73 protein-coding genes and 1 tRNA gene are annotated in these 81,128 nt (G+C 41.3%); 43 read left to right on the top strand and 31 right to left on the bottom strand.

The window, feature by feature from the left end; all coding sequences use genetic code 11:
• Nucleotides 1–268: 268 nt before the first annotated feature.
• Nucleotides 269–1,762, bottom strand: a complete 1,494-nt coding sequence (gene gppA / locus AN389_RS13030) for a guanosine-5'-triphosphate,3'-diphosphate diphosphatase (protein WP_055018218.1) — start codon at nucleotides 1,760–1,762, stop codon at nucleotides 269–271.
• A gap of 44 nt (nucleotides 1,763–1,806) precedes the next feature.
• Nucleotides 1,807–3,081, bottom strand: coding sequence for an ATP-dependent RNA helicase RhlB (gene rhlB, locus AN389_RS13025; RefSeq protein ID WP_055015907.1), 1,275 nt, complete (start codon nucleotides 3,079–3,081; stop codon nucleotides 1,807–1,809).
• 91 nt (nucleotides 3,082–3,172) lie between these two features.
• Between rhlB and trxA the strand changes: the two genes are divergently transcribed.
• Together trxA and rho are read left to right on the top strand one after the other, a co-directional pair.
• Nucleotides 3,173–3,499, top strand: a complete 327-nt coding sequence (gene trxA, locus AN389_RS13020) for a thioredoxin TrxA (protein ID WP_055015906.1) — start codon at nucleotides 3,173–3,175, stop codon at nucleotides 3,497–3,499.
• 182 nt (nucleotides 3,500–3,681) lie between these two features.
• Entirely contained in the window at nucleotides 3,682–4,941 is a 1,260-nt protein-coding gene (rho, locus tag AN389_RS13015; protein ID WP_055015905.1) for a transcription termination factor Rho, read from the top strand.
• A gap of 163 nt (nucleotides 4,942–5,104) precedes the next feature.
• On the opposite strand, the gene AN389_RS13010 is transcribed toward rho, so the two are convergent.
• Nucleotides 5,105–7,921 (bottom strand): tetratricopeptide repeat protein, encoded by a 2,817-nt coding sequence (locus tag AN389_RS13010; protein ID WP_055019979.1) that lies wholly within the window; start codon nucleotides 7,919–7,921, stop codon nucleotides 5,105–5,107.
• 75 nt (nucleotides 7,922–7,996) lie between these two features.
• Here AN389_RS13010 and AN389_RS13005 point away from each other — a divergent pair, with 75 nt between their 5' ends.
• Nucleotides 7,997–8,560, top strand: coding sequence for a DNA-J related domain-containing protein (locus AN389_RS13005; protein WP_055019978.1), 564 nt, complete (start codon nucleotides 7,997–7,999; stop codon nucleotides 8,558–8,560).
• On the opposite strand, the gene dbpA is transcribed toward AN389_RS13005, so the two are convergent.
• Nucleotides 8,561–9,949 (bottom strand): ATP-dependent RNA helicase DbpA, encoded by a 1,389-nt coding sequence (gene dbpA / locus AN389_RS13000; protein WP_055019977.1) that lies wholly within the window; start codon nucleotides 9,947–9,949, stop codon nucleotides 8,561–8,563. It lies immediately after the preceding gene.
• A gap of 206 nt (nucleotides 9,950–10,155) precedes the next feature.
• Here dbpA and AN389_RS12995 point away from each other — a divergent pair, with 206 nt between their 5' ends.
• The 3 genes from AN389_RS12995 (at nucleotide 10,156) to AN389_RS12985 (ending at nucleotide 14,821) form a co-directional block, all read left to right on the top strand.
• Nucleotides 10,156–12,234 carry a TonB-dependent siderophore receptor gene (locus AN389_RS12995; RefSeq protein ID WP_055019976.1) on the top strand — a complete coding sequence of 693 codons (2,079 nt, stop codon included), beginning with the start codon at nucleotides 10,156–10,158 and terminating at the stop codon, nucleotides 12,232–12,234.
• 151 nt (nucleotides 12,235–12,385) lie between these two features.
• Entirely contained in the window at nucleotides 12,386–13,786 is a 1,401-nt protein-coding gene (locus tag AN389_RS12990; protein ID WP_055019975.1) for a M20/M25/M40 family metallo-hydrolase, read from the top strand.
• A 93-nt stretch (nucleotides 13,787–13,879) separates the two neighbouring features.
• Nucleotides 13,880–14,821 (top strand): tetratricopeptide repeat protein, encoded by a 942-nt coding sequence (locus tag AN389_RS12985; RefSeq protein ID WP_055019974.1) that lies wholly within the window; start codon nucleotides 13,880–13,882, stop codon nucleotides 14,819–14,821.
• Nucleotides 14,822–14,870: 49 nt separating this feature from the next.
• Here AN389_RS12985 and AN389_RS12980 read toward each other — a convergent pair whose 3' ends face one another.
• Both AN389_RS12980 and AN389_RS12975 read right to left on the bottom strand, forming a co-directional pair.
• Entirely contained in the window at nucleotides 14,871–16,829 is a 1,959-nt protein-coding gene (locus AN389_RS12980; RefSeq protein ID WP_055019973.1) for a S9 family peptidase, read from the bottom strand.
• Between the two features lie 114 nt (nucleotides 16,830–16,943).
• A complete protein-coding gene (locus tag AN389_RS12975; RefSeq protein WP_024032059.1) occupies nucleotides 16,944–17,855 on the bottom strand; it encodes a DUF808 domain-containing protein in 912 nt (303 codons plus the stop codon).
• Nucleotides 17,856–17,988: 133 nt separating this feature from the next.
• On the opposite strand from AN389_RS12975, the gene AN389_RS12970 reads away from it, so the two are divergent.
• From AN389_RS12970 to AN389_RS12955, 4 genes are all read left to right on the top strand, one after another.
• A complete protein-coding gene (locus AN389_RS12970) occupies nucleotides 17,989–18,282 on the top strand; it encodes an MliC family protein (RefSeq protein ID WP_024032060.1) in 294 nt (97 codons plus the stop codon).
• Between the two features lie 145 nt (nucleotides 18,283–18,427).
• A complete protein-coding gene (gene ubiD / locus AN389_RS12965) occupies nucleotides 18,428–19,894 on the top strand; it encodes a 4-hydroxy-3-polyprenylbenzoate decarboxylase (protein ID WP_024032061.1) in 1,467 nt (488 codons plus the stop codon).
• Between the two features lie 103 nt (nucleotides 19,895–19,997).
• Nucleotides 19,998–20,711 carry an NAD(P)H-flavin reductase gene (fre, locus tag AN389_RS12960; RefSeq protein WP_004588968.1) on the top strand — a complete coding sequence of 238 codons (714 nt, stop codon included), beginning with the start codon at nucleotides 19,998–20,000 and terminating at the stop codon, nucleotides 20,709–20,711.
• 162 nt (nucleotides 20,712–20,873) lie between these two features.
• Nucleotides 20,874–21,290 carry a CBS domain-containing protein gene (locus AN389_RS12955; protein WP_004588969.1) on the top strand — a complete coding sequence of 139 codons (417 nt, stop codon included), beginning with the start codon at nucleotides 20,874–20,876 and terminating at the stop codon, nucleotides 21,288–21,290.
• Between the two features lie 46 nt (nucleotides 21,291–21,336).
• Here the strand turns inward: AN389_RS12955 and add are convergent, their stop codons facing one another.
• The 8 genes from add to cyaY form a co-directional block, all read right to left on the bottom strand.
• Nucleotides 21,337–22,338, bottom strand: coding sequence for an adenosine deaminase (add, locus tag AN389_RS12950; RefSeq protein ID WP_055019972.1), 1,002 nt, complete (start codon nucleotides 22,336–22,338; stop codon nucleotides 21,337–21,339).
• 138 nt (nucleotides 22,339–22,476) lie between these two features.
• Nucleotides 22,477–25,167 (bottom strand): CHASE domain-containing protein, encoded by a 2,691-nt coding sequence (locus AN389_RS12945; RefSeq protein ID WP_055019971.1) that lies wholly within the window; start codon nucleotides 25,165–25,167, stop codon nucleotides 22,477–22,479.
• A 46-nt stretch (nucleotides 25,168–25,213) separates the two neighbouring features.
• Nucleotides 25,214–26,323, bottom strand: coding sequence for a heme biosynthesis HemY N-terminal domain-containing protein (locus AN389_RS12940; RefSeq protein ID WP_055019970.1), 1,110 nt, complete (start codon nucleotides 26,321–26,323; stop codon nucleotides 25,214–25,216).
• Nucleotides 26,320–28,152, bottom strand: coding sequence for a uroporphyrinogen-III synthase (locus tag AN389_RS12935; RefSeq protein WP_055019969.1), 1,833 nt, complete (start codon nucleotides 28,150–28,152; stop codon nucleotides 26,320–26,322). Before AN389_RS12935 ends, AN389_RS12940 begins: the two co-directional genes overlap by 4 nt.
• Nucleotides 28,153–29,091, bottom strand: coding sequence for a hydroxymethylbilane synthase (hemC, locus tag AN389_RS12930; RefSeq protein ID WP_029773745.1), 939 nt, complete (start codon nucleotides 29,089–29,091; stop codon nucleotides 28,153–28,155).
• Nucleotides 29,092–29,126: 35 nt separating this feature from the next.
• Nucleotides 29,127–30,071: a DUF2914 domain-containing protein gene (locus AN389_RS12925; protein ID WP_055019968.1), complete on the bottom strand. Its 945-nt coding sequence runs from the start codon at nucleotides 30,069–30,071 to the stop codon at nucleotides 29,127–29,129.
• A gap of 21 nt (nucleotides 30,072–30,092) precedes the next feature.
• The gene (locus AN389_RS12920; protein WP_004588976.1) at nucleotides 30,093–30,749 is read right to left on the bottom strand and encodes an alpha/beta hydrolase; all 657 of its coding nucleotides are present in this window, start codon (nucleotides 30,747–30,749) and stop codon (nucleotides 30,093–30,095) included.
• Nucleotides 30,746–31,069, bottom strand: a complete 324-nt coding sequence (gene cyaY / locus AN389_RS12915) for an iron donor protein CyaY (RefSeq protein ID WP_055015887.1) — start codon at nucleotides 31,067–31,069, stop codon at nucleotides 30,746–30,748. Before cyaY ends, AN389_RS12920 begins: the two co-directional genes overlap by 4 nt.
• A 148-nt stretch (nucleotides 31,070–31,217) precedes the next feature.
• Between cyaY and lptM the strand changes: the two genes are divergently transcribed.
• From lptM to AN389_RS12870, 9 genes are all read left to right on the top strand, one after another.
• Nucleotides 31,218–31,409 carry an LPS translocon maturation chaperone LptM gene (lptM, locus tag AN389_RS12910; protein WP_055019967.1) on the top strand — a complete coding sequence of 64 codons (192 nt, stop codon included), beginning with the start codon at nucleotides 31,218–31,220 and terminating at the stop codon, nucleotides 31,407–31,409.
• Complete coding sequence (lysA, locus tag AN389_RS12905) at nucleotides 31,410–32,663, top strand: diaminopimelate decarboxylase (RefSeq protein ID WP_055019966.1); 1,254 nt, start codon at nucleotides 31,410–31,412, stop codon at nucleotides 32,661–32,663.
• Between the two features lie 64 nt (nucleotides 32,664–32,727).
• Nucleotides 32,728–33,558, top strand: a complete 831-nt coding sequence (gene dapF, locus AN389_RS12900; protein WP_055019965.1) for a diaminopimelate epimerase — start codon at nucleotides 32,728–32,730, stop codon at nucleotides 33,556–33,558.
• Complete coding sequence (locus AN389_RS12895; RefSeq protein WP_055015884.1) at nucleotides 33,555–34,166, top strand: DUF484 family protein; 612 nt, start codon at nucleotides 33,555–33,557, stop codon at nucleotides 34,164–34,166. The genes dapF and AN389_RS12895 overlap by 4 nt, the downstream gene beginning before the upstream one ends.
• Nucleotides 34,163–35,107 (top strand): tyrosine recombinase XerC, encoded by a 945-nt coding sequence (locus tag AN389_RS12890; protein ID WP_055015883.1) that lies wholly within the window; start codon nucleotides 34,163–34,165, stop codon nucleotides 35,105–35,107. Before AN389_RS12895 ends, AN389_RS12890 begins: the two co-directional genes overlap by 4 nt.
• A 10-nt stretch (nucleotides 35,108–35,117) precedes the next feature.
• Nucleotides 35,118–35,825 (top strand): HAD-IA family hydrolase, encoded by a 708-nt coding sequence (locus AN389_RS12885; RefSeq protein WP_055015882.1) that lies wholly within the window; start codon nucleotides 35,118–35,120, stop codon nucleotides 35,823–35,825.
• A gap of 24 nt (nucleotides 35,826–35,849) precedes the next feature.
• Nucleotides 35,850–36,950 carry a retropepsin-like aspartic protease gene (locus AN389_RS12880; protein ID WP_055019964.1) on the top strand — a complete coding sequence of 367 codons (1,101 nt, stop codon included), beginning with the start codon at nucleotides 35,850–35,852 and terminating at the stop codon, nucleotides 36,948–36,950.
• A gap of 24 nt (nucleotides 36,951–36,974) precedes the next feature.
• The gene (locus tag AN389_RS12875) at nucleotides 36,975–38,276 is read left to right on the top strand and encodes a hypothetical protein (RefSeq protein ID WP_055019963.1); all 1,302 of its coding nucleotides are present in this window, start codon (nucleotides 36,975–36,977) and stop codon (nucleotides 38,274–38,276) included.
• A gap of 37 nt (nucleotides 38,277–38,313) precedes the next feature.
• The gene (locus AN389_RS12870; RefSeq protein ID WP_055019962.1) at nucleotides 38,314–38,670 is read left to right on the top strand and encodes a HopJ type III effector protein; all 357 of its coding nucleotides are present in this window, start codon (nucleotides 38,314–38,316) and stop codon (nucleotides 38,668–38,670) included.
• A 14-nt stretch (nucleotides 38,671–38,684) separates the two neighbouring features.
• Here the strand turns inward: AN389_RS12870 and AN389_RS12865 are convergent, their stop codons facing one another.
• Together AN389_RS12865 and AN389_RS12860 are read right to left on the bottom strand one after the other, a co-directional pair.
• Nucleotides 38,685–39,092 carry a GNAT family N-acetyltransferase gene (locus tag AN389_RS12865; RefSeq protein ID WP_055019961.1) on the bottom strand — a complete coding sequence of 136 codons (408 nt, stop codon included), beginning with the start codon at nucleotides 39,090–39,092 and terminating at the stop codon, nucleotides 38,685–38,687.
• Nucleotides 39,093–39,133: 41 nt separating this feature from the next.
• On the bottom strand, nucleotides 39,134–39,439 hold the full coding sequence (locus AN389_RS12860; RefSeq protein WP_055019960.1) for a DUF6482 family protein: 306 nt from the start codon (nucleotides 39,437–39,439) through the stop codon (nucleotides 39,134–39,136).
• Nucleotides 39,440–39,530: 91 nt separating this feature from the next.
• Here AN389_RS12860 and AN389_RS12855 point away from each other — a divergent pair, with 91 nt between their 5' ends.
• The 3 genes from AN389_RS12855 (at nucleotide 39,531) to AN389_RS12845 (ending at nucleotide 41,921) form a co-directional block, all read left to right on the top strand.
• The gene (locus AN389_RS12855) at nucleotides 39,531–40,223 is read left to right on the top strand and encodes a pseudouridine synthase (RefSeq protein ID WP_055019959.1); all 693 of its coding nucleotides are present in this window, start codon (nucleotides 39,531–39,533) and stop codon (nucleotides 40,221–40,223) included.
• A gap of 102 nt (nucleotides 40,224–40,325) precedes the next feature.
• Entirely contained in the window at nucleotides 40,326–40,700 is a 375-nt protein-coding gene (locus AN389_RS12850; RefSeq protein ID WP_055015876.1) for a BlaI/MecI/CopY family transcriptional regulator, read from the top strand.
• A 9-nt stretch (nucleotides 40,701–40,709) separates the two neighbouring features.
• Nucleotides 40,710–41,921: a TonB family protein gene (locus AN389_RS12845; protein ID WP_055019958.1), complete on the top strand. Its 1,212-nt coding sequence runs from the start codon at nucleotides 40,710–40,712 to the stop codon at nucleotides 41,919–41,921.
• 73 nt (nucleotides 41,922–41,994) lie between these two features.
• Here the strand turns inward: AN389_RS12845 and AN389_RS12840 are convergent, their stop codons facing one another.
• Nucleotides 41,995–42,378 carry an MAPEG family protein gene (locus tag AN389_RS12840; RefSeq protein ID WP_055015874.1) on the bottom strand — a complete coding sequence of 128 codons (384 nt, stop codon included), beginning with the start codon at nucleotides 42,376–42,378 and terminating at the stop codon, nucleotides 41,995–41,997.
• Nucleotides 42,379–42,633: 255 nt separating this feature from the next.
• Between AN389_RS12840 and AN389_RS12835 the strand changes: the two genes are divergently transcribed.
• Nucleotides 42,634–43,512, top strand: coding sequence for a DMT family transporter (locus AN389_RS12835; protein WP_200909042.1), 879 nt, complete (start codon nucleotides 42,634–42,636; stop codon nucleotides 43,510–43,512).
• 82 nt (nucleotides 43,513–43,594) lie between these two features.
• Here the strand turns inward: AN389_RS12835 and AN389_RS12830 are convergent, their stop codons facing one another.
• The 4 genes from AN389_RS12830 to AN389_RS12815 form a co-directional block, all read right to left on the bottom strand.
• A complete protein-coding gene (locus tag AN389_RS12830; RefSeq protein WP_055015872.1) occupies nucleotides 43,595–43,912 on the bottom strand; it encodes a multidrug efflux SMR transporter in 318 nt (105 codons plus the stop codon).
• Entirely contained in the window at nucleotides 43,912–45,444 is a 1,533-nt protein-coding gene (locus tag AN389_RS12825) for a bifunctional GNAT family N-acetyltransferase/carbon-nitrogen hydrolase family protein (protein ID WP_055015871.1), read from the bottom strand. Before AN389_RS12825 ends, AN389_RS12830 begins: the two co-directional genes overlap by 1 nt.
• An 88-nt stretch (nucleotides 45,445–45,532) precedes the next feature.
• Nucleotides 45,533–46,381 carry an MBL fold metallo-hydrolase gene (locus AN389_RS12820; RefSeq protein WP_055015870.1) on the bottom strand — a complete coding sequence of 283 codons (849 nt, stop codon included), beginning with the start codon at nucleotides 46,379–46,381 and terminating at the stop codon, nucleotides 45,533–45,535.
• Nucleotides 46,382–46,439: 58 nt separating this feature from the next.
• Nucleotides 46,440–48,725 (bottom strand): penicillin acylase family protein, encoded by a 2,286-nt coding sequence (locus AN389_RS12815; protein ID WP_055019957.1) that lies wholly within the window; start codon nucleotides 48,723–48,725, stop codon nucleotides 46,440–46,442.
• Between the two features lie 146 nt (nucleotides 48,726–48,871).
• Between AN389_RS12815 and ycaO the strand changes: the two genes are divergently transcribed.
• The 7 genes from ycaO to folX all read left to right on the top strand — a co-directional run bounded on the left by ycaO (nucleotide 48,872) and on the right by folX (nucleotide 57,458).
• Nucleotides 48,872–50,632: a 30S ribosomal protein S12 methylthiotransferase accessory factor YcaO gene (gene ycaO, locus AN389_RS12810; protein WP_055015868.1), complete on the top strand. Its 1,761-nt coding sequence runs from the start codon at nucleotides 48,872–48,874 to the stop codon at nucleotides 50,630–50,632.
• A gap of 114 nt (nucleotides 50,633–50,746) precedes the next feature.
• Nucleotides 50,747–54,109 carry an ATP-binding protein gene (locus AN389_RS12805; RefSeq protein WP_055019956.1) on the top strand — a complete coding sequence of 1,121 codons (3,363 nt, stop codon included), beginning with the start codon at nucleotides 50,747–50,749 and terminating at the stop codon, nucleotides 54,107–54,109.
• Nucleotides 54,110–54,150: 41 nt separating this feature from the next.
• The gene (locus tag AN389_RS12800) at nucleotides 54,151–54,777 is read left to right on the top strand and encodes a YceH family protein (protein ID WP_055019955.1); all 627 of its coding nucleotides are present in this window, start codon (nucleotides 54,151–54,153) and stop codon (nucleotides 54,775–54,777) included.
• A gap of 69 nt (nucleotides 54,778–54,846) precedes the next feature.
• Nucleotides 54,847–55,683, top strand: a complete 837-nt coding sequence (gene nadE, locus AN389_RS12795; RefSeq protein WP_055015865.1) for an ammonia-dependent NAD(+) synthetase — start codon at nucleotides 54,847–54,849, stop codon at nucleotides 55,681–55,683.
• A 116-nt stretch (nucleotides 55,684–55,799) separates the two neighbouring features.
• Nucleotides 55,800–56,519 carry a dihydromonapterin reductase gene (gene folM / locus AN389_RS12790; protein WP_055019954.1) on the top strand — a complete coding sequence of 240 codons (720 nt, stop codon included), beginning with the start codon at nucleotides 55,800–55,802 and terminating at the stop codon, nucleotides 56,517–56,519.
• Between the two features lie 25 nt (nucleotides 56,520–56,544).
• Nucleotides 56,545–57,099 carry a GTP cyclohydrolase I FolE gene (gene folE, locus AN389_RS12785; protein WP_055015863.1) on the top strand — a complete coding sequence of 185 codons (555 nt, stop codon included), beginning with the start codon at nucleotides 56,545–56,547 and terminating at the stop codon, nucleotides 57,097–57,099.
• A gap of 2 nt (nucleotides 57,100–57,101) precedes the next feature.
• Nucleotides 57,102–57,458: a dihydroneopterin triphosphate 2'-epimerase gene (gene folX / locus AN389_RS12780; protein WP_055015862.1), complete on the top strand. Its 357-nt coding sequence runs from the start codon at nucleotides 57,102–57,104 to the stop codon at nucleotides 57,456–57,458.
• 2 nt (nucleotides 57,459–57,460) lie between these two features.
• On the opposite strand, the gene AN389_RS12775 is transcribed toward folX, so the two are convergent.
• Both AN389_RS12775 and AN389_RS12770 read right to left on the bottom strand, forming a co-directional pair.
• Nucleotides 57,461–57,895: a YqaA family protein gene (locus AN389_RS12775; RefSeq protein WP_055019980.1), complete on the bottom strand. Its 435-nt coding sequence runs from the start codon at nucleotides 57,893–57,895 to the stop codon at nucleotides 57,461–57,463.
• Nucleotides 57,896–57,950: 55 nt separating this feature from the next.
• Nucleotides 57,951–58,316, bottom strand: a complete 366-nt coding sequence (locus tag AN389_RS12770; RefSeq protein WP_055019953.1) for a DUF4870 domain-containing protein — start codon at nucleotides 58,314–58,316, stop codon at nucleotides 57,951–57,953.
• Between the two features lie 180 nt (nucleotides 58,317–58,496).
• Here AN389_RS12770 and AN389_RS12765 point away from each other — a divergent pair, with 180 nt between their 5' ends.
• The 4 genes from AN389_RS12765 (at nucleotide 58,497) to AN389_RS12750 (ending at nucleotide 62,225) form a co-directional block, all read left to right on the top strand.
• A complete protein-coding gene (locus AN389_RS12765; RefSeq protein ID WP_055019952.1) occupies nucleotides 58,497–59,198 on the top strand; it encodes a spondin domain-containing protein in 702 nt (233 codons plus the stop codon).
• An 11-nt stretch (nucleotides 59,199–59,209) separates the two neighbouring features.
• Nucleotides 59,210–59,944 carry a spondin domain-containing protein gene (locus tag AN389_RS12760; protein ID WP_055019951.1) on the top strand — a complete coding sequence of 245 codons (735 nt, stop codon included), beginning with the start codon at nucleotides 59,210–59,212 and terminating at the stop codon, nucleotides 59,942–59,944.
• Nucleotides 59,945–60,006: 62 nt separating this feature from the next.
• The gene (locus tag AN389_RS12755) at nucleotides 60,007–60,732 is read left to right on the top strand and encodes a response regulator transcription factor (protein WP_055015858.1); all 726 of its coding nucleotides are present in this window, start codon (nucleotides 60,007–60,009) and stop codon (nucleotides 60,730–60,732) included.
• Between the two features lie 5 nt (nucleotides 60,733–60,737).
• A complete protein-coding gene (locus tag AN389_RS12750) occupies nucleotides 60,738–62,225 on the top strand; it encodes a cell wall metabolism sensor histidine kinase WalK (RefSeq protein WP_055018194.1) in 1,488 nt (495 codons plus the stop codon).
• 58 nt (nucleotides 62,226–62,283) lie between these two features.
• Here the strand turns inward: AN389_RS12750 and AN389_RS12745 are convergent, their stop codons facing one another.
• Both AN389_RS12745 and AN389_RS12740 read right to left on the bottom strand, forming a co-directional pair.
• Entirely contained in the window at nucleotides 62,284–64,470 is a 2,187-nt protein-coding gene (locus AN389_RS12745) for a S9 family peptidase (protein ID WP_055015856.1), read from the bottom strand.
• A 133-nt stretch (nucleotides 64,471–64,603) separates the two neighbouring features.
• Complete coding sequence (locus tag AN389_RS12740; protein WP_055015855.1) at nucleotides 64,604–68,311, bottom strand: S8 family serine peptidase; 3,708 nt, start codon at nucleotides 68,309–68,311, stop codon at nucleotides 64,604–64,606.
• Between the two features lie 238 nt (nucleotides 68,312–68,549).
• Here AN389_RS12740 and AN389_RS12735 point away from each other — a divergent pair, with 238 nt between their 5' ends.
• Nucleotides 68,550–69,014: a DUF2721 domain-containing protein gene (locus AN389_RS12735; RefSeq protein ID WP_055015854.1), complete on the top strand. Its 465-nt coding sequence runs from the start codon at nucleotides 68,550–68,552 to the stop codon at nucleotides 69,012–69,014.
• A 51-nt stretch (nucleotides 69,015–69,065) separates the two neighbouring features.
• On the opposite strand, the gene AN389_RS12730 is transcribed toward AN389_RS12735, so the two are convergent.
• Together AN389_RS12730 and AN389_RS12725 are read right to left on the bottom strand one after the other, a co-directional pair.
• A complete protein-coding gene (locus AN389_RS12730; protein WP_055015853.1) occupies nucleotides 69,066–69,599 on the bottom strand; it encodes a S8 family serine peptidase in 534 nt (177 codons plus the stop codon).
• An 11-nt stretch (nucleotides 69,600–69,610) separates the two neighbouring features.
• On the bottom strand, nucleotides 69,611–71,944 hold the full coding sequence (locus tag AN389_RS12725; protein ID WP_055019950.1) for a S8 family serine peptidase: 2,334 nt from the start codon (nucleotides 71,942–71,944) through the stop codon (nucleotides 69,611–69,613).
• Between the two features lie 214 nt (nucleotides 71,945–72,158).
• Between AN389_RS12725 and AN389_RS12720 the strand changes: the two genes are divergently transcribed.
• Nucleotides 72,159–72,611, top strand: coding sequence for a cytochrome c (locus AN389_RS12720; RefSeq protein WP_055015851.1), 453 nt, complete (start codon nucleotides 72,159–72,161; stop codon nucleotides 72,609–72,611).
• Nucleotides 72,612–72,674: 63 nt separating this feature from the next.
• Here the strand turns inward: AN389_RS12720 and AN389_RS12715 are convergent, their stop codons facing one another.
• Nucleotides 72,675–73,337, bottom strand: coding sequence for a cytochrome b/b6 domain-containing protein (locus tag AN389_RS12715; RefSeq protein ID WP_055015850.1), 663 nt, complete (start codon nucleotides 73,335–73,337; stop codon nucleotides 72,675–72,677).
• A gap of 149 nt (nucleotides 73,338–73,486) precedes the next feature.
• Here AN389_RS12715 and AN389_RS12710 point away from each other — a divergent pair, with 149 nt between their 5' ends.
• From AN389_RS12710 to AN389_RS12700, 3 genes are all read left to right on the top strand, one after another.
• Nucleotides 73,487–74,191, top strand: a complete 705-nt coding sequence (locus tag AN389_RS12710) for an AzlC family ABC transporter permease (RefSeq protein WP_055015849.1) — start codon at nucleotides 73,487–73,489, stop codon at nucleotides 74,189–74,191.
• Nucleotides 74,188–74,487, top strand: coding sequence for an AzlD domain-containing protein (locus AN389_RS12705; RefSeq protein ID WP_055015848.1), 300 nt, complete (start codon nucleotides 74,188–74,190; stop codon nucleotides 74,485–74,487). The genes AN389_RS12710 and AN389_RS12705 overlap by 4 nt, the downstream gene beginning before the upstream one ends.
• A gap of 458 nt (nucleotides 74,488–74,945) precedes the next feature.
• Nucleotides 74,946–75,431, top strand: a complete 486-nt coding sequence (locus tag AN389_RS12700; RefSeq protein ID WP_055015847.1) for a glutathione peroxidase — start codon at nucleotides 74,946–74,948, stop codon at nucleotides 75,429–75,431.
• Nucleotides 75,432–75,547: 116 nt separating this feature from the next.
• Here the strand turns inward: AN389_RS12700 and AN389_RS12695 are convergent, their stop codons facing one another.
• Complete coding sequence (locus AN389_RS12695) at nucleotides 75,548–75,733, bottom strand: PA3496 family putative envelope integrity protein (protein WP_004589020.1); 186 nt, start codon at nucleotides 75,731–75,733, stop codon at nucleotides 75,548–75,550.
• Between the two features lie 380 nt (nucleotides 75,734–76,113).
• Here AN389_RS12695 and AN389_RS12690 point away from each other — a divergent pair, with 380 nt between their 5' ends.
• Entirely contained in the window at nucleotides 76,114–76,908 is a 795-nt protein-coding gene (locus AN389_RS12690) for a YggN family protein (RefSeq protein ID WP_055019949.1), read from the top strand.
• 59 nt (nucleotides 76,909–76,967) lie between these two features.
• Here the strand turns inward: AN389_RS12690 and AN389_RS12685 are convergent, their stop codons facing one another.
• A complete protein-coding gene (locus AN389_RS12685) occupies nucleotides 76,968–78,410 on the bottom strand; it encodes a PLP-dependent aminotransferase family protein (RefSeq protein ID WP_055015845.1) in 1,443 nt (480 codons plus the stop codon).
• Nucleotides 78,411–78,514: 104 nt separating this feature from the next.
• Between AN389_RS12685 and AN389_RS12680 the strand changes: the two genes are divergently transcribed.
• Nucleotides 78,515–79,444 carry a DMT family transporter gene (locus AN389_RS12680; RefSeq protein ID WP_055018189.1) on the top strand — a complete coding sequence of 310 codons (930 nt, stop codon included), beginning with the start codon at nucleotides 78,515–78,517 and terminating at the stop codon, nucleotides 79,442–79,444.
• Between the two features lie 36 nt (nucleotides 79,445–79,480).
• Here the strand turns inward: AN389_RS12680 and AN389_RS12675 are convergent, their stop codons facing one another.
• Complete coding sequence (locus AN389_RS12675; RefSeq protein WP_055015843.1) at nucleotides 79,481–80,353, bottom strand: diacylglycerol kinase family protein; 873 nt, start codon at nucleotides 80,351–80,353, stop codon at nucleotides 79,481–79,483.
• 327 nt (nucleotides 80,354–80,680) lie between these two features.
• Here AN389_RS12675 and AN389_RS20550 point away from each other — a divergent pair, with 327 nt between their 5' ends.
• Nucleotides 80,681–80,821, top strand: coding sequence for a hypothetical protein (locus AN389_RS20550; RefSeq protein ID WP_004589025.1), 141 nt, complete (start codon nucleotides 80,681–80,683; stop codon nucleotides 80,819–80,821).
• Between the two features lie 220 nt (nucleotides 80,822–81,041).
• Nucleotides 81,042–81,128, top strand: a tRNA-Ser gene (locus AN389_RS12670).

Raw genomic sequence — 81,128 nt, 5'->3', positions numbered from 1 at the left:
CTGCGCATGTTACGCTTTCCTATTTTTTTGTCAACACTTAATTTTGTTAAACTTGAAAGTTTTTAAAACGAAGTTTTACTCGACTCACTGATTAGCTCGTTCATCGCTATGCGTTGCGCTCTGCCGTCTCAGTGGGGTCGCATTATAGGGAGATCCGAAAACAGATCAACCCTTTTTTGAAGAAAACTTAAAATAAATGACTGTTCGCGTGAAATTAAAGCAAAGTGGTTACTTTAAACACTAAAAAGGCCCTTACGGGCCTTTTATATTAGTTTACGATGAGTTTCCAACCGAGTTTACTTTGCAGTTTTGACTCTTGTTGTAGCTCACTAGCCATAAGCGGGTGTTCTTTTAACCAGTTATTGGCAAACTTTAAGTCTAATGTGTCTTTTTCTACAGATAACTCTATTCTAGGAAGTACGTCATCTTGTCGGCGCATCGATAATATTACGGCGATTCTTAGTAGCCTAACTAAGTATTGGGTAAGCGTACTATGCGCACCTAGAACGTTGAAGCTACCTTTTTGGATATCAGAACGATGTGCGCTTGCAACTGCAGCAATCACTTTATGTTCGGATTGTGAAAAACCAGGCATATCGGTATTTTCTATAATGTAGGCTGTGTGCTTATGGTATTGCTTATACTCTATCAATAAACCAATTTCGTGAAGTTGCGCTGCGGCTTTTAAAAGCGGCAAGGCATTTTCACTAACAAGCGGCCAGCTTTCACCTACCTGCTCTGCCAGTTGAATAACTAAGCTCGATACTCGATTCGCTTGCTTTTGATCAACATGATACCGGTCCATAAACCCATCCACTGTACGTTTACGGATATCGTTGTTATGAAGCTCAGGTACCATACTGTAAAGTACACCTTCGCGAAGTGCACCGCCAGCCAAACCCATTTTTTCAATTTCAAGTGATTCAAATAACGCTATTAAGATAGCAAGGCCCGACACAAAAACTAACCTGCGCTCTTCACTTAACCCAGGCAGGTCAAGTGCAGCAATCGTACTGTAGGCTATCGATTGCTGTTTTATTTTATTTAGCTTTTCTAATGTAAGTAGATCATCTAAGTCCTGCGCGACCATGATTTCTTGAATCGCTTGCACCGTACCAGAGGCACCTGATGCTATTTGCCAACCTGCTTGTTTATACTCTGGCGCAATTTCGTCAATCACTTCATGGGCAGCTTTAATGGCGGCATTGAAGTTTGCTTCACTTAGTTGACAGTCTTTAAAGTAACGCTCTAAGTATGTGACACATCCCATATTTAAGCTTTTATAGTGCAGTGCCTCAAAACCTTTACCTATAACGACTTCGGTACTTGCCCCACCAATATCAATGACAAGTTGTTTGCCAGTACACGATGAGGTGTGTGCTACACCTTTATAAATGGTGCGTGCTTCTAGCTCACCACTAATTACATTTATCGTATGGCCTAGTATCTTCTCAGCATGCGCCTTGAAAACATCGGCATTCGTTGCAAGTCGAAGTGTTGCAGTTGCTACTATGGTGATATTTTGTTTTGGAATGTCCTGTAGGCGCTCAGCAAAAAGTGCAAGGCACTCCCAACCTCGCTGCATTGCCTCAGAGCTTAATACATTTTCGCTATCAAGCCCTGCTGCTAATCTTACTTTGCGTTTAACGCGGCCTATAGTTTGTAGGCCGCCAGCAATTGATTTAGCAATTAGCATATGAAAGCTATTTGAGCCTAAATCAATGACTGCATACACATTTTTTTGCGGTTTAAATTGCCCCACCGTTCAAAAACCTCTAGTTACTACTACGTACAGTAACGGCCAAGTTACGACCGTCCTTTTTGGTAACTATTATTCGGGCGACGTCCGTTATTACTACGATTACGTGGGCCTGTAGAATAGTTGCGCTTTCTTTGAATAGTAGGCTTTGTTAAATCATCTAGCAATGCGGTTTTATCATAATGTGATAAAGGAATGCTGTGCTCTATATACTCTTCTATTTCATGTAAGTTATAAGCATACTGTTCACATGCAAAGCTAATTGCATGACCTGATGCGCCGGCACGACCAGTACGACCAATGCGGTGAACGTAATCTTCACAATCATCCGGTAGGTCAAAGTTAAATACATGACTTACCTCAGGGATATGTAGCCCACGTGCTGCAACATCAGTTGCCACTAAAAAGTCTAATTCACCTTTGGTGAATTGCGCTAATATAGATTGGCGTTTTTTCTGGTTTACATCACCAGTGAGCATACCTACACGGTGACCATCGGCTTTTAACCAAGCATATACTGTCTCACAACTGTGTTTGGTATTGGCAAATACGATGGCCTTATCCGGCCATTCTTCCTCAATTAAAGTTAATAGCAGCTTAATTTTATCCTCTTGAGAAGGATGAAATAGCTCTTCTTTAATGCGCTTGCCTGTTTTTACATCTGGCTCGATTTGAACGTGTTCAGGGTTAGTCATATGTTCAAAGGCAAGCTCCTGCACGCGATAAGAAAGCGTGGCAGAAAATAATAAATTGAGTCTATCTGCTGTATCTGGCATACGGCGGAACATGTAACGAATATCTTTTATAAAGCCTAAATCGAACATACGATCGGCTTCATCAAGCACAACTACCTCAATTTCGTTAAGGGTGTAACAGCCTTGCTTGTACAAATCGATTAGTCGACCTGTAGTACCAATTAAAATATCAACGCCTTTTTCTAATTGTGCACGTTGTTTTTCGTAATCTTCGCCACCATATACTAAACCTAAGTTAAGATTACAGTGCGGCGCTAAAATTTTAGCATCTTTGTGTATCTGAATCGCAAGCTCCCGAGTCGGGGCCATGATCAGGGCTCTTGGATGTTTACTAGGTGCTTTGCTAGATTGTAATAACCGATGGCACGTGGCTGTTAAAAACGCCAACGTTTTGCCCGTACCCGTTTGTGCTTGGCCCGCGATATCGCGACCGTCACAAATAAAAGGTAGGCATTTTGCTTGAATGGGTGTGCAATACTCAAACCCACTTTCGGTTAAACCGGCAACCACTTCCGGTGCGATAGCAAAGTCTGAAAACTTTTTATCGGTCAAATGTGTCTTAGTCATAGCGTTTAAGCATAACGTTTAAACTTGCAATAAGAAACAAGAGTGTTTAAATACGCACTAAATATTTCGCCTAACTAAATCGGAGAGCGCAATGAGCGAGAAAATAATCCAAATTACTGACGATAGCTTTGAAGCTGACGTATTACAATCAGACAAGCCTGTACTAGTAGATTTTTGGGCTGAGTGGTGCGGACCGTGTAAAATGATCGCCCCTATCCTTAATGAAGTGGCTGATGAGTATGATAGCCGTGTAACAGTTGCTAAGTTAAACATTGACCAAAACGCAGGCACACCACCTAAGTTTGGTATTCGTGGTATCCCTACACTACTTCTTTTTAAAGATGGCCAAGTAGCTGCAACGAAAGTTGGTGCGCTTTCTAAAACTCAACTTATTGAGTTCTTAGAAAACAATATCTAAGTAAAAATGAAAAAAAAGGGCTTTTTTGCCCTTTTTTTGTGTTTATTTTGTATAAAGACTGGACGCTGTGCCAGTGAACTGCTAGTTTATAAAGCCAACTAATCCTTAGTTATATTCAACAAACCTCACTCAACTATCAAAGCGATTTTGAGTATGACAATTGTAATAAAGAACCCACCAATATGCATTTACGCGAATTAAAAGACAAGTCTATAAAAGAACTTGTAAACTTAGCTGAGTCCATGGGGCTCGAAAACGTAGCCCGCTTAAGAAAGCAAGATATCATTTTTGCCATTCTTAAAGCACATGCCAAAGGCGGAGAGAACATCTACGGCGGCGGTGTACTAGAGATTTTACAAGATGGTTTTGGTTTTTTAAGATCATCAGAAGCCTCTTACTTAGCTGGCCCAGATGATATTTATGTATCTCCAAGCCAAATTCGCCGTTTCAGCATGCGTACTGGCGATTCTATTTCAGGTCTTATTCGCCCACCTAAAGACGGCGAACGTTACTTTGCTTTACTAAAAGTAAACGAAGTTAACTTTGATAAACCTGAAAACTCTCGCACTAAAATCCTTTTTGAAAACCTTACCCCACTACATGCAAACGAACGTTTTCGTATGGAACGCGGTAACGGCAGTAAAGAAGACATTACCGCTCGTGTACTTGATTTAGCATCACCAATTGGCCGTGGCCAACGTGGTTTGTTAGTAGCACCGCCTAAAGCGGGTAAAACAATGCTACTGCAAAACATTGCACAATCAATTACTCACAATCACCCAGATGTTACATTAATGGTTTTACTTATTGATGAGCGTCCGGAGGAAGTAACCGAGATGCAACGCCTTGTTAAAGGTGAGGTTATTGCATCAACGTTTGATGAGCCAGCTTCTCGCCATGTACAAGTTGCAGAAATGGTGATTGAAAAAGCAAAACGTTTGGTTGAGCACAAAAAAGATGTGGTTATCTTATTGGATTCAATCACCCGTTTAGCACGTGCTTACAACACAGTTATCCCTTCATCAGGTAAAGTACTTACCGGTGGTGTTGATGCTAATGCACTGCACAAGCCTAAGCGCTTCTTTGGTGCTGCACGTAATGTTGAAGAAGGCGGTAGCTTAACGATTATAGCTACAGCACTTATCGACACGGGCTCAAAAATGGATGAAGTTATCTACGAAGAGTTTAAAGGTACCGGTAACATGGAACTACACTTAAACCGTAAGATTGCTGAAAAGCGTGTATTCCCTGCCATCGACTTTAACCGCTCAGGTACGCGTCGTGAAGAACTACTTACTAAACCAGATGAGCTACAAAAGCTATGGATTTTACGCAAGATTGTTCATGAAATGTCAGAGATTGATGCTATGGAATTCTTAATTGATAAGCTTTCTATGAGCAAAACGAACGATGAATTCTTCGATTCGATGAAACGCCAATAAGCGCGTTTTCGTTATATAAAAAAAGCGCCTAGGGCGCTTTTTTTATATTTAAACGACAATACCAATCAACTTAGATATTTAGCCTTTCTAGCATGCTAAATAAAGTATTAACTGAGCTTATCTGTCGCTATAAATGTCTAATAGCTTAACACGATTAGAATAATTAACTTTCGTTATATTTTTTAAGTACGCGCTGTAATTCATCTACAAGCTTTTGAATGTGTTCTTTACTTTGGCTTTGTTTATTGAGTAAAGCCATATCGAGATTTTTAGCGGCCTTGGCAATATCGTCTAACGCAAACATTTGCGCTGCCCCTAAAATGCGATGGCTGTCTTTTTGTAATGCCTCTAAGTCATTACTACTATAATGCTGATTTATGGTTTCGCTTTCAAACGTGAAGCTTTGCTTAAAACTTGTTACTAAGTCGCTCATATCTATCTGAGCTGTATATGGTAGCTCTTGTTTAGCAGCTTCATCCAAATGTTTAGCAAGCGTGTTATAAAAAGCGTTTTTATCTAACGGCTTACCTAAATACCCTGTAAAGCCTAGCGCAAGATAATCATCGACTTCATGACTCATTGCATTGGCAGTTAAAGCAAAAATAGGCGCTTGAAAGCCGCACTTTTGCAATAATGAAAATGCAGCACGGCCATCCATAATAGGCATTTGTATATCCAGTAGCACTAAATCTGGGTATATTTGAAGGCACTTCTCAACCGCTTGCTCACCATTTTCTACCGCTATAACCTCAAGCCCCATAGAACGTAAATAACGACTTATGAGTCTACGGTTGTCGGGGTGATCCTCAGCCAGTACTACACGACCAGTTAACTGCTTAACCTGTTTAGACGAGGTTACATGTTCGTACTCATCTCGCTCTTTTTCAACCTCTACACAAGGTAAAAACAGCGAAAACTGGCTCCCGCGTTTAAACTCACTTTGAACGCTAATGTACCCTCCCATCATAGAGGCCAGCTGTTGAGACAAACTAAGCCCCAACCCAGTGCCACCAAAGCGACGGCTAATACTGTTATCGGCTTGGCTAAAGCATTCAAATATTTGTTTTAGCTGCGATGAATTCATACCAATACCGGTGTCTTTAACTATAAAAACAAGCCCTTGCTCAGTTTTGTTCAAAGACACAACTACCTGCCCAGCCTGAGTAAACTTAACAGCGTTAGCGCATAAATTGATGAGTATTTGCTTTACCCGCATTAAATCGAGTTTGGTATAAAACGCATTACCTACATGGTTATCAAAACGAATTTGCAAATGCTTCGCTTTAGCCTGCGAAATAAACATGGCATGTACATCGCTAACTAGCTGCACTATGTCAAAGCACGAAATATTAAGCTCTAATCTGTTTGCTTCTATTTTGCTTAAATCAAGCACATCATTAATTAAACTTTTTAAATGATCACTATGTCGCTGAATTATTTTTAATTCATCTTGTAGGTTTTCAGGCTCGTACAAACCATTAATTAAATCATCTGTTTGGCCTAAAATAGCGGTAAGCGGGGTTCTAATTTCATGGCTAATATTTGCCAAAAACTGGCTTTTAACATCATTAGCTTCTCGTAGCTCCTGAGCTATAGCTTGCAGCTCTGCCGTACGCTGCGCAACTTGCTCCTTTAATAACTGCTTGGCACGCTTTTCGGCGCCCCGACGATAAAGCGCGGTGCCCGTAACAATCACTAAAAATAATAAAACAAAAATAAAAACTGTGAGCTGCGAGCGCTGGCTCATTTTTAACTTCTGTACTTTTCGTTCTTGCTTGAGCTTCTGAATTTCTTGGTTTAACTGAGTGGCTTTAAATTGGTTTTGTAATACTGCTAAAGCACTGGTGATTGTTTCGCTGTTTATACCACGCTGCTCTGCTACAAACTTTTCGTGCAGCGTTAATGCCTCAGCGTAGTTGCCTTTGCTAGCCTCTAAAAGCGAACGCGTGCCAAAAGCATCGCGCTTTATACGCACACTATTATATTGTGTGGCCAAATCGGTGGCTTTATCTAAGCTTTTTTGCGAATCAGCAAGCTCTCCTCTCACAAATTGTATTTTAGCTAGTGCATGTAAGGCGTTAAGCTCTAAACTGTGATTCGCAATTTCAAGGGCATTTTGTACCCCCAATCTAGCCTGCTCGTAAGCAACATCCACGTTATTAAGAATTAAATTGATATTTGCTAAATTAGTATATTGGGTAGATAACTTATTATAATCATTGGTAGAAATATAGTAACGTAACGCCATCTGATAATAGTGCAGTGCTAAGTCAAATTGTGAACTTTCGTAGTAAGCAACGCCTAAATTATTGTTAACTTGTGCTATACCGCTGGTATCACCTAGTTTTTGATATACTTTAAGTACTTCTTTATAAAATAAAATGGCGCTTTCATAACGCGACAATCTAATGTACACCCCTGCTATATTTAGCAAAATGTCAGCTTGGTCTTGCGCACTGCCCTTTTTTTCATAAATCTCTTTTGCTTTTAAATAATATTCGAGCGTCAGCTCCATATTATTCATTTCAAAGTAAGCTAAACCAATGTTACTAAGCAGGTTTGCAAGCTCTACTTGCTTATTGTTTTTTTCAACAATTACCATGGCGCGGCTATATTCAACAATAGCTTGCTGAAAATACCCCTGAAAATAAAACACAACACCTTGCATTTTAATGGCTCTAAAATGCATATCTGGCAAGTAACTTGAGGAGGTGTGCTGTTCTAATTTTTTAAAGTACAACAGAGCATTTTCAAAATCATCTGAGGAGAAGGCTAAATCGGCAAGTTCAGAATACACACTGACCTTTTGAGATTCTGTTATATTTTTTGCTTCAAGCAGTGCATTACCGAGCGTGAGTTTTACGTCCCACTGCTGCTCTTTTTTAAATTCATCAAATAAAGATACACTATTTTGAGCAAAGCTAGGCAGTATGAACACACAACATAAAACAAATAAAAGGCACTTCAATTTGCCTAGCATAATATTATTCCTTCAAACTTTAGCTTTAGTCAGTGTAATCTTTATTGAAGATACACAACAAAACGAGCGCAAACAATGCTTAACCCCCTGATTGATGAGATTTTTGAGTTACTTTTAACTCAGCGTGTTTGGAAAGTTCATACCTTAGCTGCAACGCTCGCTCAACAAGGGGTGTTACCACCTTTAGATGCAAACCCTGAGCAAAATTTATTTAAAAAGAATTTTTTAATTATGAATGCTTTATTTGAGCTGCAAACACAGCTATTACCCAAGCACTTAATTATATCGTCATTACATATTGAACTTGTAGAGCCAAGTAGCAATGTAGCAACGCAATCCCATTTAAAAAGTTACTATTTAAACTGGGAAAACTACGACACCAGTGCCAAAGACATAGAGGCATTATTAGATAGTTTTTGGCAGCAATTTAACCCACTAATAAAGCAACCAGTTGAGCAAATTGAGCCATTACTTAAGGCTTGGCAATTACCGCCAAACTTTAGCCTGGCTATGCTACAAAAGCGCTGGCGGCAATTGGCATTAAAACATCATCCCGATAAGCAAACAGGGAGTGCATGTAAATTTAGACAAATAAGAGCCGAGTATGAGCAGCTAAAGCTAGCTGCTCAAAACAGGTAATTAACGGGTAAGGCGACGGGCACGAATTTTACGCCCTTTAATATTGCCCTCGGTTAATTTACGTAGCGCAGGTTTTGATGCATTGCGCTCAACGGCTACAAAGGCGACGTTATCGAGTACATTTATTTTACCTACTTGGCGTCCTGCAACACCATCTTTGCCAGTAAGTGCACCTAAAATATCACCAGCGCGCACTTTTTGCTTTTTGCCCGAGTCGATCATTAGGGTAACCATTTCAGGCTTGTAAGGCGGCTTTTCTAATAAACTAAAAGCAGGCATTGGCTCTGGCAAAAAGTCTCGTTCGTAATGGTCGCCTATTTGCGCCACTTTAAACTGCTCAGCTTCACCGTAAATAGAGCACGCAATGCCTTTTTTACCCGCTCGGCCTGTACGCCCTACACGGTGCACATGGGTTTGTGGGTCGTGTGCTAAGTGGTAATTTATTACCATATCCATGTCGTCAATATCTAAGCCTCGCGCGGCAACATCGGTAGCAACTAATATTGAGGCACTTTTATTAGCAAAATGAATTAACGTACGTTCGCGATCACGCTGCTCTAAATCACCGTGCAACGCCACTGCGCTAAAGCCTTCACTTGCTAAATCATCACAAACTTGTTGTGTTTCTACCTTGGTATTACAAAAAACAACACAGCTTTGTGGTGTAAATTTAAGTAGTAATAATTTAAGTGTTGAGTAACGCTGTTTGTTGTTATCCATTTTGTAAAAGTATTGCTTTATTGTGCTTTTTTCTTGCTCTTCTTCTACTTTTATCATCTCTGGATTTTTTAATACGCGCTTTGCAATAGCTTCAATTGCACGCGGAAAGGTTGCACTAAATAACAACGTTTGACGATTTTGCGGTATGCGCTCAATAATGGCATCAAGGGTATCTTGAAAACCCATATCAAGCATTTGATCTGCCTCATCAAGTACCAGCGTTTCAACATCGTCTAAACGCAGTGTGCCTTTACGAATATGATCGTCCACTCGCCCAGGTGTACCCACAATAATGTGCGCGCCATGCTCAAGCGAGCCTATTTGTGGGCCAATAGAAACCCCGCCACACAAGGTTAAAATTTTAATATTGTGAATACCACGAGCAAGTTTACGCATTTCTACTGCCACTTGCTCAGCCAGCTCGCGCGTAGGACAAAGTACAAGCGATTGAATACGAAAACGTTTTACATTTAATTTAGCTAACACACCTAAACTAAAAGCAGCTGTTTTACCTGAACCCGTTTTTGCTTGCGCAATGATATCTTTACCTGCCAAAACCGGCGGTAAGCTTTGCGCTTGTACAGGCGTCATTTGCGAGTAGCCAAGTGTTGATAAATTATCAACTAAACCAGCAGGTAAAGCCAAAGATGAAAATGCAGTAGAAGTCACAATTAATTCCAAAATAATAAAAACAACACAGGGCTTAGCCCCAAAATATGAGCTGTATAATAGCAGAATTCAGATAAGGCAACCATTAATACCCGATGACCATTATTTTACGATGTGTTAAATCTTGTTAATAAAAGAGTTGAAAATGATACTAGTTTTCATTAAGATCTCCAAAAATTTTAACACCCTAACACTGGATGTAATTGATGAAACTAAACTCACTGTACGTAGCACTTGTTGGTGCCATTAGCACAAGCGCCTTTGCCGCCCCTACTGACTTAGAGCGAATTGAAGTTAAAGGTAGTTATTTTAACGACTACAAAGTCGACAACGCCAACGGAGCAATGAGAACATCAGCGTCATTGTTAGAAACAGCGCAATCAGTAACGGTTATTAGCGATACAATAATTAGCGAGCAATTAGCAACCACTCTTGGCGAAGTGCTTACTAACGATGCAAGTTTAACTGCCGGCTCTCAACAACGTAACCGTGAAGTATTTAACTTACGCGGCTTTGAACTTAGCTCATCGACAGGCTACTTACGTGACGGACACCAACATTGGTCTCACTACCAGCAACCGATTGAAATTCTACAACAAGTAGAAGTTATTAAAGGCCCATCAAGTATTTTATACGGACAATCAGGCCCTGGTGGCTTGATAAACATGGTGACAAAAAAGCCTACGGCAACCACATTATTTAACGCCAGCGCAGATGTAGACCAACACGGCTCTACCCGCTTTATGCTAGACGCGGCTGGTGCACTTACCGACGCTGAAGATTTACGTGCACGCGGTATTTTAGTAAAACAAGATGTTGATTACTGGCGCGAATACCAAAACGGCGAAAACCGTGAACGCGACCGTTTTTTAGGTGCTGTAATTGTTGATTACGATTTAAGCGACAACGCATTAGTACGTGTACATTACGACCGCACAGACGACGAAGCAGGCCTTGATACAGGTGCTTGGATAGATGACAACGCTAATGTGATTGGCGATGACAAAACCATTCGCGATATGTCTTGGGCGTTTACCGACATAACGGTAGAAAACTTAGGCGTAGATCTTGAAGTGTACTTAAACGATCACTGGCAAGTTAAGCTTGGTTACAACGAGCAAACATTTGAGCGCCAGCGTTTTGAGTCTGCACCTCGTAAGCCAAGCACATTCGTAGAAGGCGATAGCTATGAGTCACGCCCTTACGACCGTTTTGACGATTGGCAGTTTAAAACCGCATTTATTGATTTTGTTGGCGAATTTAAAACCGGTAGTTTACAACATCAGTTTTTAATTGGTGCAAACTCGCTAGATTACTATTACGGGCAACGCCGTACATCAGCAGAGTATTTTGATTTTGCCGCTGGCCAAAACGAGCCAAGCCGCCCAACAGTAAGCTATAAATCAGATGATACTATTAGCGAAACTGAATACGACTACTACGGTATTTACGTTCAAGACTTAATTACTTTCTCGCCACAGTGGCAAGTATCATTAGGTGGCCGTTACGATGAGCAAAATAGAGAAGGCGCAGATAACGAGTCGTTCGTACCAAAAGTAGGTGTGCTTTATCACCCTAACCCTTCTGCGACTATTTATGCTAGCTACTCAGAAGGTTTTGAGCCACAAGGTAGCGATACATTAGTAAGCGAAACTGACATCAACAACGGTATGAAGCTTGATGCTGTTACCTCTGAGCAAAAAGAGATTGGTGTTAAATGGCAACTATTTGATGACCGCCTAATGTTAAGCGGTGCTGTATTTGATATTAGCAAAAAAGGCACCTTAGTAACCGAAGCACTTGAAGTGCCAGTGGGCGAATTTACCTCTGAAACAAACCAAGTAGGCGAGCAACGCCATAAAGGGCTTGAGCTAAGCGCGCAAGGTGCAGCTACCGATCGCTTATTTGTTATGGCATCAACTATGTACTTAGATGCAAATTTTGAGCGTGACGAAGACCTACAAGGTAAACGCCCTACTGATGCTCCTAAATGGTCTGCATCACTTTGGACACGCTATGAGTTAAACGACACCATTGCATTTAATGCCGGTGCATTTTATGAAGGTGAGCGCTTTGCCGATAGTGCAAACACAGTAGTAAAAGATGCTTACACACGAGTAGATGTAGGTGCAACTTACAAACTTAAAGTAAGCAAAACCGATGTAAACCTTCGTTTAAACATTGAAAACCTATTAGACGAAAACTACTTAGGCGGCGGTGGCTTAAACAACGTTACCGTGGGCGAAGGCACAAATGTACGCCTAGCAGCTCAATTTAGCTTTTAAGTTATAAAACTTATACTTATAAAGCCCGCACAATAATAATTGTGCGGGCTTTTTACTGCCTATTAAAAACACCACTGCATTCATCTCATCTATTTTTTAAAGCCTTTAAAAAGTGCTCTAATACACTTAATTATAAAAAGGCTTACTCTATATGAAAAAAATTATTACAGCGCTACTAATGACTAGCAGCCTCAGCGTTAGCGCAAACAATGCAGAATTCACCACAATGCAATTACAACAGGTTGATGAGGTGCGCACTGCTGCACTTAAAAGCCATTTAAGCTACGAGCTACTCGAGTCACTCACAACAGAAGTTGGCCCTCGCTTACCCGGCACTGAAAACGATAAAAAAGCAGTAGCATGGGCTAAAGCAAAATTTAACGAACTTGGTTTTGATAAAGTATGGCTTGAAGAAGCAACATTTCCAAAATGGCGCCGTTATAGCGAAAGCGGAAAAATACTCACCCCAAGTGAGCAACCTCTGCATTTAACTGCGCTGGGTAATAGTGTAAGCACACCCGATGATGGCATTAGTGCACCGGTTGTACTGTTTGAAACATTGGATGAGCTAATTGCAGCACCAGCAAATAGCTTAGAAGGTAAAATTGCCTATATTAATTACCGCATGAACCGCGACATAGACGGCAACGGTTACGGCCCTGCGGTAAAAGCACGTGCCACAGGCGCAATTGAGGCCGCGAAAAAAGGCGCGGTCGCTTACATGATGCGCTCAGTGAGCACAGCTCACCATCGCTTTGCTCACACTGGCGGTAGTTACTATAAAGAAGGGGTTAAAAAAATACCTAACGTAACTATTGCCAACCCGGATGCGGATCAAATAGCGCGCTTAGTGGCCTTAAACAAAAAGGTAACGGTTAATATAAATGTACAAACACAAAGCCTAGGAGAAGGCACAAGCTATAACGTTATAGGCCAATTTAATGGCACCGAAAATCCAGAACAATATGTGTTGATTGGCGGCCACCTAGACTCGTGGGATTTAGGCACTGGCGCATTAGATGATGGTGCCGGTGTTGCGCTAACAATGGCTGCGGCTAAACACATTAGCGATGTTAAACGCCCTAAACGTAGTATTCGTGTTGTACTGTTTGCAGCAGAAGAGCTTGGACTTTGGGGTGCAAAAGCTTACTTTGCACAACACAAAAGTGACTTACACAATATAGTTGCAGCTGCTGAGTCGGACTTTGGCGCCGATGTAGTATATGGTTTTGAGTCAAATGTTAATGCGGCTTCTCTGCCAGTAGTGCGTGCCATAGCAAAAGAGCTGACTGCGTTAAACATTGAGTATATTGGTAAAAACCAGGCTAACGGCGGGCCGGATTTAATCCCATTAAAAAAAGCGGTGTCGGCACCTATATTTGAGTTGGCCCAAGATGGCACTGATTACTTTGATTACCATCACACAGCTGATGACACACTCGATAAAGTAACGCCTGCTAAACTGCGCCAAAATACCGCTGCGTATGCTGTATTTGCGTTAATGGCAGCAGATGCCAAAACAACAATTCAACCGAAAGCGCAGACTAACTAATAACTGACATACTTACTTACAGTTTGTCGCTTTAATAAACGCACTCCTTGTTTTACCTTTATATAAATTAAATAAAACAAGGAGTGTGCGGGCATGTTGCTTTTCAATACGAGTCAGTCGTTTCCTCATTTTGCACAAACACAGTGCTGCCCTAACTGCCATAGCCGCGCCTATCATCTAATAAACCAAAGTCGTTTTTTACGCTTTACGGTTATTCCTGTTTTGCCTTTAGCACTAAACTATAAATACGAATGCTATCAATGCGGCCATAATGCGCCTGTAAAATTAAAGCAGTTACCGATGTTTGAAATTTTCACTCTACCTAAATACTTTATAGGGGTACTTTTAGCGTTATGGGTGGGGTTATTTTTTTACCAACAACACGCTGCAGCGCAAGCGCAAAAGCAAAGCTACTTAACTAACCCTAAAGCCTACGATACGTATTTAGTACACGCTGATAAATTTACTCATGAGCCATGGACACTCACCAACTTAAAAGTTGCGCAAGTTTTAAGTTTTGACGAGCAGTTTATAACGTTTCAAGTAAGTAACTACAGCTATAAGCGCAACAAAGGCATTACTACTGCAATGCGTACCAGCTTATTAGTACAAAGAGGTTACTTCTCAGATGACAAAATTACTTTACCTCGTAGCGAAGTAAAAAGACTTTACAACGACGGGGTGATTTACGACGTACTGCGCCCCTCAGCAAACAGTTTATATGGTGGGTTTGTTATGTTTCCGCCAAAACCAAAACCGCTATATAAAGGCTTAAAGCTCGACAAAAATAACCAACAGGGCATTACGTATTTTAAAAACGGACAGTATAGCGATGCGCTTGAGAGTTTTACTCTAGCCGCAAATGCCGGCTCGCAATGGGGGCAGCTCAACCTTGCGCAAATGTACCGAGATGGACAAGGCGTGACTCAAAATGTACAAACAGCAAAACATTGGTATGAGCAGGCAATAGCGCAAGGTAATAGCAAAGCGAAAATAGAATTAGAGGAAATGTGCGATAAAGCAAACTGCAAATAAAAAATGGCCAGTTTAACTGGCCATTTTCAATCTTCATTCATACTTATAATTAGAAAGTCATATGCTCATCTAAAAAGTTAAGTACCTGCTTGTAGTAGCGCGTTCTGTGCTCTGCTTTATAAAAGCCATGCCCTTCATCTTCAAGTAACTCGTATATGTAAGGATGGTTTTCTTTTTTTAGCGCTGCAACTAAAGACTCAGCTTGCTCAATAGGTGCTCTTTCATCCTGCCCACCATGTACAATTAAAACTGGCGCTTTAAGCTTGTCTATGTTGTAGCTAGGTGAAAAACGCTTTAACAGTGCCTCATCAGTACCAAGCGCGCTTTTAAGATAGCGCTGTCCACGGTCTCGTTCAGAGATATCGCCTTTTTCAAACATTAGCGGTAAATCGTACACCCCAACTACACCAATAGCACACTGAAACATATCAGGTTCTAAAATTGCACTTTGTAGTGCCGAATAGCCACCAAAACTTGCGCCCATTATACAAATATTATCTTTATTTACAGTGCCTTGCTCTATTAAGTATTTTACACCGTCAATAATGTCGTATTGTATTTCAGCACCCCATTTTTTATGTCCGGCATGTTCAAAGTTGCGGCCAAAGCCACCAGAGCCTCTAAAGTTAACTTTTAGTACTGCAATGCCTCTACTGGCTAATAGCTGAGCTTCGCTCTCATAGCCCCACCAATCTCTTGGTCCATGAGGACCACCGTGAGGCATAACAACTAAAGGTAAGTTTTTCTCATCAGTATTATTAGGGATGGTTAAATATCCGTATATTGTTAAGCCATCACGCGCTTTATAATTTACAGGTTTGGTTATAGCCATTTCACTTGGCTTGATCCAGCTTTTAGTCGCAAACAAAAAGCGTAAGCTATTCTTTTTGGCATCGAACAAGTAGTAGCTGCCAGGGTTAGTATCGCTTGACGCAAAGATAATACTCTTCTCACCATCTTCTGTACTACTAACAAGCTGAACTTGCTGCCCTTGAAGGGATTGTATTAATGCCTTTAAGCGCTCACTTTTATGTGAATTATTTATAAAGGAATAGGCAGGATAGCCAAGCTCATTTTCAATTGCGAATAATTCTTTAGAAACTTCATCTACCCACACTTTTTTTGGAGAGACCTGTGGTTCTTTATGCAAAAGCTCAAACTTTTTACTCTCTAAATTTAGTTTATAAAGCCCCTTTGCTTCGCCATTTTCTGACGCTGTAACATAAACAGAAGCACCCGTACTATCAAACGCATGAAGGCTAATATCAGTGTATTTTAACTCTCCTAAATCAAGCTGTTGCCATTCACCACCTGACTTCTCACGGGTATAAATTTTTTGATTAATATAATCATCGTTTGAAACAGCAACACGCACATTACCATCATGATCTGTTAAAAAGCCTGCCATTCTTGATGGTGAGCGAGTGACTCTTTTTCGCTTTCCGCTGTAAATATCAACTTCATAAACTATTGTATGCGGCTCATTTGAAGCGCTCCATGGGTAGGTCAGGATCAGCATTTTACGCCTATCATGAATAAGCGGGTCTAGTACATAAGAAGTACCTAGTATGGGTGTCGCTTTTTTTATACGGGTTCCTGTTTGCATTTCACCTTGGTAACCCACTAAATATTTGCCTCGGCTACCATCAGCATTTACACCAAAAAGCTCACCATGAAATTCGGGATGATCTTTCCAGCCTTTAATGTACTCTTTAGCCAGTACAATTCTTTCATTGTTAACCCAATAATAATTGCCAACCTGGGCATCATTAGGAAACTTAATTGCATGACTTACTTTAAATGTATCAGTGCTTAGCACCATTAATACATTTTTTCCTTCAGGGCGAGTAATTACAGCTAAGTATTTTCCATCAGGTGAAATTTTCACACCTGCAAACTCTATATCTTTACTAAAGCTTTCTATCGGTACCAAGTCGTTACTTGCTGTAGTATGAGAGCTAAAAATACTGGCCAGCAATAAAGGCAGACAAGCCAAAAACTTATTCATTAAAGTTCCTTTTATTTATTTTTGATTGAGCTTTATGTTACATACTTTTAACAAAAACATACACCATACTTCTTCCCTTTATGTAAACAGGCGTAAATTAATAGGGTTATTAATCTAATGCTTAGGGTTAGTAAGCTTACTCCAAACTAAATGCAGAATAACAATGCATAGCCCCGCTACTACCCCTAGTAATCCGTCAAATATAAGGGGGGCTAATGTTTCGCCGGTGCCATTTAATAACGACTTGCCTATGGCTATTACTTCTAATTGCCAATGATGTAGTAGCTCAATACCATGGGATAAAATACCGCCACCGACTAAAAACATGGCCACCGTGCCGGCAAAGGCTAAAAATTGCATAAGCCTTGGTGCTGCAGCTAATAACCCCTTACCAAGCATCTCTTTAAATTTATTAGCCGACACCTTTGATTGATTAAGCAAATACAACCCCGCGTCATCAAGCTTCACAATACCGGCTACAAGGCCGTATACACCTATGGTCATTAATACGGCTATAACACACAGTACAAGCGCCTGATTTACAAGTGTGGCACCTGCAACCGTTCCCAAGGTGATCACTATAATTTCGGCTGAGAGAATAAAGTCGGTGCGTATGGCTCCTTTTACTTTTTGCTTTTCATACTCAGCTGGGTCTAATTGCTGCGACTCATCAGCCTCTTTTTCGGGGTGAGGTAAAAACCCAGCAAATACTTTCTCAGCGCCTTCAAAACATAAAAATAAGCCACCGATTATTAGCAGCGGGGTTATTAACCAAGGCAGCCATACACTTATGAGCAATGCACCAGGGACCAAAATGGCTTTATTTAAAAATGAGCCCTTTGCCACAGCCCAAACTACAGGTAATTCGCGGTCGGCTGTAACGCCTGTAACTTGCTGAGCATTAAGTGCTAAGTCGTCACCAAGTACACCGGCTGTTTTTTTAGTGGCGACTTTACTCATTGTGGCAATGTCATCAAGTAAAGTGGTTATATCATCAAGTAATGTTAAAAGGTTAATGCCTGCCATGTTGCTTCCTAGCTAAAAAATAATGCTATCAACATAGCGTAATCCGTAATTTTCACCAACGGTTAATTTTGCTTTGTTATGCTGATTAAACGCACTGATTTTTATTAATGGCAAACTTACTTAGGGGATATAAATGAAAGCATTGGTGGTTATTTTTACAAGCATGCTGGTTTTATCAGCCTGTAGTAATGAGTCTAAAAGTACCCACTACTTATGCAACGAGCGCGTAGTAGAATTAGCCCACCAAGGAGCGGGGGCAACACTTACTTTAAATGAGCAAACATATACGCTTAATAAAGAGCCGAGCGCATCAGGGGTAAAGTATATTAATGAGCGAGTGCTATTTTGGTCTAAAGCCGATGAAGCCATGCTGATTGTTTCAGGTAATAAATACCACTGCCAACTTCAACAAGCCGACGCCTTATAATTTTGTCTTTCGCGATTTAAACTTTTTCTTTTTTCTCATCGTAATAAATAGCCTGTTTTTACGTTATCACTGACTTACAACTGCACATGCATTTGTTGTTTAGTTGGGTATAATACTTTTACTTTTTGCTTAGTAGCGGCCTACCATGAAATATAAAGATTTACGTGATTTTATCGATTTGCTTGAAAAAAAAGGCGAACTTAAACGTATTACTCAAGAAATCGACCCGTATCTTGAAATGACCGAAATAGCCGACCGTACATTACGTGCTAAAGGCCCCGCATTATTGTTCGAAAACCCAAAAGGTCACAGTATGCCTGTGCTTGCAAACTTATTTGGTACACCTAAGCGCGTTGCTATGGGCATGGGCCAAGAAGATGTAAGCGAGCTGCGTGAAGTTGGCAAGCTACTCGCTTTTTTAAAAGAGCCCGAGCCACCAAAAGGGATTAAAGAAGCACTAGGGCAAATTCCGGTATTTAAACAAGTACTCAATATGCCGGCTAAAGAAGTTAAAAAAGCACCGTGCCAACAGGTTGTTCTAGAAGGTGACGAGGTAGATTTAACTAAGTTACCAATACAGCATTGTTGGCCTGGAGATGCCGCTCCCCTTATTACTTGGGGTTTAACCGTTACCAAAGGGCCTTATAAAAAGCGCCAAAATTTGGGTATTTACCGCCAGCAGCTATTAGGTAAAAATAAAATAATTATGCGTTGGTTATCGCATCGCGGTGGCGCACTCGATTTTCAAGAATGGTGTAAAGAAAACCCCGGTGAGCCTTACCCAGTTTCGGTTGCATTAGGAGCTGATCCTGCCACTATTTTAGGTGCGGTGACACCTGTGCCAGACACGTTAAGCGAATATGCCTTTGCTGGCTTACTGCGCGGTAGTAAAACAGAAGTGGTTAAGTCAATTTCAAATGACTTACAGGTCCCTGCCAGTGCCGAAATAGTACTTGAAGGCTACATTATGCCTGGCGAAATGGCTCCCGAGGGGCCATATGGCGACCACACTGGTTATTACAATGAAGTTGATGATTTTCCTGTGATGACAGTGACCCATTTAACACACCGTAAAAACCCAATTTACCATAGTACATTTACCGGCCGTCCACCTGATGAGCCAGCTATTTTAGGTGTGGCCTTAAACGAAGTGTTTGTGCCTATATTGCAAAAGCAGTTTCCAGAAATCGTCGACTTTTACTTGCCACCCGAAGGCTGCTCTTACCGTATGGCCGTGGTAACCATGAAAAAACAATACCCAGGCCATGCTAAGCGCGTAATGATGGGCGTATGGTCGTTTTTACGTCAGTTTATGTACACTAAGTTTGTTATTGTTTGCGATGATGATGTAAATGCCCGTGACTGGAACGATGTTATTTGGGCCATCACTACCCGTATGGACCCTGCACGTGACACCACATTAATTGAAAACACGCCAATAGATTACCTCGATTTTGCATCGCCGGTATCTGGGCTTGGCTCAAAAATGGGCATGGATGCAACAAATAAGTGGCCAGGTGAAACCGACCGCGAATGGGGCGAGCCAATTGTCATGGATAAAGCGACAAAAGATCGTGTTGACGAAATTTGGCAAAGCCTCGATATACTTTAAGCACGCTTAGTGAATATAAACAGGCTATAAAATAACCCCGCAGATATGTTAATATTGCTCCACTTAACTGCATATCTGCGTAAACGCTGCTAAAAGGTAAAAAATGCAAACATTAAAAGCTGAAGTTGTTGCCATCAGCCCACTTACAGAATTTGTTCATAAAGTAATTTTAAAGCCTCAACAACCTGTTACGTTTGAAGCTGGCCAATACATGCAACTTGTACTTGGCGAAAAAGACAAGCGCGCATTTTCGATTGCAAGTCGTCCATCGCAATGTGATGAAATAGAGCTTCATATTGGCGCATCTAAAGCCGATTCATACGCAATGCAATCGCTTGAGCATTTGCGTAATGCGCATCAAAATAATACACCGGTAGATATAGAAGCCGGCCTTGGTGTATCGCAACTACGCCTACAATGCGAGCGCCCTATTATTTTATTGGCTGGCGGCACTGGTTTTTCTTATGCAAAATCAATGGCTGATCACTTAGCTGAAATTAACTGCGACCGCCCGGTATTATTTTACTGGGGTGTTAAAGAAGAGTCTGCATTGTATGCTCACAGCGAAATGCAAGCATGGGCAGAGAGTAACGAGCACTTTAAATTTATTCCTGTTGTAGAAAACCCATCTGCTAATTGGCAAGGCCACACCGGGTTTGTACACAAAGCAGTCATGCAAGATATTGTGTCGTTAGAACCTTACGACATTTATATGGCTGGTCGCTTTGACATGATTGGCATTGTCCGTGATGACTTTATTGCTCACGGTGCTGTTCGCGAAAACATGTACGCTGACGCATTTGCGTTTATAAAATAAATTTTTATTTATAATACAAAGGCGCCCCATGGCGCCTTTGTTATTTCTATCAAATTTAAGCTATTAATTGGTATAACCTATTGCTTTAATCAGTATAAACAATTTCCTAAATTCCTATCTATAAACCATACTTTGTATAGAACATCAGCGGGAGAGACCCAAATGTTAAATACAAAAGTAAAAGATTTTATGCAACGTAAGTTGCCACACATTACCCCAAATACCGAAATGACCACCGCCATTAGTGAGCTGCAAAAGTTTAACTTATTAGGTGCACCAGTATTTGATGACAATAAATCGCTGGTTGGTTTTATATCTGAGCAAGAGCTGTTAAAACCATTAATGCGAAGCAGCTATTTTTGCGATGGCGTTGTAAAAGTTTCGCAGCTTATGCAAACCGAGGTTGTAACCGTTAATGCCGATACCAACATTATCGAGCTTGCAGAGCAAATGAAAACAGGAAAGCCAAAAAACTACCCCGTTGTTGAGGGTGATACCGTGATAGGGCTGATTGGCCGAAGCGATGTATTAAAAGCACTGTTTGATAATTACGTGAGCTGCCAAACAAAAGTAAGCTAACATAAAAAATGCCGCTAATAAGCGGCATTTTTTGTATTAAGCGTATTTAACGTGCTGCAGCAAGCGCAGTTAATGCGTTTTTATCGCTGTCGCTTAAAAATGCAATCTCTAAGGCATTAGCTTGTGCCTTATGCATATCGGCTTGTGTTAAACCCGCCTTTGGCGCAGCCACTAGGTATTCATGCTCAATTTCAATGCCCTCTACAGCCGGATCGTCGGTATTAATACACGCTAAAATACCGTGATCTAAAAACTGTTTAAGGGGGTGTTTAGCTAAATCGTTTACGGTACTGGTTTGAATATTACTGGTTAAGCACGACTCAATACCAATGCGGTTATCGCGCAGGTAGTCCATTAGTTTAGGGTCTTCAATTGCTTTTACCCCATGACCTATACGGCTTGCACCTAATTCATTAATGGCTTGCCAAATACTCGCTGCGCCCAGCGCTTCACCGGCATGAATGGTAGCGGCCAGGTAAGCGTCTCTTACTTGCTTAAATTGTTCGACAAAAAGCTCTCCCGGAAAACCAATTTCATCTCCGGCTAAATCAATCGCCACTAAATCATTTTTAAAGGCAAGTAATGCGTCAAGCTCCTGCTGGCAGGTTTTAACACCATAAGTACGCGACATAATACCAATTAAGTTTGCTTTAATATTGGCGCCTTGAGTAGCCGATTTAATACCATCAACCACGGCCTCAACCACCCCTTGCGGGTGTAAGCCTTGGCTTTGTGCCATATAATACGGGCTAAAGCGAAGCTCTACATAATCAAGTCCCTGCGCTTGAGCGTCTTCTATGTTTTCAACGGCAATGCGTCTACAGGCGTCGTAATCGCCCAGTACCGTTACACCCCAGTCGAGCTTTTGCAAAAACGCCATTAAATCAGGCTCAGGATCAATAACTTGCACATGAGGGATAAGCGCCTCTACGTTATCAGCAGGTAGCGTAATATTAAACTGTCGACCAAGCTCTAGTATGGTTTGCGCACGTACATTGCCATCTAAATGACGATGAATATCTAGCAGAGGTAATTTTTTATTTATCATAATAGCGACTCGGTTAGGTTAAAATTGCGCGCATGATACGCAGGTACAGTTATTTTTCAAGTGTAGAGCAGTTAAAGTAAATATTAGCGGTCATATGTCTGCTTTTTACTCAAAAAGTGAACAAAATTAGGTTTTTGTTCACTTATTTTGATGAGCTAAGTGATGCCAGAGTGTTTTGAATAAGGTATTTGCTTCAATGGGTTTAGTAATATAATTATCCATACCGCTGGCAACTGCTTTTTTAACATCGTCATCGTGGGCATTAGCAGATAAGCCAATAATAGGTAGGTCAAACAAACCAAGTTCATTACGAATAACTCGCGTGGCTTCAAGGCCATCCATTTTTGGCATTTGTATATCCATAAGCACAATGTCGTAGGTATGCTCTGTCAGCTTTTCAATCGCCTCAAAACCATCATTAGCAATATCAGCAACGCACCCTTTGGTTTTTAAAATAGCGCTCGCGACGTGCTGATTTAATGGGTTATCTTCAACAAGTAATAATTTATAATCTGCAAAAGAAAGCGTACTAACATCTATCTCATCATATTGTTGCTTTATTTGCTCAGCCTTTGGTAGCGGCGAATAAATTGGCAGGCTAAAAGTAAACGTAGAACCGTGCCCTTCGTGGCTTATTAAATCAATTTCTCCGCCCATCAACTCTACAAGCTTTTTGCATATACTTAAACCTAAGCCCGTGCCGCCATATTGACGGGAGGTAGAGCTATCTGCTTGTGCAAACGGTTTAAAGAGCTGTTTTTGCGCCTCTTTACTAATACCAATACCGGTATCGTTAACGCTAAAGTAAGTCATTTTTTTAGATTGCCACACTTTAAGTGTGATACTGCCTTTAGCCGTAAACTTAATGGCATTATTGATTAGGTTTAGCAAAACTTGTTTTAAGCGTATTGGGTCGGTGTTGATAACCAAGTTACTTGATTTATCGTAATCAAGCATAAATTCTAGCGACTTTGCTTCTATATCAAACTGCAGTAAATTAGCCACTTCTTCACTGAGTGTGCCTACATCAATTGGCTCTTGAATTAAATCAAGCTTGCCTGCTTCCATTTTAGAAAAATCGAGCACATCATTTAATACTCTTAGCAATACGCCCAGTGCCCCATCTGCTTGTTCAATATAGCTGCGAGCTTGCTGCCAATCGTTTTGCTGTAGGGCTAAATAATGCAGCCCTTTAATACCATTAATAGGCGTGCGAACTTCGTGGCTCATATTTGCTAAAAACTGGCTTTTTATTTCATTGGCTTCATCGGCCTTTTGCTTTTCTAAGCGTAAAATTTTTGTTTGTTTTGCTACCTGCTCACGTATACGAATATTGGTACCCGTTACCGATATTAAAAAGGTAATAAGCAGCCAAACAAATAACATGCCGGCTATTTGTGCAAGCCAGTAAACTAACCATGACTCTCGTTGCATTGGCTGATGCAGCTCCACCTGCCACACCCGCTTACCTACCAATAACTTATAGTCTTTTAACGGCAATAGTTGTTGGTGATCGGCAATAAAAATAGGTTGTGCATTATTCTCTGTTGTGGTGTCTGTAAAGCTCACTGCTACGCCGTTGTTTTGATCAAATAACACCGCGTTTGATAGTCTTTCTAAACTTACAACGGCTACCACAAAACCTTTAAAATCGTCTTCGGTAATATTGTTGCCAAACACCGGATGAAAAAACAACACGCCGCGCTCAGCTTCGTTTTGTACTAAATTTATTGGCTCACTGATCACCAACTCATTTAACACTTTTGCTTTTATTAATGCAGATCGCCTTACCTCATTTGAGGCAAGATCAAAGCCAATTACGTCTTCATTTCCCGACAAAGGATGTGCGTATTGTACAGGGTAGTAAAAATCTCGTGGGGGTATGGCCTGCCAACTGCCATCTTTTGCTCTTTCTTTTAAGCTATATTTAGCCAGCTCGGTGTTGTTATTAGCCTCTATATACTGAGCTAGGTTTTCACTTGGTAAGTAGGGCACCCACTCAAATGCTAAAATTTCTTCGCTGTAACTAAGCTGCTTAGAAGTAAACTGCTTAAATTCAGTAAAGCTCACATCGTCACTACTAGAAAAAAAGGTCGCCAGTAAGGCGAGGTGTGCTGTTATTTCGTTAATTTTATTGTTGATAGCATCTTGAGTGGCTAATATTTTCAGCTCTTCTTTTTGAATGTTTTTTTCTTTTTTTACACTGGCCGCGCCATAAAAGCTAATACTTATAACCATATAAATTAACAGTGAGGGCAGTATAACTTGTAGGCGATAATTTACCTGTGAATAGTTAAATGCCGCTAGCATAAGCGGCGTAAAAACAAGCACTCCAATACTGTCGCCTATCCACCACGCTATAAACGTATCCCAACCGGCTTGAGACACAATAACGCCATTAAAAATTAATAAGCTGGTGCCTACACCTGCAGCTATAACACAGCACAATGGGCCGGCAACAACGAGGCTTTGAATACAGTGCTTTAAAGAAGATAAGTCGAGTGGTGCTTTAATCACTTTAGTGACCAATTGGCTACCTACCCATGCTTGTAAAGTAGCAGCAAAGGTAACAGCCGCAGCATGCATAAACACACTTAATTGAAATATCGCTGAGGCGCTTTCTAAATGAATAAGGTTAGTAAAAAAAGCCCCTAAAACAATACCTAGTAAGCTCTTTCTGCCCCAAATTAAAAAGCCAGCAAGCGCAATTCCCGAAGGCGGCCACACAGCCACTGCGTAGCCATCTATCGCTAATAGTAAATTACTGAAATATCCGGTAAAAAAGTAAGCGCACGCTAAACTTACAGTGACAATGAAAAAGTGTTTCAACCCAATGCTCCCGAATATCAAAGCTGCAAAAGTATAAGTGTAGCCTTTATTGATACAAAACGAGTGCTTTATCGGCTTGTGCGGTATTTTTATAGCTAAGCGCTGCTTGCTGAGCAAATTGCTTTTTGTTTTCGATATTCAAGGCTTTATCAAAAACCTTTGCGGCTAACTCATAATCGCCTTGGGCATTAGCTAAACACGCAAGCGAGAGTAATAATGCGTTGTTTGCATCATCTTTTTTCAGGCGCTCTTGAATACTACTTTGAAGCTTTACAGCCTCTGCCGAGGTAGCGTTACTTAATATATTGGCCAGCTGAGCATGTTGCTCGTCGTGCTTCACCATTTTAATTAAGTCACTTTCAATCGCACTTAACTGACCCACTTTAGCCATTTGCATTAAGTAAGCTGTATTAGCATGAGCTTGTAGCTTTTTAGGAAGTTGTTTATATTTTTCAGTGATTTTATCGCTAGCTTGTGCATTAAAATAGGCATTAAACAGCTGCGTCCACTGCGCATCGTTAAGGACTTTTTTACGAAGTAAACGCGGTAAAAAGTCTTCAAGTGCACTAAAGTGCTGTTGCTGTACAAGTATTTCGGCGTATAGCTTAAGCTCAAGTGGTGTCGCTTTTTTTGAATCGCTGTTAGCACGCATTTGCGATTCTATTGCGCTGCTATCGCCACTGGCTATCCAAAGTTTAGCAACGTTAAGTTGCTGCTCTGGGCTAATTTCAAATAAACGCTCTAGTGCTTTGTCGGTTTGGTTATTAGCAAGCGCTGCTTTTGCTAATAGCGCTAAGCGTATATCTTCAAACTTACCGGGTACACTATTACCTGATAACGTTTGCTCTACATGCTCGTAATCATCGTTTATCGCACTCCATAAGGCTTGCTCTATAGCTGCTTGCTTTCGCTCTTCGCTACGCGCAAAAAAACCATGTTTAGTATTATGATAAATCGACAATAAATAGCGCACTAATTTGTAAGTTAAAAACAAAATAGTTGCACTAATTACCGCCATAATACAAAACGATACAATCGTGCCTTCAATCGTGGTGTTGTTAAACGAGATCAGCACATAGCCTTTTTCATCCAGTACAAATGGCGTAATCGCTAAAACTAAAACAATCGCAACAATTAATACTATAAGCCCTATCATTGTGCCCACTCCTTAACCTGCTGTGTACTTTGTAAGTTTACTTCAGGGTTAAAGTTTAATGGCTCTTTTTCTAGGCTAGTTAGTGCGTTTATAACCACTTTTGTCGCCTCGTCATCTTGCTTAAAGTACTCATTAACAAGACGCTTTGCCTCACTTATGGCACTAAAATAAATGCTCGCTTGTTTGCTCATTAATGCATCTTGAGCTTGCGTCACATTTAATTTAATACGTTGATTAATTAAGTGGCGCTCCTGATCGGTTAGCAGTGGCTCTATAGCAACCCCTTCGTGCTGACGAATAGTAATAAAGCTATCAACTAGCTTATTCCAGCTATTACTTAGGTTTTGCTGCCAATCGCTTACATCTTCACTCAAGGCATTTTTTTCAATTTCTGTTGCTTCTTGCGGTATGTTAACGGCATTAAATGCAAGGTTATCTATGTTTGATAACACGCTATTAAGCTTTAAGTAAATGGCTTCTGTTGGGATAGGTTTTAAGCTATCTAGTGTTTGAATGTCTTGTGTTATTGCTTGGCGAACTGCAACAGTACCTGGGTGTTCACTCAATAAGGCATCTAAGCGTTTAAGTACAGCGCTGGCACCTTGGTAATCTTTTTCAGCCCACAGTTTAAACTCAGCCATACGTTGTAAGCTGGTTACTTCTTGCGGGTTTAGTGAAGCGCCTTGCTGCTGAGCTTGTTGCAATGCAGCTTTTAATTGTTGCTGGTTACTCTCTGCACTTTCATTAAGCGCAGCAGCCACTTTTTGTTCACTATTGAACAATGCTTGCTGAAGATTAGATTGCGCCGACTTGAGCGCCTGTAACTCTTGTGACAATAACGCGTTTTCTTCTTTTAGTTCATTAACAGCTACATTTTGGGCTTTACCTGCATTGAGTTTTTGGTAAAACTCATACCCCACACCACAGGCAACAATAAGCGAAATGATCAGCGCTAATACCGCTAATTTACTTATTTTTTGCTTGTCGTTATGTGGTTTACTGTGTGCTTTAGCTGCCTCTTTTTTTTGTGCTGAGGCCGCTACTTTAGTGGTTGGTGTGTTATCTGCCGTTACTGGCTTTGACTGTTCGCTCATCTTGCTACCTTGCTGTTTTATGCAGGAAAACATAGCGGTATCGCTTGCCCCTGCGGCAATGTGTATATTAGCCGAGCTTACCTGTTGCTGTTGTAAATAAGCGGCTATACGCTCGCTAGCAACATAAAATCGGCACTGTTGTAACCACTGTAACTGTTGTTCAGTCAGGTTATTAAATATTGCATCAACTGCTGCATTACTGGTTATGACTATACCTTGTACTTTCAGGCTTTGCCAGTGGTCTGTCCAGTTGGCTTTTTCAGCGCTTATTGGCTCGCGCTTGTATACCACACAGTTATTTAAAAATGCCCCACGCGCCTTTAAGGTTTTGGCGATATCAGGGCGCCCCGCTTGACCTTTTACTAATACAATATTACTACCATCAACCTCAGCTAACGAGTTTAGCGCCAATAACCCTTCAGAATCATGTAGCTTAGGCACTGCTGCGCGCACGCCAAATAACGCATAAATAGTATCTGCAGTTTGCTGCCCTACTGCGTAAAATTGCGCTTTGGTATTTATTGTTGGCTTTAATTGCGCAAGGGCAGTAACGGCATCTTGAGAGATAAAAATAATTTTATCGGCATTAATTAACGGGCTTAGCTCGGTAGTAGAAGGCGTAAGGTAGGATATTTTTAAAACAGGAAATAATGACGCCTGATAACCCGCTTGCTCAAGTTGCTGAGCAAGGGCTGCGCCTTTTCCTTCGGGCCGAGTTATCAGGATATGTGTCATTTATGCGTCTCTATATACTTCTGCTAATATTTTGTCGGCGCCTTGCGCTAATAATTTTTTAGCAAGCTGCACACCGATAGCTTCTGCATCATTTATATGACCGGTTACTTCGTCATGTAAAATTTCACTACCATCTACCGCGCCCACGAGGCCACGTAAATGCACTTGCTCGCCATCAACTAACGCGTAGGCACCAATTGGTACTTGGCAGCCACCTTCTAAATGACGATTCATAGCACGCTCTGCATTTACACGAATGCGTGTTTGGGTATGCTCAAGTGGGGCCAATAAGGCTTTTGTTACTTCATCGTCAATACGACATTCAATGCCGACTGCACCTTGTCCGTTAGCAGGTAGAGATACCTCAGGCTCAATATAATCAGCAATACGCTCGTCCATTTTTAAACGTAGCAGTCCGGCTGCGGCTAAAATAATCGCATCGTACTGGCCATCATCTAGCTTAGCTAAACGGGTATTAACATTACCACGTAAGTCTTTAATGACTAAATCAGGGCGCAAAGCTCTAATTTGGCACTGACGACGAAGGCTAGAAGTACCGACTACAGCGCCTTGTGGTAATTCGCTTAAATTGGCAAAGTTATTTGATACAAACGCGTCGCGCGGGTCTTCACGCTCACAGATTGTGTGCAGTGCTAAGCCTTCTGGAAATTCTACGGGTACATCTTTCATTGAATGTACTGCTATATCCGCGCGGCCATCTAACATTGCTTGCTCAAGCTCTTTAACAAACAAGCCTTTACCACCAATTTTAGCAAGCGGTGTATCTAAAATAATATCCCCTTGAGTAGACATAGGGACTAATTCTACGCGTACATCAGCATGAAAATGCTCTAGCTGTGCTTTTACAAATTCAGCCTGCCAAAGCGCTAAAGCACTTTTACGGGTCGCAATGCGTACTAACTTTGTTTTTTCTGTCATAGGGGTATCCAAATAGTTACAGCTAATAGCCAAGCTTAATTAGCTAAAATTCTAAATTCTTTTTGAGCAATTAAATTACCTTGCTCATCAACAACATCTACACGCCAGTGGCCTGTTTGTGTATTCATAATATTTTTGGTTGAGTACGTTCTGTAGCGCGGCGAGGTAACATTAAGTGAAATCTCAGCCATGGTTTCACCCTCATAAGACCATACATGCTTTACTTGTTGGCCTTGTAGGTTTTTAAGCTCACTAAAAAACGAAAGTGCCTCTTCAAACTGGTTTAAGCGGATATCTGCAGCAAATACATTAGTGGGCTCGCGCTTACTTACTTTGCGAGTAAGCACTGCACGGCTAATTTTACCTGTATCAATTTGTGCACCTAACGCAACGCTTGCAATGTGCGCCGTAGATGAAAAACCTTCACTGCTAGTTAGCGAGCCGTCGTCGTTTTTAATATCTGGGAGCTGTTCATTGGGTGATGCGCTTAACTGGGTGTTTGTAAGCGGCCGATTAGCGATAGGCTCAGCGAGTTCGGCATCTGATTGCTCAATAACAGAAACTTGATTGCTTTGAACGTTAGCAATTGGCTCTATACCCGTTTGCTCGTGATTGCTTTGCGCTAATAAAGTATCATTATTAACGCTTTCATCCTCAAGCACCGCTGGCGCAACATCTGCTATATCATTCGCTAATGTAGGCTCGTTTGGGTGCATTTGCTCATCATTTACACGCACAGCAGGCTCAACATTATCTGCGGCGCCTTCGCTTAAATGTAAATAAGGCGATTGCTCTTTCGGCTGCTCGCCCTGATCGGCATTTACCGAACTCGTTAAGCCATACACAACCGCTGCCGAGGTCATTGCTACCAACATAGAAACACTCGCAATACGACGCCAATGCCACTCGTAGCTTACATTAGGTACACTATTTTGTGGTTCGCGTTTTACATTTGCTTTAATAACTATTTTTTGACTCATATTGACCTCAGCGGTTCCAAATTAGCTTAAACGGGCAATTAACCATTGGCGAATAGCTTGCAGTTCTTCTGCGCAAACCTGATGAGCCATAGGGTATTCTTGCCAGCTTACATCCATGTTATGTGCTGTTAATACTTCAAACGCACTTCTACCCGCACTATGCGGCACTACATTATCCTGGCTACCATGCGCCATAAATACATTTAAATCAGTATGCTTTGCTTCTTGCGCTAGCTTTTCAGGCACGCACATATAAGTAGACAGCGCCATAACACCTGCCAATTTATGCTCAAATCGCGGCGCTAAATGTAAAGACACCACGCCCCCTTGCGAAAAGCCCGCCAAAATAATTTTATTGGCAGGTATACCATTTTCTATTTCTTGATTGATCAGGGCTTGCACTTTTTCGGCTGAATCTCTCACGCCTTGTTCATCGGCACGTTTGTCTAATTCTATAGATTTAATGTCGTACCACGAGCGCATTTCCATGCCACCATTTATGGTGACCGGTTGAATAGGCGCATGCGGAAAAATAAATCGTATGCCAAGCTCACTGGGTAAATTAAGTTGCGGTGCAACCGGAGCAAAGCCATCGCCAGAGTCACCTAAACCATGTAACCAAATCACAGTGGCTTTGTGCTCACCTTGCGCTGGGTATTGTGCAAACTCTAAACTCATAAGCTTGATTGCCACTTAATCTCTTGGCCAGCTTGGCGAGTAGACGCTTGGTTCATAAACTCCCAAAACTCTGCACCTGAGCGGTTATCGATCCATTGCCCATCACGCATTTCAAAATGGTGGCCATTAAATTTAGTTGCAACCCATACTTGATGCAAAGGCGCCTGTTTATTAATTACAATTTTACTTTTATCAGGGAAAATTATTTCTAAAATACCTTCTGCCGACTCGTAATCTAAATCTGCTTCACAATCATCAACTTGCTCTTCAATTGTGTACATAAGCGCTTCGGCTAATTGGTGATATTCACTTTCAGTCATTGTAATTTTCCTTTGCAGGCGAGCTGCGTAATATTGGGTACGGTTTATATACAGCTAGTGTAACAGGAATAAAATCATCCGCGAATAGCTGCATTTTTTAGATATTCTGTTACTCTGCGATTATAAAGCCAGCAACCGTATTAATCTAATGAAAGCGACACATACCTTACAATTAAAACGACTATTTATAAGTACTTTACTGCTAAGTGCATTAGCTGGCTGCGGCCAAAGCGGGCCTTTGTATTTACCAGAGCAACAGGCTGAGCAAAACACACCCCCTAATACGGCACAGCCAACGCCCGTAAAAAAAACCAACACAGAGCAAGTGCAGGAGCAATAAATGGATTATTTTAACTATCAAAACAATCAATTATTTGCCGAAGATGTCAGCATTGCCACAATTGCTCAGCACTATGGTACGCCGTGTTATGTGTACTCGCGTGCTACTTTTGAGCGCCATTATTTAGCCTTTGCAAATGCCACTAAAAATCATAAAAGCTTGGTGTGCTACGCAGTTAAAGCCAATTCTAATATTGCAGTATTAAATATATTGGCGCGTTTAGGCTCAGGGTTTGACATAGTGTCTAAAGGTGAGCTGGCGCGTGTAATTAAAGCCGGCGGTGATGCCAGTAAAGTAGTGTTTTCAGGTGTAGCTAAAACCGCCGACGAAATTGCTTATGCACTAAAGTTAGGCATTAAATGTTTTAACGTTGAATCGGCCTCAGAGCTTGAGCGTATTTCTGAGGTAGCGTGCGAGTTAAATTTAGAAGCCCCTATTTCTATTCGTGTAAACCCTGATATAGATGCCAAAACTCACCCGTATATTTCTACCGGTTTAAAAGAAAACAAGTTTGGTATCGATATTCAAACGGCTGTGAGCGTTTATCAGCATGCGGCATCTTTACCAGGTCTAAAAGTAACAGGCGTAGATTGCCACATAGGCTCGCAATTAACTGAGGTTAAACCTTTTTTAGAAGCGCTTGATAAGCTAATGGCATTAATAGATGAACTCAAGGAAAAAGGAATTGAGCTTACCCATTTAGATATTGGTGGCGGATTGGGCGTGCCTTATAATAATGAGCAACCGCCTCACCCTAGCGAATATGCAGCGCAAGTTACCGAGCGTCTAGCAAATTACAAACATCTTGAACTTATTTTTGAGCCAGGACGCGCTATAGCCGCTAACGCTGGAATTTTAGTAACGCAGGTTGAGTTTATTAAACAAAACCAAGATAAATTTTTTGCCATTGTCGATGCGGGTATGAACGACATGCTTCGCCCTTCGCTTTATCAGGCATGGCAAAAAATTATTCCTATCTCAGTGCGCAACGACGATACCTCAACACGCAACTTTGATATTGTGGGTCCTGTGTGCGAAACCGGCGACTTTTTAGGGAAAAATCGTGACTTAGCGCTCAAACAAGGCGACTTATTAGCACAACGAAGTGCCGGTGCCTATGGTTTTACCATGAGTTCAAACTACAACTCTCGCCCACGTGTGGCCGAAATAATGGTAGATGGTGAGCAACACCACCTTATTCGCCAACGCGAAACCATCGAGAGCCTTTATCAAGGTGAGAAAATTTTACCATAAACGTTTTTGTTAAGGCGCTGCTCTGTGGCATGATTAGCGCAGAGCAAACCCGAATTAGAGCGCTATGTTAGTTAATTTTTCCAAAATGCACGGCTTAGGCAACGACTTTGTTGTAATTGATAACATTACACAAAATGTATTTTTGTCTCGCGATCAAATAAAAAAACTGGCTGATCGCCACTTTGGTATTGGCTTTGACCAATTACTTATGGTTGAAGCCCCTTATTCCCCTGATCTCGACTTCCATTACCGTATATTTAATGCCGATGGCAATGAAGTAGAACAATGCGGAAATGGCGCACGCTGTTTTGCCCGTTTTGTGCGTATGAAAGGCTTAACTAACAAGCACAAAATTAGTGTTTCGACCAAGTCAGGCAACCTTACGCTATACATAGAAAAAGACGGCCAAGTGACGGTTAACATGGGCCACCCTAATTTTGAGCCTGCTAAAATCCCGCTTAAAGCCAGCAAGCGAGAACTCACTTATATAATAAGAGCGCAAGAACACACTGTGTTTAGTGGCGCCGTGTCTATGGGTAACCCACATTGCGTGCTACAAGTTGACGATATAGCAACCGCACAAGTTGAGGTGCTTGGCCCACTACTTGAAAACCACGAACGCTTTCCAAATCGTGCCAATATTGGCTTTATGCAAGTGGTCTCGCAAGATCATATTAAGTTAAGAGTCTGGGAGCGCGGCGTTAGTGAAACCTTAGCGTGTGGTACGGGCGCCTGCGCAGCAATGGTTATTGGTCACATTCAGAGCAAACTTAACACCACAGTACAAGTTGATTTACCCGGTGGCACATTACAAGTGCGTTGGAGCGGCGAAGGGCACCCTGTTCGTATGACCGGCCCTGCCGAGCATGTATTCGATGGGCAAGTTGCTTTATGAGCGAACTAACAAAAGAACGCGTTGCTGAGTATTTAGCGCGCCACCCTGATTTTTTATTAGAGCAGCCAGAGCTGCTTGCACAACTTGAGTTACACCACAAAGCGCAAGGGGCTACCTCGCTTGTACATATACAACAGCGCCAGTTACGCGAGCACAATACTCAGTTAAAAAATCAAATACAGAGTATGAGCCAACACGCGACGCAAAATGAGCTAGTGTATCGCTTGTTTAGCCAGTGCCATCGTCAACTATGGACAAATTACGACTTTAATACGCTTGCCGCAAATTTGCGCAATATTATTTGTACCAGCCCACACATTAGCGAGTGTAGGTTGGTTAAATATAACAACACTTTTGATGAACTTATTGAGCACCGCCTTAGCCAGTTTGGGCACTACTTAGGACGCGTTAATCAGCAAGAGCGTGAGCTATTATTTTGCGAAAACACGCAATCTTCTGCTATTTACTTAATTGGCTGCGTTGAAAAACCCGTTGCTATATTGGCCTTTGGCAGCCATGATGAAAACCATTTTGAGCCTGCACAAGATAACCTGTTTGTGCTTGATTTTGTGCATGCATTGCAACTTAGGCTATTGGAATTGGCATGAGCGACGAGACGCCTAACACTGAACAATTAAGTGAGCATTGGCGTAACCCCATTCATTTATTTAGTGACTATTTAAAGTACGAAAGACAGTACTCAGAGCACACTGTAAATCAGTATGTTAGCCAACTAAACTTTGCCGCCCTGTATTTTAGTAAATTATGTGACGACTGGTTTGGCGTACAAGGGGAGCATATTCGCCGCTACAGCATGGCACTTCGCACAAAGCAATTAAGCGGACGCACCATTAGTTTAAAATTAAGCTGCATTCGTAGTTTGTATAAATTTTTAAAAGCCAAAAACGTTGCGCACCACGCGCATTATCATAACCCAGCGCAGGGTATTAAAGGCCCTAAATTTTCGAAGCCTTTACCTAAAAATCTCGACGTTGATCAGATGGCAAGCCTACTGGAGATTAGCGATGACGACCCATTAGCCATACGAGATAAGGCCATGATGGAGCTTATGTATTCATCAGGGTTACGCATCAGCGAGTTAGTTGGCACCAACTTACACGATATAAACACTGCCAATGGTGAAATATTAGTCAAAGGTAAAGGTAACAAAGAACGCCTCATTCCCGTAGGTAGTAAAGCACTCAAAGCGTTAAAAAATTGGCTCAATATACGGGGGCAATTTGCAAAGCCTGACGAAATGGCGGTGTTTTTAAGCAGTAAAAAAAACCGTATTTCGGTTCGCCAAGTTCGCTTACGCATGCAAGAGTGGGGAATAAAACAAGGTATTAGCTCACAAGTGCACCCGCATAAACTTCGCCACTCGTTTGCCTCTCATATTTTAGAATCATCTGGCGATTTACGCGCTGTACAAGAACTATTAGGGCACAGTAGTTTGTCGGCTACGCAAGTGTATACACATTTAGATTTTCAGCATTTAGCCAAAGTGTACGACAACACCCATCCGCGCGCTAAAAAACAAACCGATTAGGAATGTAATTATGATTCGATTTAATCGTGCTCTTCGCCCTTTTTCTGTTATGAGCTTTGATTTAGACGACACCCTATATAACAACCACCCAATAATAAAAGCCGCAGTTAAAGCGCAGCAAGATTATTTAAACGCGCTTCCTAGCTACTTAAAACAAGGCCCAAAATACTGGCAACAATGTCGCAACGAGGCCGTAATACAGTTACCAGAGCTTGCTGATAATGTAACTAAATGGCGCCAACATACGCTACGCCTAGCCCTTTCAAAGCTAGATTTAAGCGATCAAGAAGTAGAGCATCATGCCGATGCAGCCTATAACGCCTTTGCCGATGCCCGCAGCAAAATAGTGGTAACCGACGACGTACTAAAGCTGCTAGATAACTTAGCCCAGCACTTTACGCTGGTTGCAATAACCAATGGTAATGTGGAAATAGAACGCTTTAATTTACGCGATAAATTTGCGCTAGTATTGCAAGCCGGCATGCACGGTAAAGCCAAGCCCCACGCTACACTGTTTGATAAAGCCGCCGTGCACTTAAACGTGGCTAAAAGTGAAATTTTACACATTGGCGATAGCCTAGATACCGACGTACAAGGTGCTAATAATGCTGGCTGCCAATCGGTTTGGTTAAACGACCAAGGCGCGAATTATAACTACAAAGGCCTTGCCGATGTTGAAATTGCGAATATTCATGCCTTAGCGCATTTTATCAAATAGCCTAAATACAACTAAGAGGTTGCAATGAGCCAATATACCAAGCTAATCACCTTGCTATTAATAGGCTCTATTAGCCTAAACGCTTATTTATTGTGGCCAGAAAAACAGCCCACGGTAAGCGCACAAAATACCAAACCTGCAGACCTAGTTAAAACGCCAAAAAGTAATCTACTCAATCAAGCTCAACAGCAATTTAAGCTACACAAATTTGGCGATGCGCTAAAGACATATCAGCAACTAAAGCAACACTCGCCCACCCTAGCTCGCACTCTTTACGCTTCGTGGCTCTTGCAATTAAAAACATGGCTAAATACTAACTTATTTCTTAGCGAGCCATTGTTAAACGCACTATTAGATCAAGACCCTTACAATACAGAGCTACTTACATTGCAGGTCGATTACTTAATAAATAGAGGGCAAATACAAAATGCAATTATTGCCTTATTTGAACTATACCCGTTGTTAAGTGAGCAACAGCAAAGCGCTGCAAATGCGCAGTTGGAAAATCTGACTAAAAACGAGCTCCATAGTTTAAGTGAGCAACAAAACTGGCAAACAATTATTGAACAAACTCAAATTTGGCTCGACTATCAAAACGATAACAGTCATTTTTTATACGCACTCGCGCATGCTTATTATCAGCTCGAAGACTTTATTAGCGCCTTAACAACTATTGAGCGTATGCCATCACAACACCCTTTACAAAACGAAGTCGCTGATTTACAAGCAATGATAGATAAAGCTCAATCACAAGATGACTTTATTACGCTTACCCCCTACGGCGCACATTACACAATTAACGCCGAGCTAAATGAATCAATCCAAGCAGAACTAATGCTAGATACTGGCGCAAGTGTTACCTCGCTATCAAGCGACATAATCGAGCAGCTTTCACCCAGGCCACTTTATTTAGGCGATGTAACCGTAAACACGGCGAATGGGCAAATTAGCGTAAAGCGCTACCAAATTGAGTCGTTTAAAGTAGGGATGCAAATTATTTACGGTTTTGAAGTGCTCGGTATTGAAAACATCCGCGGCCAAGGTTTGTTGGGAATGAACTTTTTATCTAGATATAAATTTAATATAAATCAGCAAACAGATGAGTTAGAGTTGAGTGCTAAATAAACAAAAAATAATAAAAGGAAGTTTATGCGTACTCTACTATGTACACTACTTTGTTTTTGGCAATGTACTGCTCAGGCAACAAATTATTTTGTACAAGACAAAAGTTGTGAGGCTATTTCACCCGAAATAGAAATAAGCCTTAGCGCTACACTGAGAGATTTAGATAACCATCAAAGAAAAAGACAAAACCTTAGACAAAAAGCACTCAATAAATATACCGCACAGTATAAACAACAACATGAACAACTATATGTTGAGGAATACTTTACTACCCAAAGCAGCCACTCTGCTGAAACCCCCACAATAAGTAGAGCCAAAAAAAAATTACACTACCTTATTAAGCTCACCCCTTCAAAAAACTGTAATCAGCAAGTCGCTATGACTAGCGAGCTATTTATTTCAGGCATGCACAAGCGCAGCTTATCAACTACCATTGAGGGGAATGCAATGGAAGTCACTTTAGACATAAACAACGCCCCTAAGTTTACTCAATTTAACAATCCCCTTATCACCCCAACCAACTTTTTTGGCCTTCAACTTGGCAGTAGCTATGAGCAAGTATTAGCGACTCTGGGACTCGCTAGTTTATCGCTAAGCGATAAAAATAATGCAATACTTGTATATGGAAGAAATCATGCCTTTCACTTTAAAAATAATGTATTTATAGGTTACCAGTTCCATGAAATGCTACTACCTATGGTGATAAATAATGAGCTTTCTCTAGCAAATGAAAAGCTACAAATAAGTACCGGCACAGAGCAGACTATTTCTCTTGATACAAATTTAACTCAACAGGCCATAAATAAATTAAAAAACAGTTTTGATGAAATAGAAACTGCATCTTACAAGGTGTCAATTGACAAGTCAGAGCAAAGAGTTGTCGGTATATCTCACGGCGAGATAATTAAGAACATAGAGAACACGACCCAATGCTATAACGGCTCCATGTTGGCCGATGAATACTTAAAAAAACACGAAAGTAGTAAAACGCTTAAAGTGGTTAATGAAGATCATGACAATATAATTATTACTCCTTGTTATGAGTTTATATATGAAGGCAACGGCTACATTTCTAAATTAAAGCTTGTAGAGCCTTTTTCAACCGCAAATATTAAACTCGCTGCATTAGCTGGCTATATTAACCAAAGTAAACAGTGGAGCCTAACAGGCATAAATTACAACGACCCCGTTTCAAACCTTGCTAAGTTAGGCGATTACGACGAGTTTTTTGACTCAGCAGAGTTTACCTCTGAACACTGGGACGGTTATTTTTATATTTATGACGGAAAGCTTTTAAGCGCAGAGCTTACAAGCAACGACTATTAATTTTTCTCCTTGAATCTTCTGTTAAAAAAGGGCAATCATGTTATTAAACGACTTTTTACAGCAACTTGCAGGCAACCCTAAAAGCATACAATTTAGCGATACCATGGCGGTGATAGAAGCTAATTACGATTTTACTGCGTGTGGATTTAATAACCACGGCTTACTTAGCTCAGCAAGTGAAAACAACGGGTCTTGCAAAATTTTTGCATTTGCTAAATTAAACGATTTAAGCAAACAAAATACCTTAGATTGTTTTGGTAAGTTTTACCGCGAGGACGTACTACAAAACCCTAAAGGCGATGACCACATGAACATTCGTACATTTATGTTAGCGCCAGAAACGACGCCATTTTTAGGGCTGAGCTTTGATGGTGAGCCGCTAAAAGCAAAGTAATATAAACAGCTCAATTAAAGCGTTTTTTCCATAAAATAACGCGTACCAGAATGCGGGTAGTTGTTAAGCTGATACTTAACCACATATCCGCGTTTTTCATAAAATGGCTTGGCCTGAAAATCAAGCGTGTCGAGCTGTGCAATGTTGGCACCAAGCTCAATAGCTGCAAGTTCAAGCGCATTTAAAAGCTTGCCAGCTAACCCCTTGCCCCGAGCAGTATCGCTACACCAAAGCCAGTTAATCATTAGCCAATTACCAAATACGGAACCACTCACACCCGCAATTAGGTTGCCTTTTTCATCTACAAATTTATAACCTAATGGCACTCTTTGCGCATCAAAATGCTGAGCATTAAATTCAACCATTTTTGTGCGAAGCGCTAAATTTAACGCATCGGTATTATCTGCCGTTAATTGATACATGTGCCGCCCTTAAAAGAGCAGATACTAGCAAACTCGTACTATTAAAACAGGTTGTTTTTTCCATAGGGTACTTCAAGCAAATTAGTGCATGTTTTTTCGGGTTGGCCGCACATTTCATCGTAGGCACTAGTGTGTCGCAGCACCATTTCAGCGTAAGCTATGTTTTCAAACCGCTTTTGAATATGCAGCGGACTGAGCGCTTTTACAAATTCGTCATTCTCTTCAGTAACGTAATACTCTACGTTATTTATAATGACAGACACCTGATAGAGCGCCATTTCAAGGGAGTGCGCCACCACTTTTTGTAATGGTTCGTGCTTTTTTAGCTCAGAAAATTTCATACCCATAACAATCGCCTTTTAATAAAAAGTAACCTTATAGATACGCACCTTTGCTATAATCGCGATCAAACTATTACATCACTACCTTTTAAAGCTTATGAGCAATAAAATTCGACTCGCTAAATACATTGCTCACGCTGGTGTGTGCTCACGAAAACAAGCATCTCGCTTAATAGATGATGGGGTAGTAATGGTCAATAATCGCCCTGCTAATCACATAGATCACGTTAATGAGCAAGACGACGTAGTAGTTGATGGCCAAGCAGTTAAAGGGCCAGCCGATTTGGTTTATTATGCGTACCACAAACCTGTAGGTATTGACTGCAAATTAAATAAAAATGACCCTGCCAGCCTAATTCACCATTTACCCACCCTCACCCGAGTTTACCCTATTGGCCGATTAGATAAAGACTCTCGTGGCTTGCTGGTTTTGACCAACGACGGTGATTTTTGTAATCAACTTATTCACCCAGACTTCCACCAGCCTAAACGTTATTTAGTCACGGTAGATAAGCCTATTGATAACGCGTTTTGTGAAAAAATGGCCGCAGGAATCCCTATCGATAAACAAGTAACCTTACCGTGTGAAGTCACTAAAATAGCTGACAACCAATTTAGTATTATTTTAAAACAAGGACTTAACAGGCAAATACGTAAAATGGCGCATTACTGCGGCTTTAAAGTGATTGATTTATTTAGAGTGCAATTTAGCGAACTCGCCCTCTCGCAACTAAACCTACCTGAAAACCACTACATACAAATTAATAAAACAGATATTTCAAATATCTAATACCTAGTCGCTTAATTACCTATAAAAAGTTAAAAAATAACCTTGCAAAAATAGATTACAGGTGTAGTCTTAATTTAAAGATTACATTTGTAGGCAATAAAAATGATTGAGTTATCAAAAGCAGAATTCGACGTGCTTGATGCACTTTGGATTAATTACCCAGCAACCGCCAGCCAAATTATTGAGCGTTTAAGCGATGACAAACAATGGCACGAAAAAACCATTAAAACCCTTCTAGGTCGATTAGTTAAAAAAGGCGCACTGACCTTTGAAAAGGACGGTCGCCAATATATTTATACTCCCTGTATGGAGCGCGCCGACTACACCCTAAAAGAAAGCCAAAACTTTATAGAGCGCTTTTTTAGTGGCCGCATAGCGCCGCTGGTAAGCGGGTTTGCTAAATCGGAGCAGCTTTCTCAGCAAGACATAAATGAGCTTAAAAAAGTCATTGATGAGTGGGAAAAAAACCAAAAGTAAGGGATTAACATGGTTATTCAAACTGGATTTAATTGGTTGATTGAACAGCAACTATTATTAAGTATTTTGTTTTGTGGATTTATTTTACTCGAGCGATTTGGTTTAAAAACCCTTGGCGCGCGGTTTGTATACAAGTTAGCGTGGTTAGTACCTGCAGGATTAGTTATTGCTAATTTACCCAATGCGATAAAACCACTGCAAAATAGCAATATTAGCCATTACTTAATTACCCCTAACCAGCCCTTTTCTCATGAAATGGGGATTAGCTGGGCACTCATGTATGTACTTATTACTATGGGGTTATTAATAGCCAGTTTTATTACACATACACGTTTTGTTAAAAGCCTGCAGCTAACTGAACTAACGCACCTAGAGCACAGTCTTGCCACTGGTATTAAAACCTATGCCAGTAAATATGCAGCCACACCAATGGTGGTGGGTATATTTAAAAGTAAGCTTGTACTGCCCAGCAATTACAAGACCCAATTTGATAAAGCCTCTTTAGCGCTTATTTTAGAGCATGAAACTGTGCACATAAAACGCAAAGATAACTTAATAAATGCCCTGCTGTTACTGGCTACTATTTTATTATGGTTTAATCCGCTCGCTTGGATGGCGTACGCAAGTTGTAGGCGCTTACAAGAGCTGACTTGTGATGAACGGGTACTTGCGAATAAAACCACACACCAACACATTTTATACAGCAAAGCCTTAGTTAACTGCGCGGCAACAACGCCCGCTGGTCTAATGGCTTATTCACTCTACGGAGATAAAAAAACCATGTTACAACGACTTACCAATATAAAGCACAGTGGCACTCACTCTCGCCTTGCCAAAGGTGGCATACTGCTTGTGGCCGCAACTATGTTAAGTGCCCTCGCTATTGCAAAGCAACCGCAAGCACAAGGTGCCAAACAAGATCATATTTCACCCATAATTCGCATTGAGCCACGCTACCCTACTAAAGCCGCCCAACAAGGTATTAGTGGCTCAGTGGTGTTAAAATACGATATTGCTGCCAATGGCAGAACAAAAAATATTAGTGTCATTCAATCAAAGCCATCGGGCATTTTTGATAAATCAGCTAAAGAAGCGCTGGCGAAGTGGGAATATAAAATCTCTGAGGCAGGGTTTAATGATGTACTTGTACAGCTCGATTTTGCCATAAACAACAAGGTTGCTAATACTGATTTAATAGAGCGAATTAAAGTATCCCATTAATGCTATTGAGTAATACAAGAGCACAAAGCAAGCGCCCTTTTAGGCCGCTTGCTTTGTGGTTTTAACAATAAAATTAGATACTCATTACAATCATGGCAATGGCAGTGCCTAAACCAATAAACCATACGAGTGAACGTATAATATCTAGGTTCAGCCAATAAAAAATGCAATATAAAGTACGCGAAACTATATGGGTCACCGCCAAGGTTTCGGTTACGGCATTTACCGAGTTAGTTTCCAATACCACCGCAATAGCAACGGCAAACACTGCAAGTGATTCAAAACAATTTTGATGTGCCGCGAGCGCCCGCGCACCAAAGCCTGTTAGTTTTGCTTGTTGCGAACGCGGATGTTTATTGTCATACCGACCGAGCTTTGCCATCGCAACGGCTACAGGTATTTTTGCAAAATAAGGCATTAATACAGCAAGTAATGCGCATACTACTAATGTCGTCATAATGTATTCTCTTATTTTAGAACCTAGTTATTTAACCAATACATATAACACACATACACAAAAAAGCCGCCTATACGTTTTATGACATACGCAGGCGGCTAAACAATAACATCACTCTTACTATAGCTAAGTTTACCTATAAAGCAGTGCGGCATAATGTCGCAGGTGAGGAATATTCACTATCACCCTTAATGCATCGCTTTAATAACTAAAGATTGTTAATTTATAGACCTTATTTTTTTACCGACGACCCCCATGACCTGGATCTTTTTCACTTTTTTAGCCGCCTTTATGCAAGCATGGCGAAATGCCCTGCAAAGTAAATTAAGCACACATGCAAGTGTAGCTGGCGTAACCCTTTCGCGTTTTATTTTAGCCGGCCCTATTGCTGCAGTGTATTTGTATGGCTTATATCAATATCAAGACACGACCATGCCTACCTTTAATAATGCCTTTTGGGGATTTATTATTGGCGCAAGCGTTATGCAAATACTCGCCACGGGTTTAATGGTAAAGCTGTTTAAAATGAACAATTACGCCATAGGTGCAGGCCTTGCTAAAAGTGAGGCGTTAGTCGCGGCTATTTTAGGAGTGTTGTTTTTTGGCTCTGCGCTTAGCCTACTTGGTTGGCTTGGGGTATTTTTAGGCGCTATTGCGGTGCTTTTACTTAGCGGTATAACCAGCGTAAAACGCTTTGATGCTAAAACAGCATTACTTGGCCTTGCCTGTGGTACCAGCTTTGCCCTTACATCGCTGTGGGTACGCGAAGCAAGTTTAAATTCAGGGTTGTTATTTCCGCACTCGGCTGCATGGGTTTTACTGTTTGTAATAAGCCTACAAACGCTTATATTACTTGGCTATTTATTACTAAAAGAGCCACAAACTCTTAGTAAACTTTGGCAATATAAAGGCATTACAACAGCAATTAGTATTTTTAGTTGTGTAGGCTCTATTGGCTGGTTTAGCGCAATGAGTTTACAGCACGTGGCGTATGTTAAAACGCTTGGTCAGGTAGAGGTATTTTTTACCATGCTAATAGCCGTACTTTGGTTAAAACAGCCACTTAAAAAGCAAGATACCGCGGGCTTAATTTTAATAGCCATTGCCGCTATTTTGGTGATGCTACCAAATTGAGAACATAAAAAAGCGCAGGCTTATAAACCTGCGCTACTGTAAAGCTGCTTATAACTTTTAAAGCAAGTGTTAAGCGCTCTTTTTAAGAGCTGATTTTTAGCGTTATCACACCGCAAATAATCATCAGCACACCTGCAATGCGGCCAAACGTGGCTGCATCACCGTAAAATAATATACCCACTAAAAACGTCCCCGCAGCACCTATTCCAGTCCATACGGCATAAGACGTCCCCATTGATATTTGCTTTTGTGCAAGCCATAGCATAAAGCCACTGGCCACCATAAATGCAATTGCCATTGCAATACCTTGCCAACGAGTATCCGGGTTTTGCGATACCTTTAAACCAATTGGCCAGCCTATTTCAAGCAGGCCTGCAATGACTAAATAAACCCATGCCATTAAACATCTCTCTTTTTCAAAATTACGTCGTATAAATCTTCGCGGCGATCTTTTAAATTGCGCACTGTCCCTTCGCTATGAAGAATTTTTAGCTTATCCATATCAAGGTCGCTAAATAATAACATTTCGGTATTAGGTGTGGCTTCATTTAATGTTGCATCGTGCGGAAACGAAAAGTCTGATGGTGTTAGTACAGCTGATTGTGAGTACTGTACGTCTAAGCTTTCTACCTCAGGTAAGTTACCCACTGAACCTGCAATAACCACGTAACATTCGTTTTCGATTGCGCGCGCTTGCGCACAGTGACGAACCCGTAAATAACTATTTTTAGTATCGGTCCAAAATGGTACAAAAAGTATATCAAGCCCCTGCTTGGCTAAAATACGCGAAAGCTCAGGAAACTCTACATCATAACAAATTTGAATACCCACACGCCCAGCATCGGTATCGAACACGGCAATTTTGTCGCCGCCTTGAATCACCCAGTCATTTTGCTCATGCGGGGTGATGTGTATTTTGCGCTGCTCGTCTATTTTACCGCTTCGGTGGCATAAGTAACTGACGTTATAAATTTTATCGTCTTCGGCAAGGGGCATAGAGCCAGTAATAATATTAGCGTTGTACTCTATTGCCATGCGCGACATGGCGTTTTTAAACGTTTCGGTGTACTCAGCTAAATAGCGAATAGCCTCAGTTTGATTACTTTGTTCGGTAAGCCCCATAAGTGGCGCATTAAAAAATTCCGGAAATAAAATAAAGTCACTTTTATAATCAGAGACTGTATCGACAAAGTATTCCACTTGTTTAAGTAGCTCTTCAACCGACTCAACACAACGCATTTGCCATTGCACCGCACCTACCCGCACAATCGATTTAGTCGATTCGAGTACTGTATCGGTTGGTTCATACATTATGTTATTCCACTCAAGTAACGTGGCGTAACCTACAGACTCTTGATCCTCTGGCAGGTATTTTTTAAGTAACCGCTTTACCTGAAAATCGTTAGAGAGTTGAAAACTTAAAATTGGGTCGTAAAGCTCTTTTTGGTCAACTTTTTCAATGTATTCCATTGGCGTCATTTCACTGCTGTGATTGTAATAACGCGGAATACGCCCACCGGCTAAAATTGCCCGTAGGTTATATTGGCGGCACAATTCTTTACGAGCATCGTATAACCTGCGCCCTAAGCGCATGCCTCGGTGGGTTTCGCTAATGGCTACATCTAAACCGTATAGCGCATCGCCGTCGGAGTCACTAAATACACGGTCGTGGCCATCGGCTATGTCTTCGTACGTATGCGGGTTTGAAAAACGCGTGTAATCAACTTGCACGCTCAGTGCTATGCCCACCAGCACGCCATCATCCACTATGCCTATTTGCCCTTCAGGAAACTGATCTATCAATCTAAAAATAGTATGGCTTGGCCACGCGCCACCTAAATCAGGGTAAGCCTGATCCATTAAGGTCTTAATTTGCGGATACTGCTCTTTTGTTAAGTTACAAATTTCTAGGTGGGTTTTTTCTGCCGACATACACAACTCCTTTGGGCATAAGAAAATAAAAGCCGAATGTAGGCTTAAGTACACTCAGCTTTGTATCATGTTTTTTACGTTACACGTACTACTTTAAACTGCGATAAAAAAGTGTAGTCACTTTCTCTTTTGGCAGCCAACCTGCGTACTTAAGATTAAGCGTGGCTAACGGATCGGCTTTTAGTACTTGCTCTAAACTTGCGCCATTTTGCATTGCTTTTAGCATTAAATCTTTGGCTTTTTTAACAAGTTTAGCATACGTTACCAGCCCTGAACGGTCACTTACCGGCCCATGCCCGGGTATCACTATGGTGCGCTCATCTATTTGTTTAATAACGTCATCTACGGCCGCTAATATTCCATCAACACTGCCGCCACTATCTACATCAACAAACGGTAAGCTACCAAAGTTAAAGTAAATGTCACCCATGTGCACTATGTTATCGTTATTAAAAAATATCACCGCATCACCATCAGTATGTGCATGGGCGTAATGCACTACATGCGCGTGTTCGTTATTAAAATGCAGCTTTAAATCGTGGCCAAAGCTAATGCGTGGCAGGTAATCTGAGTTTGCGCCGTGTTTTTCTTTTAATCGCTTATGAACGTTGTGGTGCGCAATGACATGCGCGCCGGCTTTGGCAAAGTTTTCGTTGCCACCGGTGTGGTCACCATGATGATGCGTATTAATAACAAACTCTGCACTACCTGGTTTTAAATCACTAATGGTTTTTTTAATGTCGTTTGAAAGCTTAGCAAACTGATCATCAATAATGTAAATACCATCGTCCCCTACACTTGCCGCAATATTACCGCCTTGACCAAATAGTACATACACACTGTCACTTAGTTTTTTGGCCGTTACCGGGTTTTCATCTGCATGTGTTGCACTGCTAAGTAATAAGCCTGTTATTAATGCCGGTAGTATTTTTTTCATTTTAGTTCTCTGTTGATTTATTAATGATTATATAGAACGTGATTAACTGTCATTTAGTTCATCGTGCTGGCTCTATCACTATTTGATGTATTAGCGTTTGTGGTAGTAAAGGCGTGTGCTTACCTTCAATATAGTCACTAAAGCCTGCACGATAAAACGCGGATAGCGGATGCCCCGACTGCCCACCAGGCACTGCCATAATGGCGTTTTCTAAATGCCCAGGTTGAGCAATAAAGCGCTGCGATGCACCAAAGCTTTTGCCTTGTACGGCGGGCATGTAGCTATCGCCAAAACCTAGCGTCACAGGCATATTTAAAAGCTTAGTCAGTATGGGCATTTGTTTAGCAAACGGGTGCTCAATATTAAGCGCATTTACTTTACCCCACAGCCAATTTTGCACGTTATCCCCATACTCAGCCCTAAGTGCTGTCACTGTATCGCTAAATGCACCTAATAACTGCTCGTCCCAATTTTTATATTCTGGGTTTACCCATGAGCTCGGCTTCTCCTTAATAAGCTGCCATATAGCTGGTTCTAAATCGCGTTTTACATATTTAAGCGTGGCGTCTTGCTCATTGAGTGTGTGCTCCATGCTTGCAAAAACAGTATTTATTAATGTGCTGCGGTAGTGTTTAACTAAGGTATAACCTACCGAGCTTGCACATGCACACTGCTGCCAGTTTTCAAGTGCACTTATGTACTGTGCGTTTTGGGTTTTGTCTTTTTTAAGTTGATTAAGTAGAAATGTGTGCCAAGGCGTTAAAAAACGGGCTTGGTTATCGAGCTGTAACGCGTAAAAGTCGCTCTCGGCAAACGCTTGTTTTTCAAATAATCTATCGCGTATTTGGCTTGAACGAGCGCCTAGTGCATAACCACCGTTACCAAAACGAGTATTATCAGTGGCCGATACAACGCGTGAATTACCTGTCCATAATCGTCCATTTTTTGGGTTTTTAACATGAGGGCGTTGATGCTCATTTTGCTTCCAGTCGGGTGAGTACTCATTTTCATTCACGCTTAGCTCACTCGGTGTTTTACGTGCCGGTATAGCGCCAATATGTTGCCATGCAGCACTGCCTTGGCTATCTACCACCATTAAATTTTGTACCGGAATACCCACATTACTCGCTATTGCTAATGCATCATCAACCGTATTTGTTTGTTCAAGCTTTACCAATTCCATATCAACGGCATAAGGCTGATGCGCCGCCCAACTAAGTGCATAAGGCTTTTTATTAATATATTTTACTGGGCCGTATTCGCTTAAAGTGAGTGAGTAATCTTCCCGTTCGCCATCAGCCATTACAATAGGCTCATTAACTTGCCATGTTTTACTTTCATCATTTAGTGCTATCCAGTCGGCGGTATCTATGTAGCCATTAGTAAAGCCCCACGCTATTTTATTATTGCTACCCACCACAATAGCGGGTGCGCCAGGCAGTGATACGCCAGTTATCTGAGCTTGCTCGCCATTTTGTTGGTAATTAAGCTGCGCCCTGTACCAAATAACAGGCACCGCCATCGATAAATGCATATCATCCGAGAGCATGGCTGCGCCTGTTTGTGTATATGCACCAGTTACTGCCCAGTTATTGCTACCACGCTCTTGATTTACCTGAATATTTTTAACCGTGTGCTGCGCTTGCGCTGGTAGCTGAGGAATGGTGCCTGTAAACGGGGCGAGCTTACTGCCATCAAGCGCTGCTTGGTATTGGCTAGGTTGTGTTAAAAAATCAACCATGTGTTGTCCGTATGCTTGCTCAATGTGTATAAGTGCTTTATCGCGCTCAAAGGTGGCACTTTGTAAATCAAGGTACATGCTAAATATAACTAATAGGCTGTCTTCACTTTGCCATGGTTTTTGCGCTGCGCCTGTTAGTAAATACTCAAAGCTTGCAAAGCCAACTTGTGCTAGCCCTTCGTTTACACCTTGGGCGTAGCTATTTAATAGTTGTTTATCGCTTTCGGGTAAGGTGTTTAATATAGCGCGGCTGCGTTTACGTAATTGATGAAAGCGCATTTTTTTATCAAGCCCAAGGGCCGCTTTACCAAATAACTCACTAAGCTCGCCTGCGGCGTTACGCCTTAATAAATCCATTTGAAAAAAACGGTCTTGCCCGTGCGCATAACCTAACCCATATGCGGCGTTATTGCGGCTTTGCGCATTTATAACTGCTTGACCTAGTGCATCACGCGAAATAGTAACCGGTTTATTAATTGCTGTACTTTGCCCTTTACCATCCAGTGTGGGCATACTTAAACTTAATACGCCGTAAACCAGCGCCGTACCTGCTAACCCTAAAACCACAATGAGCAATACTAGCCATTTGATTACTTTAAACATTAATATGTCCTTTACACTATTTGTTGCACATATAATAACCATAGTTTTATTAAATAATAATGTTCTTACTCGCAAAGGGTGAAATAAACATCAAAATCCACGATAATAGCTATTCCACATTTTGTGCAGATCTAGTTGAGACTCATATGACTGAAAAAACATTTATCAAAGGTAAAGACCGCGACCTAGAATCGTCTATCTCTACCATGCAAAACAAGCTAAAAGCGCTAAACATCAATATTGAAGAAGCACTTTGGCTTAACCCTGTAGCTAACTGTTATTCAGTTCATATAAAAGACAGCGACTGCGGTGTTATGTTTACCAACGGTAAAGGCGCAACCGATAAAGCGTCTATCGCCTCTGCGCTCGGTGAATACTTTGAACGATTAAGCTGCAATTACTTTTTTGCCGACTTTTATTTAGGTGAAGAATTTGCAAACGGTGACTTTACTCATTATCCAAATGAGAAGTGGTTTAAAGTTGAAGGCAATGAAGTGCCAGAGGGCATAATGGACGAAAGCCTGTGGGATTACTTTGACCCAGAGCGCGAGCTTAATGCCTCACACCTATTTGATTTTAACTCAGGTAATAACGAGCGCGGCATTTGTGCACTGCCATACACACGCCAACGCGATAACCAAGACGTATACATTCCGGTAAACGTGATTGGTAATATTTTTGTTTCTAACGGCATGAGCGCAGGCAACACTAAATTTGAAGCTCGCGTACAAGGGCTATCAGAAGTATTTGAGCGCGCTATTAAAAATCGTATTATCGCAGAAGGTCTTTGTTTGCCAATTGTCCCTGAAGACGTTGTAAAGCAATACCCTAAGATTCATGAAGCGTGTGAAGAGCTTCGCAGTCATGGTTTTCATTTACGTATTGCCGATGCATCACTTGGCGGTAAATACCCTGTAATGAGCGTAACGCTTATTAACCCTGTTGATGGCTCTGTGTTTGCCTCGTTTGGTGCTCACCCGTCATTTGAAGTTGCCCTTGAGCGTACGGTTACAGAGCTACTGCAAGGTCGTCGCCTTGACCAACTTGATGTGTTTCAACCGGCTACGTTTGATAACGATGAAGTTGCAACACCTGAAAACATTGAACTGCACTTTATCGATTCAAGCGGTTTAATCTCGCATGATTTTTTCCGCGCAACACCTGACTTTGATTTTGTGCATTGGGACTTTAGCGGTACAACAGAGCAAGAATACAACTTCTGTACTGACTTAATTCACAGCATGGGCCACGATATTTACATCATGGATTACACACACTTAAACGTGTATGCGTGTCGTATTTTAGTGCCAGGGATGTCAGACATTTACCCAGTTGATGAACTAATTTGGCGTAACAACAACGAAGGCGCTAAATTCCGTGAAGCATTCTTATCGCTTGATCAGTACGATACGCAGCAGTGGATGGACATTTACGACAGCCTAGAAGAAGCAGGCCACAGCGATATTATTCGTGCTGCAGAATTTATTGGCCTTGCCACCGACGCCGACACACCATGGCATACACTGCGTATTGGTGAGCTTAAAGCGCACCTATGCTTAGCTGCAGGCAACGAAGAAGCCATTGATTGGGTAGACTGGATACTGCACACAGGCCAAGTAAGCGAAGAGGCAATGCGCCATTTCCGTTGCTTGAAAGCCATTCTTGAAATTAAGTACGATGACGAACGTGAGTACGCTGACTACCAAGAAGCTCTTGGTTTAATGTTTGGCAACGACAACGTAACGCTTGCTATTGAAATTGCAGAAGGCCGTAAATTATTCAATGGTTTAACCTTCCCGGGTTTATCGCTTGAAGGCTTTAAAAAGCATGCGGCTCTACTTGATGGCTACCGTAAATTACATGTCGCTAAGCAAAACCACTGGGCGCGTGAAGTAACGGATGCTTAATAGTTAAACTACTAATTATAAAAATAAAACGGCGCTTATTTATCAGCGCCGTTTTTATTTATGCAATAAATTAGCTATAGTTAAATTGCCTAAAATAACAGCATGACTTAGCCAATGCCGCCAAAAAATAACAACAAAAAAAACACTACCAGCAACTATAAGCTGACCTTTTGGTTATCGCTTACGCTAATTGTAGTAGTGAGCATTGTACTTGATAGAATTAACTATAATCGCGCAAAAGATGCCCACCGCTTACAAATTTTATCCCAGGTAAGTACATATCGTGCACAGCTAGAAGCAACGTTAGTATCAAACATTCAGCTGGTTCGTGGTTTAGCAGTTGCAGTATCGGCTGAACCTGAATTACAGCAAGCACGGTTTGAACAAATTGCCGCGCCTTTATTTAAAACCTCCAGTGAGCTACGCCATATTGGTGGCGCACCCGACATGATAATTCGTATGTCTTACCCACTAAAAGGTAACGAAAAAGCCATTGGCTTAAACTTTTTAGAACAAAAAAACCAACGCCAAGATGCCATTAGAGCCCGTGATACCAATACAATTGTTATGGCTGGACCACTTAAGCTTGTTCAAGGCGACATTGCCCTTATTGCCAGAGTGCCGGTTTATATTCCGCCCGAAAACCGCTTTTGGGGGCTGTTATCAGTGGTGCTCGACATTGAAAAAGTCTATAAAAACTCAGGCATAAAGGAGCTTGAAAAAAACTACAACATTGCCATTCAAGGGCGTCATGGTTTAGGCAAAAAAGGCGAGTTTTTTTACGGTAATAGCAATATAACCACACAAGATCCGCTGGATTTTACGCTTAATTTTCAAGGGGGAAGCTGGCAATTATACGTAGCGCCTAAAGAGGGGTGGAGCCCTGCTCCTTCAACTATATGGCCGCTTAGAATTGCCATTATAATTATTTGCGGATTACTAATATGGGCATTTTTATTCTTTTTAAAAATGCTAAACCGCCAACAACAAAACGAAAAAATGCTCGAGGCAATGAGTGACCTTGCGCAAATTGGGGCATGGTCATTTAATTTAGAAACCAAACAAGTGTATTGGTCAGATATGACCAAAAAAATATTTAAATACCCCCTAAATAAAGAGCCCTCATGGCCAACAAACTTAAATTATTTTAAAGCCGGCGAAAGCAGAGAACGCATTACTCAGCTGGTTGAATCTGCAATTAAAGAAGGCAAAAGTTACGAAGCCGAGCTTGAAGTTATCGACTCACAAGGGCGTGAAATGTGGGTGCTTATTCATGGTGAGGCCGAGCGAAAAAATGAACGTTGCGTAAGAATATTTGGCTCACTACAAAATATTGATACCCGTAAACGTATTGAACTTGAGAACAGCAAAATAGCTCTACATAACGAAATTTTAGCATCGCTTACTGCTAACGAGCTTATTTTAAGTGGCCAGCTAAGCCAATCCAAACAAGTCATTACTGAATCTATTTGCCATGCATTAAACATTGAGCAAGCCAGTATCTGGTTTTTTAATAGCTCAAAGACCTCGTTAAGCCCTATCGCCTCTCACAATATTGAAAACAGAATGGGCAATAATAATGCAGTGTGGCTTAAAAGTGAGGCCCCTGATTTTTTTGAAGCCATCGAAAAACACGCTGTTTTTAGCACCAGTGATGCTCAAAAACACCCGCTATTAAAACCACTTAAAAAGCATTACCTAGCGCCGCTCAATATTAATGCCATGCTGTGCGTAATCATACCCGCGGGAAATGGCACCATTGGCATCGTTTGCGCTGAGCAATGCGCCTCAATGCGTCCGTGGTCACGTAACGAAGAAAGCTTTTTAATAGCTATAGCCGCACTAGTAGGCAGCCTACACTCAAGCCAGCAACGCATTGAAACCGAACAACAGCTAGTCACCGCCAAAGAGGCCGCAGAGCAAGCTGTTATGGCTAAAAGCGAGTTTTTAGCCAGTATGAGCCACGAAATAAGAACCCCAATGAACGGCGTATTGGGCATGCTAAATATTATCAAGCGTACCCAACTTAACCAGCAGCAAGAGCACCATATTGAGCTTGCTCAATCTTCGGCACAATCGCTTTTAAATATAATTAACGATATTTTAGACTTTTCTAAAATTGAAGCGGGCAAGCTCGACATAGAAAATGTGCAATTTAACTTGCCTAAACTACTGGGCGAAGTGGTTGAGTCGTTTGCGCTTAAAGTGGAGCAAAATAATACCCACCTTATTTTAGATGCCACCCAAATTACAATTAGCGAAATAATTAGCGATCCGAATAGATTGCGTCAAATTTTAAATAACCTGATTGGCAATGCCGTTAAGTTTACGATTGATGGGCAAATTTTGGTAACTGCGCAGATAGAAGAAACCACTGATGGCAGCTTTTTACACTGCTCTATTATTGATACCGGCATAGGCATAGACGCAGAAAAACAAAAGACCTTATTTGACTCATTCACCCAAGCCGACGCTTCTACTACTCGTCAATTTGGTGGTACAGGCCTTGGCCTAGCTATCGTTAAGCAACTTTGTGAACTAATGGAAGGCGAAGTAAACGTAACCAGCATGCTTAATGAGGGCAGTACTTTTTCGTTTTCTATAAAAATACAGCCGCGTTTAACTAAAGCCCAAGATTTACCCAGCCATTTAATTAATAACAAACATATTTTAATTGTTGATACCTGTACACTTAACGCCAATATTGCCGCTAAACAATTACGTGTATGGGGCGCACACGTTACTATTTTAAATGACTATAGCGACATTATTAATTATTTTGATAACTGCGATACCCAGCCAGATGCACTGCTAGTCGATTATTATTTTTTTGAGCATGCTGCACACTTACAAGTCAACGCATTAAAAAACAGGGTAACAACCAAGCAAAGTAAGCTGGTCGTTATGGCACCGATGAGTTACTCCCAAGAGCATAATAACATTGGTATAAATATAGATTGCCTGATATTTAAACCGCTCACCCCGTCAGATTTATTTGATTCTCTGACTAACGATAAATTCATAGAGCAACAACAGCGCCAAGCGCAACTGCAAAATGAGTTGACCGAAAAACCTAAAGAAATCTCAGCGCACGCGCAAGTGCTTTTAGTAGAAGATAACAAAGTAAATCAGGTGGTTGCCTCTGCTTTGTTAAAACAAATTGGCCTTACCTTTGATATTGCACAAAACGGCCAAGATGCACTAGATAAGCTAAACAGCAGCCAAGACAAAAAATACCAGTTAGTTTTAATGGATTGCCAAATGCCCGTGATGGATGGCTACCAAGCCACGCAAGCTATACGCGAAGGTAAAGCGGGCCAGCATAATAAACATATTACAATCATTGCGTTAACGGCAAATGCAATGCAAGGCGACAAAGAAAAGTGCCTAGATGCCGGAATGAATGATTATTTAACCAAACCTTTAGACTCTGCTGCACTAGAGCCTAAATTGCAACAATGGCTTGGTACACAATAAAGGTGTAAGCTAAAAATACTGTTTACTAATAAAGAAAAGCCATGCATTTATCAGCAAATCAGCAGCGCGTTATTGGCTGCCTTTTAGAAAAGCAAAGCACTACACCCGAGCACTATCCACTGTCGTTGAACGCACTAACGAATGCGTGTAACCAAAAATCCAACCGAGATCCGGTTGTAAACTTGAGCGAAAGTGAGGTTCAACAAGCACTTGATGAGCTTATAAGCCAGCGCCTTGTAACGCTAGACGAAGGGCTATCGGGGCGAGTTAATAAATACGACCACCGTTTTTGTAATACAGAATTTAGTAGTTTACAGCTAAGCTCGCAGCAACGGGCAATACTATGTTTACTGTTACTGCGCGGCGCACAAACACCCGGAGAGCTGAGAACGCGCAGCGCGCGTCTAACTGAGTTTACAAACGTGAGCGAAGTAGAAACAGCTCTGAGCGCACTGGCAAAAGATGACTACGTTACAAAGCTTGAGCGTGAGCCCGGCAAACGAGAAAATCGCTACATGCACCTTTTTGCTGACCCAGCAATAGTGCCAAGCCCAGCGCCAGCTGCAGAAGTCGCAGAAGTTAAAAACGATGAAATTAACGAGTTACTTGCAGAAATTGAGGAACTAAAAGCCGAGCTTAGCCGTATAAAAGCACATTTAGGACTTTAATTAATCACCACTAAACCAGATAATGTAAGCCTATTTAAAAACGACTTATTAAATGACAAGGAGCTGGCCATGCGCGCCGAAATTATGGCTGAAATGAAAGTTCAGCCAACTATTGATGTAAATGCCGAAATTACCCGTCGAGTTAACTTTATAAAAGCACGCTTGGTGGCAGCCCACAGTGTATCGCTAGTACTTGGCATTAGCGGTGGTGTTGACTCATCGACCTGTGGACGTTTATGTCAATTAGCCGTAGATGAACTAAACGCTGAACAAAACACGAATAAGTACCAATTTATTGCAGTTCGTTTGCCATACGGTGTACAAGCAGATGAAGACGAAGCGCAAATGGCCGTTGACTTCATTAAGCCAAGCAAACGTATGACCGTAAACGTAAAGCCTGCTGCCGACGCATTACACGAACAAGCTATGGCGGCGGTTGTTGGTAGTGGCGAAAGCTTGCCCGACCAAGCTAAAATAGATTTTGTTAAGGGTAATGTAAAAGCACGCCAACGCATGGTAGCGCAGTATGAAATAGCAGGTTTTTGCCAAGGCTTAGTGGTAGGTACCGATCACAGCGCTGAAAACATTACTGGTTTTTATACCAAATTTGGTGACGGCGCATGCGATTTAGCCCCATTATTTGGCTTATCAAAACGTCAAGTTCGTGCACTTGCAACTGCCTTAGGTGCGCCAGAGCTATTAGTAACAAAAGCCCCTACCGCTGATTTAGAAAGTGACCGCCCAGGCCTCACTGATGAAGAAGCGTTAGGGCTAAGCTATGAGCAAATTGACGACTTTTTAGAAGGTAAGCCAGTGGCTGCAGAGGTTGAGCAAAAGCTAACTGAGATTTATGTACGCACTCAGCATAAGCGCCAACCCATTCCGACTATTTACGATGAGTTGTAACGGCTCAAACAGCTAGTGCTGCATAAGCACTAGCTGATCTATTTGCCGTAATGTTACGTAGAAAAAAACTAATTTATAGTTAATTTTAACGCCTGCCAAAGAGAAAACTGCATTACATGACATCTCCTATTTTAATAACAGGTGCTGGTCAACGTATTGGCCTTGCACTTGCCAAGCACTTTTTATCGCAAGGCCAAGCTATTATTATTACCTATCGTACGCGCCACCGTGCAGTCGATGAGTTAGAACAACAAGGCGCTGTATGCTTACACGCCGACTTTAGCAGCGATGCTGGTATTGCCAGTTTTATTGAAATACTTAAACAGCATACGCACTCCTTACGTGCCATAGTGCACAATGCCTCCAGTTGGGACTGCGAAGCCAGTAACCCTGATTTTTCGAGCTTGTTTGACAACATGATGCGCATTCATGCCAAAACTCCGTATTTAATTAATAATGCCTGTGCAGAGCTATTAATGACGTATCAAGCCGAGGCTTGCACTCCTGCTGACATCATTCACCTTACCGATTATGTTGTTGAGACAGGTAGCCCAAAACACATTGCCTATGCCGCAAGTAAGGCTGCGCTTGATAACTTAACCAAGTCATTTAGCGCTAAGTACGCACCAAATATAAAGGTGAATTCGGTAGCGCCATCGTTGATTATTTTTAACGAACATGATGACGAGGCTTATCGCGCCAAAACCCTTAAAAAATCATTGATGGGTATAGAGCCTGGTTGCCAAGAAATTATTAATAGTATTGATTTATTGCTGCGCAGCCACTACATCACAGGCCGCGCTTTGCCTGTGGATGGCGGTCGCCATTTAAAGTAAAACACACATTAAAACTGAGAAATTTATGCATGACGAATTAAAACAAAGTTATCAAAATATAATTACTGCTGTAGGTGAAGACGCTAATCGTGAAGGTCTGCTCGACACGCCAAAACGTGCAGCTAAAGCCATGGAGTATTTAACAAAAGGGTATCGTCAAACGCTCGATGAAATTACCAATAATGCAGTATTTACCTCAGACGCAGACGATATGGTTCTTGTGCAAGATATAGAGCTTTACTCTATGTGTGAGCATCACCTATTACCTTTTATTGGTCGTTGTCATATTGCCTATATTCCCGATGGTAAAGTACTGGGCTTATCTAAATTTGCACGTATTGTTGATATGTTCGCACGCCGTTTTCAGATACAAGAGCAATTAACACATCAAATTGCAAAAGCCGTTGAGGAAGTAACCGGTGCTAAAGGCGTGGGGGTTATTGTTGAAGCTAAACACATGTGTATGATGATGCGCGGTGTAGAAAAGCAAAATTCAAGCATGCGTACCTCGGTAATGCTAGGTAACTTTAGATCAGACTCTAAAACGCGTAACGAGTTTTTACAACTTATTAAGGGGTAATAATGGCCAACGCAATTATTAACGTAACCAACTTACGCTTACGTACGTTTATTGGCTTTAACCCTGAAGAGCGGGAAAAAAAGCAAGATGTAGTGATTAATTTAGAAATTCACTATCCTGCTGATGAAGCCTGTAAAACAGACGAAGTAGAACAAGCCCTTAATTATAAAGTGATCACCAAAGAGGTGATAAACCTAGTAGAACAAGGACACTTTTTGTTACTTGAAAAGCTGGTTGCCGAAATACTTGCTGTATGCCATAAACACCCCAGCGTGCATTACGCCAAAGCACGTGTGGATAAACCACATGCACTGCGTTTTGCCGACTCGGTATCACTCACGCTTGATTGGGTTAAATAATATTAAATTATTTTATCTAAGCCTATGGCAAGGGCAGTAACGACTAAATACCGCACGCCTTTGCCAAGTGTTACTAGCAATAAAAATACACTGAAACGTACTTTAAATATGCCACCAATAACCGTTAGCGGATCGCCAATAATCGGTAGCCAAGCAAACAGTAAGCTGTACACGCCATATTTTTTAAACTGAGATTGTGCTTTAACAATTCCCTGCTCAGAGACCGGAAACCACTTTTTGTGCTTAAAGCGCAGCACATGGGTACCCAGCCAATAATTAACACAACTTCCAAGTACATTGCCTGACGTAGCGGCTAACCACAGCAGCCATAGATTAGCTTTAGCTTGGCTTATCATCGTCGCAAGTACCACCTCTGAAGAGCTTGGCAATAAAGTAGCGGACACAAACGCACTAAAAAATAAGGTGATATAAAGCATTAAGTACTTAAAGTAAAAACCCAGCATACAGCTGGGTTTATTAGAAAATGGCTGTCTATTTTATCAAATTTAAACTCAGCGGGTAATTAAACTCTTTGCCTTCGTTGGCTTTAATACTGGCTAAAACCACCATGACAAACGAAAAAATAGCCACAAGAGGCAACAAAACCAAACCTATTACAGCAAACACAAGTAAAAAACACACAAAGTAGGCAATAGCCATAGTGATTTGAAAGTTTAACGATTTTTTACCGTGTAAATCGACAATTGGCATTTCATCTTTTTTAATAAGCCATACCACTAATGGCCCAAGTATAGAGCCAAACGGAATAACAAAACCGGCTACAGCACTTAAGTGACAAAGCATAGCCCATGTTTTTTCGTCTTTTGATAACGGCTCAAGCTGTTGATTTTCTTCCATTACGCTCTCCTTTTTAGTTAATACATACTGCCTTTTTATTGAGCAGGTGTCCATAAATCATAGCTGTATTGTTAAATATCACATCCTAACCCGCTGTGATAAAAAAGTGATAACTTTGTGAGAGTTTCTTGAGGTGGTTATTCAATACTTAATCTGAATCATCACTTACAGGAAATAATAATGAAAACATCAGCACTTACACTTGCCACTCTTTTAGCCGTAGCAAGCCAAACAACACAAGCTGCAGAGCTTGATTTAGAATTGACAAATTTAACCCAAGGTATTCACTTTACACCTGTGTTAATAACAGCGCACGACGCTGAAGGTAAATTGTTTGAAGTAGCGACAGAGGCTTCAACAGCGCTACAAACAATGGCTGAGGGCGGTAATATTGCCGAGCTAATGGCTCAAGCAAGTGCGGCGGGTAGTGATATGGCAGCAAATCCAGCTGAAGGATTGCTTGCCCCAACGGCCTCTGCCTCTGCCACCCTTATGACAGCAGACACTAACGAATACCTTTCGCTTACTGCCATGCTATTACCTACCAATGATGGCTTTGTTGGGCTTGATAGCTGGAAAATCCCAACCGAAGCAGGTACCTATACAGTATATCTAAATGCCTACGATGCAGGTACTGAACAAAACAATGAGTTAGTAGTTGAAGGCTCAGGCGCGCCTGGTACACCGGGGATCCCAGCAGCACCAGGGGGTGATGCAGGTACAGGTGGCGCAGGTTTAACCAGTACAGATAGCAATGTGAATGTACATATTCATCCTGGTAATTTAGGTGACGACGACTTAAATGCCGGTAGCAGTGATTTAAGTAACACCGTACACAGATGGTTAAACCCCGTTGCAAAATTAACTGTGACGGTTAAATAGGAGAGTTAATTATGTCATCTCTTTCTAATTTTAAAAAAAGTGCGCTTATTTTACTGTTAGCCAGCTCACTAGCCGCATGTGGCGATAACGATAATAACGACCCTATTGAAGATCAAGAACCTGTGGTGGTGGTTGAGCCGGAACCTGTAGTGTATGAGTTTACTATTACCTTTAGTAACTTAACGGCTGGACAGCCCCTATCGCCACTTTCTGTTATTGCATTTGATGAAACCGCACCATGGCAATTTGGTGAAACAGCCTCCATAGGCTTAGAAATGATTGCAGAAAGCGGCGCTAACGAAGCGTACCTTAGTGACGAAAATGCACTCGCTTCGGTCTCAGCAGAAGGCCCTATTGGCCCTGGAGAAACAACGACTGTAACGCTATCTGTTGAAGCGCAAGATGTACTTAATTTGTCTTTTGCTGCCATGCTTGGGAATACAAATGATGCTTTTACCGGTCTTAGTTCTATAGATGTATCTACATTAGCAGTAGGCGATACGCTAACGCGCACCACCTTAGCTTATGATGCAGGTACAGAGGCAAATACCGAAACGGCTGAAACTGTGCCAGGCCCGGCTGCAAATGGCGAAGGGTTTAACGAAATACGCGACGACATTATTGATTTAATAACAATGCATCCAGGTGTTGTGTCTAATCAAGATGGGCTATCAACTTCTGCACTCGGTGCAGGGCAAAAATTTGATAACCCTGTCTCTAAAATAATGATTGAGCGCACACAGTAATAACCAGCTTGTAATGGGGATGTGAGGAGACATGGAGGTCCCTTTTTTTACGAGGTTAATACATGCGTCACGAAAAAATACTGGTAGTAGAAGACGACAGAGAAATAGGTCAATTAATAACAACTCAACTTACCACGCTAAATCTACATGTTGATCATGTTATAAGCGCTGAGCTTGCACTTAAAAAAATAGCAAAACAGCCTTACGGGCTTATTTTATTAGATATAAATCTGCCGCAAATGGATGGCTTAAGCCTATGCCGTAAAATTAAAGAGCACTACCCTACCATTTCCGTTATTTTACTTACCGCGCTGAGTAGCGATATGGACCGTGTAATTGGGCTTGAAATGGGCGCAGATGATTATATTTGTAAACCCTTTTTTGCTCGCGAATTACAAGCGCGCGTAAAAACACAGTTACGCCACCGCTCTCAACTTCTGGCGATTCAAAATAATGAAAACGACATCCCGTGCAACGAACAAACACTAAATATAGGCTCGCTCAACATTGAATTTAGCTCACATCAAGTTTATTTAGACGAACAAGCCCTTAACCTCACCGCCACTGAATTTGATTTGTTGGTGTATTTTGCTCGTCACCCTAACCACGTATTTAGTCGCCAGCAACTCTTAGATAAAGTGTGGGGCTACCAACATAGTGGCTACGAGCACACGGTTAACTCACATATCAACCGTTTACGCGCCAAGCTTGAGCAGCATCATCAAGCTCCCTTTATAGAAACCGTATGGGGTGTAGGCTATAAACTCAACCCTAGCCAACTTGGGTAACTTTTATGTTCAATTTGTCTTTATATCAAAAACTAGCTATCTCTTTGGTAATTATTTTTTGTTTTATTTGTGCACTTGTTTATAGCTGGAGTAAACAGCTAGAACTGAATTCCAAACACCATGGCGAGCAAAACCTACATCTAGCACTGGCCGAACACTTAGTTCAAGATAACCCACTTATTAAAGAAGGTGTTTACGATTACAAAGCCCTTGAAAACCTGTTTCATACTTTAATGTTATTAGGTCCCGCATTTGAGTTTTATTTTGTTGATGAAAACGGCAAAATCCTTACTTATTCAGCTGAGCCCGGCAAGGTAAAACGTACACACATTAATTTAGCGCCCCTTAAAACATTGATTAATAACCCTGATGCAGCCCCTATATATGGAGATAACCCGCGCGACCAAACTCAACAAAAAATATTTTCTGTCGCTCCTGTGTTTAATAACGACACATTGCAAGGATACCTGTATGTCATAATTGGTGGAGAAGCTTACGACACTTCACTTAATAATATAAAAAGTAACGACCGACTATGGCTTGCAGCATTATGGCTAACATCGGCCTTGGCATTTTTACTGATTGCAATGCTTATTTTACTGCGCTTTTTTACCAACCCAATTCAACGTTTAGCTCAAGATGTAAGTAATATAGAAGCGGCCAATTACAGCTTAACAGACACAAAACTGAGTAACTTTTCGACCCAAAAAAGTAACGAGGTGCATAGCCTAGGGCGAAGCATACAAGCCATGGTGACCCGTATTAATGAGCAATTTAAAGCACTTGAGCAAAGCGATAAACAACGCAAAGAACTACTGACTCATTTATCTCACGACCTACGTACACCGCTTGCTTCTTTACAAGGCTTTTTAGAGGTACTTAATCAATCAGGTTCGCAACTAAGCGCTAATGAGCAACAAGAGTACTTACACGTTTCGCTCAACAATTGCGCACAACTTAAACAACTTATTGAGCAAATTTTTGAACTCGCTCACTTAGAAAACGGCGAAATAAGCATACACAAAGAAACCTTTAATTTAGGGGAGTTAATTTACGATTGTATTGCCAAATTTAGTCTGGCTGCTGACAGCAAAGGCATTAAGTTAAGCGTGGAGCCTGCTATTTGCGATTTTCCTGTTGTAGCGGATATTGCAAAGCTTGAGCGTGTGCTGAGTAATTTAATTGATAACGCCATTAGGCATACACCTAACGGCGGCAATATAGCTGTCCACGTTAAGCATATAGATAATGCACAGTTATTTGTGCAGGTTTCTGATACAGGTGTAGGTATAAAACATGATGAGCTAGATGCTATTTTTAATCCACACTACCAAGCATCTAATTCTAATAACGAAGGCCGCCAACAAGGCGGTTTAGGGCTGGCTATTTGTAAAGGTTTACTTGCCTTGATGGATAGCGAAATAAACGTGCAGAGCGAATTAGGTAAAGGCACCATGTTTAGCTTTAACTTGCCACAAAAAATAAAGGTATAGCCATTGGCTATACCTTTAAAACATTACTTAATTTTTATTCCCATTAGGGCATGCTGACTTAGTTTTTAATACCAGCTAAATCCAGCATAAAGGCGTAATTAAGCGCTGTATCTTCTAGGCGCTTAAAGCGACCAGACGCACCGCCGTGGCCGGCTTCCATATCTATTTTAAATAGCAGTTTATTATCATCTGTCTTAAAGTCACGTAGCTTTGCAACCCACTTAGCTGGTTCAAAGTATTGAACTTGCGAGTCATGTAAGCCCGTAGTCACTAGCATATTTGGGTACGCTTGTTTAGCCACTTGGTCATACGGTGAGTACGACAGCATATAGTCATAGTACTCTTTTTCATTTGGGTTACCCCACTCGCCATACTCATTGGTTGTCAGCGGTATGCTTTCATCAAGCATGGTGGTAACCACATCAACAAAAGGCACTGCTGCAACCACCCCTTTATACAACTCAGGTGCTTGGTTAACCACCGCGCCCATTAATAAACCACCAGCACTCCCTCCGTAGGCAAATATTTCGTCTTTTGCACCATAACCTTGTGTCACTAATGACTTAGTTACATCAACAAAGTCGTTAAACGTGTTCTTTTTAGTTAATAATTTGCCATCTTCATACCATGGGCGACCTAACATTTGCGAGCCACGCACATGCGCTATAGCAAACACAAACCCACGGTCTAATAAGCTTAAGCGGGAGCTTGAAAAAGTAGGGTCCATTGTTGCGCCGTACGAGCCATAGCCGTATTGAAGTAATGGGTTTGTGCCATCCTTTTTAAATGCATCTTTACGGTACACTAAGCTTACCGGCACTTTAATACCGTCGCGAGCCTTTACGAAAATACGCTCAGAGGCATAGTTATCTGCGTTAAAATCACCTAACACAGTTTGCTGTTTAAGTTGCGTTTTATCACCCGATTTAAGGTCAATATCGTACGAGGTACCTGGCGTAGTCATACTCGTATAGTAAACACGTAATTTGTCGCTGTTTATATCGTTATTGCCATAGCTTGCAATGGTATACGCACTGTCGTTAAAGCTTAGCGTATGCTCATCTCCAGTAGTTAAATGGCGTACAATAAGGCGTGACTGACCCTGCTCTCGTTCTTGGTACACAAGGTAGTCTTTAAATAAATCAACGCCTTCAAGCTTAATATCATCGCGCGGGGCAATCACCGTTTGCCAATTTGCTTTATCATGCGCTTTATCTACATCCACTTTCATAAGCTGAAAGTTAACCGCATTTAAGTTAGTAACGATGTAGTACGTATTGCCAAGCTTTGAAATACTGTATTCAAGGTCGTCCTCACGCTCAATTAAGCGCTTAGGTTTTGCTTTAATATCATCTGCACTGAGTACCGACATACCAGAGGCATTGGTGCTGCTGTGCCAAATATATATTTCTGAGCCATCTTTGCTCTTACTAATACCTGTGTAATAGCTTGTATCAGTTTCTTCGTAGATAAGCTCATCATCACTTTGCGGTGTACCTAATGTGTGGCGGTAAACTTGATAGCCAAGTAAGGTTTGTGCATCTTTTTTAATGTAATAAAAGGTTTTATTATCGTTTGCCCAAATAACGCCGCCATTTGTTCCCTCAAGCGTGTCTTCGAGCAACTGTCCTGTGGTTAAATCTTTTACCTTTATGGTGTAAATTCTACGGCTAACAGTATCTTCCCCGTACGCCATTAAATTTCCGTTAGTGCTTACAGATAAGCCACTGACAGCAAAGTAGTCGTGATCTTTGGCCAACGCATTTACATCTAAAATAACTTGCTGATCACTGCCTTTAAAGTCGCTACTGCGAACATAAGTAGGGTATTCGTTTTCGCCACGGGTTTGCGATGAATAAAAATAATCACCTCTTTTTACTGGCACCGAGTCATCGTCTTTTTTAATACGCCCTTTTAGCTCTTCAAATAACGTATCTTGCAGCGTTTTAGTGTGCGCAAGCATTGCATCGGTATAGGCGTTTTCTGCATTTAAGTAACTTATAACTTCTGGCGCTTTACGCTCGTCATCACGTAGCCAGTAGTAATCATCAATACGCGTATCGCCATGAATCGTCATTTCATGCGGTACTTTTTTAGCAATCGGCGCCACGGCGCTCACTGGTTTTTCTGTTTGTTGAGTTTGCATCGTTGTTGCTGTCTCTGAAGGTGTACTTTTTGGCGCATTATCACACCCTGCTAGCACCGCGAGTGATAACGCCGCTAGCGTAAATGAAGAACGAATCATTATTAAATCTCTATGTTTTTTATTATTGATGATATTAAATATACCTAATAATAAAGCGTGATGTAATTTAGTTTGTGAAGCTATGTAAAAAGGGAGCCGAGGCTCCCTTTAAAATAACTAAGTAGTTATAAAATTACTTTTGTTTACGACGACGCATAAATGCAAACGGCGCAGCAAGTAACGTTAACCAAGCGAGTGAGCCCGATGAACCATTGCTTTCAGGCTCTGGAGTTGGGGTCACAGGCTGAGGGTCTGCAATGGTATCGTTAACAACAATTGATACCATGGTTTCTTCAGCAGTCGTGCCTGATGCTTCACGCACTGTGTATGTGAAGCTATCTTCACCAGAGAACTGCGCATTTGGCGTATAATCAATTGTGCCATCTTCATTCACTGTAGTTGAACCATTTGCAGGTGCAGAAGCCACCTCAACAGTTGATGCGACTAGGCTGCCTTTAATTCTTACGCCTTTATGGGCAGAGAATTCTGCATTTTCTGTTTCTGAAGAAGCTACTGCGTCAAATACAAAACGCGACTCAGCCATATCATTAGCTAATACATCAATAGTCACTGTTTGCTCTTCATCAACTTCTACAGAATCTGCTGCTGTGTAATGGCTGCGATCTTTTGCAAAAGCCTGATATTGAATATCAACCACACCGCCTTTAATTTGATCAACCAAATAGCCACTACCAATACCATTACCCGTTGGAACGGTGTCTAGCATAGCTCCTACGTTACCATCGGCAGACTCTACACCCGCAGAGTAAGGAGCAGGCAATGTGGGTACATCAATGTAATTCATACGTATTTCATCAGTGCCTTCTTTTAAGATCACTTGGAACGTGTACTTATCACCTGAAGCGCTACCCCAAAGCTCAACATCATGCCATTCTACAACAACATAACCGCTATCAAATTTAGCAACATAGATCTCACCGCCACCGGACGTACCACCCGCTAAATCAAAGTCAGCCCAAAGCGGCGCTATAACACCGTTAGGTGTACGTGCATTAGGCATTGCTTGAGGGCTCCAAGAGTTAGTGGTGTTTACATCTGCACCAACAGCAATAAAGCCATTATCTGAGATGGTAAATGCTGAGTACTCTTTCCCATCAAAAATAAAGTCAGCTTCAACCGTAATGGTTATTTCATCACACCCGTCAGGACACGCTTGAGGCTCAAAGTCATCATCAGCCAATGAGAAGGTACCTAAGAAATCACTGCTGTTAATAGCAAACTCTTTTGGTCCTAATGTACCCGTCCAGGTAAGCTCTTTGTTGTCTTCACTTAATGTTACTTCGCCTGCACCATTAGTCACTTCAACAACAGGCGCTGCACCTTTTAAAAGCTCCGCATTCTCATCAAGTTTTACATTTACAGATAGTTCTTCAGTAAATAAAGTATTGTTAAATTGCACCCCTATTTTTGCTGGAGTAGAAGAGTTTAAAGAATCGGCATCGACTGTTGCGCTAAACACACTGCTATTGGTTGCTTCGTTATCATAAATAGCAAATGGTAAATGCGCGACTTGGCCTGTTTCAGTATGAGTCCATACAACGTGACCAAAGTTCCAACCTTTAACATCATTAAACGTTGAATCAATATCTAGGTTAAACTCAGCCATGTCTGTGCTTGTTTCAGCACCCTCTGAATCAGTAGAAGTAGAACCATGTGCACCCAGTGTAACTGTATTAGGAGACACAGAGATTTCTGCGCCTTGCATATCTGTTACTACTTTTGCCGTCCACTCGCCAGCTGTATCTGTCATGTTTTGCACGGTATTTGAGAAACTACAAACGCTTAAACAGCTCGGATCGGCGTAAGAGCCATGTTCAAACGTAAGCGCAGCTTCTAGCGCATTAGGTACATCTAATCGACCAGCACCTACATCAAAGGCATCAGCTTTTGTCACTAAGTCTTCTTTATGTAGACCATCCATTTTAGATGAACTCATAAGTGCGGTTTTAATCTGTACCGCATTCCATTCTGGGTGAGCTTGCTTCATAAGCGCTGCTGCACCTGCAACATGTGGGCTCGCCATACTTGTACCTGAAATAGCGTTAAAGGTAATGCCATTTCCTTCATCTGGCGAATACGCAGATAAAATATCAGTACCTGGTGCTGCAATATCAGGTTTTAAGAAGCTAGGCTCACCATTAGGGCCACGCGAACTTGAAGAATTGACTGCATCAGTAAATTTCTCTTGAATTGTTCTTTTAACACTAGGATCGAGTGATGCAATAACCGGCTCTTCAGCTGCTGTTAAAAGCTCAACTAAGCTTAAACCATCTTCTTGGCTGATTGCTGAGGCTGGAATTGTAGCATCATCCATAGACATGCCCATTGCACCGCCTGCAACATTGTTGTGGATAATTACCGCTGTTGCACCTGCTTTTGCTGCATTTTCAGCTTTAGCTGTAAATGCGCAGCTACCACGAGAGATAAGTGCAACAGAATCCGCAAATGAGATATCCTCAGCGAACTCTTCACACCCTTCAAAGTTATCAGGCGCTACAACCTGCGCAGAAATTATAGGGAGCGAGATAGGGTCTGTTAATAAACCGTTGCTTCCTTCAATACTTAAATAAGTTTCGCCTGCCACTTCAACTTGCTGAGAGAAAAAACGCCCTGTTTGCGTATTGGCCACTGTGAGACCCGACTCTATACAGCTAGGACAACCAATAGTTTGGGCGCCGTTACCATCGTTACCTGCTGCGGTTACAACCACTACACCGGCTTCTTCTGCAGCGGTGAATAAATCACTATACGCACTACCAGAAGGGTTGCCACCTGGACCACCGCCCCACGAGTTGTTAATTACGTCTGCGCCATCTTTAATGGCTGCTTCTAATGCAGCCATGAGCGCTACAGTTGTACCGCTGCCTCGCCCATCGGCTGTGTGCCAAAGCGCTTTGTAAGCCATTAATTGTGCTGCTGGTGCTACACCTGAGATTGACACGTTATTGTCTTGGTAAGTAATTTCAATTGGGTTACCTACAGCGGTACCCGCAACATGCGTTCCGTGACCGTCGTATCCTAGTGGAGAGCCAATATATTCATCAGGATGAACATCACTTGGTGTTGGGCCAAATGCACGTGCAACAATTAATTTGTTGTTACAAAAATCGGCTTCACCGCCCTCTATACGACAGTAATCAGGGTTTTCTGCGATGTAAGCAGCCTCTTCTTCACTAAACTCTGCAGCTGCGAAACCCACATCTGAAAACATTGGGTTTTCTGGGCGAATACCCGAGTCAATGATCGCAACTTTAACGCCTTTACCCGCTTCAGATTGGCCACCAAGCGCCTGCCAAGCCTCTACGCCTCTAATTACATCAATAGAAGCATCCATTAATGTGTGGTACTCAGTATCTAAAAATACTTTTTTAACACCCGCAAGTTTAGCGAGTTTTTCACGCTGTCCTTGCTCACCCTCTACTACGATACCATTAAAAAGGGTGCTGAATGAGTGTGATACAGCGCCCCCACTAACAGACGCGGCTACTTGTGCTACGCTTTTTTGCTTGGCTTTTAAGTAACTGCTGTATTTTAAAGCGGGTGCTGAACTAAGTTTAATTTTACTATCACCAGTAACGGCGGCAGAGGTTGCTTCAAGCCCTGCGATACCGCCTTTGTAGGTTGCTAGCGGCTCATCTTCAAGCTGGATAATATAGCGTGCTTTAGTAGAGATAGTTTTATCTTGAGAGTATGTTTTTACACTTGATGTTTCTGGGACGTATCCTTTAGATAAATCAGGTGTAGCTGCTACGCCGTATGACATCATAGCTAAACCTATAGCTGATGAAATAGCGGTTCTTTTCAGTGTTATATTAGACATTATTTCCCCTGGAGTGTGTTTTATATTATTGTATTTACTCAATTCGATATTATTAGAATTGTGATTTTAATATAGAACTTCAGCCCTTAAGCTAGCAACAACTCAATTACAGCTAGATTACAAAGGTGCAAAAAAAGCCCTTCGCAAAAATCATAAATGATTAATAAAAAACAAGTTTTTAGCTAACCGGCATTTGTAAATCACTGTAAACAAACCCTAACTTCTCTATGGAAAATGAATGAGTAACGACGTTATAAATATTTTAACCATGGCTAAAGTAATTCAGACTGCAGTCGCCCCTGTCTTTTTAATTACAGGAATTGCAGCCACACTCGGAGTCTTATCTAATCGTTTAGCGCGCATTACTGATCGTGCGAGGCAACTTGAGCGAAAACTTAAAGTAAGCACCGATGAAGACTTTAATAAAACCTTGGCCACAGAGCTACGCGCCCTGTTAAAGCGCTCGCGATGTATTCACATTGCTTTTAGTATGAGCGTTTTAAGTGCTTTGCTAGTATGTGCCGTGGTAATGCAGTTGTTTTTATCGCATATTCAATCTATTAATTTAGGGGTAACCATTGCAAGCTGCTTTGTGGCTGCAATGGCCTTATTAATATGTGGTTTTATGTCGTTACTTGGTGAAGTATTTTTGGCCACACGTAGTATGCGCCGAGGGATGATTTTTGCTGATATTAATGATTAGCAATAAAAAAGCCCGAGGCTTTACTCGGGCTTTTATCACAACATTTTAATTTTATTGTGCAGTATAAATAGTCTCTAACACTTCAATTCGTGCTTCTTTTGTATAGTCAGATGACTTTAACTGCTCTGCAGCAGCTAAAATATCTTGACCATCATTAACAGCTAATACCGCTATTTTAGTGCCTGGGAAAACAGACACTACCTTCAAGCCAGATAGCTGAGCTACCTCTGTTGCGTTCATGTCATCTTTAAGCAAAATAGTGATATTGCCAGAAAGCGACGTTAAGTTATTTGTTAGTACATTACGTACCAGCGTCCCTTTTGTTACTAACGATGAAGCCTCAGAAGATTCAACAACCGCCATCTCACCTTTAGTAGAAACAACATACTCATCAGCAGCAACACTTGCTGGTACTAAACGTAAGTTTTTTTCTACAACGTAAGAGCCAAAGTCGGTTTTGCTGTATTTCACACTATTTACCGGCTTTTTTGGAAGTTGCAGCTCTTTATCTGCTACTGAACTCGCTGTTGCACTTAGAGAAATACACGCAGCAGCACCTAAAATAACTAATTTATTCATTTTCATATCTATATTCCTTACTCTTGACCTGCGTGACCAAATGCTCTTAACGAAACGCCTTCTAAAACGCTTGCTGCACGGTTATTTGAAATACCAGTAACTCCAAGACCATTGTCAGTACCATCAGTAAAAGCAAAACTATCTGCTGCAGCATCAAGAACACGAATAGTCCACGTACCTTTTGTTGTCTCGCCATAGAAGGCATTAGACATAAGTACCGCATCCTTTAAAACATAACCTGTGTTCCAACCATTAGTAAAACTATAAGCTGGGTAGAATAGAGCTTGCTTAGACGCTAGTAATACACTACGCGTGCCTGATGGAGACGTTACTTCGATTGCTAAATCGGTACCAGCAGAGGTTTGCGTACCATCCGCTAAACCAAAGCCCATTTCAGTGTTGCTCACATCAAACTTGAACTGCATAGCTTCAATGTTTAACTCTTCTTCAACAATGATTTGCTGTGTAACACCCGCAGCACTGTTGTCTGGAATTTCTAGCGTAAGGGCATCTTCTTCAACAACAGAGCCAACACCACTCCAATCTGTAATAACTTGCTCGCCTAATACTACGTCGTACTCTTTTGCCATCTCAACGGCAGCACCAGCATCTACACGCCCAAAACCATATAAGTTATTAAAGTTATAACCTGCTGCATTTTCAACCCAGCCGTCATGCGCTACAAATTCACCTTCACCAACGCTAAGCGTTATAACTTCATCTTCTGTATCGTTGACTGTGCTGGTAGTAGCTAAGATATGACGAACATCGCGCCATGTTAGCTCCGGATTAGCTGATAAAATCAGTGATACTACACCTGACGCATTAGGTGCTGCCGAAGAAGTACCATTAAACGTTGAGGTATAGTTACAGCTAGCGTTATCTTCATGGCCTGGGTAATTGAATGGGTATTGCGATGCCGCAAAGTCTTCGCCATATGCTGCAGCCCATGCTGTAATCGAGCTACCATTAAAGCCTGAGTACCCGTTAATACAGGTCATTTGATCAGTTGTTACCATGGCAGGCGCCCAGCGCCCGTATTCACCCGCAGGGGCTGAAACCATTAGGTTAGCACCACCACTTGAGTAGCTTGTATGTGTACCATCAGCATTTACAGCTGCAACGCTTAAGTAATATGGATGACCCTGGCTTGGCTCAAACGCGCCGTTATAACAAGTAAGACCTAACTCATTTGCGCCATTATCAGCACATAATGACCCCTCATCGCCACCATCTACAAACGAGTTACCGCTTGATTTCATGTTTAGCGCACCTTTACCACCACGAAGGCTAAGGTTAGGGTATGACTCGATAGCTTCATCTAGCTCTGAGTAACCAATAAACGTTGGGAAGGTAATACCGTAGCTGCGGTTAAAAGCAGAAATGTTTTCTGATGTGCTAATGCCGCTTCCAGGGAAACCATGAGCGAGTAAATCGGTTTGCTCAATTTTATCGCCACCTAGGTAGTTCATGCCAATGAGACCAGCATCTGGTGCAACACCGCGCCCGCCTTTACCATTCCAGCCTTTTGCTGCAATTAAGCCTGCAACACTAGTACCGTGGTCACCACTGTTTGACAAACTTGTAGGGTCGGTACGGTCAAGCGCCTCTGCATCTAAGTTTAGAGAGCGATTAGGTAAAACGTTATCAACTAAATCTTCGTGACGAATTTCCATACCAGAATCAACAACAACCGCCGTTACGCCAGCACCTGTAACACCTTGAGCATAAGCTGCTGCTACGTTCATATCCTCGCCAACAACCAATTCTTCTGCTTCTGATTCAGCAAAATCCTCGTCAAAAATAGTTTGCGCTTCTTCTTCGCTGTAACCTAATTGGTTAACATATAAATCAATTAGGCCTTGCTTCATTTCATCGCTTAGAGCGTACGACTTTTGACCTGTGTTACGCAGATGCCATTGCTGATTAGCTAACGGATCAGTTGCAATATCACTAATAACTAATTGCGCAGACGCCGATTTACCATTTGCATTAGCGGTGTAATCAATTACCGCATCTTCACCCGAAACTGGAACGTAAGTAAAGGTATCGCCTTCAACAGTGAGTAAGCCGTGGCTAAAAGTATATACGCCATCTTGTGCTTCAACCGCTTCACCATTTTCAGTAAATGTATAGCCTAGTGTATCGCCATCGTTATCACTTGCATTAAACTCAGCTGTTACAGGTACCCATTGCTTTAAACCGGCAACGGCTACATCGCTTGCTTTTGGTGCAACATCGGTTACTACAGCAACTTGGCTATTATTGTCATTGTCGCTGCCACCACACCCTGCTAGCGTCATAACTACTGCGGCAGAAAGCGCCGACATTTTAAAGATATTATGCTTCATAAACTTCCTTCGTTATTTATTTTTATGATGACTCAAGGTACACAACAGGGCACTTAATAACAACGCACTGTTTACAGTCGTTAACAATAAAATGACAAGGTGTAATGATATATTCAGAAAACAAGCTATGAGACATTAAAGTTTCACTTGAATAAAATAAGTAATCGATTCAAGATGTCTAATTAGTAGATATAATTTCTTACAGGGGCAAAACATGAAATTTAAACAATTTTTAGCAGGGGTTGCTTTAGCAACATGTACACTTAGCGTATCTGCAAATACTGCATTTAAAGAACCAAGTGATGCTATTGAATACCGTCAAGCTGCATTTTCTATGATTTCAGTGCAAATTAGCGATATGGGCGCAATGCTAAAAGGTAAAATTCCTTTTGATGCAGAACAATTTAAAATGCGCGCTAATAACGCAGCTGCCCTTTCTAAAATGCCATGGGAAGCGTTTTACGAAGGCACAGATAAAGGTGATACGGCAGCCTTAGCTGATGTATGGTCAGACAATGCAACCTTTGTTAAAAAAGCCAATGCCTTCGCGGCCAATGCAGATAAGTTAGCTTTAGCAGCTCAATCTGGTGATAAGGCGGTAATTGGTAAAGCATTTGGCGCTTGGGCCAAAGGCTGTAAAGATTGCCACAAGCAATTTAAAGACTAATTACAATTAAAACAACACACACTAAAACGGCGCTTTATGCGCCGTTTTGTTTTTTCTTAGCTATTAACTTAGCAAGTAATTAAGTGGTTCTTTGCCCCATGTAACAGCCAGTAGCACGAGTAATCCAACAAAAATAGCCCACGCTAACCAAGGTGCCTGGGTGTTATCTATATTAGTTTGAGTGGCTTGCTCGCTGTTAGCCTGTTTACCGGTGATCATTGCTTTGACAAGTGGCTTTCCTTTTATTTTATACACAACTATGGCAGTAACATGCAGGCATATAGCATAAAATAAAATATCGAAGTTAAGGCGGTGCAGCCAATTTGCAAAATCAACTGTTGAGCTCGACACGTACTCAACCAAAGGACCATCAGTCAAAATGCCATCACTGCTCATTAGCCCAGTTACTAACTGCACTATAATAAGCACAAAAAACAACAAAACCATGTAGCTACCTGGCGCCGAATGACCCACCCCTTTACTAGGATTTTTAAACTCTTTAAGTACTGCTATTGGCGAGTGCAGTAACGCACTTAATTTTGCCGTTTTACTGCCCACCAGCCCCCACACTAAACGAGTCACTATTAATGCGATTGCGAAAAAGCCAGCTACAAAATGTAGCTCAATCATGCCCTCGTCAATGCTAAAGTAAAGCACAGCTATATTAATCACTAATAACCAATGGAAGCTTCTTATAAAGCCATCCCATACTTTTATACTTTGCATATGAATCCTCAACTTGTTGCCAGTCTTTGGCGCATTATTTTGATACTAAAACTATTATTCCAAAGTTTTACTAGTGCTGCATTAATGATATTACATAAAGCCCTATTTATGGCACACTAAACGCACACACATATTAGCTACTTGTATTAATGAATATAACTAAACGCGCAGTATTAAAAGGTTTTTTTGACATGCTCCCGCTTTGCTTAGCGGTTGTTCCTTGGGGGATATTATGTGGCTCTTTAGCGATTCAAAATGGCTTTAGCGCCTTAGAAACACAAGCAATGTCACTACTTGTATTCGCGGGTTCTGCACAATTAGTTGCCATTGAACTAATGGCCGGTAACACCCCTTTACTGACTATTCTATTTACCACATTTATTATTAGCTCTCGGCATTTTTTATACGGTTTAGCCGTACGCCATAAAGTTATTTCACAACCATTACGGTGGCGCTTACCAATCAGTTTTGTACTAACCGACGAGCTGTTTGCCTTTTCGCATCACCGCAAAGCCTATAAAACAAAAGCGCGCCTAATATACGCTTTAAGTGCGGGTTTTAGTTTTTATATTGCATGGAACCTTTGGACACTCATAGGCATAGTTGCAGGAAGTGTGCTCCCTGATTTAACAAATTTAGGGCTCGACTTTGCTATTGCAGCTACATTTATTGCACTTGTGGTACCGGGCATAAAAAATTTAGCCTCGCTGGTTACAGTGATTGTTGCGGGTATTAGCGCCACACTTTTAAAAAGCACGGGATTTGAATTGTGGTTAGTTTGTGCTGCTCTACTTGCAATGAGTGCAGGCTACTTTACTGCAAGGCTTACTCAAAAAAAGGACTGCCCATTATGATGCTCACTATATTATTAATGGCGTGTATTACCTTTTTTACTCGTTACTTATTTTTACATCAACGCCTTGGTTTTAAGGTGGGCCCTAAAATGCAGCAGTTTTTAAGCTTTAGCGCACCCGCTGTACTAACCGCTATTTGGGTACCCATTATTTTTATAAATGAAGAGGGGATCAACCTAAACTGGCACAACCCTTATTTAAGCGCAGCTATCGTTGCGATTATTGTTGCCTATAAAACACATAATATTTATTACACAACGCTTGCCAGTATGGGGTTATTTTTAATTTTAAATTAGGGCGTGTTGACCTTTGGCGTTTGAATTTGCAGCAGTATGTTTGGTTTTTAGGCAAGGCAGAGCCTATGAAGTGTGGTTATTCCCCATAAATAGGCGATAACGTAGCATAAATGCCAAACATGCGCTGCCCTTTGGGTTCTGCCTAGGGGCGATAAACTCTTTGTTGTCTACATGGATGTAGGTAAGGGGCGTGAGCAGGACGCGGAAGCTCTGCTCGGTTTTTACTTATTCTTACATGGATGTAAGTCATTAGAATAACGCAGGAGCAGTTATCGAGCCTACTAGGTTACAAACCTCGTGCCGCGATTTGATCGCTCCTAGGTTGAACAAATTTCAATCCGCAAAGTTCAACACGCCCTAAATAACAGCCAACCCATTAACAATGTCTAAAGTTTATACTTTTAGTAACGCGCTACAGCGGGTAGAATGTAGCAAACAACAATAAAAAAGCGCCCATCATGCATGAATTTCATCAATTAACGGCTACTGCGTTAAACGGAAAAACAATTAACTTTAGCGACTTTGAAGGAAAGGTTGTACTTATTGTTAATACCGCCAGTGAGTGTGGATTTACAAAGCAATATGAATCTCTACAAGCGCTACATACTAAATACGCGCAAGCTGGCTTGGTTATAATTGGTTTTCCATGTAATCAATTTGGTCAGCAAGAGCCAGGCGACGCGACGCAAATACAACAAGGCTGTTTAATTAACTATGGGGTAAGCTTTTTAATGGCCGCAAAGGTGGATGTAAATGGCCGTCACGCACACCCTGTATTTAGGTATTTAAAATCGGCCTTGCCCGGCTTTTTAACACGAAAAATAAAGTGGAACTTCACTAAGTTTTTAATCGCACCCGACGGTACGCCTATTAAACGTTATGCCCCTTTTACAAAACCAGAAAAGTTAGAAAGCACCATTCAACAAGCACTCGCTAAAAAGTAAGTACATAAAAGTAATAAAGAGGCATAAAGCCTCTTTATTGCCAGTATTTAGCTTTCAAACATGCGTATACGCACATTCAAACCTTAAAACAGGCGCATTATTTTAACTAGCACAATTTAGTCTATGTAATCGTTTAAGTCGTCTTCACCTAGGTTTTTACGCAAACGTTTTTGCTCAAGGTAATCTTCCAACTTCTTTTTTACCTTTTGCTTTTTTTTATCATGCTGATTACGCCCGACCATTTCGTACTCGTCTTCAACAAAATCATCATCTAGCGCATCGTAACTAAATGTCTTACCCACAACCCACTCCATAAAGTGCTTAAGACCAACTCAGGTTGATTCCTGCACTTGGTAAATTAAAAAAGTTTAGCGCTAAAATACGAACAAATTAGCACCAAAATAAAGCCACGTGACTATCGTAAATAGCCTTCATGTCAATATTGTGAATAAATAGCGCTAAATTAAGAAAGTGGAAAGTGAGAGTTTTTTATCGTTTCGACAAATAAAATTTATCATTTATTTATTTTTAGTGTTTTTGACTAAAAAGTAGTTTATTTATCAAAATTAAAAATCATTACAAATACACAAATTTTCATAACCAATTGTTTTAAAATAAAAATAAATAATGGCATCAAACTTGTTAATACTTAACTGTCATCAACAATTATTAGAGAATAAACATGAAAAATTTACTATTAGTAAGCGCTTTAATTTGTACACCCGCTGCAATGGCACATAACGATAACAATGCGGGTATTTCGTTTAGCAACGAACAGTGCAATGTAGAGTTTAAAAACGATGTACGCATTAAGCCTAGCGAATTAGAAATTTTTACCGCATCTAATCAATTCATGCGCTTTAACAGCAATGGCAAATTAACTATAAATGGCGAACAAGTATCCATTAGCAGCGAGCAGCGCCAAGCGCTTGCCCAATATTCGGATAACTTACGTACGCAGCTACCGGAGGTTGCTAATATTGCCCTAGACGGAGTGAAAATAGCCGGTGTAGCACTAGAGGAAGTAGCCAACGCATTTAATATTGATGGGCTTGACGACTTGTCTGGCCTAATGGACGATATAAAACTGGAAGTAGAAAACACCTTTTACCAAAAAGGTACGTTTGTAATGGGCCAGCAAAGCTTTAATCAATTTGGTGAAAACTTTGAACACCAGTTTGAGGAGCAAATAGAAACCGTGGTTGAGTCTGCCGTTATGCAATCAATGGGCAGTATTTTAGTTGCTTTAGGCTCTGAGCTACTTGGTTCGGGTGGTGATATGGATGCATTTGAGCAACGCATGGAAAATATGGGCGCGCAAATAGAAGAAAAAGTAGAGCTACATGCCAGTGCACTTGAAAAGCGTGCTAACTCTTTATGCGACAGCTTTGCCAGCATTGCACAGCAAGAAGAGCAATTAGTAGCGCAGTTACCGCAACTAAAAGGTTACGAGTTATTTACCATTAAACAAAACTAATACACAAAACCGTATTTAACATCCCTTTAGCAGCACTTGTATATTAGGTGCTGCTTTTTTCATTCTTTTAGCGTGTGAGCCAGCGCACCTAACGTGGTAATAGCCTGCTCAATTTTTTCGCTCCACTGCACCCCGTAGCTTAACCTAATACAGCTTTTATATTTATTACTTGCTGAAAAAATAAGGCCAGGGGTTATGCTAATACCAGCTTCTAAAGCCAGTAAAAATAACTTTTGACTGTCTACCCCTTGGCCTAAATCTAGCCAAATAACACACCCACCTTTAGGGTCACTAATACGTGTATTTTTAGGCATTGCGTTTAATAAGCACCACCGCATGCGCTCTTTGTTATTACGTAAGCGCTGCCTAAGTACTTTTAAATTACGGTCATATTCACCACTGGCTATAAACTCAGAAAGCGTCCACTGATTTATAAGTGAGGCAGAGCAACTTAATGCACGCTTATGCCGGCGCGCTTGACCAGCAAACTTGCCTGCTATTAACCAACCTACTCGATAACTGGGTGCCGCCGTTTTTGAAAACGAGGCGCAGCTGATCACAAGCCCCTTTTTTGAATACGCTAAAGCGGGCGTGCCGCGCTTGGCAGTAAAGTGCAAATCGCCGTACACATCATCTTCTATAAGAACAACATTATGTGACTCTATTAAGTCCACCATTTGCTTACGGCTTTCATCGCTCATAAAGCTGCCAACCGGGTTATTGATTGCGGTCGAAAATAAGCATGCTTTTATATCATGTTGCTCAAGCGCTTGAGCTAGGTCATTAAGCCAAATACCGTTGTCGGGGCATAGCGGGATTTCAAGCGCTTTTAAGCCTAAGCTCTCTATTAATTCAATAATGCCGTGATAGCACGGGGTTTCAATAGCCACTACATCGCCGGGCTTAGTAACACACTTAAGTGCGATAGCCAGCGCCTCTTGCGCACCATTAGTGATCACCAGTTCATCTATATTTACGCCAATACCAAAGCCTAAGTATCTATGCACTAATTGCTTTTTAAGCGCACCAAAACCATCAATAGGGCCATAATTTATAACACTCGGTCCAGCAATTGTCATAACTCGGCGCATATTTCTCGCAAGTGCTTTATCGGTAGGGGCAGCAGCAACGGGATTCGCGATACCAAAAGCTATAATATTAGGCTGATGAATAGCACTATATACTTGCTCTATTAACGCTTGTTTATTTACAGTGACAGGTTCACGGCTTAATTTTACGCGCTTAGGTAAACTATAAACCGTATTAAGCACCGTTAAAAAGTAGCCCGATTTTTCACGCGCCTCCACTACTCCTTGATCTTCTAACGCTTGATACGCTTGCTTAACAGTTGGAACGCTAATATTTAAGTTATTGGCCATTTTACGAAGTGATGGAAGTTTTTCCCCTGGTAATAATACCTTCTGCGTTTGCATATCCTTGATTAGCTCAATAACTTGTTGATATAAAAACTCGGCTTTTTGCTTACTGGCTGTTGGCTGCATATCTCGCTCAAATCTGTATAGGTTACATTTATACTTTTCTGTATATGGTAAGTATACAGATAGGCCTTAAAATAACCACTCAATCAGTTTTTTAGAGGTGTGCCATGAAAAGCGCAGCGCTATATCTCACAACAGTGTTAATTTGGGGCTCTACGTGGCTGGCGATTTCATTTCAGCTAGGCGATATCGCTGTGGAGCTTTCTTTGCTTTATCGTTTTGCCATAGCAGCTGTATGTATGTGGCTATTTGCGGCCTACAAAAAACCTAATATGCGATTTTCATTAGTCGATCATGGTTTTTTTGCTTTATTGGCCATTTGCAACTTTGGCTTAAATTATTTGCTTTTGTATTGGGCTCAAAACTACCTTTCTTCGGCAATGGCCTCTATTGCTTTTTCGATGCTATTAATAATGAACATAATCAACACCCGTTTATTTTTTGCAAAACCTATAGCCAAACGAATTTACTGCGGCGCGCTAATCGGTGTGATAGGTATTATTTGTCTATTTTGGCCGCATTTAAAGCAATTCGACTTGAGTAATGGGGCGTTGGTCGGGTTACTACTTGCCCTTGGGGGCACCTTTGTGGCTTCATTGGGCAATATGATCAGTGTACGCAATTCTAATCGGCAAATAGGTGTATTGCAGGGTAACGCATGGGGCATGTTATATAGCGCAGTTGGTTTAGCCGTTTATGTATTAATAAATGGTATAACGGTCAGTTTTAGTGCCCCTACCAGCTATTGGCTGTCGCTGTTGTATTTATCAGTTTTTGGCACTGTGATTGCGTTTGGCTGCTATTTTGCTTTGTTAAAAAACATTGGCCCCGAAAAAGCAAGTTACGCCATCGTTTTGTTTCCGTTGGTGGCAGTCACATTAAGTAGCTTTTTTGAAGGCTTTGAATGGCACGCAAACACCTTTGCCGGTTTTAGTTTAGTACTACTGGGTAATGCAATTGTACTTACCCCCACAAAAAGAATTAACGCCTTTTTAGCAAGCCGCTGCGTTGCTAAAAATGGTTCCGTCCCCAGTTAGAGGCGTTTTTAACGCACTAACACAAAAGCGCCTACTTTACTGTAGGCGCTTTTTTATTGGTATATGAAAATTAATGGCCTGCTTATGTATAGCAATAATCGCGGGCGTGACGCCTACCAGCTCGCCATCCGCCTCAACGAATAAATTTTTAGTTGTAATATGCGCTTCTTTTAATTGGCTATAAGTGAGCCTTTTTAGGGTGTGATGGCGCTTAAAAAGAAGTTTAATAAAGCTAAATAAGTGATTAACAACACTACTCGCTTGCATTTGGTAGCAATCAAGCAGGCCATCATCAATTTCAGCTCTAGGTGCTATTTTAATTCCGCCGCCAAAATACTGAGAGTTCGCAAATACAGTTATTAAATTTGGGTACTCACTTTGTTTATTTAAAAATACTCCCTGTAGTGTGCTTGCTTTATAAGTAAAGAGCGACTTAAAACTCGTCCACTTATAACGCCAAGCAGGCATGCTTTGTAAATGACCTAACTGCTTAATTACATGAGCATCAAAACCAACACCAGCCACATTAATAAAGTAACGGGTATTAATTTTACCTATGTCAATTAAGTGTGTAGGGGCATTAAAAATAGCGTTTTGCCACTGTTTAGCCGTGCAATGAAAGCTTCGCGCAAAATCGTTACCCGTACCACAAGGTAATATTGCCAAACTGCAGGTACTGTTAATCACGCCATTAAGTGCCAAATTAAGCGTACCGTCGCCACCAATAGCCACTGCTATTTGGCTTTTTTGTGCATTCGCTTTAATGCTTGCTAAGTCGTACTCATAATTACCTGTTGTTTTGACCGTGATATAAAGAATATTTTTCTTCTGACATGTTTTTTTAAGCCAATCGAGGTGTTCTAACACCGCTTTTTTTACGCTCGGTTTAACTATTATTAACAACTGCAAGTAATTTATCCCCTTTTAGTCGGCACGCCAGTGTAAATAAAAATTAAGTTAAAATTAATTTATCTGAATAATTAATCACAATAGTGAGTAAAAATTTATTACAAACTTTTATAAAAACAAAAAACACTTATAAAACAACTCACAAATTAAACCCCGCGGTTAAATAACTATGCAAACCCGCCTCTTATCAGCTTTAAATAAAAACAAAACAAAACAATTTCAGATAAAAATAACTAATAGCTAAGCCTTAGTTTATATTGTTGTATTTTTAAACAAAAAAGAGTCAAAATGCTCGCGATTTAAACACATACACCTTGGAGCAAAGACATGAACCCAATAAACACCCTAAACCAAAATGCAGCAGCCCACGTTGGCGTAAAACCAACTAACCGTAAAGCTAAAATGCTGGCTAAATTAAACCGTATGGGCAAAAAATTAGCATTAAACAGTGCCGCGCAATACAAATAATCAACCTTGTTATGATTATTAAGCAGGGGCAGTAAACAACTAACCACTATTGAAAGCACTTCTTTAGCTCCCTTAGTTTACTGCCACCCTTTAATTTTTAGTTTAAATCCTTCTAATTTCCCTCTATTTACAAAAAAAACCGCAATTACGTCTACTTTTTAAGCAAACAGTTTATTTGCTATTTACACAACGGTATCACCTAAGTATTATTCTGCGTCACGGAGAGATGGCAGAGTGGTCGAATGCACCGGTCTTGAAAACCGGCATAGGTTTGTAGCCTATCTAGGGTTCAAATCCCTATCTCTCC

It is taken from the genome of Pseudoalteromonas sp. P1-7a, assembly GCF_001401855.1.
Lineage (GTDB): Bacteria > Pseudomonadota > Gammaproteobacteria > Enterobacterales > Alteromonadaceae > Pseudoalteromonas.
Note: the sequence above shows the minus strand (reverse complement) of the source record. Positions and strands in the feature narration are given on the sequence as shown.

What these genes read in the sequence shown, in the direction of transcription:
- AN389_RS12820 (WP_055015870.1), bottom strand. Translation starts at nt 46,381, where the DNA reads ATGAAAAAAATACTACCGGCATTAATAACAGGCTTATTACTTAGCAGT.
- AN389_RS12935 (WP_055019969.1), bottom strand. Translation starts at nt 28,152, where the DNA reads ATGACACATATCCTGATAACTCGGCCCGAAGGAAAAGGCGCAGCCCTT.
- AN389_RS12725 (WP_055019950.1), bottom strand. Translation starts at nt 71,944, where the DNA reads ATGAAGCATAATATCTTTAAAATGTCGGCGCTTTCTGCCGCAGTAGTT.
- AN389_RS12850 (WP_055015876.1), top strand. Translation starts at nt 40,326, where the DNA reads ATGATTGAGTTATCAAAAGCAGAATTCGACGTGCTTGATGCACTTTGG.
- AN389_RS12940 (WP_055019970.1), bottom strand. Translation starts at nt 26,323, where the DNA reads ATGATAGGGCTTATAGTATTAATTGTTGCGATTGTTTTAGTTTTAGCG.
- AN389_RS12920 (WP_004588976.1), bottom strand. Translation starts at nt 30,749, where the DNA reads ATGAGTTTAGAGTTTGCACAATACCCAGCGCAAGGTGAGCACAAAGCC.
- folE (WP_055015863.1), top strand. Translation starts at nt 56,545, where the DNA reads ATGCATGACGAATTAAAACAAAGTTATCAAAATATAATTACTGCTGTA.
- AN389_RS12750 (WP_055018194.1), top strand. Translation starts at nt 60,738, where the DNA reads ATGTTCAATTTGTCTTTATATCAAAAACTAGCTATCTCTTTGGTAATT.
- AN389_RS12830 (WP_055015872.1), bottom strand. Translation starts at nt 43,912, where the DNA reads ATGGCATGGGTTTATTTAGTCATTGCAGGCCTGCTTGAAATAGGCTGG.
- AN389_RS12755 (WP_055015858.1), top strand. Translation starts at nt 60,007, where the DNA reads ATGCGTCACGAAAAAATACTGGTAGTAGAAGACGACAGAGAAATAGGT.
- AN389_RS12980 (WP_055019973.1), bottom strand. Translation starts at nt 16,829, where the DNA reads ATGAATAAGTTTTTGGCTTGTCTGCCTTTATTGCTGGCCAGTATTTTT.
- fre (WP_004588968.1), top strand. Translation starts at nt 19,998, where the DNA reads ATGCAAACATTAAAAGCTGAAGTTGTTGCCATCAGCCCACTTACAGAA.
- AN389_RS12760 (WP_055019951.1), top strand. Translation starts at nt 59,210, where the DNA reads ATGTCATCTCTTTCTAATTTTAAAAAAAGTGCGCTTATTTTACTGTTA.
- cyaY (WP_055015887.1), bottom strand. Translation starts at nt 31,069, where the DNA reads ATGACTGAAAGTGAATATCACCAATTAGCCGAAGCGCTTATGTACACA.
- ubiD (WP_024032061.1), top strand. Translation starts at nt 18,428, where the DNA reads ATGAAATATAAAGATTTACGTGATTTTATCGATTTGCTTGAAAAAAAA.
- AN389_RS12985 (WP_055019974.1), top strand. Translation starts at nt 13,880, where the DNA reads ATGTTGCTTTTCAATACGAGTCAGTCGTTTCCTCATTTTGCACAAACA.
- AN389_RS12680 (WP_055018189.1), top strand. Translation starts at nt 78,515, where the DNA reads ATGAAAAGCGCAGCGCTATATCTCACAACAGTGTTAATTTGGGGCTCT.
- AN389_RS12870 (WP_055019962.1), top strand. Translation starts at nt 38,314, where the DNA reads ATGTTATTAAACGACTTTTTACAGCAACTTGCAGGCAACCCTAAAAGC.
- AN389_RS12885 (WP_055015882.1), top strand. Translation starts at nt 35,118, where the DNA reads ATGATTCGATTTAATCGTGCTCTTCGCCCTTTTTCTGTTATGAGCTTT.
- AN389_RS12745 (WP_055015856.1), bottom strand. Translation starts at nt 64,470, where the DNA reads ATGATTCGTTCTTCATTTACGCTAGCGGCGTTATCACTCGCGGTGCTA.
- folX (WP_055015862.1), top strand. Translation starts at nt 57,102, where the DNA reads ATGGCCAACGCAATTATTAACGTAACCAACTTACGCTTACGTACGTTT.
- rhlB (WP_055015907.1), bottom strand. Translation starts at nt 3,081, where the DNA reads ATGACTAAGACACATTTGACCGATAAAAAGTTTTCAGACTTTGCTATC.
- AN389_RS12835 (WP_200909042.1), top strand. Translation starts at nt 42,634, where the DNA reads ATGACCTGGATCTTTTTCACTTTTTTAGCCGCCTTTATGCAAGCATGG.
- AN389_RS12990 (WP_055019975.1), top strand. Translation starts at nt 12,386, where the DNA reads ATGAAAAAAATTATTACAGCGCTACTAATGACTAGCAGCCTCAGCGTT.
- AN389_RS12975 (WP_024032059.1), bottom strand. Translation starts at nt 17,855, where the DNA reads ATGGCAGGCATTAACCTTTTAACATTACTTGATGATATAACCACTTTA.
- AN389_RS12770 (WP_055019953.1), bottom strand. Translation starts at nt 58,316, where the DNA reads ATGGAAGAAAATCAACAGCTTGAGCCGTTATCAAAAGACGAAAAAACA.
- AN389_RS13010 (WP_055019979.1), bottom strand. Translation starts at nt 7,921, where the DNA reads ATGCTAGGCAAATTGAAGTGCCTTTTATTTGTTTTATGTTGTGTGTTC.
- AN389_RS12735 (WP_055015854.1), top strand. Translation starts at nt 68,550, where the DNA reads ATGAGTAACGACGTTATAAATATTTTAACCATGGCTAAAGTAATTCAG.
- add (WP_055019972.1), bottom strand. Translation starts at nt 22,338, where the DNA reads ATGATAAATAAAAAATTACCTCTGCTAGATATTCATCGTCATTTAGAT.
- AN389_RS12825 (WP_055015871.1), bottom strand. Translation starts at nt 45,444, where the DNA reads ATGTCGGCAGAAAAAACCCACCTAGAAATTTGTAACTTAACAAAAGAG.
- AN389_RS12815 (WP_055019957.1), bottom strand. Translation starts at nt 48,725, where the DNA reads ATGTTTAAAGTAATCAAATGGCTAGTATTGCTCATTGTGGTTTTAGGG.
- nadE (WP_055015865.1), top strand. Translation starts at nt 54,847, where the DNA reads ATGCGCGCCGAAATTATGGCTGAAATGAAAGTTCAGCCAACTATTGAT.
- AN389_RS12805 (WP_055019956.1), top strand. Translation starts at nt 50,747, where the DNA reads ATGCCGCCAAAAAATAACAACAAAAAAAACACTACCAGCAACTATAAG.
- AN389_RS12740 (WP_055015855.1), bottom strand. Translation starts at nt 68,311, where the DNA reads ATGTCTAATATAACACTGAAAAGAACCGCTATTTCATCAGCTATAGGT.
- dapF (WP_055019965.1), top strand. Translation starts at nt 32,728, where the DNA reads ATGTTAGTTAATTTTTCCAAAATGCACGGCTTAGGCAACGACTTTGTT.
- AN389_RS12730 (WP_055015853.1), bottom strand. Translation starts at nt 69,599, where the DNA reads ATGAAAATGAATAAATTAGTTATTTTAGGTGCTGCTGCGTGTATTTCT.
- AN389_RS13005 (WP_055019978.1), top strand. Translation starts at nt 7,997, where the DNA reads ATGCTTAACCCCCTGATTGATGAGATTTTTGAGTTACTTTTAACTCAG.
- AN389_RS12690 (WP_055019949.1), top strand. Translation starts at nt 76,114, where the DNA reads ATGAAAAATTTACTATTAGTAAGCGCTTTAATTTGTACACCCGCTGCA.
- lysA (WP_055019966.1), top strand. Translation starts at nt 31,410, where the DNA reads ATGGATTATTTTAACTATCAAAACAATCAATTATTTGCCGAAGATGTC.
- ycaO (WP_055015868.1), top strand. Translation starts at nt 48,872, where the DNA reads ATGACTGAAAAAACATTTATCAAAGGTAAAGACCGCGACCTAGAATCG.
- AN389_RS12765 (WP_055019952.1), top strand. Translation starts at nt 58,497, where the DNA reads ATGAAAACATCAGCACTTACACTTGCCACTCTTTTAGCCGTAGCAAGC.
- AN389_RS12705 (WP_055015848.1), top strand. Translation starts at nt 74,188, where the DNA reads ATGATGCTCACTATATTATTAATGGCGTGTATTACCTTTTTTACTCGT.
- AN389_RS12840 (WP_055015874.1), bottom strand. Translation starts at nt 42,378, where the DNA reads ATGACGACATTAGTAGTATGCGCATTACTTGCTGTATTAATGCCTTAT.
- hemC (WP_029773745.1), bottom strand. Translation starts at nt 29,091, where the DNA reads ATGACAGAAAAAACAAAGTTAGTACGCATTGCGACCCGTAAAAGTGCT.
- AN389_RS12895 (WP_055015884.1), top strand. Translation starts at nt 33,555, where the DNA reads ATGAGCGAACTAACAAAAGAACGCGTTGCTGAGTATTTAGCGCGCCAC.
- AN389_RS12775 (WP_055019980.1), bottom strand. Translation starts at nt 57,895, where the DNA reads ATGCTTTATATCACCTTATTTTTTAGTGCGTTTGTGTCCGCTACTTTA.
- AN389_RS12970 (WP_024032060.1), top strand. Translation starts at nt 17,989, where the DNA reads ATGAAAGCATTGGTGGTTATTTTTACAAGCATGCTGGTTTTATCAGCC.
- AN389_RS12875 (WP_055019963.1), top strand. Translation starts at nt 36,975, where the DNA reads ATGCGTACTCTACTATGTACACTACTTTGTTTTTGGCAATGTACTGCT.
- AN389_RS12700 (WP_055015847.1), top strand. Translation starts at nt 74,946, where the DNA reads ATGCATGAATTTCATCAATTAACGGCTACTGCGTTAAACGGAAAAACA.
- folM (WP_055019954.1), top strand. Translation starts at nt 55,800, where the DNA reads ATGACATCTCCTATTTTAATAACAGGTGCTGGTCAACGTATTGGCCTT.
- AN389_RS12925 (WP_055019968.1), bottom strand. Translation starts at nt 30,071, where the DNA reads ATGAGTCAAAAAATAGTTATTAAAGCAAATGTAAAACGCGAACCACAA.
- AN389_RS12890 (WP_055015883.1), top strand. Translation starts at nt 34,163, where the DNA reads ATGAGCGACGAGACGCCTAACACTGAACAATTAAGTGAGCATTGGCGT.
- AN389_RS12860 (WP_055019960.1), bottom strand. Translation starts at nt 39,439, where the DNA reads ATGGGTATGAAATTTTCTGAGCTAAAAAAGCACGAACCATTACAAAAA.
- trxA (WP_055015906.1), top strand. Translation starts at nt 3,173, where the DNA reads ATGAGCGAGAAAATAATCCAAATTACTGACGATAGCTTTGAAGCTGAC.
- AN389_RS12710 (WP_055015849.1), top strand. Translation starts at nt 73,487, where the DNA reads ATGAATATAACTAAACGCGCAGTATTAAAAGGTTTTTTTGACATGCTC.
- AN389_RS12955 (WP_004588969.1), top strand. Translation starts at nt 20,874, where the DNA reads ATGTTAAATACAAAAGTAAAAGATTTTATGCAACGTAAGTTGCCACAC.
- AN389_RS12715 (WP_055015850.1), bottom strand. Translation starts at nt 73,337, where the DNA reads ATGCAAAGTATAAAAGTATGGGATGGCTTTATAAGAAGCTTCCATTGG.
- AN389_RS12800 (WP_055019955.1), top strand. Translation starts at nt 54,151, where the DNA reads ATGCATTTATCAGCAAATCAGCAGCGCGTTATTGGCTGCCTTTTAGAA.
- AN389_RS12855 (WP_055019959.1), top strand. Translation starts at nt 39,531, where the DNA reads ATGAGCAATAAAATTCGACTCGCTAAATACATTGCTCACGCTGGTGTG.
- AN389_RS12845 (WP_055019958.1), top strand. Translation starts at nt 40,710, where the DNA reads ATGGTTATTCAAACTGGATTTAATTGGTTGATTGAACAGCAACTATTA.
- AN389_RS12685 (WP_055015845.1), bottom strand. Translation starts at nt 78,410, where the DNA reads ATGCAGCCAACAGCCAGTAAGCAAAAAGCCGAGTTTTTATATCAACAA.
- AN389_RS12995 (WP_055019976.1), top strand. Translation starts at nt 10,156, where the DNA reads ATGAAACTAAACTCACTGTACGTAGCACTTGTTGGTGCCATTAGCACA.
- lptM (WP_055019967.1), top strand. Translation starts at nt 31,218, where the DNA reads ATGAAAGCGACACATACCTTACAATTAAAACGACTATTTATAAGTACT.
- AN389_RS20550 (WP_004589025.1), top strand. Translation starts at nt 80,681, where the DNA reads ATGAACCCAATAAACACCCTAAACCAAAATGCAGCAGCCCACGTTGGC.
- AN389_RS12880 (WP_055019964.1), top strand. Translation starts at nt 35,850, where the DNA reads ATGAGCCAATATACCAAGCTAATCACCTTGCTATTAATAGGCTCTATT.
- AN389_RS12720 (WP_055015851.1), top strand. Translation starts at nt 72,159, where the DNA reads ATGAAATTTAAACAATTTTTAGCAGGGGTTGCTTTAGCAACATGTACA.
- AN389_RS12865 (WP_055019961.1), bottom strand. Translation starts at nt 39,092, where the DNA reads ATGTATCAATTAACGGCAGATAATACCGATGCGTTAAATTTAGCGCTT.
- rho (WP_055015905.1), top strand. Translation starts at nt 3,682, where the DNA reads ATGCATTTACGCGAATTAAAAGACAAGTCTATAAAAGAACTTGTAAAC.